Origin of the sequence: Achromobacter sp. LC458 (assembly GCF_001005835.2) — a bacterium.
GTDB classification, from domain to species: domain Bacteria; phylum Pseudomonadota; class Gammaproteobacteria; order Burkholderiales; family Burkholderiaceae_B; genus Achromobacter; species Achromobacter spanius_B.
Genome location: NZ_LBHW02000012.1, coordinates 1 through 112,710, shown reverse-complemented (window position 1 = coordinate 112,710; position 112,710 = coordinate 1). Strand labels below are relative to the sequence as shown.

Below are 112,710 nucleotides of genomic sequence, written 5' to 3'. Positions count from 1 at the left end.
CCGCATCATCCATGCCGTCGAGCAGGCGCAAGGCGCTCGCGCCCCCACGCAACGCTTCATCGACCGCTTCTCGCGCATCTACACGCCCGCCGTGGTGGCGGTGGCGCTGCTGGTGGCAACCGTGCCCCCGCTGCTGTGGGGCCAACCCTGGTTTGACGCGATCTACCGCGCATTGGCGCTGCTGATCATTGCCTGCCCCTGCGCCTTGGTGATTTCGACGCCGGTCAGCATCGTCAGCGGCCTGACGGCGGCCTCGCGCCGGGGCATCCTGATCAAGGGCGGCGTGTATCTGGAAGAAGGCCGCAACCTGAAGTGGCTGGCGCTGGACAAGACCGGCACGCTGACCCACGGCAAACCGGTGCAGACCGACCTGCAAGACTGGGACGTGTCCGACGCCACCCGCCACCCCGCCACGTTGATCGCGGCCAGCCTGGCGGCGCGCTCGGACCACCCCGTGTCGCTGGCCGTGGCGAACGCGGCACGCGAGGCCGGCAAGACGCTGCTGGACGTGGACGCCTTCACCGCCCTGCCCGGCCGTGGCGTCAGCGCGCGGATCGATGGCGTGACCTTCCAATTGGGCAACCGCCGCCTGATGCGCGACGCGGGCGTGTCCAGCCCCAAGCTGGAAGCCCGCATGGACGAATTGGAACGCCAGGGCAAAAGCGCCATCGCATTGACCGACGGGCAGCGCGTGCTGGCATTGGCCGCTGTGGCCGACACGGTCAAACCCAGCAGCGCCGAGGCCATCGCCGACCTGCACGCGCTGGGGGTGCGCACGCTGATGCTGACCGGCGACAACACGCCCACCGCGCAAGCCATCGCGCAGCAGGTGGGCATAGACGAAGCGCGGGGAGATCAGTTGCCGGAAGACAAGCTGACCGCCATCGAAAGCAAGCTGGCGGCCAACGAGGCAAGCGCCGGCAAGGTGGGCATGGTGGGCGACGGCATCAACGATGCCCCCGCACTTGCCCGCGCCGACATCGGTTTTGCGATGGGCGCGGCCGGCACGGGAACGGCAATTGAAACGGCGGACGTCGCCCTGATGGACGATGACCTGCGCAAGATCGGAACATTTTTGCGCCTGTCACGCGCCACCCACCGCGTGCTGATCCAGAACATCGTGCTGGCGCTGGGTATCAAGGTGGTGTTCCTGGCGCTGGCCATGACGGGCAACGCCACGCTGTGGATGGCCGTGTTCGCCGATGTGGGCGCCAGCCTGCTGGTGGTGGCCAACGGCCTGCGTCTGCTGCGCGCGGCGCAGTGATGCGGGCGCGGCAGTGATGTAGTGACGCAGTGATGCTGTGATGCAGTGATGCAGTGATGCAGTGATGCAGTGATGCAGTGATGCAGTGATGCAGTGATGCAGTGACGCAGTGATGCAGTGACGCAGTGATGCAGTGACGCGTTGGCGGGACGGGCTTGCTTAGCCCGTCTGCTCTTCCTGCGGCCAGTCGCGCAACACCGGTGCATCGGGTGCACCGGGGCCGACGTCGCGCAGGTGTTCGTGTTGCAGCAGCGCCATGCGGTAGGCGTCGCGATAGGCGCCGTTGGAAAAGAACTCTTCCTTCATCAGCCCTTCGATCTGGAAGCCGCAGCGTTCGTAGACGTGCACGGCGGCGGTATTGTCCTTGTCGACCACCAGATAAACCTTGTGCATGTTCAGCACGCGAAACGCATAGCCCACGGCGATGCGAGTGGCCGCCTTGGCGTAACCCCGGCCCTGGTAGCTGGGCGCAATGATGATCTGGAATTCGGCACGGCGGTGGATGTAGTCGATTTCAACCAGTTCGACCAGACCGGCGGGCTGCCCGGTATCGTGCTCGATGATGAAGCGCCGTTCGTTTTGATCGTGCAGGTGGCGGTCATAGAGTGCGACCAGTTCGTCATAGGCCTCGTAGGGCTCTTCGAACCAGTACCGCATGATGACGTCGTTGTTGTTGATCTTGTGCACAAAGTGCAGATCGCCGCGCTCTAGGGGGCGAATTTTGATATCGGATATGACCGACATAAGAACCTCCGAAAGTGTCCCCATTGTATTCCGATTCGCCTCGAAACGACCGTCTTATGGGAATTTCAGAAATTTCTTGAACGTTCATGCGGCTTTCCAGCCATTTTTGCCTGGAAAGCATTGTCGTTACTGCCTTTGAATATCAAGACTTTCTAAAAACACCTTGCACGCCGGTCTGGCCCGGCGGCCAAGCCCCGCAGGCGGCGCAGCCCGGTTTTGCGCTATTGCCAAACCCTGGTACGTCTCCAATAATCGTCCCGTCGGCAACGGCTACGCCGCAAGACCACGACACACATTCAAAAATCCAAGAGGAAAAAACATGCACATCCTGGTGGCTGGATTCCAGCACGAGACCAATACCTTTGCGCCCTCCAAGGCCGGGTATGACAACTTTGTCCGCGGCGAAGGCTTTCCCGCGATGGTGCGCGGCCAGGACATGCTGGCGCTGCGTTCGGTCAACATTCCCGCCGGCGGCTTCATCAACGCCATCCAGGCGGCCGGGCACACCGTGCATCCGGTGATCTGGGCCGGCGCCAGCCCATCCGCGCACGTGACGCGTGACGCCTTCGAACGCATCGCCGGCGAAATCCTGGACGCCGCGCGCGCCCGCCCCTACGACGCCGTCTACCTGGACTTGCACGGCGCGATGGTGACCGAACACCTGGACGACGGCGAAGGCGAACTGCTGGCGCGCCTGCGCCAGATTGTCGGCCCCGCCGTGCCCGTGGTCGCCAGCCTGGACCTGCACGCCAACGTTACCGCGCAGATGCTGCAACAGGCCGATGCGCTGGTCGCCTTTCGCACCTATCCGCACGTGGACATGGCCGACACGGGCGAACACGCGGCCCGCCTCTTGCTGGCGCGCATTGCGGCGGGCGACCACTGGACGATGCACGTGCGCCGCCTGCCCTTCCTGATCCCGATCAACGGCATGTGCACCATGCTGCAACCGTCCAAAGGCGTGTACGACGCGCTGGCGCACCTGGAGCAAACGGCGGGCGTCACATCGATATCGTTCGCGCCGGGTTTTCCGGCAGCGGACTTTCCGGAATGCGGCCCCGTGGTGTGGGCGTACGGCACCGACGCGGCGGCCGTGGAACACGTCACTGAAACGCTATACCGGCAGGTGCTTGAGCTGGAACCGCAATGGTCGCCTGACTTCCTGGAACCGGCCGATGCCGTGCGGCGCGCCCAGGCGCTGGCCGCGGGCGCGTCTCGCCCCATCGTGATCGCGGATACGCAGGACAACCCCGGCGCGGGCGGCGACGCCAATACCACCGGCATGCTGCGCGCGCTGGTCGAGGCGGACGCGCAGAATGCCGCGCTGGGCCTGCTGTACGACCCGGACGCCGTGCGCGCCGCCACCGCCGCCGGCATCGGCCAGACCGTCACGTTAAGCCTGGGCGGGCAGTCCGGCGTTGCGGGCGATTCCCCGTTTACGGGGGACTTCGTCGTGGAAACGCTGTCGCCCGGCAAGCTTCGTTTTGATGGCCCGATGATGCACGGCATGGACGTGGACCTGGGCGCCGTGGCGGGCTTGCGTATCGGCGGCGTGCGCGTGGTGGTCAGCGCCAGCAAGGCGCAGATGCTGGACCGCAACCTGTTCCGCGTGGGCGGTGTGCAGCCTGAGGAAATGGGGATATTGGTCGTGAAAAGCTCGGTGCACTTTCGCGCCGACTTCCAGCCGATTGCGCACGACGTGCTGGTGGCCAAGGCGCCCGGCCCGATGCAGGCCGACCCGGCGGACCTGCCTTGGACGCGCTTGCAACCGGGTATGCGCGTACGCCCCGAGGGACGGCCCTTCGGGCAATGAAGCTGGGAGATAAACCGTCCGGGGTACGCGCCCCGGACGCGTTATTTCAGCTTGGCCCCCGGGCTGACAAAGTCTTCCAGTGTCAGCCCCTTTTCCTTCAGGATGGCTTCCAGCAGCGGTTGCAGCTTGCCCAGGCTTTCCTGCACCGTTTCGCGCACGGTATCGACCATGACCTGCGTGCTGCGCTCGATTTCAATGTTGACGAAGTCGCCCACCTGCTTGTCTTCGAACACTGTCATGCGCCGCGTTTCGGGAATCAGCCACACTTCAAACCAGCCTTCGGCGCGGTTCACTTCCGACACGGTCAGGCTGGCGCCGTTGATGGCGATATAGCCCTTGGCGAACACGTATTTGCGGAAAGCTTCGGGAATGCTGAAACGCATCAGGCGATTGGTGTCGGACGACTTCACCATGATGACTTCAGACGTGAAATCGACGTGCCCCGACAGCGGATGCCCGCCGATCTCGGCCCCGTCCTTGGCAGCGCGCTCGACGTTGGCGCGGTCGCCTTCGGCGTAGCTGCCCAGCGTGGTGATGGCCAGGCTTTGCAGCATCACGTCGAACGAGGCCTGGTTGTCGGACAGCAGTTCAGTGACGGTCAGGCAGACGCCGTCCGTCGATACGCTGGCGCCGATGGCCAGGTCTACACAGAAACCAGGGGGGAAATCCAGCGTGAAGGTGCGCAGGCCTTCGCGGTCCGCGATCTTTGCGATCGTCGCGGTGCCTTGAACAATACCGGTGAACATACAGATCCTGAATACGGGGCGGCGGGCCCCAGAAGCAAAACATCAACGTTAACCGATATTTTGCTCCGGACCGCCGCGCCGCATGCGGGTACCTGGCGTCACCCGCCAGCCATCAATGACGGATGGCGATGGTCTTGAGCGTGGTGAAGCCGTACAGCGCTTCAAAGCCCTTTTCGCGGCCATAGCCCGACTGGCGCGAGCCGCCAAACGGCAGTTCCACGCCGCCGCCGGCGCCATAGTTATTGATGAAGACCTGGCCGGCGCGCAGTTGGCGGGCCAGACGCATCTGGCGGGCCCCGTCGCGCGTCCACACGCCCGCCACCAGGCCGTACAGCGTGCCATTGGCGATTTCCAGCGCTTCCTGCTCGGTGTCGAACACCATGGCGGCCAGCACCGGGCCAAACACTTCTTCCTGCGCCAGGCGGCTGTTGGGCGGCACGTCGCGGAACAGCACGGGCGGCTGGTAGTAGCCCGACTCGGGCGCACCGTCCTGAAGCTGGCCGCGCGCGGCAACCTTCAAGCCTTCCGCTTGCGCTTCGGCCAGGAAACCGCGCACGCGATCGTGCTGGCGGCCGCTGATCAGCGGACCCACGTCCAGGTCCTTTGCGGCCGGGCCGGTAACGGTTGCGGCGAAGGCGTCCGACAGGCGCTTGAGCACCGTTTCGTACACGCCACGCTGAATCAATACGCGGCTGCCCGCCGAGCACGTCTGGCCGGCGTTCTGGATGATGGCGGCCAGCAGCACCGGCATGGCGGCGTCCAGGTCGGCGTCATCGAACACGATCTGAGGCGACTTGCCGCCCAGTTCCAGGGTCACCGGCACGTGGTTGTCGGCGGCGGCATGGGCCACCATCTTGCCGGTCTGCGGCGACCCCGTGAACGAGATATGGTCGATGCCGGGATGCGCCGACAGCGCCGCGCCCGCTTCATGGCCGTAGCCGGTGACGATGTTCAGCGCGCCCGCGGGCAGGCCGACTTCAGCGGCAATCTCGGCCAGCTTCAGCAGCGACAGGCACGCGTCCTCGGCGGGCTTGACCACGCAGGCGTTGCCGGCGGCCAGCGCCGCGCCAACGCTGCGGCCAAAGATCTGTAGCGGGTAGTTCCAGGGCACGATGTGGCCCGTCACGCCATGCGCTTCGCGCACGGTCAGCACGGTGAAGCCCGGGGTGTAGGGAATGGTCTCGCCATGCAGCTTGTCGACGGCGCCGGCATAGAACTCGAAATAACGCGCCACGGCGGCGGCGTCGGCGCGCGCCTGCTTGATGGGCTTGCCGGTATCGGCGGATTCCAGTTGAGCCAGCTCTTCCTGGCGGTCCAGCAGGGCAAACGCAATCTTCATCAGCAGGCGGCTGCGCACGGCGGGCGCCATCTGGCCCCACTCGCCTTCAAACGCCTGGCGCGCGGCCTGCACGGCGCGGTCTACGTCCGCCTCGCCGGATCGGGCAATCGCCTCGAAGGGCTTGCCATCGGACGGGTTCACGACGGCAATGGTTTCACCGGTGGCAGAGGCCACCCATTGATTGGCGATAAAGTTCTTCTGAGTCACGGTGTGCGGAGTAAAGTAGCGGCCGAACGGCCAGTTGCGGAAAAGGCGCCGACGCGCGCGCAACGTTCCCGGCACGATAAAAAGTGCAAGGTAGCGGTAGGTGTGCGGCAGCCCATATTGGCGGTGGTCGTGTTGTCTCGGATGCGGCCAGGCGGGCATTCCGGGTTTGCCGGTTCTTGCCGATGGCCGGGCGCAACGGGAAAGCCCGTGTCGCCGTCCGCGCGTCAGCGGCGCGGGCGATGTCGTTTGTGGCAAATTACGGGAGGCCGGCATAACTTGTCAATTGAATTGACAGCTTTCTATCCAAGGCTCGGAATTTTTGACTAAGGATGCGGGTAATCCCTTATCTATCAGACGGTTACTGATCTGTGCCTACCCTGGAATTTTTCCCGGATACCGCGATGTTGTCATGGCGACTGACAAACTTCCGCTTTCTTCACGCTATTCACTTTCAGGAACGCGCCAATGAGCAACGAGCGTGACCCGCAGCTGGACGCACTACTGGAATCCGCTTCCCGTCCCCGCCCCGAATTGGACGTGCTGGCGGACGTGGCCTCTGGCCTGGGCTATGTCCGCGCCGAGCGCTTTGCCGAACGCGTCTACGAAAGCCTGTTCTACGCCATCGCCACCGGCAAGATCGCGCCGGGCAACAAGCTGCCCACTGAATTGGAATTGGCCGCGCTGTTCGAGGTGTCGCGCCCGGTGGTCCGACAAGCGCTGGACCGCCTGCGCGAAGACCGGTTGGTGGACTCCATCCGAGGCTCCGGCACCTACGTGCGCGCCAAGCCCGACCTGATGGGCGGCATGCCCGCCGTTGACCCGGCGCGCCGCGTCGGCCACATCCTGGAAGGCCTGGAACTACGCATGGTGATCGAGCCCGAATGCGCATACCTGGCCGCCCTGCGCCGCAGCAGCGACGACTTGCACGACATGGACCGCATGCTGACGGGCTACGAAGAAGCCGACGCCTCCGGCGCCATCGCGCATCACTACGACTACGGCTTTCACCAAGCCATCGCCGCCGCCACCAGCAACCAGCGCTTCGTGCAAGTGCTCAAGTCACTGGAATACGACGTCAGCCACGCCGTCAACGTCATGCGCCACCTGGTCCACAGCGAACCCTGGAAACGCACCCGCGCCGCCATCGACGAACACCGCCACCTGTACCGCTTGATCCAGGCCCAAGACGCCGACGGCGCCCGCAACGTCATGCGCTCCCATATCGAAAAGGCCAAGAGCCGGATGCTCAATAGCGGGTCTGAGCATTGATACGAGCGCAGGCGAGCCAGCCACCGCGAGTCGCGCCTGCATCCGAAGCTTCGCCGTCGCCACGGTATCATCTGCCCCTATTCCTGGCGCCCGCCGACGCCCCTACCGGAGAACTGGCCAGACAAGTTGCTGAGCCGGCCTCGGCAGGGCGACCTCGCCAAGACTCGCATGAATAAATAAAGGCCCTACCAGACACATGAAATTAGCTACCTGGAACGTGAACTCCCTGAATGTACGCCTGCAGCAAGTGCTGGATTGGCTGGCTGCCAATCCCGTCGATGTGCTGTGCATCCAGGAACTGAAGCTGACCGACGACAAGTTTCCGGAGGCGGCGTTCAAGGAAGCCGGTTACCACGCAGTTTGGGCGGGGCAGAAAACGTATAACGGCGTGGCGATTGTGTCGCGCGTGCCGGGTACGTCGATGGTGCGCAATATTCCCGGCTACGAAGATCCGCAGCAACGCGTGCTGGCGCTGACGTTTCCCAGCCCCGAAGGCGACGTGCGCGTTGTTTGTGCGTACTGCCCCAATGGTCAGGCGGTGGATTCGGACAAGTATTTGTACAAGCTGGCCTGGTTTGACGCCATGCGCAACTGGCTGGCCGAGGAAATCAAGCAGTATCCGCGCTTGGCGGTACTGGGTGACTACAACGTCGCCCCCGCCGATGAAGACGTGCACAACCCCGAGAAATGGGAAGGCCAGGTGCTGGTGTCTGAACCGGAACGCGCGGCTTTGCGCAGCCTGATGGAGCTGGGCCTGACCGATTCGTTCCGCCTGTTCGAGCAGCCCGAAAAGTCGTTTTCGTGGTGGGATTACCGGCAATTCGCCTTCCGTCGCAATGCCGGCCTGCGGATCGACCACGTGTTGTTGTCGGCCCCGCTGGTCAAGCGCTGCGTGGCCTGCGTCATCGACAAAGAGCCGCGCCGCAACGAGCAGCCGTCGGACCACGCGCCGGTGGTGGCCACCCTGGAATTCGTCTGAAAATAATTGCGCCGCGCCGTATTGCGCGGCGCTTTATTGTTCAGGTATAGTTTTGCTCTTGCTTCATTGGGGCGGTAGCTCAGCTGGGAGAGCGTCGCGTTCGCAATGCGAAGGTCGGGAGTTCGATCCTCCTCCGCTCCACCAATATTCCAGACAAGAAAGCCTTGGACACCGCAACGTGTTCCAAGGCTTTTTTGTTTTGGCTGGCGGCGCGGGATCGGGCCGGAATTCAGGCCGGAATTCCGGCCATATTTCAAGCCACCATCAGGCCGGGTCCTTGTCCAAACGGCGCACCGCCGCGCTCAGTGTCGACAGATCAAACTCCTTGACGCCGCGACGCATCCCGCGCATCAACACGGTGACCAGCACCGGGACAAAGGCGGCCAGCAGGAACGATTCGAGCAGAAACGTAGGCTTGTCGCCCGGCGCCGGAAAGAAGAAAAGCCCGGCCGCCAGCCCCGCGACCGTCGCGGTCGTTGCGGTGGCGCCATCGTGCTTGCGGCTGAACAGGCCATAGAACACCGGAAACGCGGCGGCCGAGCACAGCAGGTCGGCCAGCAGGAACAGATACAGCACGCTATAGCCCTGCGAGGCCACGATCATCACCGGAATCGCCAGCAGCAACACCGCCCAGCGCGCCAGACGCTTCATGTCCATGCCGGTGGCGCGCGGCATCAGGCGGCGCATATCCACCGCCACGATGCTGGACACGGCGCTGATGGCGGTGTCGGCCGTGCTCATGACCAACGACAGGCCCAACGGGATCAGCGCGATCACGAACCAGGCGGGCGCGTGCGGCATGATGACGCTGAACAGCGCGATGGAACTATCGCCCTGCGGCGCCAGCCCGACAAACGCCAGGCCGAACAAACCCATCAGGAAGATGAACGGCGCGGCCAGGATACCCCCCAGCAAAAAGCCATTGCGCATTGACCGCGTGTCTTTGGCGGCATAGATGCGCTGCCAATTGCCCTGGTGGAAGATGCCGGTCAGCAAAATCGCCACGAAGAAGGTCAGGCCGGCTTTGACGCCCACGGGATCGGTCAGATCCAGCAGCTGTGGCGCCTTGGCGCGTAAAGCCTCGATCGTCGGCAACGCCCCGCCCGCCGCCTGCCAGCCCACCACGCAAAGAATCACCAGCAGCGGCACGATGACCATCATCTGCACCTGATCGGTGAAGATCGATGATCGCAAGCCGCCATACGTGGTGTAGAGCAGCGTCGTGCCCATCACGATGGCGGCGGTGGCCCACAGCGGCACCGGCGCCAGCATGGTGACCAGCTTGGCAATGGCCGTGACCTCGGCCGACAGCGCGATGAACAGGTAGAACAGCATGATGAACAGCGCCAGCCCGTACATGGGCCGTCCGTACCGTGCCATCAGGAATTCCGTCAGCGTGTGACCGTGCGGGATCAGTTCCCGCATGCGCCGCCCCAACGGGATCATGACCAGGCGCGGCGACATGGACCCCAGCGCGTAGCCGATAACCGCCGCCAAGCCGCCCCAGGTGGCGGCCTGCGCCGGCGAAAACAGAATCCAGGCGCCCAGCGTGGACGCCATCAGCGTCAGGATGGTGCCAAAAGCGCCCTGGCTGTTGCGCGCCACGATGTAGTCTTCCAGCGTGCCGCGCTTGCGTCGCGTATACAGCACGCTGGCGGCGGCAAAGCCACCCGAAAAGAGCAGCAGCCACATCAAGGCGGTGGTTTGGGTCAGCATGGAAAGCGGTCCTCCCTGGCCCGGCAAACGGCCGGACGCGCGTTGCGGCCCCGTCCGCAAGGCGGGCCGCTGATGGATCAAAGCACTAGGGAGGGCGCGCGAATGGCGCGATGTCCTTCCCTTCGCCGGCATTACCCGGATCAGGTTCAAAGGGTTACCGCGACAACGCGGAATCTCAGCCAAACAGGCTCCCCCAGGAATTGCCGCAAGATTAGGGTCGCGGCAAGCCAATGTCAACGCATCGATTTATGCTAAGTTCGCCCGCTTGCGGCACCTGATTGCACGCGTGCCGGTGAACCGACGAGCCCACCATGCCCATTGCCCACCCCGCCCCCGCCTTGAATGAACAACTGGTAATCGTGACGGGAGGCGCCCGCGGATTGGGTGCGCACATCACGCGGGCCTTTTTGCGGGAAGGCGCAAAGGTGGTGATCAATTACCTGAACAGCGCCCAGGCCGCGCAGGCGCTGGCCGCCACCGCGCCGCAACGGACGCTGGCGGTTCAGGCCGACGTGCGCGACGCAACCGCCGTCGCCGCCATGATCGCCCAGGCGCAAAGCCACTTCGGCATGCCCGTCACCACGGTGGTCAACAACGCCCTGCCCGCCTTTGCCTTCAACGGCGACGCGCGCCCCCATGCCGACACGCTGACCTGGGACCACTTGAATCAGCAGATCGAAGGCAGCGTGCGCGGCGCGCTGAACACGACGCAAGCCGCCCTGCCCGGCATGCGCCAGGCTGGGGTGGGCCGCATCATCAACATCGGCACCAACCTGGTCCAGAACCCGGTGGTGCCGTATCACGACTACACCGCCGCCAAGGCCGCGCTGCTGTCGTTCACTCGCACGCTGTCGCAGGACCTGGGGCCCGACGGCATCACGGTCAACATGGTGTCCGGCGGCCTCTTGCGCACCACTGACGCGTCGGCCGCCACGCCAGAAGCCGTGTTCGACCTGATCGCCGCCAGCACGCCGCTGCGCGCCGTCACCACGCCGGAACAGTTCGCCGATGCCGTGCTGTTCTTTGCCAGCCCCTGGTCGCGCAGCGTCACCGGCCAGAACCTGGTCGTGGACGGCGGCCTCGTGAAGAACTGATCGCCATGTTGCACCTGAACCTGTTCATCTTCGGCTGCGGCCACCACCGCGCCGCCTGGCGGCATCCGGACTCGGCTGCTGAACGCCTGGGCGATATCCGCTATTACGAATCGCTGGCGCGCACGGCGGAACGCGGCAAGCTGGACGCCATTTTTTTCGCCGACGGCCAGTCCACCGACAACATCGGCGACGGCCCGCGCTGGTACCTGGAGCCGCTGACGACCATGGCCGCCATCGCGCGCGCCACCACGCACATCGGCTTGATCAGCACCGTGTCCAGCACCTTTTTCACGCCGTTCCACGCGGCGCGCATGGTGGCGTCGCTGGACCACATATCGGGCGGACGCATGGGCTGGAACGTCGTCACGTCGATGTTCGACGCCGAAGCCCGCAACCACGGCTTTGAAGCCATGCCGGGGCACGACTGGCGCTACGCGCGCGCCGAAGAATTCGTGGACGTAGCGTTGCGCTTGTTTGATTCATGGAAGGACGATGCCCTGGCCATCGACCGCAACGGCGTCTATGGCGTGCCCGAGCGCGTGCGCCCGATCCACCATCACGGCGACCACTTCCTGGTGGACGGCCCGCTGACCGTGCCACGCCCGCCCCAGGGCCACCCCGTTCTGTTCCAGGCCGGCGCATCCGACCAAGGCCGCGACCTGGCCGCCCGGCGAGCCGAGGCGATCTACGCCGTGGCCTATGACCTGCCGGCCGCGCAATCGTATTACCGCGACATCAAGCAACGCGTACGCGACGCAGGGCGCACCGCCTTCGTGCCCATCATGCCGGGGCTGGTTACGTACGTGGGGTCAACCGAAGCCGAAGCCCGCGCCAAACAGCGCGAGCTGGACGTGTTGCTGCCCAGCGACGCATCGCTACGGCAGTTGGGCACCTTCGTGCTGCAAGATTGCAGCACCTGGGAGCTGGACGCTCCCGTGCCGGCGCTGGTGCCGCTGCATGAATTCAAGGGCCCCAAGGGCCGCTACGCCACCATTTTGCGCATCATTGAAACCGAGCAACCCACCGTGCGACAACTGCTGGGCCGCCTGGCGGCGGGTGGCGGCCACTGCACGATGGTGGGCACGCCCGAGCAAATCGCAGACCGGATGGAACACTGGTTCCGTAACGAAGGCGCCGACGGCTTCAACCTGATGCCGCCGTCGCTGCCGGGCGGCATCGATGACTTCGTGGACCAGGTGGTGCCGGTGTTGCAGCGGCGCGGCTTGTTTCGTACGGAATACGAACACACTACGCTGCGGGGGCATCTGGGGCTGGAGCGGCCGGCGGGATAGACCATGCGTTACCGCGCCGCCAGATATTCCTTCAACGTTCCCACCAACGCCGCCGCCGCTGGCGACAAACTGCGGTTGCGTGACGTGACCAGGCCAATCGACCTTTCCGCCACCGGCCCGATCAGCGGGCGTTGCACGATCGCTGTCTGCGATACCGCGCCGGCGGCGATCTCGGGCAGGGCCGCCACGCCGAAACCGCATTCCACCATCGCCACGATGGTCGTCAGGTGTTCGGCTTCGAACGCGGGCGTGAAGCGGATGCGGTTTTGCAGGAAGGCCCATTCCGTGTATTGCCGCACGCTGCTGGGCTGCACCATCGATACGTGCGCGGCGGTGGCGGTGTCGGCCCAGCGCAGCGGGCCACTTGATCTTGCCAAGGCGTGCGACTCGGGAATCAGCAGCAAAAAGCTGTCGGACATCAGCGGCACGTAGTGCAGGTCGGCGTGCTGGGGGTCCGCGGCGGTCAGCGCGAAGTCCACCTCGCCTGCGCGCACAAGGTCGAACGCGGGGCCTGACAAGGTGTCGCGCACCTTCAGGGCGACGTGGGGGTGTTCCTGTCGATACGCCATCAGCACGCGCGGCAGCAGGCGCGCGGCCAGCGACGGCAAGGCGGCGACCGACACCTGGCCCTGCTCGGCGCTGGTGACGCCGCTGACGGCGGCAATGGCGTCGCGGAACGCAACCTGCAAGGTGGCGGCCTGCTGCATGAAGACCTCGCCCGCCGCCGTCAGCCGCACCGTGCGCGTCGTGCGGTCGAACAGCCTTACGCCCAGCGCTTCTTCAATGCGTTGTATCTGCGTGGACAGCGCCGACTGCGACAGATGCAGTTGCGCCGCCGCCTGCCGGAAGTTCAGCGTGCGGCCCAGCACTAGCGTGGTATCGATGTCGCGCATCGAAAGATTGATCTGCATGTCCCAAAACCTCGGTTTGTATTGATCTGATTTATCGATCATTCTATCCAAAAAATCTGATTCATCTATCAAACCGGCTTCTCTACACTCGCCCCCAACGACGATGCAATAACAGGAGCAAACCATGCAGACGGACGCAACTGCGCTGCCCAACCCGGGCGCGGCGCATGCAGTGGTGGTGGGTGGCGGCACGATGGGCGCGGACGTGGCGGTGGTGCTGACGCGCGCCGCCTGCCGCACCACCGTGATCGAATCGAACGCCGAACGCGCGGCGGGCCTGCCCGCGCGCGTGGCCGAAAACCTGAAGACGATCGGGCGCGAGGCCAACGCCCCGCTGCTGGCCACGGCTGCCAGCCTGGATGACGTGGACTGGTCCACCGTGGACCTGGTGATCGAGTGCATACCCGAACGGCTGGACATCAAGCAGGCGCTGTTTGCCGACCTGGCGCGGCGCGCGCGCCCGGACGCCATCCTGGCCAGCAACAGCTCCAGCTTTCCGATCAGCGCCATCAGCCAAGGCCTGGACACGCGTGGCCGCATGTTGGGCCTGCATTTCTTCATGCCCGCGCACCTGGTGCCGCTGGTGGAAGTGGTGCTGGGCGAGGCCAGCGATAACGCCTGCGCCGATTCGTTGATTGGGTTCATGCGCCGTTGCGGCAGCGTGCCGGTCAAGGTCAAGCAAGACCTGCCCGGCTTTCTGGCCAACCGCTTGCAGCACGCGCTGTCGCGCGAGGCGTTTGACCTGATCGACCGCGGCATCGCGTCGCCGGAAGATGTGGACGCCGCCGTGCGCTTCGGTTTCGGCTTTCGCTTCCTGGCGGCCGGCCCCGTCATGCAGCGCGACCACGCCGGCATCGACGTACACGCAGCCGCCGGCGCCACGATGTACCCCACGTTCTGCAACGCCGACCACCCCGCGCGCTGCCTGACCGAACGCGCCGCCGATGGCCGCCACGGCATGAAGGCGGGCGAAGGCTTCTACGCCTGGACGCCCGAAACCATTGCCGCCGAGCGTGCCCGCTACGACCGTTTGCTGCGCGCCGGCCTAGACCTCATCAACCCGGAACTGCCGGAGATCCAGCCTTGAACGCCCCTGCCTTGCCGCGCGCCGCGCTGGCCGAATCCCCCGTCATCATCACCGTGGCGCCCAACGGCGCCTACAAGAAAGCCGCCGACCATCCGGCCGTGCCGCTGACCGCCGACGACTTGGCGCGCGAAGCACGCGCCTGCCTGGATGCCGGCGCCGGCATGATGCACATGCACGTGCGCAAGCCGGACGGCAGCCATCTGCTGGACGCCACCGCCTATCGCGACGCCCTGGCCGCCGTGGAACGCGCGGTGGGCCGCGAGTTGCTAGTGCAGGTCACCAGCGAAGCCGCCGGCGTGTACAAGGCGGCCGAGCAGATTGCGTTGGTGCGCGAACTGCAACCCGAAGCCGTATCGATCGGGCTGCGCGAAATCGCCGTGCCGGACATTCCCGAAGCCGAGCTTGCGGCGTTTCTGGCGTGGCTGGCCGAGCGCCGCATCATGACGCAGATCATCCTGTACGACGAAGGCGACGTGCGGCGCTGGTTGTCGTTGCGCGCGCGCGGGCTGGTGCCGCCCGGCGCGTGGTCGGTGCTGTTTGTGCTGGGCCGCTACAGCGCCGGGCAGACCTCGTCGGCGTATGACCTGCTGCCATTTCTGGGCACGTACGATCAGTCCTTGCCCTGGGCGGTGTGCGCGTTTGGCCCCGAGGAAAACGCCTGCGTCACGACGGCGGCGGCGTTTGGCGGCCACATGCGCGTGGGCTTTGAAAATAACTTGAAGCTGCGCGACGGCGGCATCGCGCCGGACAACGCCGCGCTGGTGCGTCAGGCAGCGGACGGCGCACGCGCGCTGGGCCGCCCGATCGCCACCGCCGCCGACGCGCGCCGCATCTACGGGGCGATTGGCTGAACCCGTAGACGTATCCCCGCCGCTGCCGGATTGTGGATGGCGGATCGCGTGCCTGATGCCTCGCCGGATCAATCCGGCCAGCGCGTCCGGCACGCTTTTTTTATCGCCCGGCAATCGCGCGTGCGTCGCCGCGCCATTGCCGCGTTCTCGCCTGCCCCCGCCGCGATAGCGCCGCGCCGGGCTTGCTTATTGCAGCGCCGCAAAAGTGTTTCGCCGTCATGCAACATTGACGCAATGTAAAAGCACTGCTAAAAACTTCGACATCCGCACGTTCAATGCAATACCCCGACTTTTCAAGTGAGGTGGTGTGTGCAAAACGAGTCTGATGGCTACACCAAGCCTCAGGAGCTGCGAAGTTTTCTGTTCCTGACGGCTGTCATGGCCCCCGTCCTTACGGTCATCATCGTGGCGGGCTACGGGTTCATCGTCTGGTTCTATCAGCTGATCGCCGGCCCCCCGGGCAGCTGATGCCACGCGACGGAAACCCCTCCATGTCCGCGTTCCCCCCCAATGCGCCGCCCCCGGCGCCGCCCGAGCTGCACATCGCCAGTCTGGTTGTGCATGCCCTGCCCCACCGCTTGCCCGACGTGCGCGCCGCCATCCTGGCGATAGCGGGCTCGGACATCCACGGCGCGTCCGACACCGGCAAGCTGGTCGTCACGCTGGAAGCGCCCACCACCGACGACATGATGGCGCGGATCTCCGAGATCCAGCGCCTGGATGGCGTACTGGCTTCGGCGCTGGTCTACCAGCATGCCGACACGCTGGCCGCGATGAACGAGGAGATTGGCGATGTCCATGGCTCGTAGAGATTTCATCAAGCAATCCGCCGCCGCAGCCGCGGCCACCGTGGCGGGCATTCCCATCGTCGGCATGACGCAAAACATCGTGACCGAATCCGAAGCGGCCAAGCTGAAATGGTCGAAGGCGCCCTGTAGGTTCTGCGGGACCGGCTGCGGCGTGAACGTCGCGGTCAAGGACAACCAGGTCGTGGCCACGCACGGCGATTTCAATGCCGAGGTGAACAAGGGGCTGAATTGCGTCAAGGGCTATTTTCTGTCGAAGATCATGTACGGCAACGACCGGCTGACCACGCCGCTGTTGCGCATGAAAGACGGCAAGTACGCCAAGGACGGCGAGTTTGCCCCCGTGTCCTGGGACCAGGCCTTTGACGTGATGGCCGAACAGTTCAAGCGCGTCCTGAAAGACAAGGGACCGACTGCGGTTGGCATGTTCGGCTCGGGCCAATGGACCATCTGGGAAGGCTACGCGGCACTCAAGCTCATGAAGGCGGGGTTCCGGTCCAACAACCTGGACCCGAACGCGCGCCACTGCATGGCGTCGGCGGCGGTGGGTTTCATGCGCACCTTCGGCGCCGACGAACCCATGGGCTGTTATGACGACATCGAGAACGCCGACGCCTTCGTGCTGTGGGGCTCGAACATGGCCGAGATGCACCCCATCTTGTGGACCCGCGTGACCGACCGCCGGCTGTCCGCGCCCAAGACGCGCGTGGTGGTGCTGTCCACCTTCGAGCATCGCTCGTACGAACTGGCCGACCTGACGCTGACCTTCACGCCGCAGACCGACCTGGCCATCCTGAATTACATCGCCAACTACATCATCCAGACCAAGCGGGTGAACCGCGATTTCGTCGACAAGCACACCGTATTTCACGAAGGCAATACCGACATCGGCTATGGCCTGCGCCCCGACCATCCCTTGCAAAAGGCGGCCAAGAACGCGGACAAGGCGGGGGGATCCAAGCCCATCACCTTCGATGAATTCGCCAAGTTCGTCTCGAAATACGACTTGGAATATACGTCCAAGCTGACCGGCGTCCCGCAAAAGCAATTGCAGGATCTGGCCGAACTGTACGCCGACCCGAAAATCCGCGTGACCTCGTTCTGGACGATGGGCTTCAACCAGCACACGCGCGGCGTCTGGGCCAACAACATGGCCTACAACATCCACCTGTTGACGGGTAAGATCTCGACGCCCGGCAACAGCCCGTTCTCGCTGACGGGCCAGCCGTCGGCCTGTGGCACGGCGCGCGAAGTGGGCACGTTTTCGCATCGGCTGCCGGCCGACCTGGTGGTGACCAACCCCAAGCATCGCGCCCACGCGGAAGAAATCTGGCAGTTGCCGGACGGCACCATCCCCGACAAGGTCGGCGCGCACGCGGTGTTGCAGAACCGCATGCTGAAGGACGGCACCATCAACGCCTACTGGGTGATGGTGAACAACAACATGCAGGCCGCCGCCAACCTGATGAACGAAGGGCTGCCCGGCTACCGCAACCCGGCCAACTTCATCGTGGTGTCGGACGCCTACCCCACGGTCACGACCATTTCGGCCGACCTGATCCTGCCCACCGCCATGTGGGTGGAAAAAGAAGGCGCCTACGGCAACGCCGAACGGCGCACGCAGTTCTGGCATCAACTGGTGAACGCGCCCGGCGATGCGCGTTCCGACCTGTGGCAGCTGATGGAGTTTTCCAAGCGCTTCAAGGTGGAAGAAGTCTGGCCGGCTGACCTGCTGGCCAAGAAGCCGGAGTATCGCGGCAAGACGCTGTTTGACGTGCTGTACGCCAACGGCAAAGTCAACAAATTTCCCAATAGCGAATTGAATGCGGAATATGAAAACCAGGAAGCCCGGGCATTCGGCTTCTATGCGCAAAAGGGCTTGTTCGAGGAATATGCCGAGTTCGGCCGGGGCCATGGCCACGACCTGGCACCCTTCGACACCTACCACGAGGTGCGCGGTTTGCGCTGGCCGGTGGTCAACGGCAAAGAGACGCTGTGGCGCTACCGCGAAGGCAGCGACCCCTACGTGAAGGCGGGCGCGGGCTTTGAGTTCTACGGCCACCCGGACGGCCGCGCCATCATCTATGCCCTGCCTTACGAGCCGCCGCCTGAATCGCCGGACAAGGAATACCCGTTCTGGCTGTCTACCGGCCGCATCCTGGAACACTGGCATTCGGGGTCCATGACGCGGCGCGTGCCCGAGCTGTACCGTGCCTTTCCAAACGCGGTCTGTTTCATGCACCCGGACGACGCGCAGGCCATGGGATTACGGCGGGGCGTGGAAGTCGAAATCGAATCGCGCCGCGGCAAGATGCGCACCCGGCTGGAAACGCGCGGACGCAACAAGCCGCCGCGCGGCCTGGTGTTCGTGCCCTGGTTCGACGCCGGCCAGCTGATCAACAAGGTGACGCTGGACGCCACCGACCCGATCTCGTTCCAGACCGACTTCAAGAAGTGCGCGGTCCGGATCGTCAAGGTTTGACGGCCACGGGGAGACAGCCATGAACCACCGCGCCGCCGCCATCGCCATCGCCCTAGTTGCGGGTGTGCTGTTGACTTGCGCCGCCCGCGCTGCCCCGCCGCTGGAGGTCGAAGACCCCATGCGGGGCCCCACGCCCATTGCAGACGAGACCGACCCGCCCTTGATCAGCCCCATCGAGAACAAGGACATCAAGCGGATGCGGACGTATTCGATGCAGCCGCCCACCATTCCGCACAAGATCGATGGCTATCAGATCGACAAAAACTACAACCGCTGCCTGTCCTGCCATGCTCGCGTGAACACCGAGGAAACCCAGGCGCCGCCGCTTAGCGTCACGCATTACATGGACCGCGACAGCAACGTGCTGGCCGAGGTGTCGCCGCGCCGGTATTTCTGTGTGCAATGCCATGTGCCGCAGGCCGAGGCCAAGCCGCTGGTGTCCAACACCTATGAGGACATCGACGTGATCCTCAAGCGCCTGACCGCCCCCGCCACAGGCAAGAAGTAACGGACAGGACTCCGCCATGGTCAAGCTTCTGACGCGCTACTGGAACATCATTCGCCGCCCCAGCGTGCATTTCAGCCTGGGCTTTCTGACGATAGGCGGTTTCATCGGCGGCATCCTGTTCTGGGGCGCCTTCAACACCGCGATGGAGCTGACCAACACCGAAAAATTCTGCACCGGCTGCCATGAAATGCGCGACAACGTCTACGCGGAATTGAAGGGCACCATCCACTTCACCAACCGCTCCGGCGTGCGCGCGCTGTGTTCCGATTGCCACGTGCCGCACAACTGGACGGACAAGATCGCGCGCAAGATGCAGGCGTCCAAGGAAGTGTGGGGCAAGATCTTCGGCACCATCGACACGCGCGAAAAATTCGTGGACAAGCGGCTGGAACTGGCGCAGCACGAATGGGCACGCTTCAAGGCGAACGATTCGCTGGAATGCCGCAACTGCCACAACTACGAATACATGGACTTCACGCGCCAGAGCGTACGTGCGCAGAATATGCATTCCACGTATCTGGCGGACAAGTCCAAGACCTGTATCGACTGCCACAAGGGCATCGCGCACACGTTGCCGCATATCCCGCCGGCACAAACATCGAACGCAGCGCCGGCGGCCGGCGCAACGAAGGAAATCGCCAAGGCCGGGCCAGCCAAGGTGGAGCCCGCCAATGCGGCCCGCTGACGCGCCCGCGCCCCTGCTGGCCGCCAACGGCCTATGCTGCCCGCGCGGCGGTGTGCCGGGGCAAGGCGTGGGCCCGTTGCACTTTGATGTGCATGCCGGGCAGTTACTGCATCTGCGCGGCGCCAACGGCAGCGGCAAAAGCAGCGTGCTGCGCATGCTGGCCGGTTTGCTGCGGCCCATGGCCGGCTCGTTGCAGGCGCTGGGGCGGGATGTGTTCCGCGACCCGTCGTCGTACCACGCGCGCGTGGCGTATCTGGGCCACGCCAACGCGCTGTGCGGCGACCTGACCGCACTGGAAAATCTGCGCTACTGCCTGCATGTGGCGGGCGTGCCGCAAAGCGATGACGCCATCGCGGCAGGGCTGACGGCCTGGCGCCTGAACGCCTGCCTGCACACACTGGCGGCCCGTTTGTCGCAAGGCCAGGCGCGCCGGGTGGCGCTGGCCGGCGTCATGCTGGGCGGCAAGCCGTTGTGGCTGCTGGACGAGCCCGATGCGGGGCTGGACGCGGCCAGCCTCGAACAACTGTGGACCGAACTGAATGCGCACCTGGACGATGGCGGCGCGGCGGTGGTGGCCTGCCATCGGCAGCCCGCCACCGCTTCCAATCGCTTGCAAACCCTGAACATGGATGACTACGCGGATGCTGGCTACGCTGTCTCAGTTGGTGTTGCGTGACATCCGGCTGGCCTGGCGGCGACCCGCCGACACGCTGGGCGCGACGTTGTTTTTCGTGGTCGCCGGGTCGCTGTTTCCGCTGGCGGTCGGCCCCGACCCGGCGCTGCTGCGCGCCATCGGGCCGGGGGTGCTGTGGGTGTGCGCGCTGCTAGGCATCCTGCTAAGCCTGCATCGCCCGTTTTCGCAAGACCACGACACCGGCGCGCTGGAGCAGCTGCTGGTCTCGCCGCATCCGTTGCCGCTGCTGGTGGGCGTGAAGCTGGCGGCGCACTGGTTCAGCGGCTGCGTGCCGTTGATACTGGCCAGCCCCATCCTGGCATTGCAATTCGACCTGCCGCCGCAAGCCATCGGCGTGCTGGTGTTGTCCCTGCTGCTGGGCACGCCTACGCTGGCGTTGGTGGGCGGCCTGGGCGCGGCGCTGACGCTGGGCCTGCGCGGCGCTGCGCTGTTGCCCCTGCTGGTGTTGCCGCTGTATGTGCCGGTGCTGATATTCGGCGCGGGCGCGGTGTCTGCCACGCATGCCGGGTTGGGCGCGGGGCCGCAGCTATCGCTGCTGGGCGCATGCCTGTGCCTGGCGATTCTGCTTTGCCCCTGGAGCGCGTCCGCCGCGCTGCGCGTGGCGTTGGAATGAGGGACCCCATGCAGAAGCGACCTGTCTTCGATTCCGGTTCCATTGCAAGGGCGGACGCAAGCGCCGGCTATGGCTGGATGCGCTATGCCTCTGCCGCGCTGTTCTACCCGCTTGCCGGTCGGCTGATTCCCTGGCTGGCGTTGGCGGCCGCGCTGTTTGGTGCAGCGGGCTTGGTCGTGGGCCTGGTCGTCGCGCCGCCGGACAGCCAGCAGGGCGAGGTCTACCGCATTCTGTTCATACACGTGGCGGCCGCCTGGATGTCGATGTTCCTGTACCTGGTGATGGCGGCATATGCCACGCTGGGCCTGGTCTACAACACGCGCCTGTCCTTCATGATGATGCGCGCGCTGGCGCCCACCGGCGCGCTGTTCACGTTCCTGACCTTGTGGACCGGCGCGCTCTGGGGCAAGCCCACCTGGGGCGCGTGGTGGGTCTGGGACGCGCGGCTGACCTCCGAGCTGATTCTGCTATTTCTGTACCTGGGCTTCATCGCGCTGCAAGCGGCCACCGACGATGTGCGCCGGGCCGACCGCGGCGGCGCCATCCTGCTGCTGGCCGGCGTGGTCAACGTGCCGATCATCTATTTTTCGGTGCAATGGTGGAGCACCTTGCATCAGGGCGCATCTATCGGCCTGACCACCGCGCCCAGCATGGCGCGCATCATGGTGGCCGCCATGCTGCTGATGGTGGCGGCGTTCTGGCTGTACAGCGCGGCGGTGGCGCTGGCACGCGTGCGTGGCCTGATCGCGCAACGCGAACCGGGCGCCGTGCGCCCCAGCCGACCGGAGGCGCCATGAGCTGGGACGCGTTGTTCTCGCTGCAAGGCCATGGCCCTTACCTGCTGGGCGCCTACGGCGTGACGGCGGCGTTGATGGCGCTGGAGGTATTTTCGCTATGGCGCCGCGCGCGCAAGCGGTCCGGCATGCGCAGGCCGCGCCAGCAGTTCAGCCCGCCCCCATCGCGCGGTTTGTCCGACCCGCCCGCTTCGTCGGGGCGCCCATGAGTCCGTCGAGGCCCCGGTCCATGAGTCCCGCACATGCGCCCGTCCATGAGGCCGTGCATGAGGCCCGTCCATGAGGCCAGTCCATGACCCCGCGTAAGCGCCGCGCATGGGCCATCGCGGGCGGCCTGGCGTTGTTGGCGATGGCCACGGCGCTAGTGTTGAACGCGCTGCAATCGAACCTGGTGTTCTTCTTCAGCCCCAGCCAGGTCGTGGCGAACGAGGCGCCACGCAGCGGCAGCTTTCGCGTGGGGGGTTTAGTCGAACAAGGCTCGGTGCGGCGCGAACCGGACGGCGTCACCTTACGCTTCATCGTGACCGACACCGCGCACACCGTGCCCGTCACCTACCAGGGCCTGCTGCCCGACCTGTTCCGCGAAGGCAAAGGCGTGGTGGTTGCCGGCAAGCTGGATGCCGACGGCGTGTTCCGCGCCACGCAGGTACTGGCCAAGCACGACGAAAACTACATGCCGCCGGAGGCCGCCGACGCGCTCAAGCGCGCGCGCAACGCCCCCAGTGGCGTCGATGGCGCCGATGGCAAGGCCGGCGGCACGCAGGGCAGCGGGCCCAACAACCTTGCCGCTGCCGGCCCCTTGCGCCCGGAGGCCCGATGATTCCCGAGATCGGCCTGTTCAGCCTCATCCTTGCCCTGCTGGTGGCGTTGGCGCAGGCGACGCTGCCACTGATCGGCGCGGCCACCGGCTGGCAGGCAGGGTTGCGCGTGGCACGCCCCGCCGCCGTAGGCCAGTTCTGCCTGACAACGCTGGCCTTCGGCTGCCTGGCGTGGTCGTTCGTCGATAACGATTTTTCGGTGTTGTATGTGGCGGGCAATTCGCATGCCGACCTGCCCGCGGCCTATCGCTTTGCCGCCGTGTGGGGCGGGCACGAGGGCTCGCTCCTGCTGTGGCTGTATCTGTTGTCTGCCTGGACGCTGGCGGTTGCCGTCTTCAGCCACCGCCTGCCCCTGCCCTTTACCGGCCGCGTGCTGGCGGTCATGGGCTGGATCAGCGTGGGCTTTCTGCTGTTCATGCTGTTCCTGTCCAACCCGTTCGAACGGTTGATGCCGCCCGCCATGGCCGGCCGCGACCTGAACCCGCTGCTGCAAGACCCCGGCATGATCGTGCACCCGCCGATGCTGTACATGGGCTACGTGGGTTTTTCCGTGGCCTTCGCCTTTGCCATCGCGGCGCTATTGTCCGGTGAGTTGGACGCGCTGTGGGCGCGCTGGGTGCGGCCATGGACCTTGGCCGCGTGGACGTTCCTGACCGTGGGCATCCTGCTGGGCAGCGCATGGGCCTACTACGTGCTGGGCTGGGGCGGCTGGTGGTTCTGGGACCCCGTCGAAAACGCGTCGTTCATGCCCTGGCTGGCTGGCACTGCGCTGATCCATTCGCTGATCGTCACCGAGCGCCGGGGCGCATTTCGCAGCTGGACGGTGCTGCTGGCCATCTGCACGTTTTCACTCAGCATCCTGGGCACGTTCCTGGTCCGGTCGGGCGTGCTGACATCCGTGCATGCGTTTGCCGTGGACCCGGGACGCGGCCTGTACATCCTGGCCTTCATGACGGTGATCGTCGGCGGCTCGCTGGCGCTGTACGCGTGGCGCGCGCCGTCGGTGGGCCTGGGCGGCGGGTTTTCGTTGCTGTCGCGCGAATCCCTGTTGCTGTCCAACAATGTGGTGCTGACGGTGGCGGCGGGCGCGGTGCTGTTGGGCACGCTGTACCCCGTGGTGCTGGACGTATTGGACTGGGGCAAGATATCCATCGGCCCGCCCTACTTCGAAGCGGTGTTCGTGCCGCTGATGACGCCGGCGATCTTCTTGATGGGCGTGGGCCCGGTCGCGCGCTGGAAACAGGCCGAAGTGCCCGACCTGGCGCGCCGCCTGCGAGCGGCCTTCGCCGTCAGCGTCGCAACCGCCGTGGTTCTGCCGCTGGCCATGCCCGGGCCGGCGCGGCTGGGCTCGCCGCTGGTCATGCTTGGGCTGTGGCTGGCCGCCTGGTCAGTAGCCTCCTGCGGCGCGCACGCGTGGCAACGCTTGAACGACGGCGCCCACGGACAATGGCTGCGCCGCCTGGCTCGGCAGCCGCGATCCTGGTACGGCATGCTGCTGGCGCACGCGGGCATCGGCGTCTTCATCGCGGGCGTCACGTTGGCCAACGGCTATGAAGTCAAACACGAGATCCGCATGGACGTCGGCGCCACCCAGGAAGCGGGCGGCTACGCATTCAAGTTTGCCGGCATCGCGCCCGCCACCGGCCCCAACTACACCGCCCAGCGCGCCGAATTCATCGTCACGCGCGATGGCAAACCCGTGGTGACGCTGTATCCCGAAAAACGCCTGTACACCGTGCAGGACATGGCGCTAAGCCAGGCCGACATCGACACCGGCCCCACGCGCGACCTGTTCGTGGCGCTGGGCGAACCGGTGGACGATGCCGGCGGCAACACGGCCTGGACGGTGCGCATCCAGGTCAAGCCCTTCATGACGTGGATCTGGGCCGGGTGCCTGTTGATGGCGCTGGGCGGCTTGCTGGCGGCGGGCGACAAGCGCTATCGCCGGCAGCAGGAAGCCGTCGCACGCCAGAACCCGCCCGCCGTGGCACCGGCCCGGCGTCAAGCCCGGGAGGGCTATTGATGCGCTACGCGCTGCCGCTGGCTGTCTTCATGGCAATGGCCGTGTTCCTGGCGATGGGGCTGTCGCGAGACCCGCGCGCCGTGCCATCGGCCATGATCGACAAGCCCGCCCCCGCCATCAACCTGCCCGTGCTGCAATCGCCCGGCGAACGGCTGGACGTGCAAGCGCTGCGCGGGCAGGTGTGGCTGCTGAACGTGTGGGCATCCTGGTGCGCGCCGTGCCAGGAAGAAGTGCCCGTGCTGCGCGAGGCCGCCCGGCAATATGCCATTCCGCTGTACGGGCTGAACTACAAAGATCAGCCGGACGACGCCGCCGCCTGGCTGGCACGCAACGGCAACCCGTACGTCGCGTCGGCCAGCGACACGGACGGGCGCGTGGGCATTGAATATGGCGTGTACGGCGTGCCGGAGACCTTCGTGATCGACGGCGCGGGCCGCATCCGCCACAAGCATCTGGGCTTGATCACACCCGACATCTTTCGGTCGCGGATATTGCCGATCATCGAGGCGCTGAAATGAGACGGCGGCATAAACCCGGGATAGCAGGATTGACGGAGCTAAGGCCAACGCTGCCGTCGGAACCGGCGCGAACATCGACGGCCGTCTTGGCGTTCTTGCCGCCGTTCTTGCCGCCGTTCTTGGTGTCGTTCGTGATGCCACTCGTGATGTCACTCGTGATGCCAGTCTTGATGTCGCTCGTGATGTCATTCGCGTTGTCATTCGGCGCATCAGCTGTGCAGGCCGCTTCGCCGCCCGCCCCTGCCGCCCTGCCCGCGCTATCGCCCGCCGACCAGCAACGCGCCGACAAGCTGGCGCACGGGTTGCGCTGCCTGGTCTGCCAGAACCAGAGCCTGGCTGACTCCAACGCGCCGCTGGCGCATGACATGCGCAAGCTGATCCACGCGCAACTGGCCGACGGCCGCAGCGACGCGCAAATCATGCGTTTCTTTGAAGACCGCTATGGCGACTTCGTGCGCTACGACCCGCCCTTCAAACCCATAACGTGGTTGCTGTGGCTGGGGCCGTTCGCCCTGCTGGCGTTGGGCTTCTGGGTGTTGCTGCGCACCCTGAAGCGGCGCGCCGTGGCGCGCGCGCCGCTGACGGCCGACGAGCGCGCACGCGCCGCGAACTTTCTGGACACCGGCCCATGACCACGCTCTGGATCGTCGTCGTGCTGCTGTTGCTGGCGACCTTGCTATGCCTCATCCCACCTCTGCTGCGCCGCGCGCCGTCCACCGCGCCCGCCGCTGACGAAAGCCTGCGCGCTTTCTATCTGGCGCAGCGCGAGCAATTGCAGCGCGACGTGCGCAGCGGCAGCCTGACGCCCCAGGCCAGGCTGCGCGCGGAAGAAGAATTGCAGCGAGAACTGCTGCAAGACCTGGCGGCCAGGCAGCCCCGCGTGGGACCGGCGGGCGGCCAGCGCGCCGCCTTGGCCGCCGCCTGCCTGTTGAGCGTGCTGGTGCCCGTGGCTGCCGTGTTGCTATACGGCAAGCTGGGCAATCCGCGCGCGGTGGCGGACATGACGGCCACGCGCGCAGCGCCCGCGCATGCCAACATGGCGCGCGGCAACGCGGCGAACGGTGTACAGAACGGTGTGGGGATCGACCCGTCGATTGGTTTGCAGAACGGTGCTGCGAGCGACCCGGCAATCGGTGCGGCGCCGAATAATCCGGCAGCCAATGACAACGACAGTGACAGCGCCAACGACATGGCCATGGCCATCAACGCCTTGGCCCGGCGGCTGCGCGCCGCCCCGGACGATGCCGACGGCTGGTACATGCTGGCGCGGTCCTACGAAACGCTGGGGCGCTATACGGACGCCGTGGCCGCGTATCGGCAGGTGTTGCGCCTGGTGCCGGGCCAACCCGTCGTCTTGGCGGACCTGGCCGACGCGTTGTTGTCCGCCAACCAGGGCAAGCCCGACGCCAACGCCATCGCGGCGGTGGCCGAGGCGCTGGCCAATGACCCGGACCAGCCCAAGGCGCTGGCGCTGGCCGGCATGATGGCGTTGCGTCGGGGCGACGCCGCCGAGGCGCTGGGCCATTGGCAGCGGCTGCAAGCGTTGCTGCCGGCGGACTCCGACGCCGCGCGCCAGATCCAGTCGAACATCGCGCAGGCACGCGCCATGGCGGCCGGCGCATCGGTCTTGCCGACGACTGGCGTCAAAGACGGAGCACCGGTCTTGCCGACGACTGGCGTCAAAGACGGAGCACCGGTCATGCCAGGAACTGACGCCAAAGACAACGAACCGAGCATGCCGACCCGTGGCGCCCCAGGCGGCGAACCCGTCATGCCGGCCAGCGGTCTTCAGGCCGGCGCACCGTCGGCCAACAACGCAAGCGTTAATGGCAACGCCACGGCTGCCCCCGCCCGTCTATCCGGCACGGCGCGCATCGCCGACGCCCTTCGCGATCAGGTGCAGCCCGGCGATACCGTCTTCATCCTGGCACGGCCGGTCACGGGCTCGCGCATGCCGCTGGCCATCACGCAGTGGCGCGTCTCTGACCTGCCGCGCGCGTTTGTGCTGGATGACGGCAGCGCCATGTCGCCGGACGCAACGCTGTCCAAGGCCAGCCGCGTCCGCGTCGAGATCCGCATCAGCCGCTCGGGCAAGGCGGCGGCCGAACCCGGCGACCTGTCGGGCGTGCTGCCCGACGTGGACATCCGGGCCAGCGACCTGGAGCTGGTGGCAGACACCGTGGTGCGCTGACGCGCGCCTCAGACCCGCTCGATCCGCGCCGGCAAGCCCTGGCGCACGGCGGCGCCGGAGACCCAGTCGATCCACACGTTGGCGTGCACGCCACGCGTGGCGTCGCCAAAGCCCAGGTCATTCAGGTTGACCCCCGCCGCCAGCGACGCGTCGTGCGCCATGGCCTTGCCGTCGATGACGTGCGCGCGCGCGCCCAGTTCAGTGTGGCCGTATCCGTGTTCGATGCCGACCGCGCCCGGCTGGATGCCATCACGCAACAGCGCCAGCCCGCTCACCGCGCCGCCCGGCGTCACGATGCGCACCGCGTCGCCGTTGCGGATGCCCAGCCGTTCGCCGTCCTGGCGGTTGATCGACACGGGGTTATGCGGATGCACCTGCCGAAGCCGGTTCACCCCGATCGACATCGAACTCATCAGGTTCGACTTGAACGAAGTCAGCAAGAACGGCCAATCCTGCGCGGGATACTCGGCGCGCACGTCGCGGCCATCCGCCAGGCGCGGCGGATACCACGTGGGACAGCCGCTATAACGCTCGCCCGTCATGGCGTGGCGGAACGCGGCAAGGTCCTCGCTCCATACGTGCAGCGGCTTGGCGTACGCCGCGCGCGTCTGCCGGCCCGAACCGCTTTGCACCCAGGCGTCGTCCATCTTGTCGAAACGCCCGCCCCGGCTCATCAGCATCGCCACCTGCCGCCACTCGCCCGGTTTCAGCTTGCGTTGCAGCAGGTCGCGATAGCGTTCCACCCCGGTCAAGGCCATGTCTTCGTCGGTGGCCTCGGGCACGGCGCGTCCGCCCGCGAACGCGATATTGGCCATGCCGCGCAAAAAGAAGTCCTCGGGCGTGTCCAGCGCGTGCTTGCCACCGTCCTTGTCCGTGATGGCGTTGGCGCCAAAGCCCGGCATGCCCAGGCGTTTGGCGCAGGCGATCAGGAACGTTTCCAGGCAGACCGGTTCATTGGTAGCGGTGCGCGCCACCAACGGCTGCACGGCCGGCCAGCGCACGGTGGACGCCTTGGCGACCACGTCGGCCCACGGCGCCGACACGCCCCAGCTTTCATAGGTAACGGTGTCGGGCACGATGTAGTCGGCCAGCGCGTTGGTCTCGTTGATGAACGGGTTGATCGACACCGACAGCGGCAGAATGCGCGGGTCCTTCATCTTGTCGGCCAGCAGGGACTTGAAGCCCGCGATGCCGTAGACCGGGTTGCTCATGTGGTTGAACCACACCTTGGCGCGATACGGGTACCCCGCCAGCGCGGAGGCCAGCATCTCGGAACTTAGCCCGCCGGTGGCCGGATACCACGGCGCCGATGCGGGATAGGCAGGCTGGCCCGCCGCCTTCTTGCGCGAGAATTCGCTGGATTTCTCGTAGGGAAAACGGTTGCGCGACAAGGCCACGCCCTTGGGCGTGGCGCGGTTGGCAAAGCCGGCGATGTTGTAGCGCGGCCCCGGGCCGTAAGGCGGGAACGGGCCGGCGTCCAGCACCAGGCCACCGTCCACGTTCAGGTTGCCCACCAGCGTGTTGAGCATGGCGATGGCGTAGGCGGTGTAGAAGCCTGCGCCGCTCATCGTGCCGCCATGCGCGTCGGCCACGGCGCGCTTGCCGTAGCTGGTGAAGCGCTGCGCCAGCTGGGCGATCTTTTCCGCCGGCACGCCGCACAGGTCGGCGTATTCATCCAGCGATTTGCGATGCGATTCCTCGCGCAGCAGGGTCAGCGACGAACAGACGCGCAGCGCATCGGGCGCGCCCGCCAGGCCCGGTGCAGCGATGCGTTCGTCCACGAACAACGTCGCGGGCGATGCGTCCGTGTGCGGGGCCAGCGTGCCATCATCACGACGCACCACGTACACGTCTTCCCACTTGTCGCCGGCGTCCGCGGGGCGCGGCCAGCCCATGTCCGCGCCACGCAAAAAAGTGCCCAGGCGCGGGTGGCCGGGTTCGGCCACGACCAGATGCGTGGCGTTGGTCCAGGCGGCCTCGCCCGCCGCCTTCATGGCCTGCGGCCCGGGCTGCGCCAGCGCCTTGGCGTCAAAGCGTTCGTTGTCCAGAATCCAGCGGATCAGGCCCATGGCCAACGCCAGGTCGCTGGCGGGATTCACGGGCACCCATTCATTGCCGGAACCGGCCGACAGGCTGGACGAGGCCGGCAATACCGGCGACACGACCACGTAGGTAAAGCTGTCGGCCTGCGGACGCACGCGCGCCTCGGCCAACTGCCGGGCCTGGCGCTGGAACGGATTGCCGGCCTGCGCGGGCGCCGCCCCGATGAAGAGGCCGAAACGCGCGTTGTCCCAATCCGGCTTGCCATGGGGCATGCCCTTCAGGTCGCCCAATGCGGCGCCCGCGCCCACCCGAAAGCTCTGTCCGCAATACGACCCGTGATTACTGAAATTGACGGTGCCGAAAGACTGCGCGGCAAAGCGCTGGATCAGCGGCGTGCGGCCTTCGTTGGACGCATCCGTGAACAGGAATTGGTTGACGCGCGCGCCGTACTCGGGGTTTTCCGGGTCCAGCAGCGTGTCGCGGTCGTAGATGGCGCGCAGCCCGTCAACGTGGCCTTCGCGGAACAGGTCGCCGCCTTCGCACACTTCCTGCACCAGCTGCTCGAACGAAATGCTTTGCCACTTGCCTTCCCCGCGCGCACCCACGCGCTTTAGCGGTTGCAGCACGCGGTACGGGCTGTGCATCTGTTCAAGCATGGCCGAGCCGCGCGCGCAGGACGTGGCGCGCCCTTCCAGCCCGTTGTCGCCGCCCAGCTGCGCGTAGACCTCGCGCACGGGCGCTTCCATGGCCGCCGGCCGCGTCGTGGCCAAGGGGTGGTATGGGTTGCCGGCCACACGCAGAATGCGGTTTTGCGCGGTGTCCACGCGCAGGCGCACGCCGCACTGTGTCCAGCAGCCCAGGCAGCTGGACGGGCTGACTGTCTGGCCCGGCTGGGCGCTTAAGACGCCGGTCAGCGGGTCGATGCGAAATTCGGGCGTCAACGAGTTGCCGCGCACCGCGTGCGCGGTCGGCACGCCGGCCGTGCCCTGGGCCAGGCCCTTGACGGCCCGCGCCACCGTTTCGCCGTAGCCGGCCGCAAAGGCGGCCATGCCACCGGCGACCATGCCGCCGCGCACCATCAGCTTGCGCCGGGCGGCGTCATCCGGCGTATCCACGCCGGGCTTGTCGTCTTCGTGTTGCTTGTTCATTGCTTCGTGTTCCATTGCGGTCAGCCCGCCAAGCCGCGCTTGCGCGCCGGGTAGCTTTCCAGGGCCCAGGTCACCGCCGTGATCAGCGCCACGCACAGCCCCAGCACCCCAACCATGCCCAGCAGCCCATCGCTGCCCCACGGCATGTCATACAGATACAGGCCCGCGCCATACTTGGGCACGCCCTGCACGCTCATGAAGACCACCCAGCGGAAGATCCAGGCGGCGCCCAGCATCATCAGCGCCAACGTGGCCGAGGGCAGCGGTGCGGCAAGCGCTTGGGCCGGCCGTTGCAACAACGCAATCATGCAAAGGCCCGTGATGACCGCGCCCGCCAGGCTGATGCGCCAGATGGGAAAGTCGGCGAACAGCCGCAACGCCGCGTCAAACGACGGGTCGGCGCCCAACAGGCCCAAGCCCGCCCAGGCGCCCGCGCCCACCGCCATCAAAATCACGGCGGACAAGCTCAGCCCGCGCAACGTCTCCACCGGCAAGGCCTTCATGCCGCCGGGCAACCAGCGGCCCACCAGGAACATGGCGCCCAACGCGCCCAGCCAGGCCGTCAACGCGAAGTTCACGGGCAGGAACGCCGTGTGCCACAGGGGCCGCGACCGCAGCACCATGACTTCGGCGCCGGTGTAGACCAGGATGGACGCGGCCGACAGCGCCAGCCCGACCGCCAACACGCGCAGCCAACCGATGCGCCCCCACCACCACGCCGCGCAAAACAGCACCGACAGGCCGACGAATACAGGCAGCAACAAGGCGCCCAGCCACATCCACGACCAGGGCGTCAGGTGCGCATAGAAGTGCCAGAATCGGCCGGGCTGATGCAAGTCGGCCAGCAGAGAAACAGGCGCCGCGATGGCGCTGACCAGCAGCACGGCCACGGCGGCCGGCAACAAACGGCGCAACGGCGACCCCGCCTGGCCGAAAGCGGCGAAGGCGGCGGTCAACGCCGTGGTGGCCGCGATGCCGATTAGAAAGAAATACTGCACGGCCCAAGGCAGCCAGGCGGCGTCGTAAACCGGCGTGAGCAATTCCGAGATCTGCATGAAAGTCCCCTTTGATGGCTCAATGCCCGCCGGCCAGGCGCACGCCGGCCTGGCCGTCGACCTGGTGGACGAACGCATCGGGCAAGCCGATGTAGTAGACGTGGGGGTCGGTCTTCATTTCAGGTTTCAGCACCTTGATGTCGGCCTTGTGCTCCACCAGCAGCTTCGAGATGGCGCTGTCCGGGTCGTTCATGTCGCCGATGACGCGCGCGCCGCCCACGCAGCTTTCCACGCAGGCCGGCAGCAGCCCGGCTTCCAGCCGGTGCTCGCAGAACGTGCACTTGTCGGCGGTTTGCGTGTCGTGGTTGATGAAGCGGGCGTCGTACGGACAGGCCTGCACGCAATAGGCACAGCCCACGCAGCGTTCGTTGTCCACCAAGACGATGCCGTCTTCGCGCTGAAACGTCGCCTGCACCGGGCAGACCGGCACACAGGGCGGGTTGTCGCAGTGGTTGCACAGGCGCGGCAGCATCACCATGGCGCAGGGGCCGCCATCGTCGGGAGTCACTTCGTATTGCAGGACGGTGGTGCGGAACTGGCCGATGGGCGGCAGGTTTTCCAGTGAACAGCTGACCGTGCAGGACTGGCAGCCAATGCACTTGCGCATGTCGACGACCATGCCGTAGCGCTTGCCCGCCATGCCGGGGCGGCGCGGCGGCTGGCCGTTCAGGCCCGTGGCTTCGGCGTGGATGGGGATGACGGTGGCGGCGGCGCCAAGGCCGAGCAGCCCTTTGAGGAAACCGCGTTTACCCCGCAAAGGGGGGTCGGAAGAGACGGGGGATGGGGGCATTGCGGACAACTCCGGACAGGTAACTTCTTGTTGTTATTACCTTATCACCGGAAGTTATATAGACCGTTGATCTGAATCAAATCGGGGACAGAGATCCGTGCACCCTTTCCCCGTTGGCGATGGCCGGGATTACAAAGCCAGCGCGGCGCGCCAGGCTGCCAGCTTCATGTCGAACGAGGCGGCGGCATGGGCCGGGCTGGTCGATGGCAGGTCCACGTAGTCCAGCGCGCGTGCCTGCGGCGGCAACGTCGGCAGCACGTACCGGCGATACAGCGCCCCGGCCTTGGCCCCGTTGAAACACACGCGCGCGACGGCCGGGTGGGCGTCGAAAAAGGCCGCGAAATCATTGGGCACCAGGGTGTCGTGGCGGATGTCGGCATCCAGGCTGCCCGGCCGCTCGCAGGCATCCAGCACGTCCCACAGCGCGACGCCCGCGGCGCGCAGCGCTTGCAGCCGCTGCGGGTATTCCAGCGCCGCATCAAAGCCCAGCACCTGGGCCGCAATGGGCCAGAACGCGTTGCGTGGGTGGCCGTAATAGCGCGCCTGGCGTAACGAAGCCACCCCCGGCATGGACCCCAGCACCAACACCCGCGCATCGGGCGCGGCAACCGGCGCAAAGCCCCGGACATGGTCGGTGGGGCCGTCGGGCGCGAGAGTCTCGTCAGGTTTCATGGCGGCAGGATACGCCAGCTGGCCGAAGCGGCGATACGCCGGCCGGATGAAAGCGGGATAGCGCCGGCTGGCTCAAGGCGGGATACCGCCGGCGGGCGCAATGCCGGGTCAGGACAGCGCCTGCCACAGCATCCAGATCTTGCCGGTCAGCACCCCCACGGCCAGGGCGACGGCGGCCACGGACAGGTGCGCGGCGTGGGAACGGAGGCGGGAAATCAGAGGGCTAGTCATGGATCTGGGCGTCGGGTATTGGATGTCGGATATCGGGTGGCAAGAAGAAAAGCCGGGCCGGGCAACGTCGTGCGTCCGGCGGCAAGGGCTTCACGATAGGGAGACAAGCCCGTCCTAAAAATCGGATTATTCTTAAAAAATGGCGCCTCGTTCTTCTGGCTGATAGCCCTAAGAATGAGCCGCCGTTCTTCAGGATCCGCACAAGACAAGGCCGAGGGTCGTCCGATTCATGGAACAGTCCTTATCAAAATCCGAACTACTGAAAGCCCTGTTCCGCCCTAACCTTTATCCCCATGACGAACGGCTCCAAAGGGGCCGCGCAATAGGATTAGACGCCATGAAAAAGATCCTCGGCCTGCACGCCGCCCCCCGCCCCCACTGGGTCGGCGACGGGTTCCCCGTGCGCTCGATGTTCTCGTACAACGACAAGGGCAAGAATGTCAGCCCCTTCTTGCTGCTGGATTACGCCGGCCCGGCGAAGTTCGAGCCGGCCGACCACCCGCGCGGCGTGGGCCAGCATCCCCATCGCGGTTTTGAAACCGTCACCATCGTCTACAGCGGCGAGGTCGAGCATCGGGACTCCACCGGCAACGGCGGCGTCATCGGCCCGGGCGACGTGCAATGGATGACGGCCGCCTCGGGCATCCTGCATGAGGAATTCCATTCCCCGGCGTTCACGCGCACCGGCGGCGAGCTGGAAATGGTGCAGCTGTGGGTCAACCTGCCGGCCAAGGACAAGGGCGCGGCGGCGGGCTATCAAGGCATCTTGAACGCGGACATTCCGGTGGCGGCATTGCCGGACGAGGCAGGCAGCGTCCGCGTCATCGCGGGCAACTTCGACGGCCACGCCGGCCCGGCCCGCACCTTCACGCCGATGGACGTGTGGGACGTGCGCCTGAAGGCGGGCAAGTCCGCGACCTTCCCGGTTGCCGCGGGCCGCAACAGCATGCTGGTGGTGCTGCGCGGCACGCTGCTCATCAACGGCGAATCCGTGGCGCGCGACGCGCAGCTGGCGTTGTTTTCACAAGACGGCGAAGACATCACCGTTGAAGCCAACAACGACGCGGTGTTCCTCGTCTTGAGCGGCGAGCCCATCGATGAACCCGTGGTGGGCTATGGCCCCTTCGTGATGAACACGCAAGCACAGATCGTCGAAGCCATCCAGGACTTCAACGCCGGGCGCTACGGGCAGATGCATTGATACAGAAGGGGTGCCGCTAAAGCAGCATGGGGTCGCGGCTGGTCACCACGATCAGCCCCACCCCTTCTTTTTTTCCTACGGAAACCAGCTTGTGCGGCATTGATGAATTGAACTGGACGCAATCGCCCACATCCAGGATTTCCTTTCTGTCGCCCACCGTCAGTTCCAGCTTGCCCGCCAGCACGTACAGGATCTCCTCGCCGTCGTGATGGCTCAGAATCCGCTTTTTGGCCCGCCCGCCGTTGAACTGGCCAGGCCGGATGACAAAGGCACGCATCAGCCGGTTGCCGTTGGCACCGGCCACCAGCGACAGGTATTCGCTGGCTTCGTCGGGTCCGGCATCCTTGGCGCGCACGATGGAAAATTCGTCGCGCTGTTCCGACTTGCCGAACAAGCGGTCCACGTTCACGCCCAATGCATGGGCGAGCTTGAACGCGGTTTCGATCGACGGCGTGGAAATTCCCCGCTCGACTTTGGATATGTAGCTACGCGTCAGCCCACAGGACTGTGCCAACTGCTCCAAGGTCAGGCCTGCCTGCACGCGAAGAAGCTTCAGTTTTAGCGCCACGTAGAAATCCTTCAGGATGGGTATCGGCACCGCGCGGTGGGCGGCCGGGTTGATATCCTGGGGATTGTATGCAGATTCGTGCGGCCGATCGCGCCCGCATGCGCTCATGCGTTCAGGCGCTCATTCGTTCCAGGCGAACGGCCGCCGGCTTCCTCAAAGGGCGCTGTGTTGCATCACGCGCCCGCCGGCTCCATAGTGCCGTCTTCGCGGATAACCCCAAGGCGGCAGCCAAACTGAAGCGGCGCCTCAGTCATGGCTTGCAGTGCTTCCGGCGTCAGCCCTTGCCGTACCGCCTCGACGCGCAGGCCATCTGGCTCCACGGCCATGACGCAATAGTTGGTGAATACGCGCTTGACCACGCCCACCGCCGTCAATGGCAAGGTGCAGCGCCTTACCAGGCGGGGCACGTTGTCCTTGGTCACGTGATCCATCATGACCCAGATCTGCTTGGCGCCCACGGCCAGGTCAACGGCGCCGCCGATCGCGGGCGGCGCGCCGTCAACATTCCCGGTATTCCAATTGGCCAGGTCGCCAGATGCGGACACCTGAAAGGCGCCCAGCACCGCCACGTCGATGTGCCCGCCCCGCATCATCGCAAATGCCATGCTGGAGTCAAAGAAGGCTCCGCCGGTCTTGATCGTGACGGGGCTTTTTCCCGCATTGATCAGGTCGAAGTCTTCCTCACCCGGGGCCGGTTTGGGGCCCAGGTTGAGCATGCCGTTCTCGCTATGCAGAATCACACCCAGTTCGTCGGGCAGATGATCGGCAATCAGGGTCGGCGCGCCGATGCCCAGATTCACAAAGGCATTGCGCGGCAGGCTGTGCGCGACCATTCTGGCCATGCTGTCTCGGGTCAAGGGGTTCATGCGCGCTCCGCTAGAAAAACCCTGTCTACAAAGATGCAGGGCGTGATGATGGCTTCGGGGTCCAGGTTGCCGGGAGCCAAAATTTCAGCCACCTCCACCACGACGGTGTCGGCAGCGGTGGCCATGACCGCCTGGTGATTGCGGCCCGTCTTGTTGTAGACCACATTGCCCATGGTGTCGGCGGCGCGGCCTCGCAGCAGCGCAAAATCCGCTTTCAGCGGCAGCTCCAGCAAGTAGGTCTTGCCGCCGACTTCCAGCTGTTGCTTGCCATGCTCGAACAGCGTACCCACGCCGACGGGGCTCAGGAATCCGCCCAGCCCGGCCCCGGCCGCGCGAATCCGCTCAACCAGCGTGCCTTGCGGCACCAACTCCAGTTCAACCGTGCCTGCTCGATACTGCTCAGCAAACGCCGCGGCGCTTCTGGGGTAAGAGCAAATGATCTTGCGAACGATCTTCGCCGCGAACCACGCCGACAGGTCGCCCGCGCCGGAGCCGGCATTGTTTGAAATCACCGTCAGGTCGCGCACGCCAGCGGCCAAGACGGCTTCGATCAGGCGCCGGGGCAGGCCCGCCCCGCCAAAGCCGCCCACCATCACGGTGTGTCCGTCCTGCAATCCAGATAGGGCCGCGCCGGCCCCGTCCACAACGATGTTTCTCACGTCTATTCCCCTTCCGTCGTCACGCAATAATCTTTGGCCAGGTTCTTTCCGACCCGGTCCAGCAACAGCTGGCCAGTGCCGTCCGTGTAGGCGGCAAAGCGCAGTTCCGCCTGATGCATCGACAAGCGCAACGCGGGCGTGGTGCCGATCGCGCCCACGCAGCGCAGGCACTGGTCCACTCCCCAGATGGCGGTATCCACGGCAAACTTCTTGGCCTGGGCCGCCACCGTCACGGCGTCGTTGCCGTCGTTGAGATGGCGGGCCGCCTGCACCATTAGCGCGTTGGCCGCTTCCAGACGCGTGGCGACCTCGGCCAATTCCCAGCGCAAGCCCTGGTGGCCGATCAGCGGCTGGCCGAAGGTGGTTCGGTCGGCGCAATAGGCAACGGTTTCGGCCAGCGCCGAGTACAGCGTTGCGGTGCACATCGCCGCCACATGAACACGCGCGGCGTTGATCGTGGCCATCGACGCCTTGAACGCATCGCCAGGCGCGCCCAGCATGGCCCAGTCGGGCACGGGGTGTTCCCGCAGTTCGATCTCCGCAAGCCGAAACGACGCTCCGCCCACCGTGCTGATTTCCCGGCGCGACCACGTCGGCGCGGGCGCGCCAAGGTCCACGAGGAAGCTTGCGGTCGGCCCCTCGTCCTGCCCAGGCGGCACTGCTTTGGCCATCACCAGCGGCAGGTTCACGATCTGCCCATTGGTCACCCAACGCTTGGTGCCCGACAGCAGCCAACGCTGGCCAGAGCGCTCGGCGCGCATCGACAAGGCGGAAAGATCGCTGCCCGCCTGGGGTTCGGACAAGGCCGGCGCGCCCAGCAACTGCCCGCTTGCCAGCCCGGCAAGGTAAGCCTGCTGTTGCCTGGCGCTGCCCCCGCGCGCGACCCGCGTGACGGAGCCCTGAAGGTTGTTCAGCGAAAAGGCCGTGGCAAAGCTGTGTCGCGCGACCTCTTGGGCCAAGCGGATCTTGCACAGAAATGACGCGCCGAGCCCCCCCGCCGATTCGGGCGCCTGCAAGGCCAGAAAGCGTTGCGCGGCCCAGTCATGCAGGATCGTGATCGGATACGGCTCGCCCAATGTAAAGGCGGCATGGGCGGCTGCGGCTACGTGCTGGTGGCAAAAGGCCCGGGCTTGTTGAATGGCACGTTGTTCGGCGTCATTGAGCAATGCGTCCAATGGGGCAAAGAACCCTAATTTTCCGGCCAGACTGGCGCCGGTCGAGGAAGAGGCAGTCATCATCGTGCTCGTTCAGGGTGCTCAGTTGACGGGAATGTTGGCGTCGACCACGAAGGTCTTCCAGTACGCGATTTCCTGGTTCACGTCTTTCTGGAATGCCTGCGGTGTTGAGCCCGGGATCGGCACCGCGCCGATCGTTGCCAGTTGCGCCTGAAAGGTCGGGCTGCGCACCAGCGTCGACACGGCCTGGCTCAAGCGCTGAACCACGCCCGCGTCCATGCCGGCCGGGCCGGTCAGGCCGAACCAGGGCGACAGTTCCATGGGGCGGGCGCCCGCCTCGGCCAACGTGGGCACGTCCGGGAAATCCGGCGACCGCTCGGGCGCCGCGATGGCCAACGCCTTCAGCCTTCCCGACTTCACGTGCGCGGCAATCGTGGCTTCGGTGAAGAAACCCACCTGCACGACGCCCGCAATCAGGTCAGTGATTGGCTGCGCCCCCCCGGGATAGCTCACAAAGGTCATCTTTACGCCGTTGTCCATATCGAACAAGGCGCCGCCAATGTGCGACGTTGCGCCGTAGGTTCCGCTGTAATTCAGCTCGCCGGGGTGTTTCCTGGCGTAGGCGATCAAGCCCTTGATATCGGGTATCGGCAGCTTGGGATCGATGACGACCAGGTTGCGCTGTTTGGCTATTTTTCCGATGTAAGTGAAGTCCTTGGCGGCGTCGTACGGCAACGTCTTGTTCAACGCTACCCCACGCGTCTGCGACGATTCCACGCTGACCAGCAAGGTGTAGCCATCAGGCGCGGCCGCGGCCACTGCCCGTGCAGCGATCACCCCACCGGCCCCGCCGCGATTCTCGACCACGACGGGCTGGCCCAGTTGTTCCGACAGGCCCTTGCCGATCAACCGCGCGATGATGTCCGTCGGCCCGCCGGGCGGAAAACCGACAAGCAGGCGAATGGGCTTGCCGGGATACGCGTCGGCCAACACATGGGAACTGGAGCCCATCGCCACCACACAAAAGCTCGCCGCCAACAGTCGTGACAATCCAAATTTCATGAACTTCCCCTTTTGTTGGCCTTGGCGTCAACGCACCGACCGTGGGGAAAGTATCGACGTATGTACACTTTGTGTCATTAGGGAAACTACCGGGGCGTCGAAAATATTTGGTCCAAAGGCCGCCAAAGACCGTGGTATCGACAACTAAAAAATCCATAAATTACGCGATAAGACAGGGTTTTATCCGAATTTTCAGGACCCCAAGCAAGGAGTCATAGCGCGGCAAACGACGCACTTGAAATAAGAAACGATCGGTCTATACTGCGCCAATGAACACGACACCCCCTGCACGAACCGGCCGCAGAACGCGTGCCCAGGCGTCCTTGGCGCTGGTCGAAACCCGCGACCTGCTAATCCGGGTCGGCATGCAGTTGTTGACCGAACGGGGATTCACCTCCACGGGACTGGACGCCATCCTCAAGCGCGCCACCGTCCCGAAAGGCTCCTTCTATCACTACTTCAAGAACAAGGAAGACTTCGGCCTTCAAGTGATGCAGGCTTACGACGACTACTTCGGCAGGAAGCTTGACCGCTGGCTGCTTGACGCATCCACCCCGCCCTTGCAACGCCTGCGTAATTTCGTTGACGACGCCAAGCAAGGGATGGCGCGGCATGACTACGCTCGCGGCTGCCTGATTGGAAACTTCGGCCAGGAAGTGGGCGCGCTGCCGGAGCCGTACCGCCAGGCCATGAACGGGATTCTTCAGGAGTGGGAAGCGCGCGTGGCGGCCTGCCTGATAGCCGCCCAAGAGCAAGGCGCCCTCGGCGCGCAAGCGGATTGCGAGTCGCTTGCCCGGTTCTTCTGGATTGGCTGGGAAGGCGCGGTTCTGCGCGCCAAGATGATGCGCAGCGCCGCGCCCATGGACATCTTTCTTGATGGTTTTCTTGCGGGTCTGCCAGGCTGATCCCGCTTACGCCGGCCGACCGGCCCGGCCCCTCTTACGGAGCTTCCATGTTTAATGGCATCTTGATCGAGAAAGACGACAGCGGTTACCGCGCGTCGATTCAACAGATGGAACAAAGCCGCCTGCCGCAGGCGGACGTGCTGGTCAAAGTGGACTACAGCACCTTGAACTACAAGGACGCGCTGGCCATCACGGGACAGGGCCCGATCGTACGCAGCTTCCCGATGGTGCCGGGCATCGACTTGGCCGGGGTGGTTGAACACAGCGACCACGCGGATTTCAAACCCGGACAACGCGTCATCCTGAATGGTTGGGGCGTGGGAGAGCAGCACTGGGGCGGCCTGGCCCAGTTCGCGCGGGTGGATGCGCAGTGGCTGATACCGGCGCCCGACAGCATATCGAGCCGGCAGGCAATGGCCATCGGCACCGCCGGTTATACGGCGATGCTGTGCGTCATCGCGCTGGAAAAGGCCGGCATCCGGCCGGACGCCGGCGACATCCTCGTGACCGGCGCCAATGGCGGTGTCGGCGGCTACGCCATTGCCATCCTGCACAAGCTGGGATACCGCGTCGTGGCCGCTACCGGCCGACCCAATGAACGCGATTACCTGACCGCTTTGGGCGCGGCGGACATCATTGACCGGTCGACCCTTTCCGCGCCCGGCAAGCCGCTGCAAAAAGAGCGTTGGGCCGCCGGGGTCGATTCCGTCGGCAGCCACACACTGGCCAACTTGTGCGCCAGCGTAAAGGCAGACGGCGCCGTGGCTGCCTGCGGCATGGCGCAAGGCCTGGACTTTCCGGCGTCGGTCGCACCGTTCATTCTTCGCGGCGTCAGCCTGTTAGGGGTCAATAGCGTGACGCGCCCGCGCGCCGAACGCATCCAGGCATGGAGCCGGCTTGCCACGGACTTGCCCGCCGACATCATCGACCGCATCAGCCGCGACATCCCCCTGCGCGAAGCCGTCGCCACCGCGCACGACCTGATGGCAGGCAAGGTGCAGGGGCGCGTCGTAGTGGACGTCAACGCCTGACGCGTAGGCGTTTGAACTGGGCCAGTTTGCGCGAATTCTTCCGTACCAGAATGCGCCCGACAATTACCGGGACGCGCGGCCGCTATCGCTTTTCATAGGAGCAAAGCGGCTGTTCCCGCGCCCGGGAATAGCCCCGGATTCGGCAGCGGAGGAACCGCTAGCGTATACCCGCATGGACACTTTGAGTCATAAACGACACATTACAAGCGTCCTGCGAAGCGCCGATCAGACGTCTCGCCTACCCCCTCCGGGAGCCCTGCCTTGAGAATCCTGCCGATCCTTAGCGCCTTGAGCCTTGCCGCGCTCTGCACGCAAGCCGCCCACGCCGGCGCCACGTTCGAGAACATCAAGAAGCGCGGCTTTGTCCAATGTGGCGTCACGACGGATCTGCCCGGCTTCGCCTACACCGACAGCCGCGGCGTGTGGCAAGGCATCGATGTGGACACCTGCCGCGCGATTGCAGCGGCAATGTTTGCCGACCCAGGAAAATCCAAGATCGTTCCGTTGACCACACAAGCCCGCTTTACCGCGTTGCAGTCGGGCGAGGTTGATGTGCTGACCCGCAACACGACGCAGACCATGACGCGAGACACGTCGTTGGGGCTAATTGGCGCCGGGGTCAATTACTACGACAGCCAGGGGCTGATGGCCAAGACCGCGATCGGCATCAAGAGCGCGAAAGCGCTGGATGGCGCGACGATCTGCGTTCTGCCCGGCACGACAACCGAGCTGAACCTGGCCGACTGGTTCCGAGGCAATGCCATTACCTTCAAACCGGTGGTGCTGGACAAGTTCGATGAGATCCTGCGGGCCTTCTCGGCAGGCCGATGTGATGCGATCACTGCCGACAAATCCATGCTTGCCGCCACGCGCCGCAACTTGGGCAGCGATGCCGAGTACATCATCTTTCCGGAATCGCTGTCCAAGGAACCGCTTGGGCCGATGGTGCGCCAAGGCGACGAGCAGTGGTTCAACACGGTGCGCTGGACGTTGAACGCCTTGCTGGAAGCAGAGGAATACGGCATCACGCAGGCCAATGTGGACGACATGCTGAAAAGCGCAAACCCCAACGTGCAACGAATCCTTGGCGTCGTTCCCGGCATGGGCAAGAACCTGGGACTGGAGGACAAATGGGCCTACAACATCGTCAAACGGGTCGGCAACTACGGCGAGATCTACGAGCGTACGCTGGGAATGACAAGCGCCCTGAAACTGGAGCGTGGCATGAACGCGCTCTACAGCAAGGGCGGAATCATGTATGGCTGGCCGATCCGGTAGGCCTGGCGGCTCCCGAATCCAATCGAATCGAACCAAACCACCGAACCGACAGGACATCTCCCAGGACGCAATGATGAAAGACCACGCCAAAGACACTCGCCCGCCGGGCTTTGCCACCAAGGCGATCCACCACGGCTACGACCCTGTGGCCTTTGAAGGCGCCGTGTCGCCCCCCATCTTCCTGACATCGACCTACGCATTTGAATCCACCGAGCAATTTCAGGCGGTGTTCTCGGGCGACAGCGACCGCTGCGTATACGGTCGCCAACAAAATCCCACGCAAAAGCTGCTGGAAGATCGGCTGGCGGCGCTGGAGGGCGCCGAAGCCGCCATTGTGACGGCCTCGGGCATGGGTGCCATTGCCTCCACGTTGCTGACCTTGCTTGCGGCCGGTGATGAAATCGTCGTGCACCACACCATCTACAACACCGCCGGCGCCTTGATGGATGAGGGGCTGCCCAAGTTCGGCGTAAAAGTGGTGCGCGCCGATCTGAGCACAGCGGCCGGCACCCAGGCAGCGATCACGCCGGCCACCAAGCTGGTCTATTTCGAGACGCCCATCAATCCGTCTTGCGAAGTGCTGGACATCCAGCGTATTGCTCAGGCGGCAAAGCGCGTTGGCGCCATGGTGATCGTGGATTCAACGTTTGCATCGCCCGCGCTTCAACGCCCCATCGAACACGGGGCCGACTTGGTTATCCATTCCTTGACCAAGTACCTCAACGGGCATGGCGATATTCTGGGCGGGGTGGCGATCGGCCGTCGCGACACCATTGAGGCCATACGCGCGGCCGGGGCCAAGTATCTGACCGGCGCCACGCCGTCACCGATGTCCTGCTTTCTGGTGCTGCGCGGGCTGAAGACGCTGGATATCCGCATGGAGCGCCATAGCAAAAACGCCTTGGCGGTGGCCCAGATGCTGTCCGCGCACCCGGCCGTGGCCCGCGTTATCTACCCCTTCCTGCCCAACTTTGCCGACCGCGATATCGCCCGCCGGCAGATGTCGGCCGGCAGCGGCATGGTGTCGTTCGAACTGAAAGCCGGCTTTGACGGCGTGGCGCCGATGATTGACAAGCTCAACATCATTGCGCGCGGCATCAGCCTGGGCGACACGGATTCGCTGATCTATCACACGGCGGGCATGGTCGACGCGCGCAAGAAGATCAATCCGAGTCTGCGCCTGAGCCCGGGCGTGAGCCCTGGGCTGGTTCGGCTGTCGGTTGGCCTGGAAGACATCGACGATCTGCTGGACGATCTGAGACAAGCGCTGGCTTGATCCTTCGCCAGCAACGCGCCGGGGCCGCGGGCGGCCCCCGGCGGCCTGCCGGGCGACCGCCCCGGTGTCGGGGTCAGCCCGCGCGTTCAAGCGTGATCGCGCGGTCCAGCATATCCAGGCGATCCTGCCCCCAGAAGACCTCACCGTCATAGACATAACTGGGCGACCCGAACACGCCCGCCGCGACCGCGTCGTCGGTGTTCTTTCTATAACGGGCTTCGATGTCCGGCTGCGCCGCCCGGTCAAAGATCGCCTGCGCCGCGTATCCCTGCTCGGCCAGAATGCGGCGCAACACCGTGGGGTCGGAAATGTCCTCGTCGTCACACCACTCGGCTTGCAGTATCCGCGTGTACAGCGGTGTGATGGGCTGGGGCACTTCCAGGGCCGCGATCACCAGTCGCGACGCCAGGTCCCCGTTGGGACACATGAACGCCGGCTGCGGGTTGACCGGCGTCTCCAACAGCCGGCACCAGCGCTTCAGTTCGGCAATGCGATAGGCCTGCCGCTCGGGCGACCGCTGGCCGAGTAGCACGCCGCCGGTACGTCGATAGACGTCGGGCAGATCGACAAGCCGATAGTTGATGCCGACGCCATGCCGCGCGGCCAGCGCGTCCAGCCGCTGCGCGCCTAGATAGGCCCAGTCGGAGTTGATCCAGAAGTAATAGTCGATGTTCTTGTCCATGGCTTAGCGCGTCGTGATGGGTTGACGGGCGTTGAACCGTTCGGGTCCGTGCATGAACAGCGCGCTGGCCGCTGCGATAACGCCAAGAATGCTCAGGTACCAGACGATGTACTTGGGATTGCCGTCGGCGTAAGCCAACAGCGACGTAGCGATCAACGGCGCCAGGCCGCCGCCGATGGCGCCCGACACCTGCACGGCAAGCGATATTCCGCTGTAGCGCACTTCCGGCGGGAACTGCGATGAAAACAAGCTGCCCTGCGGCCCATACAAGCAACCATAGATCAAGCCCACCGCAATGATCATCGCCCAATTGATGCTGCCAGGCTGGCCGGTCTGCAGCAGCGTGAAAAAGGTGGGCGCATAGAAGATGATGGCCAGTGACCCCAGGATGAACACCGAGCGATAGCCGACGCGGTCGCCAAGAATGCCGAACAACGGCATGGTGAACAGCGCCGCTGCCGCGCCCCAGATGGTCGCGTCCAGCATCACGGCACGGGGCACGCCCAGGCTTCCCGTCGCATACGCCAAGGCAAAGGTCACCACCGTATAGAACCAGGTCACTTCGGCCAGGCGCCCGCCGATAACGGCCAACACTTCACGGGGATACTTCTTCAGCACGACCTTGGCGGGCACATCGACTTTTTCTCCCTTGTTTTCCATGTTCTGAAAGTCGGGCGATTCCGCCACCTTGACCCGGATGAACCAGCCGACCAACAACAGCACGACGCTGGCCACGAAGGGCACGCGCCATCCCCAGGACAACATGTCTTCTTCGGGCAGCTGCGCTACCGCCGCCATCGCCAGCGACGACAGAATCAGTCCCGGCGCCACACCCACTTGCGGCAAGCTGCCAAAGAACCCTTTCTTGCCTTCGGGCGCATGTTCCACGGCCATCAACACGGCCCCACCCCATTCGCCGCCCACGGCAATGCCCTGCAAAAATCGCATGCAGACCAGCAACACGGCCGCCCAATAGCCGATGCTGTCGTAAGACGGGATCAGCCCGATGAGGATGGTCGGTATGCCCATCAAAAACAGCGTAATCAACAGCATGGACTTGCGACCGACCCGGTCGCCGAAATGCCCGAAGATGACGCCGCCCAGTGGCCGGGCAAAAAAGCCCACCGAATAAGTGGCGAAGGCGGCCAGCGTCCCGGTGATGGGATCGAAAGCGGGAAAGAAAATCTTGTTGAAAATCAGCGCCGCGGCGGTGCCGTACAAAAAGTAGTCATACCACTCGATCGTGGTGCCCATGAAGCTGGCAATGCCCGCCGTAACGTGCTGGCGCGACTTCCCCTTGCCACCCTGATTGGATTGGGTGTTCTTGTCGTTCATTTGGTGTTCCTTGCGGAGGTAGGCGCGGCTTATTTCGGGCCGGCAAGCCGGTCCGTCTGACGGGACCAGTAATTGAAAGTGGCTTGGACAATGGAGCGCTTGAGCAGGTAGTCGTGCGCTTCCTTCGCCAGCCTCGCGTCCACCGGCGTCAATGGGCCGAACGCCTGGGCGCGCACCTGCAAGCGCGCGGCGCGTTCCAGGTAAACGGACAGATAGGTGGCTTCCTCGACCGAAACGCCGGCGGTCAGATAGCCGTGATGGGCCAACAAAATAGACTTCTTTTGGCCCAATGCCGCCGAAATGATCACGCCCTCTTCGTCTGCAATCGGCACGCCCGGCCATTCGCCAAGAAAGGCGCAATCGTCGAACAGCGGCGCCATGTCCATCTGCGCCACAACCAAAGGCTGGCGCGCGGTGGCCAGCGTGGTCGCCCAAGGCGAATGCGTGTGGATGATCGATTGGACGTCGGGCCGATTGCGGTACACCCACAGGTGAAAACGGGTGGCCGGGTTGGCCATGCCGGTGCCGGAAATCGTATTCAGGTCCTGGTCGACCTCGATAAAGTCGTCAGGCGTGGCTTCGTCAAAGCCCAGGCCGAAGCGTAGTGTCCAATAGGCATTTGGCGTGTCCGATCGCGCGCTGATCTGCCCCGCCAAGCCCGCTTCTTGCCCCGTCATCGCCAGGATGCGACAGGCGTAGGCCAGGGTTTCATTCAAGGACCGATCCTGGCCTTTGAGGTGTTGCGCCATCTCTTGCGTGGCGCGCTCGTCGAAATACGCTTTGCTGCGGAGCTCGTCGCTCATCTCTTACCCTTTGTGAAGTCGACACGGAGTCGGTGGGCCGAGTATGAGAAGTGCGCAAAGCGACGTCGATGCGTCTGAGGCTATATCAGCTATTCAGTCATTCAGTCATTCAGTTATTCGGTCATACGCTTGCAAAGACGCTGCGCGATCTGCAACGTCAGCGCCGCCAGCGGAAACAGTGCGTAGCCGTCGCGGTGGATCGCCACTACCTTACGCGCCAGCCGTCCCCCGGTGATGGTAATTTTCTTCAGCCGGTGGTCCTGCAACAGGCGGTCGGGCATGCGGGTCGGCAACAGGCAGTTGCCGATGCCCGCCGACACGAGTTCCAGCGCAGAATCCACCGTGTCGGTCTCGGCCGACACCACATAGTTCAGCCGCGAATGGTGCAGCATTTTTCGCAGTGCGTAGTGCTCGGGAAAGGCCACCAGCCGCAACGGCCGCGACCAGATATCGGTCGTCTCGTCGTAGGCGTCATCGTCGATCCGGGCGATCAGGCACATCTGGTCTTCAAACAGTGGGACGGACACCAGGCCGGGGCTGGCGACGGCCGAGTCGTACACGAAACCCAATTCCGCCTTGCCCGAGGCCACCAGGTCGACCACTTCCGGCGAACTGCGCGCCATCAAGTGCAGATTGGCATCACCCCCTTCGTGAGCCACCGCCGACACCAGATCGCCCAGGAAGTAATAAGTCAGCGTGTGCACCGCCGCGATGCGCAGCGACGAAGACCCGGCCGAACTGGAATCCCGCGTCTTGGCAACGGTGTCATCGATTAATTGAAACGCGGGTGCCACCGCGCGGTGCAACGTGCGCCCAACGTCGCTAAGCACCATGCCCCGCCCGGTGCGATCAAAAACCGGGCGGCCCAAATAGGCTTCCAAGGCGGATATCTGCCGGCTAAGACTGGGTTGCGAAATGCCCAGTTCGTCGGCGGCGCGGGACATGGACCCGCACGCGGCAATCGTCAGAAAATACCGCAGCCGGCGATCGGAATCGCCGGTGCCCTTGTGAACGTCGGCATCGACAGGCGGAAGGTTCAATTTAGGCACGGCGCGTTTCCGAGGAGTCGATGCTGATGCCGGCAGCGGTGCTGCCGGCGCGTAATGTCTGGATGGCGCGAGCCAGCCGCAGCACGCCCTCGTCAATGGCCGCGGGCGCCAGACTGGCGTAGCCCAGAACAAGGCCGGCGCAGCAATGCGAGCGGTGCGCCTCGCCCTTGAAATACAGGGGTGAGATGGGTCGAACGCCCACGCCGTGCTGCCGGGCCAGGCTGACCAGCTCAGGCTCGTCAGCCTCTGCCACCCCGGGCACCCACACCACCACGTGCAAGCCGGAGGCCGAACCCGCCACCTGGACGGCGTCGGGCAGGTGGCGTTCCAGGGCGCGCAGCAGGGCGACGCGGCGCGCTTCGTTTTGCCGCCGGCAACGTCGCACGTGGCGTTCATACGACCCGTCTTCAATTAACGAAGCCAGCGCCGCCTGTTCCAGCCGGGGTGCGTGCCGGTCCATCAGCCGCTTGGCCTCTCGAAACACGCTGACCAGGCTGGGTGGCAGCACCAGATAGCCCATTCGCATCTGCGGGGACAGGGCTTTGGAAAACGTGCCGACATAGATGACGGCGCCTGAATCGTCGATGGATTGCAGCGTATCGACGGGACGCATTCCATAGCGGAATTCACCGTCGTAGTCGTCTTCGACGATCCATGCCCGCTGCCTGGCCGCCCACGCCAGCAGCGCCCTGCGGCGGGCGATGGGCATCACGCCGCCCAAGGGAAACTGGTGCGACGGCGTCACGTAGACCAGGCGCGTGCGTTCTTCGGGCAGGGCCTCGGACAGCAGCCCTTGTTCGTCCACAGGCACTTCGCGCACATCCGCCCCCACGGCCTCGAACAGGCGGCGGGCCATCACGTAGCAAGGGTCTTCGACCAGCACCGTATCGTCAGCGTCCACCAGTACGCGCGCGCATAGATCGATTGCCTGTTGCGAGCCATGCACGATAAGGATCTGGTCGGCGTGACAGGCCAGCCCCCGTGCCCGGCGCAAATAGCCTTGCAGCGCCACACGCAGCGCAAGTTCACCCTGCGGAGCCTGGTAATAAAGACTAGGCTGGCGGTGTACCAAGGCTCGGTTATAGGCTTTGCGCCACGCCAGCACCGGGAAGTCATCAAAGGCCAAGGCGCCATATAGAAAATCAATAACGCGCGGATCGGCGCCAAAAACCTGCGGCCCATCTTTGTCGAGAAAGCCGCGCACTTTCTTGCCGTACGCCGACAAGCGCAGCACCGCATCCGGCGCTGCCATGGCCGGCCGTGGATTCACATCGGCGTGGGCGGCGCCGGCCGCCACGCGCGCGCGGCGGCCCAGGCTGGTCTCAACGTAGCCTTCGGCGGCCAGCTGTTCGTAGACCGTCGTGATCGTGGTGCGGGACACCGCCAGGTCCAGCGCCATCGCCCGCGTCGAAGGCAAGGGCATGCCCGCGCGCAAGGTGCCATCAAGGATCTGCGCCCTGATGCGTTCATAGATGCGGCGGCTGGTGTCGGCTGGGGGCTTGGCCGGGGACGTAGGCATGAGCGGCTTAACTGGCTTGAAAAAAATCAATCGGACTGGACGTTTTCATTGTGCCAGAGGTGCGTCATAGTCTCGTTTTTTCTTATCCGTGTCTGCGCGGCTTTGCGCTTGATTTCCGCTTGGCTTCTGCTTGGTTTTTTCCCCTGCCTTTTTCCTTTATGTACACCGCAACCTTCACATTCATGCCCGGCGAGTACGACAGCGCCTTCCACGAAATGGACAACGCCATCGCGGCCATCGCGCGGTCCATTCCCGGCTATCTGGGCGAGGAAGCCTGGGAAAATCCGGCGACGGGCCTGGTATCCAACGTGTATTACTGGAGCAACCGCGAAGCCCTTCAGCAGCTGATCGACCACAAGGACCACCTCAAGGCCAAACGGCAGCAGGCCAAGTGGCTACGCGGTTATCAGGTGGTCATCGCCGAAGTCATCACAAGCTATGGCGACGGAGGCATCGCGCATCCGTTGAACCGCCCCGTCCAGTAACCGCGCAAGGCCGTGGAACCGGCTTTGGGCGACCGGCGGCGGGCGACCGGCTTCGGGCGACCGGCTTCGGGCGACCGGCTTCAGGCGACCGGCTTCAGGCGACCGGCGCCAGGAAGCCGGCAGTTGAACCCGGCGCCCTACCCCGGACGCCGCCATACCGTCGCCAGCCACGGCTGCTGGTCGCGCGGCAGGCCGTCGGGGCGGTAATAGTGTTCAAGTTCTTCGAAGCCGGCAGCCTCCATCAGCGCGCGCCAGCCTTCCAGGTCGTGGTACGCGCCGTAGCGCCCACGGTTCCAGCCTTCCTGGTTGCCGCCACGAGGGTTTGAGCAGAACAGCACGCCGCCGGGCCGCAGCGCGGACCATAGCTCGCGCAGCACGCGCGGCAATTCCTGGCCGGGCACGTGGAACAACACGGCGTTGGCGAAGATGCCGTCAAAACGTTCAGCGGGCAGCGACAGTTGCAGAAAGTCCTGGTGCCAGACCTCGCAGCCGGACGCGGCGCGCGCCATCTTGACGAAGCTTTGCGTGCCGTCCAGTCCCACCGGCCGATGGCCCAGCGCGGCGAACGCCATCAGGTCGCGGCCGGGGCCGCAGCCCAGATCCAGGATGTCGTACGGCGGCTCGACACGGATGTGGCGCAGCAGCGCGGCAATGTTCTGCGTGACATCGTGGCCACGCGTGTTGGCCGCGAACGCCTCGGCGTTCTCTTCGTAGTTCGCCAAGGTCAGCGCGGTAATCTTGGCCAAGTCTTCCGGATCGAGTTTCATGACGGCATTGTGCTCGATTGCGACGCGCGTTGCTCAAGTCGCGCCCGGGCGCGCCGCGCCGCCTGCTGCAAGCGCTGCGCCAGCACCGCGCGGGGCGGCAGGTCGGTGGGATATTGCGCCGCTTCCACGCCGGACGGCGTCAGCGCAAGCAGCTGGATGTATTCGGTTTGCGTGCCGGCGCACAGGATCATGCCCAGCGGCGTCGCTTCTTCGGCCCGGCGGTCGGATTTGTCCAGCCAGCGCAGGCAAGATTCCATCTGCCGCTCGCTGATGACGCAGGACTCGTCCAGCGTCATGACAAGGGCCACCAGCCGGCGAAGCTTGCGGTGAAAGAACAGCAAGTCCAGGGTGTGGTCGTCGTTGTCGATGCGCAGGCGCTTTTGCCTGGCCACGAACGCGAGGCCGACATCCAGCTGCATCAGGAAGGATTCCATATCCGCCACGATGGCCATGTGCAGTGCAAGCGCCGGTGCTGCATCGGCGGGCATTGCGCGGCCTGCCCGGCTGCCGGATTCGCCCAGATTCCACTTCGTCACGACGACTACTCCTTAGATACCCCAACGAAGTGTTCATCATGAAATAGAAAAGCCCGCGCGCCTACTGGGCACGCGGGCTTCTAGGACCAAGTCAGACTCAGGCGGCCAGACGGCCTTCGATCTTGGTCTTGGTGGCGGGCAGGTCTTCCGGCAAGCCTTGGGACAATTGGCCGAACAGTTCGTGGTGTAGCGCCAGCTCGTCGCGCCAGGCGTCGGCGTCCACCGACATGACCTGCTCGAACTTGTCGGGCGTGAACTCCAGGCCGGTCCAGTCGATGTCCTGGTAGCTCGGCGACACGCCGAACACCTGGTCCACGCCCTTGGATTCGCCGTCGATACGGCCCAGCATCCAGCGCAGCACGCGCATGTTTTCGCCAAAGCCCGGCCAGACGAACTTGCCGTCGGGACCCTTGCGGAACCAGTTGACGCAGTAAATGCGCGGCAAGGTGGCGCCGGTGGCTTCCAGTTGCTTGCCCAGCTTGAGCCAGTGGTTGAAGTAGTCGCTCATGTTGTAGCCGCAGAACGGCAGCATGGCGAAGGGGTCGCGGCGCACCACGCCCTGCTGCCCGACGGCGGCGGCGGTGGTTTCCGAGCCCATGGTCGCGGCCATGTACACGCCTTCCACCCAGCTGCGGGCCTCGGTCACCAGCGGCACGGTGGTCGAGCGGCGGCCGCCGAAGATGAACGCGTCGATGACCACGCCCTTCGGGTTTTCCCATTCGGGGTCGATGGACGGGCATTGCGCGGCCGGCGCGGTAAAGCGCGCGTTCGGGTGCGCGGCCTTGCGGCCGGTCTCGCGGGCGATGGCGGGCGTCCAGTCCTGGCCTTGCCAGTCGATCAGGTGCGCGGGCGGCGTGTCGGTCATGCCTTCCCACCAGACGTCGCCATCATCGGTCAGCGCCACGTTGGTGAAGATGACGTTGGCCTTGAGCGTGGCCATCGCGTTGAAGTTGGTCTGTTCGCTGGTGCCCGGGGCTACGCCGAAATAGCCGGCTTCCGGGTTGATGGCGTGCAGGCGGCCGTCGGGGCCGGGCTTGATCCAGGCGATGTCATCGCCGATGGTGGTGACCTTCCAGCCATCCATGCCCTGCGGCGGGATCAGCATGGCGAAGTTGGTCTTGCCGCAGGCCGACGGGAATGCCGCGGCCACGTGATACTTGCGGCCCTTGGGCGAGGTAACGCCCAGGATCAGCATGTGTTCGGCCAGCCAGCCCTGGTCGCGGCCCATGGTGGACGCGATGCGCAACGCGAAGCACTTCTTGCCCAGCAGCGCGTTGCCGCCATAGCCCGAGCCGAAGCTCCAGATTTCGCGGCTCTTGGGGAAATGCACGATGTACTTGGTGGGGTTGCACGGCCACGGCACGTCGGCTTCGCCGGCGGCAAGCGGCTTGCCCACGGAATGCACGCACGGCACGAAGTCGCCGTCGGTGCCCAGCACGTCGTACACGGCCTTGCCCATGCGGGTCATGATGCGCATGTTCACGACCACATACGGGCTGTCGGACAGTTCGACGCCGATGTGGGCGATGTCCGAGCCCAACGGGCCCATCGAGAACGGCACGACGTACAGCGTGCGGCCGCGCATGGCGCCGTCGAACAGGCCGTTCAACGTGTCGCGCATTTCAGCCGGATCGGCCCAGTTGTTGGTGGGGCCGGCGTCTTCGGCGCGGTCGGAACAGATGAAGGTGCGGTCTTCCACGCGCGCCACGTCGGACGGGTCCGAGCACGCCAGGAAGGAATTGGGCCGCTTGGCGGGGTTGAGCCGGCGCATCGTGCCGGCCTGGACCATCTGTTCACACAGGCGGTCGTATTCTTCCTGCGAACCGTCGCACCAGACCACGCGGTCGGGCTTGGCCAGTGCTACAAAACTGGCTACCCAGTCGATCAGGCCGCGATGCTTGACGTAGGCGGGCACGTTCAACGCAGCCAACCCCCCATCCAATGGCTTATTCATTGGGGCTATCTCCATGCTTAGACGAATGGTGATACGGCCCCAATTGCGTGGGGCCGTATGTAATTTGCGCCATCATACTTGCAGCGCGGGGCAACCCGTCAACCCATCCTCATGGACGAGATTGTCACGGGTTGAGACGAGCTCAACGGTAGTTACCGTCGCGCAACTCCCGGCGGATGATCTTGCCGGTAGCCGTGGTTGGCAAACTGGTTACAAACCGGATGGCGCGCGGGTATTCATGGGCGGCCAGGCGGGTGCGTACATGCGCCTGCAAGTCGCGCACCAGGGCGTCGTCGCCGATGACGCCATCATTCAACACGACATAGGCCATGACGATCTCGGTGCGCTGCTCATCGGGCACGCCCACCACCGCCGCCATGCGCACGGCGGGGTGGCCGATCAGGCAGTCTTCGATGGGCGCGGGGCCGATGCGGTAGCCCGCGCTGGTGATGACGTCGTCGTTGCGGCCGACAAAGCGGATAAAGCCGCGCGCATCGCGCACGCCCAGGTCGCCGGTCAGCAGGTAATCGCCCACGAACTTTTCGGCGGTGGCCTCGGGGTTGTTCCAGTAGCCCAGGAACATGACGGGATCCGGCCGCAATACGCCGATGTTGCCCTCCTGTCCATCGGCCACTTCAACGCCCTGGTCATCCACAATAGCCACCCGGTGACCGGGCGCGGCGCGGCCGATCGAACCGATTTCCGGGTCGAACAGCGACGAACACGACGACACCAGCATGTTGCATTCGGTCTGGCCGTAGAACTCGTTGATGGTCACGCCCAGCACGCGGCGGCCCCAGTCGATGAGCTCGGCGCCCAGCGACTCCCCGCCGCTGGCCACCGAGCGCAGCGCCAGCGGGCCGGCGCCATCCGGGTAGGCGGAACCGCGCATCATCTTCAGCGCGGTGGGGGGCAGGAATGTGTGGGTGACGCCGTGGCGCGCCATGAGCGCCAGCGCGGCGCTGCCGTCGAACTTCTCGAAGCGGCGGGCCAGGACCGGCACGCCGTGATGCCAGGACGGAAGCAGCACGTCCAGCAGCCCGCCGATCCAGGCCCAGTCGGCCGGCGTCCACATCAGGGCGGCGTTTTCGGGGAAGAATTCGTGCGACATTTCCACGCCGGGCAAGTGGCCCAGCAGGACGCGATGCGCGTGCAGCGCGCCCTTGGGCTTGCCGGTGGTGCCGGACGTGTAGATGATCACGGCGGGGTCGTCGGCGCGCGTGGCGACCGGTTCGAAATCGTCCGATTCCGCGGCCAGTGCGGGGTGGAACGGCACGGCGGCGCCGTCGTTGTCGCCAGCGTCATCGCCGTCGCCATCCCCATCGATGCAATAAACAACCTTCAGGCCGGGCAGGCTGGCGCGTATCTCGCGCAGCTTGCGGCAGCCCTCGGTGTCGGTCACCAGCGCCACGGCGCCGCTATTGGCCAGCCGGTACTGGATGGCGTCCACGCCGAACAGCGTGAACAGCGGCACCGCCACCGCGCCCATTTTGTAGACGGCGATGTGGGTTACCGCCGTTTCTGGCGCCTGGGGCAGGTACACGGCCACGCGGTCGCCGCGCCGCACGCCATGGCGGATCAGGCTGTGCGCCAGGCGGTTCGATTGCGCCTTGATATCGTCGAACGAGTAGCGGGTTTGCGCGCCGTCGCTTTTTTCGAAGATCAGCGCCAGGCGGCCGCTGCCGTCCGCCCATTTGTCGCAGGCGTCCACGCCAATGTTGTAGGTGTCCGGCACCTGCCATTGGAATTCGGACACAAGCTGCTTGTAGGATGCCTTTCGGGACAGCATGGTTTTGTCTCTGATGTTGTTATGGAAATCGCCCAGGGCTTGCTGAACTTGCTTGACCCTGGCTCAATAATAAGCCTCGCCCCACCGCCCTTTTGCCGTTCGCATGGAAAAAACTCCCGTCGTTCCGATCCGCCGCCCGCCCGCCAGCGCCAAGTCCGAACAGCGCATACGGGACATCCTGCACATGGCCCGGCAGGTGTTTTCCGAGGCCGGCTTCCAGGCCGCCACCACCACCGAGATCGCCCAGCGCCTGGGCGTGTCCGAAGCCACGATCTTCACGTACTTCGGCGGCAAGCGGGAATTGTGCGTGCGGGTGATCGGCGACTGGTATGACGAAATCATCGCCAAGGTGGAAGACAACCTGCCGCACGTGCACGGGGCGCGGGCGCAGCTGCATTACCTTGTGCATACCCATTTGCGGCATCTGCTGGCCGAGGGGCCGGGGCTGTGCGCCTTCATCCTGTCCGAAGGGCGCGCGCGCAACGACGATTTCGGCGAGGTCTACGCGGCCCTGCAACGGCGCTATACCGCCCCGCTGATGCGCATCCTGGCACAGGGGCAGGCCGATGGCGACATCCGGCAAGACATGCCCCTGCGGTTGCTGCGGTCCACGGTTTACGGCCCGATGGAGCATGTGCTGTGGGACGCAATGTTGCGCGGCGCGCGGGTGGACGTGGCCACCACCGCCGACCAGCTGGTCGGGTTCTTGTGGCAGGCCCTGCAACCGCCACACCGCGACGCGCTGGCGCTGGCGCAGTTCCGGGGCGAGGTGCGCGACGCCCTGCACCGGCTTCACGCGTCGGAAGAGTCGGCCGAGGGTTTCGCTTCGGCTGCGCGCGCGGCATCGGTCGCGCCCGCCGCTTCGGCTGCATCTTCTGCACCGGCCCCCTCCCCCGCATCGGCAAACAAGGACGGCGGCACGTACTGAGGAAAGCCGTTGTAGACCTCGCCCCGTTCGGCCGGCTGCAAGGTCCAGGAATGGCGTGCGTTCGGCACGCCGCCATCCACGCGGATGACCGTGCCATTGATGAAGGCGGCCGCCGGCGACAACAGGAACACCACGGCCGCGGCCAGTTCGGCCTCGGTGCCAAAGCGTTGCAACGGCACCTTGGTTTTCAGGTCGCGCAGCACCGCACGGTAGTGGTCGTCGTAGCTGTCCATGCCGCTGGAGGCAATCCAGCCCGGCGCCACCGCATTGACGCGCACGCCGGCATGCGCCCATTCGCACGCGGCGGTTTCGGTCAGGTTCCAGACCCCGGCGCGGGCCGCGCCCGAATGCCCCATGCCGGGCATGCCGCCCCAGATATCGGCCAGCATGTTGACGATGGCCCCGCCGTGCCGGCGCATGTGCTGGGTGTAGACCTCGCGCGCCATCAGGAAGGTGCCGTGCAAATTGTTCTGCACGACCGCGTTCCAGCCGTTCAGGCTGATGCGGTCCAGCGGCGCGGGGAACTGCCCGCCCGCGCAATTGAACAAGCCATCGATGGCGCCGTGCCGGGCCAGCACGTCCGCCACCGCGCCGCGCACGCCGGCTTCATCACGAATGTCGCAGGCGTGCAGGCTGACGCGGCCGGCGGCTTCGGGGTAGACGCGGGCGATTTCCGCGCCCACCGCTTCCAGCTTTTCCAGCTTGCGGCCCACCAGCGCCAGGTTCGCGCCCAGCGACGCGAGCTCGTGCGCCGTGCAACGGCCCAGACCGCTGCCGCCGCCTGTCACGACAACAGTCTTGCCATCGAAAAGCCCCGGTCTGAACACCGACGCATAGCGCGACGTGGCGGCTTGGCCGCCCGCTGTCGGGTCTGCTGTAAAGCCCGAGGCGGAGCCCAAGGCGGGGTTGGCCTGCACATTCGATTCTGGGTTCATGCCTCGCTCCGTTATTTTTTTTGAGGATAACTCAATATTTATATCGAACCCATCCCTGCAATCCCGATTCCGTCCTAGAATCTTTCGGTTGCAGCACCCCACTTCTTGAGCACAAATCAATAAACCAGGAGACCCGCATGACTTCGACAGCCCCGCTGAATGTCTCGCGCGATGGCGCCATCGTTCGCCTGACCCTGAACCGGCCGGACATGCGCAACGCCTTCGACGAAACGCTGATCGCCGCGCTGACCGACGCCGTGCGTGACGCCGCGCGCGACCCCGACGTGCGAGTGTTATTGCTGACGGGTGCGGGCAAGGCGTTCTGCGCGGGCGGCGATCTGAACTGGATGCGCAAAATGGCCACGCATACCGATGCGGACAACCGCCAGGATGCGACCCGACTGGCCGACGTGCTGCACACGATCTGGACGTGCCCGAAACCCGTGGTGGCCTGCGTGAACGGCGACGCCTACGCGGGCGGGATGGGGCTGCTGTCGGCGTGCGATATCGCTATCGCGGCGGATGGCGCGCATTTCTGCCTGTCTGAAACGCGCTTGGGGCTGCTGCCTGCCACCATCAGCCCGTACGTGATCCGCGCCATGGGCGAGCGCGCCGCCAACCGGTATTTCCTGACAGCCGAACGCTTCGACGCCGCCACCGCGCTGCGGCTGGGGCTGGTGCACGATGTTGTGTCGGCCGACGCCCTGCCCGACGCGGCCGACGCCCTCTGCCGCGCGCTGTGCGCCAACGGGCCGGACGCCGTCAAGGCAAGCAAGCGGCTGGTGCGCGATTTTGCGGGTCGGGCCATCGACGCCGAATTGATCGCCGACACGGTCGAGCGCATCGCCGCGTGCCGCGCCACCGACGAAGCGCGCGAAGGCGTGGCGGCCTTCCTGGAAAAGCGCGAGCCGTCCTGGCGGCAGCGCTCCTGAGGCCACGACAGGGAGGGAAGCCCGGGAGGCCCAACACGCCATGACATAATCCCTGGCGCATCTTCAGGAATTTTCATGCCGCATCCGACTTCCCCTTCCCCCGCTTTCCCGCCCCTCAATGCCGACCGCCTGTGGTCCCGCGTTGAAGCGTTGTCCCGGTTTACCTTGCCCGATGTCCCCTGGACGCGACGCGCCTTTTCGCCATTGTTCGACGACGCCCGCGCCTGGCTGCGTGGCCAGTTCGAAGCGGCCGGCCTGGCGACTCGCCTGGATGCGGGCGGCAACCTGGTCGGCACGCGCGCCGGACGCGACCCGTCGCGCAAGCCCATCGCCACCGGCTCGCACTGCGACACCGTGATGGAAGGCGGACGGTTCGACGGCATCATCGGCGTGCTGGCCGGCATCGAAGTCGCGCATACGCTGAACGAGCACGGCATCGAACTTGACCACCCCTTTGAAGTCATCGACTTCCTGTCCGAAGAGCCCAGCGACTACGGCATCTCATGCGTGGGCAGCCGTGCCCTTAGCGGCCAGCTGTCGGCGGACATGCTGGCCGCCTGCAACCCCGCCGGCGAATCGCTGGCCCAGGGCATCGCCCGCATCGGCGGCGACCCCGCCGCGTTGAGCGCACCGCTGCGTGGCGCGGGCGGCACCGCGGCCTTCGTCGAACTGCACATCGAACAGGGCCCCGTACTGGAAAGCCGTGGCCTGCCGATCGGCGTGGTCACCAACATCGTTGGCATCCGCCGCGTGCAGATCGTGGTGCAAGGCCAACCCGACCACGCCGGCACCACGCCCATGGACATCCGCCGCGACGCCCTGGTGGGCGCGGCACGCATCATCGACGCGGCCAGCCGCCAGGCCAGCGCCGCCAGCGGCAACCCGCATTACGTGGTGGCCACCGTGGGCCGGCTGTCGATGACGCCCAACGCCGCCAACGCCGTGCCAGGCCGCGTCGAGATGACGCTGGAAATGCGCAGCGACAGCAACGCCGTGCTGGACAGCTTCCCCGAAACATTGATGGCCGGCGTCGCCGACGACCTGAAGGCCTTGCGCCTGACGGCCGGCTTCACCCAACTAAGCCGCGCCCAGCCCACCGACTGCTCACCCCTGGTGATGGACGCCGTGAAAGCGGCGGCGGACCAGCTGGGTTACGCGTCCATGCGCCTGCCCAGCGGTGCCGGCCACGACGCCGTCTACATGGCGCCCACCGGCCCCATCGGCATGATCTTCATCCCGTGCCTGAACGGCCGCAGCCACTGCCCGGAAGAATGGATCGAACCGTCGCAGCTGCTGGACGGCACGCGCGTGCTGTATCAGTCCGTGCTGCAACTGGACCGCGTGCTGCGCGGCGCCTGACGCGCCACACCCATTCCGCCCCCACGGTTATCGCCGGCCACGGGGCGGCGCGCTGCCATAATGGCTGCCTTGCCCCGGATGAATCCCCATGGAACAGATAGAACTGAACGACAGCACCGCCGACCGCTTCCTGCTGGACGCGCCCGGCTTGTCGCTGCTGGTCTTCCATAGCCGCACCTGCGGCACCTGCCGCATTGCGCGCGAACAGCTGCCCGCGCTGGAACTGCCGGTGGAACGGGTCTGTTGGGTGGACGCCGGGGACAACCGTGGCCTGGTTGAGCGCTACGAAGTCTTTCACCTGCCCGCCATGTTTGTGACACGCGACGGCGCCTTTTTCGGGCCGGTGCAATCGACGCTGGCCGAATGGGACTTGCGCCAACAGATCGGCCTGGCGCTGGACAGCTACCCCGCCGAATTGCCGTGACGGCGCCCGCGTCCAAACCGCTGCGCTTGCCGCTGGACACGCTGGCCACCACCGGCATGCTGGCCCTGTGCGTGTGCTGGGGCTTTCAGCAAATTGCCATCAAGCTGGTGGCCACCGACATCGCGCCCATCATGCAGATTGCGCTGCGATCCAGCTTTGCCGCGCTGGTGCTGGCGGTGGTGGTCTGGCGCGCCGAAGGCCTGGGCGCCGTGCGCGACGGCACGGCGCTGCCAGGCCTGCTTGTCGGCTTGCTGTTCGGCGCGGAATTCCTGTTCGTGGCGCAGGGGCTGCTGTACACCACGGCCTCGCACATGTCGGTGTTTCTGTACACCGCGCCCATATTTGCCGCGCTGGGGCTGCATTGGCTGCTGCCCGAAGAACGCATGCAGCCGCTGCAATGGCTGGGGGTCGCGATTGCTTTCGGCGGTATTGCGGTGGCGTTCCTGCTCAAGGGCGGCGCACCGCGCGAATCCGCCGGCGCCGCCAACATGCTGCTGGGCGACGCCATGGGATTGGCGGCGGGCTTGCTGTGGGGCGCCACCACGGTCGCCATCCGCGCAACGTCGTTGTCCGAGGCGGCCCCGTCCAAGACCTTGCTGTATCAGATGGCGGTGGCGGCGGTGGGCCTCTTGGCCTATGCCGTGGTCACCGGCCAGCACACCATCCGCCCCACGACGGCGGCCTTGACCAGCGTGGCGTTCCAGGCGGTGGTCGTGGCCTTGTCCAGTTACCTGGCGTGGTTCTGGCTGTTGCGCCGCTATTTGGCGTCGCGCCTGTCGATCCTGTCGTTCATGACGCCGCTGTTCGGGGTGAGCTTCGGCGTGCTGATCCTGGATGAACCGCTGGACGCGGGCTTCGCCATCGGCGCGGTGCTGGTGCTGTCGGGCATCACCCTGGTCAGCGGCGGCGAAGTCGTCAGGCAGTGGCTGCGCAGGCGGCAGGACTGAGCTGGCAATCCGGGCAAGGGCCGCTTTATCCTGCTGCCCTATCCTGCTGCCCCTATCTCGGCGCCCTATCTGGGCACCCTATGCTGTGCTATCTCGGCGCCCTGGCCCTGCCTACCCCCGGCTCCGGCCCAGGTTCAGCACGATCAGCGCGGCGCCTGCCAGCACAAAGGCAAAGCCCCACCAATCGGCGGCGGCGGGCCGGTCGCCCACCAGGGCCATCGCGCCCAGCACGCCCACCACCGGCACCATCAACGTGGTCAACGCCGCCACCGTGGCGCTGACGCGTTCGCTCAGCACGAACCACAGCCAGTAGGCCACCGCCGTGCCCAGGATGATGTGAAACGACAGCGCCGCCACGATGCGGCCGTTCCAGCCATGGGTAGGAAATGACTCGCCAGCGATCAACACGCCCGTCAGCGCACAGGCGGCGCCCACGGCCAACTGCCATGCGGTGACGACGATACGGTGGCCATCCACCGGCCAGCGCTTCAGATACACCGTGCCCGCCGCCCACCCAAACGCGGCCATCAGCGGAAACACCAGGCCACGGGTGGCGGCCAGGTCGTGCTGCCCGAACACCGCGCGCAACACCGGCCAGGCCAGGATGGCCACCCCGATGGCGCCCAGCATCAGCGCCAGCGCGCGCCGTCGGTCCAGCCGTTCGCCCAGCACCAGCCAGGCCAGCAGCGCCGACATCATGGGCATCGTGAAGGTCAGCACCGCCGCGCGCGACGTGCTGGTGCTGAGCTGCGCCCACGCCACCGCCAGGTTGAAGACCGCCACGGCCAGCACGCCGCCCACGACGATGCCCGGCCACGCATCGCGCGGCGGCAACAGGGGCAGCCGCTTGGCGCGCGCCAGCAGCAACAGCAGGACCGCGCCGCTGCCCAGCCCCAGCACGCGCAGCGTGAACGGCGGGAAGATGGCGAGGATGATTTTCACCGCCGGCCAGTTCAACCCCCAGAACAGGGCCAACGCCACCGGAATCAGGCGCACGCGGCTTTTTCCCGGGCGGTCAGTTCAGACAGGCTTTGGCGTTGATTGCCTTCGGCGTCGAAGTTGGCGGGGTCCAGCCAGCGCTCGTAGGCGGCGCGCAGCGCGGGCCATTCGCTGTCGATGATCGAGAACCAGGCGGTGTCGCGGCTGCGGCCCTTGTAGACCGTGGCCTGGCGGAAGATGCCTTCAAACTGAAAGCCCAGCCGCGCGGCGGCCTGGCGCGACGGCGCATTCAGGCTGTCGCACTTCCATTCATAACGGCGGTAGCCCAGCTCGTCGAACGCGCGGCGCATCAGCAGGAATTGCGCTTCGGTGGCGATCCGGGTGCGCTTGAGCCTGCGCGAGAACGACACGAAGCCGACTTCGATGACGCCATTGGCCGGGTCGATACGCATCAAGGCCAGCGTGCCGATGGCCCGGCCCGTTTCCAGGTCGATGATGGCGTGATGCAGCGGGTCGTTGCCCGCCTGCGCGGTTTCGGCGAAGGCGCGGTAGGCGTCCGCGTCGGCAAACGGGCCAACGCCCATGTAGGTCCAGTCGCTATCGTCCGGCGCCTGGCTGAAGGCCTGGTACAGATCCGCGGCATGGCGCTCGGCGGACAAGGGTTCCAGGCGGCAATAACGGCCGATGGCGGGCGTTAGCGGCGGGCGCGGGCGTGCCGTCCAGCCGGGTACGTCGGGGCCGATGGGTTGTTGGAATGCATTGACGCGGGCTTGCATTGGGCGGGGCCTCATCCGGTTAAGCGCGCGCCGCCGGCCGTGGCGGACGCAACACGCAGGGCCTCACAATATCGGAATCGTGGCATCATAAAAAGCACCACGGATCCCGAATTTAATAGGGCCACGCCTCAAGCGGCCCGCGATCATCGCGCCATGCAAACGCCCAGCCGAAGCCTACCCGCCCACACCGCCCTGCTGTCCAGTCCGCTTGCGCGCGGCCCCGGCGCGCCGCCGCGCCAACGCCAGCTTATTCAACGCCTGAAGCAGGCCATCCTGGCCGGCCAATTGCCCGCCGGCGGCAAGCTGCCGTCGTCACGCGCGCTGTCTGAAGAGCTTGAAATCTCGCGCAATACGGTGCTGATCGCCTACGAACAGTTGACGGCCGAAGGCTATGTCATCGCGGACCGCCAGGGCACCCGCGTGGCGCCGCTGTCGGCCGCCCCGTGGGCATTAGCGGCCCGCGCCGCCGGGCAGATAGCGCCCGCCGACCCGCGCGCATCGGGCGCCGGTGTCACGAACAACGCCACGAACAGCGCCACAGCCAGCGCCATGAACAGCGCCACGGCCAGCGCAACCGCAACGGCAACCGCGACCGCGACCGCCGGTGCATCGATGGCCCCCACCGCCACCGCCACGCGCTTGTCGCGCATCGTTGCCACCCGTGGCGCCACCGACAGTTCTTTGCCCATGACCCCCGGCACGCCGGCCCTGACGCAGTTCCCCATGAACGCCTGGCGCCGCGCGCAAGACCGTGCGCTGCAAGCCGCCCCCGCCACCACGCTGGGCTACGGCCATCCGACGGGTGAGCCGGCGCTGCGCGAAGCCATCGCGCAATATCTGCGGGTGTCGCGCGGCGTGCATTGCGACGCCTCGCGCATCATCATCACCGAAGGCGCGCAGGGCGCGCTGGCGCTATGCGTGCAACTGCTGACCAACCCGGGCGACACCGCCTGGCTCGAAGAACCCGGCTATCGCGGCGCCAAGTCGGCCTTTCATGGCGGCGACCTGAACGTGGTGGCCATGCGCGTGGACGCGGACGGCATCGTCATACCCGACGACGCCTGGCGCACGCATCCGCCCCGCCTGATCCAGACCACGCCCACGCATCAATACCCCACGGGCGCCGTGCTGTCGGTGGCGCGGCGGCTGGACTTGCTGGAACGGGCCGGGCGGGCGGGCGCCTGGATCATCGAAGACGACTACGACAGTGAGTTCCGGCATCAAGGCGACCCCATCGCGGCCATGCAGGGGCTGTTGCCCAACGCGCCCGTGCTGTACGTGGGCACGTTCAGCAAGACGCTTTTTCCGGCGTTGCGCCTGGGCTTTTTGGTGCTGCCCGAGGCCCTGGCCCAGACCGCCTTGCCTTCCGTTATCGAGATGCTGCGCGGCGGCCACCGGCTGGAACAGCTGACGCTGGCCGCCTTCATCGACAACGGCCAATTCTCGCGTCACTTGGGCCGCATGCGGCGCCTGTACCGCGAACGGCAGTCGGCCTTGCGCGATGCGCTGGCCACGCATTTCAAGGGGGATCACGAGGTCTTGGGCGGACACAGCGGCCTGCACCTGACGGTGCGCCTGCCGCCGGATTGCCCGGATCAGGCCATTGTGGCGCTGGCGCGGCAGGTGGGCATGAATCCCAGCGCGCTATCGACTTTCGCCATGGCGCCGCGCGCCGAAGACAACGGGCTGGTGATCGGCTATGGCAACACCAGCGCCGACCGCTTTCCCGCGCTGGTCAAGCGCCTGGGCGAACTGGCGCGGCAAGCCCGGCGCTAATTGACCAGGCCACCCAGCACCAGCACCGCCAGCACCGCCCAGAACAGAAACCCAAGGATGGAGCGGCGCAGCAAGGCCTTGATGGCGGCCCACAGGAACATCAGGCCCAGCACCAGCAAGACAAAATTGAAGATGGACGGGCTCATGCCCATTGCCTTGGACAGCCCGCCGTAGAAGTCGCCCAGCGCACCGCCCAAGCCGCCCAGCAACCATTTGATGCCGCCCACCACCGCGCGCAGCGCTTCGCCGAGCATGACGCCCAGCGAGCCGAAAAATCCGTCGTCCTGCGGCATCAGCGTCGCGCGTCCATCAACATGCGCACGGCCAGGCCGGCCAGCACGGTACCCATCAACCAGCGCTGGATCACCAGCCACAACGGCCGGCCCGCCAGGAAGCCCGCGATGGAGCCGGCGGTAATGGCGATGACGGCATTGACCGACAGGCTAATGACCACCTGCGTCATGCCCAGCGCCAGCGACTGCGTGAACACGCTGCCATGGTCGGGCTGGATGAACTGGGGCAACAGCGACACATACATCACCGCGATCTTGGGGTTGAGCAGGTTGGTCACCAGCCCCATCGTGAACAGCGTGCGCGGGCTGCTGCGGGGCAGTTCGCGCACCTGGAACGGCGATCGCCCGCCGGGGCGGATGGCCTGCCAGGCCATGTACAGCAGATACATGGCGCCGCCGATGCGCAAGGCGTCATAGGCGTAGGGCACCGTCAGCAGCAAGGCCGTAATGCCGAAGGCCGCGCAGCACACATAGAAGATGAACCCGACCGCCACGCCGCCCAGGGAGATCAGGCCGGCGCGCGCGCCTTGCGAGATGGAACGGGACACCAGGTAAATCATGTTGGGGCCGGGCGTCAGCACCATGCCCAGGGCCACCAGGGCAAATGTCAGAAGATGAGTCAGGTCGGGCATGATGAGCCGGCGCGAGCCGGACGATGTCGAACAGGGATGCGCACACGTTATCGCAAAACTGTATCGGAACAGGAAACTTTTTGAACGCGGCACGGCCGCCCGGCAAACGTATCGCCCATGCCACACCGGCCCGAACCCGCGCCGTGATTGGCCTCCGCAACTTTACGACCCCGGGCGCGTGGCGATACAGTAAACCGATTCGTTGCACTGCATGGAGCACCGGAAGATGCCGAAACGTCATCCGTCCGTGGTGGAAAGCCCGCCCGTCATTCGCGTCGGCATCGGCGGCTGGACGTACGCGCCGTGGCGCGGCACCTTTTATCCCGAGGACCTGCCCCATGCGCGCGAGCTGGAATACGCCAGCCGGCAGCTCACCGCGATTGAAATCAACGGCACCTACTACAGCACCCAGAAGCCAGCCACTTTCGCCAAATGGCGCGACGAAACGCCGGACGGCTTCGTCTTTTCGCTAAAGGCGTCGCGCTACGCCACCAACCGGCGCGAGCTTGCCGGCGCCGGCGATTCCATCCAGCGCTTCGTCCATAGCGGCATTGCCGAATTGGGCCCCAAGCTGGGGCCGGTGGTTTGGCAATTCGCGCCCACCAAGACCTTCAACGCGGAGGACTTCGGCGAATTCCTGGCGCTGTTGCCCGACAAGGTCGATGGCTTGCCGCTGCGCCACGTGCTGGACGTGCGCCACCCCAGCTTCGCCTGCGAGGAATACCTGGAACTGGCCCGCCGCCACCGCGCCGCCACCGTCTACACGGACAGCGAGAATTTTCCGTCCATCGCCGACCGCACCGCTGATTTCGTCTACGCACGGTTGATGCGCGCCAGCACCACGTTCAAGGCCGGCTATGCGCCCAAGGTACTGGACGCCTGGGCGGACAGGCTGCACACCTGGTCGCGTGGCGACGATCCGGCGGACCTGCCTCGGATCGGTTCCGCGCCATCCGGGCCACCGCGCGCGCAGGACGTCTACGCCTTCTTTATCAATGGCGCAAAAGAACGCGCGCCGTTTGCGGCGCGCGCCATGATCGAACGCTTGTAGTGCAGGCCGGTGCGCGGCGCGTTTTTTGGCGCCCTTATTGCGCGACCGGCGTGCGCAGGGTGACGAATTCTTCCGCCGCCGTCGGGTGGATGCCGATGGTGTCGTCGAACACCTGCTTGGTGGCACCGGCCTTGAGCGCCACCGCGATGCCCTGCACGATTTCGCCCGCATCGGGGCCGACCATGTGCACGCCCAGCACGCGGTCCGTCTTGGCGTCCACGATCAGCTTCATCAAGGTCTTTTCCTGCGATTCCGTCAGCGTCAGCTTCATCGGACGGAAACGGCTTTCGAAAAGCTTGATCTCGTAGCCCGCTTCGCGCGCTTCTTCCGTGGTCATGCCCACCGTGCCGATGTTCGGCAGGCTGAACACGGCGGTCGGAATCAGCTTGTAGTCGACCTTGCGGTATTCCTCGGGGCGGAACAGGCGGCGCGCCACGGCCATGCCTTCGGCCAGCGCCACCGGCGTCAGCGGCACCCGGCCGATGACGTCGCCAATCGCCAGGATGGAAGGTTCGGCGGTGCGGTATTCGTCGTCCACGTCGATGAAGCCGTCTTCGCGCAGTTTGACGCCGGTGTTCTCCAGGCCCAGGTTGTCCAGCATCGGACGGCGGCCGGTGGCGTAGAAGACGCAATCGGTTTCGATGACCGCGCCGTCTTTCAACGTGGCCAGCAGCGAGCCGTCGGGCTGCTTGTCGATGCGCGCCAGGTCGGTGAAAAAGCGCAGGTCGACGCCCTTTTTGGTGAGCTCGTCGCGCAGGTGTTCACGCACGCCCTGGTCAAAACCGCGCAGGAACAGCGGGCCGCGATAGGCCTGCACGGTGTGCGCGCCCATGCCATTGAAGATCGACGCGAATTCCACGGCGATATAACCGCCGCCCACCACCAGCACGCGGCGCGGCAACCGCGGCAGGAAGAACGCCTCGTTCGAGGTAATGGCGTGTTCCTTGCCGGGAATGTCGGGCACGCGCGGCCAGCCGCCCGTTGCCACCAGGATGTTGGCGGCGGTGTGGCGTTGGCCGTTGATTTCGACGGTGTGCGGGTCGACGATGCGGGCGTGGCCTTCCAGCAGCGTCACGCCGCTATTGACCAGCAAGTTGCGGTAAATGCCGTTAAGGCGTTCGATTTCGCGGTTTTTGTTGGCGATCAGGGTGGGCCAGTCGAAGGACGGCTTGCCTACATTCCAGCCAAAGCCGTGGGCCTGCTCGAAGTCTTCGCTGTAATGGGCGCCGTAGACCAGCAGCTTCTTGGGCACGCAGCCCACGTTGACGCAGGTGCCGCCCAGGTAGCGGCTTTCCGCCACGGCCACGCGCGCGCCAAAGCCCGCTGCAAAACGGGCCGCGCGCACGCCGCCAGAACCCGCGCCGATCACAAACAGATCAAAATCGAATGCCATGTTGTTTCCTTCGCTAAAGCCCGGGGGCCCGCGTTCACTGTCCGGGAAAACCGTATTTAACACTACCGGCGCGCGCCCGGGTTCGCGCGGGCGGCATGGGCGCGGCGCGGACGCGCCCATGCCGACGGCGCTACGCCCCTGTGCCTAGGGCAAGGCCGCCGACACGGCCTCGGCGTCGATGCCGTATCGGACGATGGCCTGGGCGGCCTGGGCCGGGTCCACCTGCCCGTCATCGGCCAGCGCCTTGAGCGCCGCCAAGGCGATGTGATGGCGGTCCACGCCGAAGAACGAGCGCAATGCCGGGCGCGTATCCGAGCGGCCGAATCCGTCGGTGCCCAGGGTGACGTAGCGCCGGCCCGCCAGGAACGGCCGGATCTGCTCGGGCACCGTCTTCATATAGTCGGTGGCGGCCACCACCGGCCCCACGCTGGCGGCCAGCGCGGTTTCGGCATGGCCGCGCCGCGCCTCGGCCCGCGGATGCAGGCGGTTCCAGCGTTCGACCTCGTGGCCGTCGCGCATCAGTTCGGAATAGCTGGTCACGCTCCAGACGTCCGCCGACACGCCGAAATCCTGTTGCAGGAGATCAGCGGCGGCCAGCGTCTCGGCCAGAATCGCGCCGCTACCCAGCAGCTGCACGCGCAAGGCGCCCGGCTCGCCCTGGCGCAGGCGATACATGCCTTGCAGGATGCCGGCCTGGGCGCCTTCGGGCATGGGCGGATGCGCGGTCTTCTCGTTGACCAGCGTCAGGTAATAGAAAACGTCTTCGCCGTCCGTGTACATCCGGCGCAGCCCGTCCTGCACGATCACCGCGATTTCATAGGCGTAGGCAGGGTCATAGGCGCGGCAGGACGGGATGACCGAGGCCAGCACGTGGCTATGGCCGTCATCGTGTTGCAACCCCTCGCCTTCCAGTGTGGTGCGCCCCGACGTGGCGCCAAGCAGGAAGCCGCGCGCGCGGATGTCGCCCGCCGCCCACGCCAGATCGCCCACGCGTTGAAAGCCGAACATGGAATAGAAAATGTAGAAGGGAATGGTGGCCAGCCCATGCGTGCTGTGCGCGGTGCCCGCCGCGATCCACGACGACATCGCGCCGGATTCGTTGATGCCTTCCTGAAGGATCTGGCCCTTGCGGTCCTCGCGGTAGACGCTGAGTTGGTCCGCGTCCTGCGGCGTGTAAAGCTGGCCGACGTGCGAATAGATGCCCACTTGGCGGAACATGCCGTCCATGCCGAACGTGCGCGACTCGTCGGGCACGATGGGTACGACGCGCGGGCCGATATCCGGGTCTTTGAGCAGCTGCGCCAATACCCGCACGAAGGCCATCGTGCTTGAAAATTCGCGGCCGTCGCTGCCCTTCAAATGGGCGGCGAACGCCGTCAGCGGCGGCGTGGACAACGGCCCTGGCCCCGCCGAGCGGTGCGGCAGATGGCCGCCGGCGCGTGCGATGGCGGCCTGGAAATAGTGGTGCTCCGCGCTGCCGGGCGCGGGCTTGATATACGGAATCTCTTCAAGCTGATCGTCCGGCACGGCAATGGCGAAGCGGTCGCGGAAGGCGCGCACGGCCGGGTCGGCCATTTTCTTTTGCTGGTGGTTGGTGTTGGCGGCCTCGCCCGCCGCGCCCATGCCGTACCCCTTGACGGTCTTGGCCAGGATGACGGTGGGCTGGCCCCGGTGCGCCACGGCCGCCGCATAGGCGGCATGCACCTTGGCGGGGTCGTGGCCGCCCCGGTTCAGTGCGCCGATCTCGTCGTCCGACAGATGGGCCACGCGGTCCAGCAACACCGGGTCCGCCCCAAAGAAATGCTCGCGCACGTAGGCGCCGCCCCGCGCCTTGAACACCTGGTATTCGCCGTCCACGCACTGCATCATGCGGCGGCGCAGGCGGCCGTCGTGGTCCTGCGCCAGCAGCGCGTCCCAACCGGCGCCCCAGATCACCTTGATGACATTCCAGCCGGCGCCGCGATAGACGCTTTCCAGTTCCTGGATGATCTTGGCGTTGCCGCGCACCGGCCCATCCAGCCGTTGCAGGTTGCAATTGACCACGAAGATCAGGTTGTCCAGCTTTTCGCGCCCGGCCATTGCCACGGCGGCCAGCGTTTCGGGCTGGTCCTGTTCCCCGTCACCCAGAAAGCCCCATACCTTGCGGCCCTGCGCGGCAATCAGCTCGCGGTCTTCCAGGTAACGCATGTAGCGGGCCTGATAGGCAGCCATCAGCGGGCCCAGGCCCATCGACACCGTGGGAAATTGCCAAAAGCCCGGCATGGTGCGCGGGTGCGGATAGGACGCCAGCCCGCCGCCGCCGATTTCGCGGCGAAAGCCGTCAAGCTGGTCTTCGGAAATTCGGCCTTCCAGGTAGGCGCGCGCATAAATGCCGGGCGCGGAATGGCCCTGAATGTAGAGCAGGTCGCCCAGGAAATCGGGCGTGGCGGCGCGAAAGAAATGGCGGTAGCCGGTTTCGTACAGCGTCGTGGCCGACGCGTAGGTGGCGATGTGGCCGCCCACGCCCGAGGTCTTGCCGGCGCGCAGCACCATGGCCATGGCATTCCAACGCAGGTAGGCGTCCAGTCGCTGCTCGATGCCGATATCACCCGGAAACGCGGGCTGGCTCGCAACATTGATGGTGTTGACGTAGGGGGTGACGCCCGGCGCCGTATAGCGCCCATTGGCCGCGCGGTCCTGCTGGATCAATTGATCCAGCAAGTAGTGCGTGCGCGGCCGGCCTTCGTGGGCCAACACGGCCTGCATGGCTTCCAGCCATTCCTGGGTTTCCTGCGGGTCGGCGTCGGTGGAATCGATCGGGGTGTCCATGGGAGTTCCTTTGGTGATGGGGCTGCGTGGTGATGGGGCTGCGTGGTGATGGGGCTGCGCCACGCAGCAAGGCGTCGGCGTTTCACACATTTCACATCGTGAATTGCAATTGCATCATGTGCAATTGCAATCGTATGGCCGCGCCTGGACAATTGCAAGTGCAACTATCTTTGCCAGCCGCTGTTCACGTTTTCCACTTCGATCGCGCGATCCCGCAACGCCGCTCTTACAATCGCGGCTGCATTCCCGATATCAAAAAAGGAACGACCGCATGGCCACGGGCAAGCCCGACGCATGGAGCCTCTTCCTGACCGCGCACGCGCTGGTGGTAGAGGAGATTGAAAAACGGCTGTCGGCAGCCGACCTGCCGCCGCTGGCGTGGTACGACGCGCTGTGGGCGCTGGAACGCGCCCCGGACGGCACGGCGCGCATGTTCGAAATGGCCGAACGCATGGTGATCGCGCGCTATAACCTGACGCGCTTGATGGACCGGATCGAGGCGGCCGGCCTGGTCGAGCGCTTTCGTTCCGACGAGGACAGGCGCGCCACCTATGCCCGCCTGACGCCCAAGGGCCGCGCGCTGCGGCGCGAGATGTGGAAGGTGTACGGCCCGGCCATCGACGAATTGTTCCTGTCGCGATTGCCCGCCGCGCAACAAGCCGCCATGGCCAAGAGCTTTGTCGACATTGCCCGCCACGTGCGGGCGTTGAACCAGGACCCTGCCTCATGAACAGTGCGCCGATGACCACCAACCCCACGACCACCGGCCCGGTCGCCACCGCCGCCCTGCACATCGGCATCGTTGCCTGTTCGGCCGAAGGCGCCGCGCTGTGCTATCGCACCTTGTGTGCCGAAGGTTCGCAGCGCATGGGGCCGCACGCGCACCCCGAAATTTCGCTGCATACCCATTCGCTGGCGGACTACGTGGTGTGCCTGAACAACCAGGACCTGGCCGGTGTGGGCGCGTTGATGCTGTCATCGGCCAACAAGCTGGCGCGCGCCGGGGCTGACTTGCTGATCTGCCCCGACAACACCATCCATCAGGCGTGGGGCCATGTGCTGCCGCGTTCGCCGCTGCCCTGGCTGCATATCGCCGAGGAAGTTGCCTTGCGGGCCGCCGCGCAAGGCTTTCGACGCATCGGCATCCTGGGCACGCGGTGGCTGGTCGATAGCGAGGTGTATCCGGACAAGCTGGGCGCGCAAGGGCTGCAATGGGTGCGCCCCATCGAAGAAGACCGGCTCACGCTGGGCCGCATCATCATGGACGAACTGGTTTACGGCGTATTCCAGCCCGGGTCGGTCGAGCGCCTGCAAGGCATTGTGGAACGCTTGCGCGATGCCGGTTGCGACGCCGTGGTGCTGGGCTGCACCGAACTGCCGCTGGTGCTGAACGATGGCAACTGCGCCTTGCCCACGCTGGATTCCACACGCATCCTGGCGCGCGCCGCGCTGTCACGCGCGCTGTCCGGCGCCCTGTCGCCCGCGCCCTCACCCGCCCCGGCGCCGCGCTGACGCGGCCCGGTTGGCGCTAGATCTGCTCCAGCCCGAACTGCCGCAGCCGGTTCAAATCCAGCACCTTGATCTGGTGATACGCCAGCGCCAGGATCTGCGCGTCCGCCAGGGTCTGCAACGCCTGGTTCACCCGCTGGCGCGACAGGCCGGTCAGATAGCCTAGTTCTTCTTGCGAAATCGCCAGCGTCAGGTCGGTAGACGGATACAGCTGCGGGTTGAACAGCTGGGCCAGCGACTGCGCCACCCGCGCATCGGCATCCATCAAACGATGGTTCTGGATCGACGCAATGAATTCCCCCATGCGGTCGTTCAGCTGGCCGATGACGAAATGCGAAAACGGCAGGCTGGCGGCCAGCAGCGCATGGAACGTGGCGGCCGGCACCAACATTACCAGCGACGGCTGGATCGCCACCACATCGTATTTGCGCAGCTCGCGCTTGATGACGCTGCCTTCGCCAAACCAGCCGCCACGCGGCACGCCGGAAAACGTGCAACTGCGGCCCGACTCGTTATAGATGGCCAGCTTGAGCAAGCCCGTGTGCACGCCCAGCCAATAGTCCGATGGCGCGTTGCGCCGCGCGATCCAGGCGCCATTGGCCACGTGTTCCGCGCGCGCCGTCGCCAGCACGAGTTCCTGGTGGCCGGCCTCCAGTGCGGCGAACCACGAACAGGCGCCAAAGAGCTCGGCCAGCGCGGCGGCGGAAACAACGTTTGAAACATCGGACATGGGCGGAACCGTGTAAAACTGGCAGTTTGCGAGGTCGGCTGGCAGGTCTGTCATGCAGGCGACAGACAGTATTTTCGGCTCGCCCCTACGCTCACGCAAGCGACGGAAATCAAGCTTTCCGCGATCAGCAAACCTCGAACAAAACAGGGGCCGCCCACGCGCCCTACTCGGAGACGACGCATGAGCAGCATGTTCGACCACGGCCTGGCGCGCCGCGACGCCAACTACACGCCCTTGACCCCGGTGGACTTCATTGCCCGCGCGGCCGAGGTGTACGGCCAGCGGCTTGCCGTGGTGTACGGCAAGGTTCGCCGCACCTGGGCCCAGACCTACGAACGCGCGCAACGCCTGGCCAACGCGCTGGAACGGGCCGGCATCCAGCGCGGCGACACCGTCGCCGTGATGCTGCCCAACATTCCCGCCATGGTCGAAGCCCACTTCGGCGTGCCGATGGTCGGTGCGGTGCTCAACACGCTGAACACCCGCCTGGACGCGCCCAGCGTGCTGTTCATGCTGGGCCACGGCGAAGCGCGCGCCCTGATCATCGACACCGAATATGCCGATATCGCCCAGCGCGCCCGCGCCGAATACCCGCACTTGAAGATCGTCTCGGTCCACGACCTGGACGGCGCCCCCGCCACCTCGGCAGCCGCCCGGCATAGGGACGCCCCTGAGCCGGGCGCCCCTGTGCCGGGCGCCCCTATGCCGGGCACCCCTATGCCGGGCGCCCCTATACCGGGCGCTACCGACTACGAAGCCTTCCTGGCCGACGCGCCCGCCCATTACGACTGGCAGCCGCCGGCCGACGAATGGGACGCCATCGCGCTGAACTACACCTCGGGCACCACCGGGGATCCGAAGGGCGTGGTCTACCACTACCGCGGCGCGTACCTGAACGCCGTCAGCAACATTCTTGAATGGGACATGCCCAAGCACGCGGTCTATCTGTGGACGCTGCCCATGTTTCATTGCAACGGCTGGTGCTTTCCGTGGACGGTGGCCGCGCGCGCCGGGGTGAACGTGTGCCTGCGCAAGTTCGACCCCCAGACCGTGTTCGACCTGATCCGCGCCGAAGGCGTCACGCATTACTGCGGCGCGCCCATCGTGCAAAGCGCGCTGGCCAACGCGCCGGCCGAGATGCGCGCGGGCATCACACATACCGTGCGCACCATGGTCGCGGGCGCCGCGCCCGCGCCCGCCGTCATCGCCAAGATGCGCGACATCGGCTTTGAACTGACCCACGTCTATGGGCTAACCGAAGTCTACGGGCCGGCCGCCGTCTGCGCCCGCCAGGAATCCTGGGACGCGCTGGACGACGAACGCCGTGCGCAGCTGACCGCGCGCCAGGGCGTGCGCTACCACTTGCAGGCCGGCGTATCGGTGCGCAACCCCGACACCATGCAGGAAGTGCCCGCCGACGAACAGACCGTGGGCGAAATCATGTTTCGCGGCAACATCTGCATGAAGGGCTACCTGAAGAACGAACGCGCCACCGACGACGCCTTCGCGGGCGGCTGGTTTCACACCGGCGACCTGGGCGTGATGACGGCGGACGGGTACGTGCGCATCAAGGACCGCAGCAAGGACATCATTATTTCCGGCGGCGAAAACATCTCCAGCATTGAAGTGGAAGACGCGCTGTACCGGCACCCCGCCGTTGCAGCCGTGGCCGTCGTGGCCATGCCCGACCCGAAGTGGGGCGAAACGCCTTGCGCGTTTGTCGAACTGAAACCGGGTTGCAGCGCCACCGCCGAAGAGATCATCGCGCACTGCAAGCTGCTGTTGCCCGGCTTCAAGGTGCCGCGCGCGGTGCGCTTCGGAGAACTGCCCAAGACATCCACCGGCAAGATCCAGAAATTTGAGCTGCGCGCCGGCGTGGGCTCAACGCAGGCCATTGATGTGGCCGACCCCAACAAAGCCGCCTGAACGCCGGCAGCCCGGCACCTTCATCAAAGGAGTTTTTCGGCCATGACGTACCAAGCCCCCGTGAAAGACATGCTGTTTGTGTTGAACCACCTGGCCGGCCTGCGGCAAGTTGCCGCCCTGCCCGGTTTCGAGGAGGCCACGCCCGACACCGCACAGGCCGTGCTGGAAGAATCCGCGCATTTCGCGGCCGAAGTACTGGCCCCGCTGAACCACCCGGCCGACCGTGAGCCCAGCACCTGGCGCGACGGCGCCGTCACGACGTCGCCCGGCTTCAAGCAGGCGTTTCGCCAATACACCGAAGCGGGCTGGCAGGGCATGTCGCATCCAGTGCAATACGGTGGCCAGGGCTTGCCCGGCCTGATCGGGTCGCCCTGCTCTGAAATGCTGAACGCCGCCAATCTGTCGTTCGCGCTATGCCCCTTATTGACCAACGGCGCCATCGAAGCCTTGCTGACCGTCGGCTCGGCGGAAATGAAAACGCGCTTCATCGGGCCCATGATCTCGGGCCAGTGGACCGGCACCATGAACCTGACCGAACCGCAAGCCGGCTCGGACCTGGCCATGATCCGCACGCGCGCGCAACCGGTGGGCGACGGCACGTACCGGCTATCCGGCACCAAGATCTTCATCACCTACGGCGACCACGACCTGACCGAGAACATCCTGCACCTGGTGCTGGCCCGGTTGCCCGACGCACCCGAAGGCGTCAAGGGCATTTCGCTGTTCCTGGTGCCCAAGTTCCTGGTGAACGAAGACGGCTCACTGGGCGCGCGCAACGACGTCACCTGCGTGTCCATCGAACACAAGCTGGGCATCAAGGCCAGCCCCACCGCCACCTTGCAATTCGGCGATGCGGGCGGCGCGCTGGGCTATCTGGTGGGCCAGGAAAACCGCGGGTTGGACGCCATGTTCATCATGATGAACGCGGCGCGCTATGCGGTGGGCGTGCAGGGCATCGCCATTGCCGACCGTGCCTACCAGCACGCGCTGGCCTATGCCAACGACCGCGTGCAAAGCCGCCCGGTGGACGGGTCGTCGCGCGATGCCGTCACCATCATCCACCACCCCGATGTGCGCCGCATGCTGGGCACCATGCGCGCGCTGACCGAAGCGGGCCGCGCGCTGGCCTACGTGACGGCCGGCCACGCCGACCTGGCCCACGCCAGCCCCGACGCCGACGAGCGCAAGCGTCATCTGGCCATCCAGGAATTCCTGGTGCCCATCGTGAAGGGCTGGTGCACCGAGATGTCGCTGGACGTGACCAGTCTGGGCGTGCAGGTGCACGGCGGCATGGGCTTCATTGAGGAAACCGGCGCGGCGCAGTATTACCGCGACGCCCGCATCCTGACCATCTACGAAGGCACCACCGCCATCCAGGCCAACGACCTGGTCGGCCGCAAGACCTTGCGCGACGGCGGCGCGGTGGCGCATGCGCTGCTGGAGGCCATCCGCCAGACTGAAACCGAGCTGGAATCGCGCAGCGAGCCGGCCGCCAACCTGGTGCTCAAGCCACTGCGGCAGGCGCGGCTGGCCCTGGCAAATGTCGTGGACTTTGTGCTGGCCAACGCCGCGGGCGCGCCCAACGCCGTCTTCGGGGCGGCCGTGCCGTATCTGCTGCTGGCCGGCACGACGCTGGCCGGTTGGCAGATGGCCCGCGCGCTGCTGGCCAGCCTGGACCACCAGCAGGAAGACCCCGAGTTCCATCAGGCCAAGATCGCCACCGCACAGACCTATGCGCTGCACAAGCTGACCCAGGCGCCGGGGCTGGCGGCCGTGGTGCTGGGGTCCAAGGACTACGCGGTACAACCCTGACGCGACGGCGGCGGCGATGCCTTGCGGGGCAACGTCGCCGCCCAGAACAACAAGGCCGTCACGCTAATGGCCGCGCCCAGCGCGCACACACCCAGCCAGCCCGCGCGCGCGTAGACCGCCGTGGACGCAATGCCGCCCAGCCCGCTACCCACCGCGTAGAACATCATGTAGCTGCCCACCAGGCGGCTATGCGACTGGGCGCTGATGCTGAAGATCATCGTTTGATTCGTCACGTGCAGCGCTTGCAGCGCCACGTCCAGCACCAGCACGCCCAGCGCCAGGGCCCACAGGCTGTGATCCAGCAAGGCAATGGGCGCCCACGCCAGGCACAGCAGCACCAAGCCCGCGCCCGTGGTGCGCTGCCCCAGCCCGCGATCCGCCCAGCGGCCGGCCCGCGCGGCCATCAACACGCCCAATACGCCCACCAGGCCGAAGCCGCCCACCGCCGCGTGCGACAAGGAATGGGGCGGCGCGCTCAAGGGCAGCACCAGCGCCGTCCAGAACACGCTGATGGCGGCGAACATCAGCAAGGCAATCATGCCCCGCACGCGCAGCACGGGTTCCGTGGCCAGCAGCGTCGCCATGGACCGCAGCAACTCCCAGTAGGACAGCGTTGCCGTAGGCAGCCGGCGCCGAGGCAAGCGGCGCAGCAGCACCCACGCCAGCAACGCCGCCATCGCGGCGGACACCACGTACACGGCGCGCCAACCCCAGGCGTCGGCCACCACGCCGGCCACCGTGCGCGCCAGCAACAAACCGATCACCACCCCGCCCTGCGCGGCGCCCACCACCCTGCCCCGTTCGCCGGGCGCGGCCAGCGCGGCGGACAGCGCCAGCAGGCCTTGCGTCATCGCGGTACCCAACAGGCCCAGCGCCACCATGCCCGCCAGCAGCCACGGCGTATTGGCCGACATGGCCACCGCGCCCAGCGCCAGCACCAGCAGGCCCAGCTGCGCCAGCATCAGGCGGCGCCGGTCCAGCAGGTCGCCAAGCGGCACCACGAACAGCAGCGCCACCGCGCAGCCCAATTGCGTTGCGCTGACGACGACGCCCACAGCGCCTTCGTCCAGCAGGAACTCGCGGCCGATGGCATCCAGCAAGGGCTGCGCGTAATACACGTTGGCCACGCTTAGCGCACAGGCTACGGCCAGCAACATCACCAGCGATGTGGGCAGGGGTGGCGATGCGTCGGCGGCGTCGTTGGCCTCGGCGGCGTCGTTGGCGGCCGGATTGCGCCCCGCATCGGCCGGGGTGCCGCGGGCGGCAGCCGCCGCGGGTTGCGCGCAGGCAGCGCTCAAGGTGTTGGCGCCGGGCGGTGGAGCATCGGGCATGGTACGTCCTTCTGGTTTTATTACGAAACCAGAATGCTAGACCCGAAGGTTTTATAATGCAACCATTGCATCCCCATCCTAGGGTCAGACATGGTCAAACGCACCAGCCTTGAAGGCGCCGCCTGCCCGGTGGCGCGCTCGTTAGACGCCATCGGCGACTGGTGGTCGCTGTTGATCGTGCGGGACGCGTTCGACGGCGTGCGCCGGTTTGGCGAATTCCAGAAAAGCCTGGGCGTGGCCAAGAACATCCTTAGCGACCGGCTGCGCACACTGGTTGCCCACGGCATCCTGGCCGTGGCCCCTGCCTCGGACGGCAGCGCCTATCAGGAATACGTGCTGACGGACAAAGGCCGCGCGCTGTTTCCGGTCATCGTCGGCTTGCGGCAGTGGGGCGAAGACCATTACTACGGCCCTGCCGAAGCGCACTCCACGCTGATCGACCGCAAGCGCGGCCAAGCCGTGCGCCGCCTGGAAATCCGCGCCCAGGACGGGCGCCTGCTGGAGCCAGACGACACCGTCGTGCAGAAAACCACGCCCTCGCCCGGCTAGCCCGGCTGCCCCGGCCACTGCCCCGTGCCCAGCGCGGTGGGCGAATACGCGCCGAATTGCCAGCGCAGCGCCAAGGCGCCGGGCCGCCGCAGCACGCGGCGCACGTGCACGCGCCACAGCCGTTCAGCGCCCGCAAAGCTTTGGATTTCGGGGCTGTCCAGCACCACCTCGGCGCGGCCCGATACCTGAAGCAGGTCGCCCCGTTCAAAGTCCACAAAGACCAACCCCGCGCGCGGGTTCGCCATCAGGTTGCCCAAGGTATTGAAAAAGCGGTTGCCGGAAAAATCGGGAATGGTCAGCACATTGCCGTCCACCCGCACAAAACCGGGTTTGCCGCCGCGATGCGACACGTCAACCGCGCGGCCACCCCGCGCATCATCGTCCACGTAAGAGGCCACGAAAAAGGTGTCGGCCGATTGGATCAACGCGCGCGCGGCATCGTCCAATTGATCGGTTTCCGGCAACGCGGCTGCAAACCGCATGGCGGGCGAACGCGAGAAATGAAAATCGCGCGCCTGGATGTACTGCGGGCAATTGCCAAAGGACTGCGCCACGGCTACATCGAAGCGCTTGCCGTCCCATGCCGCGATGCGACCGTTCATGCGATTTCGCCGGCGCGTGTGCAGCTCGATGCCCAGCAGCCCCACCGCCTGCCCGGGGCCCAGGCCCGCGCGCACCGGATCATCGGCATCCGGCATGACGGTTACCCGCAAGGTGTGCGGGTCGGGCGATATGGCAAAGCCGGGCTGGCCCTCCAGCACGCCGGCCCACGGGTCGCCCTGGGGGTCCACCGTGCCTATTACCAGGAATGGCAACTGCGCGAAAAAAGCGCGGTGCTGGTCGGGCATGTGGTCGCGCACGATCTTCGGGCCGATCTGCGCCATGCGTTCAGCCACGCCGGCACGCGCTTGCAACAGGCGTTCGCCCGCATGCCACGGCAAGTCGTCGTCAAGAGGGGTATCAGTGGGGATCATGGTGCGCTCCGGGCCGTGGTGGTGATGGCGGTGTCAGGCGGCCTGCAAGCCGGCGGGCGTGCGGGCCATGGGCACGAAGCCCGGCAGGCTTTCGATGCGGTCGAGCCACGCGCGCACATGCGGGTAGTCGGCCAGCGACACATTGCCTTCGGGCGCGTGCGACACGTAGGCGTAGCAGGCCACGTCCGCGATCGTCGGGCGGGAACCGGCCAGGAAGGCACGGGTGCCAAGCTCGGCGTTCATGACGCCCAGCAAGGCATGCGCGCGCGCCAAGGTGGTTTCCACGTCGTAGGGCGCGCCAAATACCGTGATCAATCGGGCCGTTGCCGGGCCGCTGGCCAGGGGCCCGGCCGCCACCGACAACCAGCGCTGCACCGCCGCCGCGCCGGCCGGATCGGCGGGCAGCCAGGCCTGGCCGTCGTAGCGGGCGGCCAGATAGACCAGGATGGCATTGGAATCCGCCACCACCGTGCCGTTGTCGTCGATGACCGGCACCTGGCCGAACGCGTTCAGCGCCAGGAATTCCGGGCGCTTGTGCTCGCCGCCGCGCAGGTCCACGTCGACGCGCTGGTGCGGAACGTTCAGCAGCGACAGCATCAGCGCGACGCGATGCGCGTGGCCGGACAGGGGAAAGCTATAGAAGGTCAACGGGGCAGCGGACATGGGAATTTCCAAGGTGGATGAACATGGCTCCATCTTGGTCCGATGCGCGCCCCGCGTGAACGGCCAGCCGCGACAAGACACTATTGTCGGATTTGAAAGGACGGGTGGAAGGTACCGGGTCGAAGGCACGGGGAAGGCACCGGCCGAAGGCTCCTCATCCCCCGGCAGCGCTGCCCGAGCTCCGGCCCGTCAGAGCGGTAATTCGGCCAGATCGCGCCGCAGGGCTTGCACGCAGAACTCGACAAAGCTGCGCACTTTGGCGGAACTGCGGCGGCCCTCTGGGTACACCACATGCACCGGCATGGGCGGCGATTCGAAATCGCGCAGCACCACCTGCAAGGCACCGCTTTTGAGGTGCCGCGCCACCTGGTACGACACCACCTGCGTCAAGCCCCACCCTTCGCACGCGGCCAATACGGCGGCCTGAAACGACGTGACGGCCAGCTGCGATTCCACGTTCAGCCGGCGCGGCTCGCCAGCTTGCTGGAAGCGCCATTGCGCGCCCCGCCCTTCCATCGCGGCCGTGATGGTGCAGAAGCGGTGCAGCGCATCGGGGTCCTGGGGTTCGCCGTGTTGGCGCAGGAATTCAGGCGTGGCGCACACCACGCGGCGCACGTGGCCGACCGGCACCGCCGTCAACGTGGAATCGGGCAACGCGCCGATGCGCACGGCAACATCCACGCCTTCGTCCAGCAGGTTGACCACCCGGTCCACCAGCAAGGTGCGCACCGACACGGCCCGATGCGCGCGCAGATAGCCCAGCACCACCGGCATGACGTGCAGTTCGCCAAAGAACGCGGGCGCGGTGACGTGCAGCGCGCCACGTGGTACGGCCATCGCACCGGCGGCGGCATCGTCGGCTTGTTCGACGTCTTCAAGAATGCGGCGGCAGTCGGCCGCGTAGCGTTGGCCCGCCTCGGTCAGGCGCAGGCTGCGCGTGGTGCGTACCAGCAGCAAGGCACCCAGCCGCCGTTCCAGCGCCGCAACGCTGCGCGTGACCGACGGCGCGGACATTTCCAGGCGGCGTGCGGCGGCGGCAAAGCTCTGGGCTTCGGCCACGGCCAGGAACACCGACATTTCTTGGAATCGATTCATGCTGGGACCGTGGCGGGCAAGGTGGTGGACAGGGCGGATGGCGTCGCCCAGGCGGCGCTGCTGTCCCGGACACACTGCCGCACGATATCGGCCAGCGCGGCGGCCACCGGGTCCGGCTGCGCCTGGGCACGATACAGCGACAGCGTGATCGACGGCAAAGGGGGCAGACCCTGCTCGCCCGCCGCCAGCGGGCGCACGCCGGCGGGCAGGCCCAACGGCGTGCGCACGGCCAGGCCCAGCCCCGCCGACACGGCCGCCCACAAGCCGGCCAGGCTGGGGCTGGTGAACGCCGCGCGCCAGTTCACACCGGCGCGGTCCAACGCGTCGGTGGCACAGGTGCGAAACAGGCAAGGCGCCTCGAAGGCCACCAGCGGCAGTTCGCCGCCGCCATCGCCGTCGCCGCGCGGCGGATCGGCAAGCTGGCTGGGGCCGATCCACCGCATGGGCAGGTCCAGCAGGCGTTCGGCATGCGGCAGGCGCGCATCAAAGTCCCAGGCCAGCGCCAGGTCCAACTGCCCCAGCGCCATGCGCTCCAGCAGTTCGCCGTTGCGCGCCACCCGTGCTTCGATCCGCACATGGGGATGCGCGCGGGCGAATTCGCCCAGCACGCTGGGCAACAGCATTTCGCCGAAGTCTTCCTGCATGCCCAGGCGCACGCGGCCGGACAGCTCGGCGCCTTGCACGGCGCGGGCTGCCTGGTCGTTCAGCTCCAACAGGCGGCGGCCGTAGGCCAGCATGGTCTGGCCCGCGTCGGTGAGCGCCAGGCCGCGCCCTGCCTTGCGCAGCAGCGGCACGCCGGCCTGCTCTTCCAGCTTTTTCATTTGCGCGCTGATCGCCGACGTGGATCGGCCCAGGCGGTCGGCCGCCCGGCCGAAGCTACCCAAATCGACGCCCGCAACGAAGCTGCGCAGGATGTCCAGGTCAAAGGTTACGGGTCGCATGGGTCGCCTTGGCTGGCCTTAATAGTCCAGTTTTTCAAAACTATTGAATCAATATTTCCTGATTTTCAGAACGATAGCAGACGCGCAAACTGGCCGGGTCCTTTTTTAAAAGCTCTGGAGTTCCGCATGTCCGACATCCCCGCCCCTGCGATTTTGCTGTCCGCCCCGGCCGCGCCCGCCGCGCACCGCTGGAAAGTGCTGGCGGTCGGCGTGGCCGCCAACGCGGCTTTTTCCGCCGCCGCCGCCGGCCTGCCGACCACGGCGGTGTTCATGCGTGCAGGTTATCGGCTGGACAACGATCAGCTTGGGCTGGCGCTGGGCTTGATGGGCCTGGGCGTGGCCTTGTTTGAATTGCCCTGGGGCCTGCTGACCGACCGCTGGGGCGACCGCCCCGTCCTGTTGACCGGCCTGAGCGCCACGGCAGCGGCGCTGGCCTGGCTAAGCGTGTTCGCCTCGCCCACGGCCGGTGTGGTGCCCAGCTTGTGGCTCTTGGCGGCGGGTCTGGTGCTGGTGGGCGTATTGGGCGGCAGCGTCAACGGCGCCAGCGGCCGGGCCGTGATGGCCTGGTTCGGCGATAGCGAACGCGGGCTTGCCATGAGCATCCGCCAGACCGCCGTGCCGCTGGGCGCAGGCCTGGGCGCCCTGCTGCTGCCTTGGCTGGCGGCACGGTCCGGGTTTGCCGCCGTCTTCGGCGCACTGGCCGCGATGTGCGCAGCGGCGGCGGTGCTGGCGGTGTGCTGGCTGCGCGATCCGGGCGGATTGCGCGGTCCGGGCGAATTGCGCGATCCGAGCGGCCCGTTGCGCGATGCGCGCGTCTGGCGCGCGGCGGCGGCGATCGGCCTGATGTGCTGCCCGCAGTTCGCGGTGCTGACCTTCGCCACGGTGTTCCTGCACGACTTCAGCCAGGCGGGCATCGGAACGCTGACTGCCGTGATGGTGGCGGTGCAGTTGGGCGCGATGGTGGCGCGCATCGCCAGCGGCCGGTGGACCGATCGGCACGGCAACCGACGCGCCTTTTTGCGCCGCTGCGCGCAACTGAGCGCGCTGATGTTCGCGGCGTTGGGCGCGGTCGCCTGGCTGGTCAGTGGCGGCCCCACCACGCCGGGCGCGGTGCTTGCCACGGCCGCCCTGCTGACGGCGGCGGGCGTGTGCGCGTCGGCGTGGCACGGCGTGGCATATACCGAACTGGCGACGCTGGCCGGCGTGAACCGGGCCGGCACGGCGTTGGGCATGGCGAACAGCTGCGTCTACCTGGGCCTGTTCCTGACGCCCGTTGCGCTGCCGCACGTGGTGGCGGCCAGCTCGTGGCCCGCCGCCTGGGTGCTGGCGGGCGTGGCGATGCTGGCCGCCCTGCCGCTGTTGCCGCGCGCGTCATGGCGGGCGAGCTGACCACGCGCAGGTCACGGCAGGCGACCGCTACGCCTGGAATTCCCGCGTCAGCCACGCCAAAAAGGCCCTGACCGGGGGATGGCGTTCGCGCCCGGGCGCGCACAGGGCCGTGTACGCCGCACCGGGCACGCGCACCTGCGGCCGGTACGCGGCCAGGGTGCCGGCGCGCACGCTGTCGGACACCATGACCGAACTGGCCAGCACCAGCCCCTGCCCCGCGATGGCGGCTTGCAGCGCGTAGTGTTCTTCTGCGTAGGCGTGCACGGCCGCGGGTTGGCGCCACGCGGGCATGCGCGCCGCCTGGCACCACGCCAGCCAGCCTTGTTCGTACAGATCTGAATCGCGCCAGCGCACCGTCACCAAGGCAGGCGCCGCTTTGGCCGCGCGCGTCTTCGCCATTTGCGCGATGAGCCCGGGCGCGCCGTAGACGCCAAACCACTCGGGCAGCGTCGCGGCGGTATGCAGGGCGGGATAGGCGCGTCGGCTATAGCGCACCGCCACGTCCACGCTGGCGTCTTGCAGCAGATCCACGGGGTCGGCGCCGGTTTGCAGGTTCAGCTGGTATTGCGGAAAGGCTTGATGAAAGCGCCCCAGTCGCGGCACCAGCCACAGGGCTGCGAAGGAATGCGTGGTCGATAGCGTCAAGGCGCCGGAGGCCGGTTCGGGGCGCAAGGCGTCCAGCGTTTGCGCAATGTCCAGCAGCGCGCCGTGCACGCTGATGAAAAGGCGCGCGCCTTTGTCCGTCAGTTTTACGCTGCGTGGCGCGCGGTCGAACAGCGGAAATCCCACCTGCCGTTCCAGCGACTTGATCTGGTGCGACACCGCCGTGGGCGTCACCGCCAATTCAGCGGCGGCCAGCTTGAAACTGCGCAGCCGCGCGGCGGCCTCGAACGCGCGCAGGGCGGTCACCGGCAAGGTCGAAAACATGAGGACTGGACAACCTTATGGATGAAATGAATTCATCTTAACCAAGGATTCATCATTTGTCGTGGACAAGCCGGATTTCTATATTGAAGGCACGAACTCATTCGGAGCCATCATGAATCAAAATCATCCATCCCAGCGCCTGCTGATCCTGGTCGGCAGCCCCCGCCGCGACGGCAACAGCGCCGCATTAGGCGCCGCCGCGCAACGTGGCGCAAACGCCGCCGGCATATCCACCAACCTGCTTTTCCTGGACGATTACCTCCACGGATTCCTGTCCGACCTGCGCCACCAACCCGCGCCCGATGACCGCTATTCGGAACTGTTTCTTGAACACTTCCTGCCCGCCGATGGCGTGCTGATCTGCACGCCCATTTATTGGTACGGCATGTCGGCGCAGACCAAGGCTTTCTTTGACCGTTCGTTCAGCCACTATGCCGGCAGCGGTCCCGAGCCGGAACGCGTCAAGGCACGCATGACGGGCAAGCGCCTGGGCTTGGCGGTGGCGTCCGAGGAAACCTACCCCGGGGCGGCGCTGGGCATCGTGCATCAGGTGCAGGAATACGCGCGCTATTCGCATTCCGAATTCGTGGGCTATGTGCACGGCGCGGGCAACCTGCGCGGAGAAATCGCGGCCGATCCGCGCCAACCCTTATTGGCGGCCGAGCAGCTGGGCGCGTCGTTCTTTACCCGGAAATATTCCGATTACCGCATCGAAACGCCCCGCCCTCACAACGTCTGGGAACCCGCGCGCAGCAGCACGCCGGGCGTACTGCCGTAGACCTGCTTGAACACGCGCGTCAGGTGCGCTTGGTCGGCGAAACCCACGGCCTGGGCCGCTTGCGCCAGCGGCACGCCGCCACGCAACAACACCCGTGCGCGCGCCACGCGCCAATTACGCAGCCACGCTTGTGGTGGAAGCCCGTAGCGGCGGGCAAACTGCTTGACCAGCGTGGTGCGGTGACGGTCCTGCGCGCGGGCCAGCGCGTCAAGGTCCGGCGCGCAGGCGGGATCCGTCGCCATGCGTTCGCGCAGCAACGCGCAGACGTCGGACGCGTCGCTGTCCGCAGGCGCGGTCGCGTCGCCATGCGCGTTAAGCAGGCCGAGCAGCGCGGCCGAGATTCCTTCGCGGCGTTCGCCGTCGTCCATGGCGCCGGGCGCCAGCGCGTGTAGCCATTGTGCGCACAACGCGGGCGCGCGGATCACGGGGCCCGATATGCGCGCGGTGCCTCCCAGCGTGGCGCGCGCGTGGTCATCGAACCAGGCCGGGTCGATGTACGCCATGCGATAGGCCAGCGGCGCGTCCGACGTGCCGCCCGTGTGCACCTGGCCGGGTGCGATCACCACCAGGTCGCCGGTGGCGGCAACGTGGGTGTGGCCCTGTACGGTAAAAGAGCACCGGCCGCGTTCGATGGCGCCAATCGACCAGGCATCATGAAAGTGCGGCGCGTAGCGATACGCCCGCAGGTCCGCGATCAAGACGTCGCCGGGCAGGCCCGCGCCGCAGTGCCAGATATGTTGAGATGCCGCCATCAAATAGCCAGAAGTGGATAGCCAGAAATAGATAGCCAGAAATAGAGAGCCAGAAGTCCTTGCGCGACTGCCGCCAGCCCGGACGGCAGCGGCGTGGCGTGGCCCATAGCGCGCCGGCCTGTCGCCCCGCCGTCTTATCGCCCTGCTCCGCTACGCTAGCCGAAGTACCGTCCATCCGCGGTCAGCGAACGCGCGAACAGCCACGCATTGGACGGATTTTCGCCGACGCGGCGGATGGCGTAAGGCCACCAGTCGGCGCCGAATGGCAGGTAGACCCGGACGTTATAGCCCAGGCCGCGCAGCGCCATTTGCCAGTCGGGGCGCACACCATAAAGCATTTCAAATTCGAACGCGTCGGGCGACCATCCCCGCTCGCGCGCCAGCGTCATGATGGCGCCGGCCAGCCTATCGTCATGCGTGCCGAACACCGGATAAAACCCCGCTTTGCGCGCGTCGCGCGACAGCATGATGGCGGCCGCGTCCAGATAGGCCAGGTCGATCCGGGCGCGGCCCGCATGGTCCAGCGCGCGCTCGGGAAACGCGCCTTTCACCAGCCGCAACGACGTGTGCCGGCGCACGGCCCAGGCCAGGTCTTCGGGCGTGCGCCGCCGCCGCGCCTGCAAGGTCAGGCCGACGGGCAAGCCGTCTTCCAGCAAGGCACGATGTAGCGCGCAGGTGCGATCGCGGATGGTGGAATCTTCCATATCCAACATCATGCAGTTGCGGCGGGCGATGGCGGCGCGGGGGCTTGCGATGGCGTCGGCGATACGGCGCGCGTTGGCGGCGCCCAGCGCGTCGCTGGCCATGTAGCCGATGGCGGTGGGGTCCACGGATACGTGCACGTCCAGCCCGGCCGCGCCCAGCGCGCGACAGGCGTCGAGGGCTTGCGACACGTTGTGTTCGATGGCGGCGGGGTCGGCCACGTATTCGCCCAGGTAGAACAACGATGACCGGATGCCATGGGCCTGCCACAGCCGCAACGCGGTGCGAACGGCGGCGTGCACATCCGTGCCGCCGACAAAGCGCTGCGCCAGCGACGAGCGCGCCGCCACCGCCCGCATTGCGCGCCCCATGACGGGGCTGCGCGCCAGCGCGATGGTGGTTCTTTGGAAAATGCTCATGAGTGCTCCCGCTAGAGAGCCGCACTATGGCGTGGCCGAACGCGCTTGTATTGAACGCCCGTGAACGCGGGGAATGGCGCCTGGGGGACGCGGGCTCAAGGCCGAAACGGCGCCGGGTCCAAGGGCAGTTCCAGCCCGGCCATCTGCGCCGTCAGCAACGCGGCGCTGCCGCAGGCCAGCGTGAAGCCCAGCGCGCCCTGGCCGATGTTCAGCCACAGGTTGTCGGCCGCCGGACTCTGCCCGATCAACGGTTTGCCGGTAGGCGTGGCCGGGCGCAAGCCGGCCCAGGGGATAGCTTGCGTCAGGTCCAGCGCGGGAAACGCCTCGCGCACCTGGCGCTTGAGCAGCTCCACGCGCGCCGGATCGATATCGGCGTTGGCGCTGCCGATATCGACCATGGCGGCAATGCGCAGCACCTTGCCCACGCGCGCATAGACGATGCGGCGCTCGTAATCCGTCACGCTGATACGCGGGGCAACCGTGTCGTCGTCCGCCAAGGGCACGCTCAGGCTGTACCCCTTTAGCGGATACAAGGGCACGTCATGCCCCAGCGGCTTGAGCAGCGCACGGGTGCCGATGCCGGTGGCCAGCACGATGGCGTCGGCGCCGATGTCGCCATGGCGCGTGTTCACCGCGACGATGCGGCGGCCTTCGCGCTGCAAACCCGTCACGGGGTTGGACATGGCGCATTCCACATTGCCCAGCGCTTGCAGGCGGTCGAACAGGCCTTCGGTGAACTGACGGCAATCACCCGCCTCTTCGCTGGGCGTGTAGATCGCGCCCGCCAGATTGCGGCCCATGGCGGCCAGCGCCGGCTCCATTGCCAGGGTTTGCGCCGCATCCAGCACCTGCTGCTGCGCGCCGTGCCCGGCCTGGTAGGCCACCAGCGCGCGCGCCTTGTCCAACAAGGCGGCGCTGCGGTAGGCGATCAGCTTGCCGTTTTTCAGATGGCCAAAATCCAGGCTTTCCTGTTGCAGCAGCGTGTGCATGACGTCGCGGCTAAGGTAGGACAAGCCCAGCAACTGCGCGGTGGACGCCTTGGCCACCGACGCGCGGCAGGCCAGGGCAAATTGCACGCACCAACGCCATTGGTGGGGGTCCAGCCGGGGCCGGAAGCGCAGCGGGGAATCCTGGCGCAACAGCCAGCCCGGCACGCTGGGCAAGACGCCCGGACCGGCCAGCGGCGCGACGTAGCTGTAGCTGAGCTGGCCGCCGTTGGCGTAGCTGGACACTTCCGCCGGCCGCGCCTGGCTGTCCACCAGCACCACATCGTGGCCCTGGCGCGCCAGGAAATACGCAGACGTCACGCCGACAACGCCCGCACCGATTACGCAAACGCGCATGCCTTCATCCAATCAAACAGGGAATCTCCCATTTTGTAACGGCCATGGGCAGCGCGGCAAATGCCAAACGCCGCAGCATCCATAACAAAACATCATGGGATTGAGGGGGGCAAGCGGGCCGGGTCAAGGCAGACGGGTCAAGGCCGACGGGTCAGGCCGCGCGGTGCAGCTTGATGATGGCAGCGGCGGTGGGGTCGCGCACCAGATCGGCCAGCGTGTAGCCGTTAAGCGCGTCGTAGAAGGCGTTCAGGGTCTGGGCCAGCACGCCCGCCAGCCGGCAGGCGCCGTCCAGCGCACAGGGCGGTTCGCGACAATCGATCAGCGGACCCTGCTGTTCCAGCTCGCGGATCAGGTCGCCGACGGGATAGCTGCACGCGTCGCGCGCCAGCCGCAACCCGCCGCCCTTGCCCCGCACGGTACTGATCCAGCCGCGTTGCGACATGAAGTGCACCACTTTGACCAGGTGATTGCGCGACACGTCGAAACGCTCGGCGATCTCCGGGATGGTCACGGCGCTGGGCCGGTCTCGGCACTGCGTCAGATACATCAAGACGCGCAGGCCGAAATCGGTGAATCGGGTCAGTTGCATGGCAAGGTTCGGGTGGCCGGGCGGCCCGAAAAGTTCAGGCCGCCAGGATACACCGCTCAGGCTGGAGCGCCGCCGGTGCCAAAGGCCTCGGCGTGGATGCGCGCGGGTTCCACGCCCAGCTCCAGCAAGGCAGAGCGTTGCGCGGCCATGAACGGCGCCGGACCGCACAGGTAATAATCGGCGCCCGGCACGATGGCCTCGTCCGCGATGGCGCGCAGGTTCACGCGGCCACGGTGGTCGTAGTCTTCGCCGGCCTTGTCGGCGTGGCCGACTTCTTCATAGAAGACCGCCTTGCGTACATTGCCGCGCTCTGCCGCGATGCGGTTCACGTGGTCGCGCATGGCATGCACCGCGCGGTTGCGACAGCCGTGCACGAACCGGATCTGGCGCTTGTCGTCGGTGCGCACCAGGTGGTTCAGCATCGACACCATCGGCGTCAGCCCGACTCCGCCACTGAGCAGCACCACGGGCGCGTCGCTGTCTTCTTGAAGATAGAAATCCCCTTGCGGCGGCGCCACATCCAGCACGTCGCCCTCTTGCAGCCGGTCGTGCAAAGTGTTGGACACCCGGCCTGCCGGCGTCTGGGCGCCCGCGGCCTCGCGCTTGACTGAAATACGCAGGCGATCTTGCCCGGGCGCGTCCGACAAACTGTATTGGCGCGGCTGCATCAGGCCCAGCTCGGGAATGTAGACGCGCACGGACAGGTATTGGCCGGGGCGATAGGCGGGCACCTTGCCGCCATCGGACGGCGCCAGATAGAAGGACGTGATTTCAGCGCTTTCCGGCTGCTTACCCACGATGCGAAAGGCGCGCCACCCCGTCCAACCGCCCGGCTTGGCCGCCGATTCGGCATACAGGCGCGATTCTTCGGCGATCAGCAAGTCAGCCAATTGGCCATAAGCCGCGGCCCAGGCGTCCACCAGTTCGTCGGTGGCGGCCTCGCCCAGCACTTCACGGATCGACGCCAGCAAATGCTTGCCCACAATAGCGTAGTGCTCGGCCCGGATACCCAGGCTGACGTGCTTGTGCACGATGCGCGTCACCACGGGGGCCAGCACGGAAGGGTCGTCGATATGTTCCGCGTAGGCGGTCACGGCGCCGGCCAGCGCATGCTGCTGCTGGCCGCCGGCCTGATGGCCCTGGTTGAACACGTGCTTGAGCTCGGGGTTGTGCTCGAACATGCGCGCGTAGAAATGACGCGTCAGCGCCACGCCATGGGTTTTAAGGACGGGGGCCGTGGCTTTGACCAGCGCGCGGACTTCGGGGCTCAACATCTTGCTGCTCCTTGAATTGCGATCGGGCTCGCTTTAAACATATATTCATAATACATCTTTAAGAACGAAGGGTCATCTTCAAGAACCAAGGACACATCCCGGCGCACCCCTTAATCGATGTCGCGTCGCCATTCGCCAACAAGTGTTAGCGCCGGCAAGGCGCAGCCGGCGCCCCCGCGCCAAATTGGATACCTTGTGGCCGGGTCCGGGCCCTGCCACACCACGGAGGCCATCCATGCGTCCCCCACCATCCAGCTGGCCGCCTGCCACGGGCCGGGCGGCGCGCGTAGCCGCCATGTGCCGTCGCCATCCCTGGCGAGGCCAACCGTGGCCATATCCGCTGGAAAAGCCAATTTTGCTGCCTTGATCAAGGCTTCTTTCAAGGTCCACAGCAGGTAAAAACGATGGCATTGGGCCGGCCCCTCCAAGGCGGCCAGCGCCACGGCCTCTTCCTTTGAGCACACCCAAGCGGCCAGCGCGGCAAAATCCCGGGTGCGCAGGCGCTCAAGGTCGGCGCCCACTGCCCAGCCGTCCGGGGCGCGGGCGCAGACGGCGTGCCCGCCGCTGTGGCTTAGCGACGTCACGCCGCCCGCAGGGGTGGACCGGCGCACGTCATGCAGCAAGGCGCGGCTGACCCGCCAGTCTTCGCGGGCCTTGGGGCCGGATCGGGCGGGCGCCAGCAAGGCGTCGTTTTCGGACAGGTCCTGCACCCGATAAAGTTCGGCGGCGCCTTTGTCCGCCCAATACATGAATAGTTCCTGAATTTCCACGGCAATAAGTAACCAATTACATTTCGAAGACGCGAAACCCCTTGCTGTGGCGTCGACACAAAGTTACTACTGAAAACAAATTCCATGAGCGATGACATAGTAGAATCGCGCGCTATGTTGACGTTTTCAATCGCGCAATGGCAAGGTTGGACGCAAGGAATGGAGTCGCCCGAAGACTGGTTTCATTGGGCGCAACACCCTTACTGTCCTCTTGATGACGCACGCGCGCCCCGCCTGGACTTTCTGCCCCCGATGCAACGCCGCCGGCTCAGCCCGCTTGCCCGCGCGGTGTTCGAATGCGCGTGGCCGCTAGCCGCCGGGCGCCCGGCGATGCCGTTCGTGTTTGCCTCGCGGCACGGCGAAACCACCCGCAATTTCGGCCTGCTGCAAGCGCTGGCGGCAAACGAACCGCTGTCTCCCACCGCGTTCGGCCTGTCGGTGCACAACGCCATTGCCGCGCAGTGGTCGATCATACGCGGTGAAACCACCGAATCCGTCGCGCTGTCGGTGGACGACGACGGCCTGGAGCACGCGTTTGTCGAAGCCGCCATGCTGCTCGACCAGGGCCATGACGACGTCCTGGTGGTGCTGGCCGAAGAACGCCCGCCCGCGCCCTATGCCGCCTGGATCGATGACGTGCCCTACACCTACGCCGCCGCGTTTCGTTTGCGCGCCGGCTCGGACTGGTCACTGGCCCTGTCCTCTGGCGCCGGCGGCCACCGCCCGCCACCCACGTCGTCCTTCGACTTGACGGCAGCAGAGCACGTTTGGCCCAACCCCTTGAACCTGCTGCGCCACCTGACGCTGCGCACCCCCACTTGGGGGCACGCCAATCGCGCCCGACGCTGGACCTGGACCCGCACCGCATGACTAGCACCACCCAACCCCGCCAGGACTTCTGGCTTTGGCGCCTGCTGGCCACCGGCATGGCCTTCACGATGTTCGGCGTGGGCGGCGTGCTGTTGCGCGTGCTGGTCTTCCCGCCGCAGCGCCTGCTGCCGGGCGGCCGGATCGAACGCCAGCGGCGCGCCCGCTGGGCGCTGAACCGCACGTTTCGCCTGTTCATCCGGTTCATGGTTCGGGTGGGCATCCTGACCGTTGAATTCAAGGGCGCCGACCGCCTGGGCAAGCCCGGCCAGATGATCCTGGCCAACCACCCGTCGTTGCTCGATGTGGTGTTTCTGGTGGGACACGTCAAGAACGCCAACTGCATCGTCAAGCATGGGCTGGCCACCAACCCGTTCACGCGCGGCCCCGTTGCCAACGCGGGCTACATCACCAACGACGAGAGCTTCGACATGTTTGACCGCGCCGCTGATGTGCTGCGCAACGGCGAAACGCTGATCGTCTTCCCCGAAGGCACGCGCACGCCGCCTGACGCATTGCCGCAGTTTCACCGTGGCGCCTGCGCCATTGCGCTGCGCGGTGCGCGCATCGTCACCCCCGTGGTCATCCAGATGAACCCGCGCAGCCTGACCAAGGGCGAACCCTGGTACCGGATTCCCGCGCGCCGCATGCGCTATGTCATCCAGGTGGGCGAGGACATCGACCCGACCATCTGGAGCAGCGCGCATCCCCTGCCCGCCGCGGGCCGCAAGATGAATGCCTGGCTGCATGCCTATTTCGAAGCCGAGCTGGCGCGCACCGCGCCGGCCGGCGCTGTCATGAACGAACACGCCACCCGGGACGGTGGCAACGGAGTCAAAGCGGGATGAACCAATTGGAACTTGAGCTCAAGACGCTCGTCATCGAATCGCTGGGTCTGGAAGACATCACCCCCGACGACATCGCGTCCGACGCCCCGCTGTTTGGCGAGGGATTGGGGCTGGATTCGGTCGATGCCCTTGAGCTGGGCCTGGCGCTGCAAAAGCGCTACAGCATCGCCATCGATCCCGAAACGCGCAACATGCGCGAGCATTTCACCAGCATCAGCAGCCTGGCGGACTTTGTCGCCGCGCAGCGCCGCGCTTAACGCAGATGGAGTCCACGATGCATACCCGTGAGGACATCTTCAATACGTTGCGCGATGCGCTGGTCGAGCTGTTCGAGATCGAACCCGAACGCGTTACGCCGCAAGCCAATCTATATACCGATCTGGAAATCGACAGCATCGACGCCATCGACCTGATCGACCACGTGCGCCGCCAGACCGGCCGCAAGTTGGACGCAAACGACTTTCGCACGGTGCGCACCGTCGAGGACGTGGTCCAGGCCATGTGGCAAAAGCAGGCTCCCGACGCATGAGGCGCGGCGTTGCGGCCGGCTTGGCCGTGGCCGGCGTCGCGTATCCCTTTGTGGTGCACGCGACGCTGGGGCGCGTCAGTCCCGCCTGGCTGGCCTTGCCGCTGGCGCTGCTGTGGTTGCTGCGTGGCTTGACCGCGCGCGCCGGGCAACCCGGCGCGCGCTGGCTGCCGGCCGTGGCCGTGACGTTCTGCGTCGTGTTGGCGCTTTGCAATTCCGAAGCATGGCTGCGCTGGTACCCCGTGATGGTCAACGCGATGATGCTTGCCATCTTCGGCGCAAGCCTGCGCGTCGGCCGTCCCGTGGTTGAACAAATCGCCCGCCTGCGTCATCCGAACCTGCCGCCCGAGGGCGTGCGCTACACGCGTAACGTCACGCGTGCATGGTGCCTGTTTTTTGCGGGTAACGGCGCGGCGGCCGCGGCCCTGGCCGCCTGGGCGCCCTGGAGCTGGTGGGTCGCCTACAACGGTGCCATCAGCTATGGCTTGATGGGCCTGCTGATGGCAGGCGAATGGCTGCTGCGTCCGGCAGCCGCGAAGGCGGTTTGAGCCATGCGCTGGACACCGCTAGAACACCTGCTGCTGCCAGACGCAGCCGCCCACGACGTCCTGCTGGCCGACGAGCCGCCATTGACTCGCGCCGCTTTCGCGCAGGCCAGCCTGCGCGCGGCCGGCGCCTTGCAGGCACGCGCGCCACGCCGCGTGGCGCTGTGGTTCGACGACGCCGTGGCGCTGGCCATTGCGCTGTTCGCCTGCTGGCGCGCCAACGTCATCGCCGTCTTGCCCGGCGATGCGCAGCCCGCGACCTGCGCCACGCTGGACGCGGATGTCGACGCCTGGCTGACCGATACCGCCCTGCCCGTGCCGCCGTCGCGCCAATGGCGGCTGGACGGCTTGCAAGACCATGCGCCGCTTGCGCCCGCCGGCCTGGACCCCGCACGCACTCTGGTGCTGTGCACGTCGGGCTCCAGCGGCGCGCCCAAGCCACTGCACAAGCAATGGCGCCAGCTGTCGGCCGAGGTCCACGCCTTGCAGCGACAATGGCCGGAACCGAACGCGCCCGTGCTGGGCAGCGTATCGGCACAACATATGTACGGCCTGCCGTTTCGCGTGCTGTGGCCGCTGTGCGCGGGCCGCTTGATCGACCGCCTTCAGCGCCACTATCCCGAGGAATTGCAGCAAGCCAGCCTGCGCTATCCGTCCTTCACCTGGATAGCCAGCCCGGCCATGTTGCGGCGGCTGGGTCAACGGCTGGACTGGGTGCAACTACGCGGCCGACTGCTGCGTATTCATTCGTCGGGCGGTGCGCTGCCGGTGCAGGTATCCGACGACATTGAACGCGAACTTGGCCTGCGTCCCACCGAAATCTATGGCAGTTCGGAAACCGGTGCCGTTGCGTGGCGCACCGGGGCATCTGACTGGCAAGCCTTGCCCGGCGTTGCGCTCAGCACAGGCGCCGACGGCGCGTTGCGCGTGCAATCGCCCTGGGTCAACGCCGCCGACGAACACACCTCGGATGGCGCCCGGCTGACCGGCAGCGGCTTTGAATTGCTGGGCCGCCTGGACCGCATCGTCAAGATCGAAGAAAAACGGATCTCGTTGCCAATGCTGGAACAGGCGCTGATGCGCCACGGCTATGTGGCCGATGCGCGCGTGGGCATCGCGAGCGGCGCCACGCGCCTGACCGGGCTGGTCGCGCTGTCGAGCGCGGGACTGCATGTGCTGCGCAACCAAGGCCGCAAGACGCTGGTGGACGCGCTACGCACGCATCTGGGCACGGGCTTTGAGTCGCTGGCCATCCCGCGATCGTGGCGGCTTTTCAGGCATTTGCCCACCAATGCGCAGGGCAAGATGCCGCAGGTATTGTTCGACGCGGCGGCGGGTCCGCGCCCGGTGGACCCCCATGTGGTCGAACTGCCCGGCCAACCCGGCAACGAACGCCGCTACACGCTGGATATTCCCTACGACCTGGCGTTTTTCAGCGGGCATTTCCCGACGGTGCCCGTGGTGCCGGGCGTCGCGCAAATCAGTTGGGCGCTGTCGCTGGCGCAGCGCGGTCTGTGCCCCGGCCTGCAATTTGGCGGCATGGAGGCCCTGAAATTCCAGCGCTTGCTGCGCCCCGGGGATCGGGCCGTGATGGCCTTGCGCTGGGACGAGGCGAAACAAAAGCTGTATTTCACCTTGACGGTGGACGACGCGCCCTGCTCGTCGGGCCGCATGATTCAAAGGGATGGCCATGCCGCAACCCCATAAGCTGTGCGCGGTCATCCCGGTTTACAACCATGGCGCCACGGTAGCCGCCGTGCATACGCAGATGGCGGCGCAGGGCTTGCCCTGCGTGCTGGTGGACGATGGTTCCGAGCCGGGCTGCGCGGCCGTGCTGGACACGCTGGCCGCGCAGCCGCGCACGCACCTGGTGCGCCGCGCCGTCAATGGCGGCAAGGGCGCGGCGGTACAGGACGGCCTGCGCGCCGCCGCCGCCTTCGGCTATACCCACGCCTTGCAGGTGGACGCCGATGGCCAGCACGCCTTGCACGACGCCATCGCCATGGCCGAGGCGTCGCGCGCCCACCCGCAAGCCGTGATCTGCGGCGCGCCCGTCTACGGCGACGATGTCCCGCGCAGCCGCCTTTACGGGCGCTGGCTGACCCGCGTTTGGGTCTGGATCAATACGCTGTCGCTGGACATCCCCGACGCCATGTGCGGCTTTCGCATTTATCCATTGGCGTCCGTGCTGCCCGTCATTGACCGCGCCGGCGTGGGCCGCCGCATGGATTTCGACATCGCCATCCTGGTGCGCCTGCATTGGCGCGGTGTGCCAATGGCGTGGCGCCCCACCCGCGTGACCTACCCGGCAGGCGGCGTGTCGCATTTCAAGGGCCTGCGCGACAACGTGCTGATCAGCCGCATGCACGCGCGGCTGTTCTTCGGGATGCTGGGCCGCGCGCCGGCGTTGCTGTGGCGCCGCCTGGCACGCAGGGCGCACCGCCTGGCAGGAAGGGCGCAATCTTGAGCGCCGCCGATTCCCATTGGGCCCACCAGCGCGAGCGCGGCAGCCCCCTATTGATGCGCCTGACGGCCTGGGCCGCGCGTCGGCTGGGCCGCCGCGTGGTCGCGCCCGTGGTGTGGATCGTGGTGCTGTACTTCTACGCATTCGGTGGCCGCGCGCGCCGCGCCATCGCGCAGTACCAGCAGCGGCTATCCGGCACGACAACGCCCGACATGCCCGACATGGCCAACATGCCGCCCTTGCCGCACGTGCCGCTGCCGCGCACCCTGCCCGTCTACCGCCAATACCTGGCCTTCGCCGACGCCATGCTGGACAAGCTGGACGTGTGGCAAGGCAAGATCACGCTGTCGCACCTGGACATCGCCGACCCCGACGGCCTGCATGCGCAAATGGGCACCGGCCGTGGCCAGATCCTGGTGGGCTCGCATCTGGGCAACATCGAAGTGTGCCGCGCGCTGGCCGAACAGTCGGGCGCGCTGCGCCTGAACGTGCTGGTGCACAGCAAGCACGCCGTGCATTTCAACCGTCTGCTGGATGAGGCCGGCGGTGGTTTGCGCATGATCCAGGTCAGCGAACTAGACGCCGCCACCATGCTGGACCTGGCGCAGCGCCTGGATCGCGGGGAATGGCTGGCCATTGCCGGCGACCGCGTGCCGTTGCAGGGCGACCGCACCACGCGGGTCAACTTCCTGGGTGCGCCGGCCGCGCTGCCGCAAGGGCCCTGGCTGCTGGCGGGGCTGCTGCGCTGCCCGGTCAATGTGCTGTTCTGCACGCGCCATGGCGGCCGCTACCGCGTCGCCATGCAACGCCTGTGCGACGGCATCGAATGGACGCGCGCCACGCGCCAGGAACGCATCGCCTACTGGGCGCAACGCTATGCCGACCAACTTGCCGCGCACTGCCGACTGGCGCCGCTGCAATGGTTCAACTTCTACCCTTTCTGGAAAGACGATGCGTAAACGAGGCCTTATCGGCGCACAGGTCGACATCCAGGTCCCCTTCTTCGACGTCGACTCGCTCAATGTCGTGTGGCACGGCCACTACGTGAAGTACCTGGAGCAGGCGCGTTGCGAACTGCTGGACCAACTGGGCCACAACTACGACGCCATGCGCGCCAGCGGCTACGCCTGGCCCGTCATCGATCTGCATTTGCGCTATGCCCAGCCGGCCGAGTTCGGCCAGCGCCTGACGGTCCGCGCCGAGCTGGTGGAATGGGAAAACCGCTTGAAGATCAATTACCTGATCCTGGATACGGCAAGCGGCAAGCGGCTGACGCGCGGCACGTCGGAACAGGTGGCCGTCTGCATCGCAACCCGTGAAATGCAGCTGACCTCGCCACCCGCGTTCGTGGACGCCGTGCGGCGCAAGCTGCATGCCCTGGAGGCGTCCACATGAAGGCGCCTGCTGCCAAGTCGTTTGCACTGGGGCTGAAACACGGCTTGAAACGCGGCCTGACACTCGCACGACATGCGGCGCTGCGGCAGTTGCAGTGGCTCTTGCTGTTGCTGATCGCGCTGCCGTGGACCGCGCACGCTTTCAGCCTGGACGACCTGCAAGCCCAGCTGCGTGCCACGCCGGTCGTGCGTGGCCATTTCATCCAGCAAAAATTCCTGCGCTCGCTGCCGCAGCCCCTGACCAGCCGTGGCGACTTCACGCTGGCAGCCGGCAAAGGGCTGTTGTGGCTGCTGCGCACGCCCATCGCCCAGGACCTGCGCATCGACGCTGGCGGCATATCGCGGCGTGATGAATCCGGGGCCTGGCAGGCGTTGCCGCAACAGACCGGGTCGGACCGCGAGAACCGGCTGTTCCTGTCGGTGCTGGCCGGCGACACCAAAGACCTGCAAGACAACTTCGACCTTGCCCTGACGGGCGACGCCGCGGCATGGCAGCTGATGCTGACGCCGCGGTCCGCTTTGCTGCGCCAGATTTTCGACAACATCCAGATCAACGGCGGCAAGCTGGTCGACCGCATCGAATTGCGCGAATCCCAAGGCGACCGCAGCGTCCTGCAAATGACGGACGCGGTTGCCGCCGACGCCCTGACTTCAGAAGAACAACGTGCGTTTTCCCATTGAGCGCTGGCTGCCCCGGCTGTTCAAGCTGGGTCTGCTACTTGTCCTGTGCGTGGGCGCGTGGCAATGCCGCCATGGCTGGCCGGTGTCGGCCAACCTGATGGAGCTGGTGCCGCACACCCAGGCCGACGCCACGCGGCAATTGGCCGAAGCACGCATCCAGGAACCGCTGTCTCGCCAGTTGCTGGCGCTGGTGGCGGCGCGGCCGGGCGCGGACCCGGTGGCGCCCGCGCGCACCTTGGCCGACCGCCTGCGCGACAGCGGCCTGTTCGCCTCGGTGCAGCTGGAATTGAATGTGGACGTGGCCGCGCTGCGCGCGCAGCTGCTGGCCGGACGCCTGGCCATGCTGCCCCCTGCCGACCGCGACCAACTGGCCGGCGACCCCGCCGCCTACGCCCAACGCCGCGCGCGCGAATTGTCCGACCCGTTTTCGTCGTCGGGACTGGTGCCCGTGGACCAGGACTGGCTGGGGCTGACCCGGCGCGCCGAACAAGCGTTGCGGCCCGGCGGCTCGGTGCAATACGACATGGGCACCGGCACGTTGCAAGCGGAACATGCCGGCCGGCGCTGGGTGCTGGTGCGCGCCGAAACGCGCGCTGACGCGTTCGACACCGACGCGCCGCAGGGCCTGGCGGCCCGCATCGACGAAGCCCGCCAGGCGCTACAGGCCGACGGCGCGGAACTATTGGTCGCCGGCGGCCCGCTGTACGCGGCGGCCGGGCGGGCGCAGGCCGTGGCCGAAAGCTCCTGGATCGGGTCCATCGCCATGGCCGGCATCGTCCTGGTGCTGTTGCTGGCCTTGCGCCGCGCGCGTGCGTTGCTGGCGTTCATCCCGGTGGCGGTGGGCCTGTTGACCGGCGCCGTAGCCTGCGTGGCGGTGTTTGGCTCGATCCATGTGCTGACGCTGGTGATCGGCGCCAGCCTGATCGGCGTGGCGGTGGACTTTCCCATGCACTGGCTGGGCAAAAGCTACGGCATGGCCGACTGGCAGGCATGGCCCGCGCTGCGCCGCGTGTTGCCCGGCCTGACCATCAGCCTGGCGGCCAGCCTGGTCGGCTACGTGGCGCTGGCCTTTACACCGTTTCCTGCCCTGACGCAGACGGCCGTCTTTTCAGCCGCCGGGCTGTTGGGCGCCTACGCGTGCACGGTGTGCCAGCTTCCGGCATGGATGAACGGCTGGCATCCGCGCCCATGGCCGCCGCTGTTGCACGCCGCCGAAGCGGCTTTGCGCTTGCGCGAACGCGTGGCGGGCCGACGCCTGCTGCTGGCGGCGGGCGCGCTGGCGCTGGTGGCCGCTACCGTGGGTGGCGTCAGCCGGCTGGTCATCCAGGACGACCTGCGCCAATGGTTGAGCCTGCCCGCGCCGCTATTGCAACAAGCGCGCCAGATCGGCGAGATCACCGGCTTCACGCCAACCAGCCAGTTCTTTCTTGTGCGCGCGCCCGACGCGGACGAGCTGCTGCGCCGACAAGCGCGGGTGGCCCGCAAGCTGGACGCGCTGGTCCAGCGTGGCGACCTTGCCGGTTACAGCGCGCTTAGCCAACTGGTGTCGCCCGTGCAAGACCAGCTGGCGCTAGGCCGGCAACTGACGGCGCAGGCCGCGCGGCCCGACCCCTGGAAGCCCCTGACCGACCTGGGCATACCGTTTGAGGCCTTGCAGCGCGAACTGAATGCCTTCGCCACCTTGCCTGCGTTGACCATCGACGCCGCGCTGCAAGGCCCGATTGCCGAACGCTGGCGCGGCCAATGGCTGGGCGTGCACGACGGCCAGGCAGCCGGCATGGTCACGCTGCTGGGCCTGCGCAGCGCCGCCGCGCTGGACGGCATCGCGGGCGATTTGCCGGGCGTCGAACTGGTGGACCGCAGCGGCGACTTGAACCGCATGTTCGCCTCAACCCGTATCGAAGCCGCCGAACTCAAGCTGCTGTCCTATGGGGTGGCGGCCGTCTTGCTGCTGCTGACGCTGGGTCGCGCGGCCACCTGGCGCATCCTGGCGGTGCCGCTTGCCGCCACCGCCTGCGCCTTGGCCGCGTTGGGCTATCTGGGCCAGCCCCTGACCCTGTTCAGCCTGTTCGGCCTGCTGTTGGTGTCCGCCATCGGCGTGGACTACGCCATTTTCATGTACGAACGCGTGGCGGGCGCCGCCGCCAGCCTGGTCGGCGTCCTGCTGGGCGCCGTCACCACCTTGCTGTCCTTCGGTCTGCTTGCCGTCAGCCAGACGCCTGCCATTGCGAACTTCGGCATGGCCGTCGCGCTGGGCGTTGCCTTTTCTTTGCTGTGGTCTCCCTGGGTGCGTCCGCCCCAGCGCGGCCGCTCCCATTAGCCCCCCCTACATGGAATCACCCCACATGGAACATCGTGAAGTCGTCGTCATCGGAGCAGGTCCCGCCGGTGCGGTTGCGGCGGCCCTGCTCAAGCGGCAAGGCCATGATGTGCTGATGCTGGAACGCCAGCAATTTCCGCGCTTTTCAATTGGCGAAAGCCTGCTGGCGCACTGCCTGGAATTCGTTGAAGAAGCCGGCATGATGCCTGCCGTCAACGCGGCGGGCTTTCAGGTGAAAAACGGCGCCGCCTTTGCGCGGGGCGACGACTACACCTACTTTGATTTTCGCGACAAGTTCACCGCCGGCCCCGGCACCACCTTCCAGGTGCAGCGCGCGCAGTTCGACAAAGTGCTGGCCGACGATGCCGCGCGCCAGGGCGTGGACGTGCGCTACCTGCAAGAAGTCACGGCCGCGGATTTCAGCGGCGACCAACCGCTGCTGGACGTGCGCGGCGTCGACGGCGCCAGCTACCAGGTCAAGAGCCGCTTCGTGCTGGACGCCAGCGGCTATGGCCGCGTGCTGGCGCGCTTGCTGGATTTGGAACGCCCTTCCTCGATGCCGCCGCGCAAGGCCATCTTCACGCACATCGAAGACCGCATCGACGACCCCGGCTTTGACCGCCAGAAAATCCTGATCAGCGTGCACCCCGAGCAGCCGGGCATCTGGTACTGGCTGATTCCGTTTTCGAACGGCCGCTGCTCGTTCGGCGTGGTTGGGGGGCAGGATCTGTTCGGTGGCCCCGACCAGGACCTGATGTCGACCCTGCGTGAGATGGCCGCTGCCGCGCCGAACCTCAAGTGCGTGCTGGCCAATGCCGTGTGGGACACGCCGGCCAATACCATCGGCGGATATTCCGCCAGCGTCACCCGGCTGTACGGGCCCGGCTACGCGCTGCTGGGCAACGCGGCCGAATTCCTGGACCCGGTGTTTTCATCCGGCGTGACCATCGCGCTACGCTCGTCCAAGTTGGCCACCGACGCCCTGCACCGCCAGCTGGGCGGCGAAGTGGTGGACTGGCAGGCCGATTTTGCCGACCCCTTGATGCTGGGCGTAGAGACCTTCCGCGCCTATGTGCAAGGCTGGTACAGCGGCGAATTCCAGGACGTGGTGTTCCACAAGAATCCGCAGCCCGAAATCCGCCGGATGATCAGCTCGATTCTGGCCGGCTACGCGTGGGACACCGCCAACCCCTTTGTCGCCAGCCCGCAACGCCGCCTGCGCATGCTAAGCGAGCTTTGCCGTGGCGCCGCCACGCAAGCCGAACCCGCCTGAGACCGATGATGCAAGCCGCTTCGCCACGCCCGCCCGTATCCGTGCACACACATGGCGTTTTTGCACGCCTGCCCCTGCCCGTACCCCGCCTTGGCGTGGTGCAGCGCTTGCCCTTGCCCGTGCGCAAGTCGGCCCGGCGCGCGCGGGCCACGGCGGCGTTGCTGGCCGTGCTGATCGGGCTGGCCGGCTGCGCCGGCGCGCCACCCTTGCCCGCCCGCGACGCCGGCTTTGCCGTGCCGCGCCAGCTGCACGTCGTGCAGGTGGCCGCCGACCAGCCCAGCGTGGACACGATGCTGGTGGTGCAGCGCGAAGGAGCGGCGCTGCGCTGGTCGCTGTTCGACCCGATGGGCGTGCCGCAAGCGCGGCAGATGCTGGAGGGCGGCCACTGGCGCAACGACGGATTCATGCGGCCCAACGCCCAGGCGCGCGATCTGTTTGCCGCGCTGATGTTCGCGTGGACGCCGCAGGCCCAGCTGGACGCCGCTTATGGCACGGGCGCATGGCGCGCGCGGCAGCAAGACGACGGCACGGCGGTACGCAGCCTGCTGGATCGCGGCGCGGTGCGCTGGACGGTGCGTTGGGCGCAGCCCTCGCAGCCCGACGTTTTTTCGATTACCGGCGCCGATGGCGTCACCTGGCGCGTCGCGCCGCTCAAGGAACTGCCGTGAACACTTGGCTAGGCACCCCCGGCATCGTCTGCGCGTTGGGCGCAGGCGTGAACGCCGTCGCCCAAGCCGCCTTCGATGGCGACACGCGCGGCATGCGCGCACAGGCCGGCTGGGTCCACGACCGCAGCCTGACGCTGGGCGCTTATGTCGGCCCCTTGCCGGCGTTTCCTGGCACCGCCGCCGACACTCGAGCCCACACCGCCGCCAACACAGCTGGCGACATCCCACCTGGCACCTCGGCCGCCGCCCCGCGCGACATGCTTGCCAAGGCCAACGCTGGCTCCTCAGACGCCCCGCCCGGCGACATCCTGGCCATGGCCGCGGCCACCCCCTTGCCCGACCATCTGCACAGCCGCAACAACCGCTTGCTGCTGGCCTGCGCCGAACAGATCGCCCCGCAATTGCGGCGCGCCATCGCCCGCCACGGACCCGGCCGCATCGCGGTGGTGCTGGGCACCAGCACGTCGGGCGTCAACGACAACGCGCCCGCCTTCCGCACCTTGGCGGCGCAAGGCGCCTGGCCCGCCGACTACGACTATCGCCGTCAGGCCCTGTCCTCGCCCGCTGCGTTCCTGGCGGCGCATCTGGGCCTGACCGGGCCGGCTTACACGCTGTCGACCGCCTGCACTTCCAGCGCCCGCGCGCTGCTGTCCGCGCGCCGACTGCTGAGCCTGGGCCTTTGCGACGCGGTGGTGTGCGGCGGCGCGGACACGCTTTGCCGCCTGACGATCAATGGCTTCGCCACGCTGGAAGCGGTGGACGACGCGCTTTGCCAGCCGTTCTCGGTCAACCGCCGTGGCATCAATATCGGCGAAGCCGGCGTGCTGTTCGTGATGCAGCGCGACGCCGATGACGCCAACGCCGTGGCGCTGCTGGGCGGCGGTGCCAGCTCGGACGCCTGGCATATGTCGGCGCCCGAGCCGTCGGGCGCGGGCGCGCGCCAGGCCATGCTGGCCGCCTTGCAGGCCGCGCGGCTGGCGCCTGCCGACATCGGCTGGGTCAACCTGCACGGCACCGGCACTCCGCACAACGACGCGATGGAAAGCCACGCCATGCATGCCGTGTTTCCCGAAGGCGTGCCCTGCGCGTCCACCAAGGCGTTGACCGGCCACACGCTGGGCGCGGCCGGCGCCATGGAAGCCGCGCTGGCCTGGATCACGCTGTCCGCCATGAATCCCGACGGCCGGCTCATGCCCCACACCTGGGATGGCCAGGCCGACCCGGCGCTGCCCGCGTTGAATTTCAGCACCGGACAAGATCGCTATGCGCCGGGCCGCCCCCGTATCGCAATGAGCAATTCCTTTGCGTTTGGCGGCAACAACGCCAGCCTGATCCTGGGAGCCCGCCCATGAAAGCCTGCCCGTGGCCCGTTGCCGCCCTATTGCCGCATGCCGGCAACATGATCCTGATCGACGCGGTGCAAGGCTATGACGCCGACAGTCTCACCGCCCGCACCGTCATCAAACCCGGCCCGTACTCGCTGCCGGACGGCTCGTTGCCGCCCTGGCTAGGCATGGAGCTGATGGCGCAAGCGGTGGGCGCCTGGGCCGGTTGCCAGGCGCGCGAAGCCGACGCCCCGGTCAAGCTGGGATTCCTGCTTGGCACCCGGCGCTATGACTGCCACGCGGACACCCTGCCCGCCGGCGCGGCCCTGACCATCCATGTCCAACGCGGCTTGATCGATGCCAGCGGCATGAGCGTCTTCGATTGCGAGCTGCGCGACGAATCCCGCCTGCTGGCCCACGCCCGGCTGAACGTCTATCAGCCCAAGGACCCCGACGAATTTACCCAGGAAGCTTCCCTGACATGAACGCAGCCCCCATTCTTGTAACCGGATCAAGCCGTGGCATCGGCCGCGCCATTGCCTTGGCACTGGCCGACGCCGGCCACGATCTTGTCCTGCACTGCCGCCAGCAACGCGAACAGGCCGAGGCCGTGCAGGCAGAGGTCATCGCGCGCGGCCGCCAGGCGCGCGTGCTGCAATTCGACGTGTCCGACCGTGCACAGTGCGCGGCCGTGCTGCAAGCGGACGTAGAAGCGCACGGCGCGTATTACGGCGTGGTGCTCAACGCCGGGCTGACACGCGACGGCGCCTTCCCGGCCTTGACGGCCGACGACTGGGACCAGGTGATGCGCACCAACCTGGACGGCTTCTACAACGTGCTGAGCCCGCTGGCCATGCCAATGATCCGGCGCCGCGCGCCGGGCCGCGTGGTCTGCATGGCGTCGGTGTCCGGGCTGGTGGGCAACCGTGGCCAGGTCAACTACAGCGCGTCCAAGGCGGGGCTGATCGGGGCGGCCAAAGCGCTGGCCGTTGAACTGGCCAAGCGCCAGATCACCGTGAACTGCGTGGCGCCGGGCCTGATCGATACCGACATGATCGACGAGCACGTGCCCGTGGAAGAAATTCTGAAAGCGGTGCCGGCCCAGCGCATGGGCAAGCCCGAAGAGGTGGCCGCCACGGTGGCCTTCCTGATGTCGCCGGGCGCCGCCTACATCACGCGCCAGGTCATCGCCGTCAACGGAGGGTTGTGCTGATGAAACGGGTTGTGGTCACCGGCATGGCCGGCATCAGCGCGCTGGGTTCGGACTGGGCCAGCGTGCAACAAGCATTCGAATCGGGCCGCAGCGCCATCCGCGCCATGCCGGATTGGGCGCGCTTTGCCGAACTGAACACGCGGCTGGCCGGGCCCGTGGAAGACTTCAAGGTGCCCTCGCACTGGACGCGCAAGCAATTGCGCAGCATGGGCCGCGTGTCGCAACTGGCCGTGCGCGCCGCCGAGCTGGCGCTGGCCGATGCGTCGTTGCTGGGCGAGCCCAGCATCACCGATGGCCGCATGGGCGTGGCGTGCGGGTCGTCGGTGGGCAGCACCGCCGAGATCCGCGCGTTCGGCAACATGCTGCTGAACGGCGTCACCGACGACCTGAACGCCAATTCCTATGTGCGCATGATGCCGCACACCACGGCGGCCAACGTGGGCATCTTCTTCGAGCTGAAGGGCCGCATCATTCCGACCTCCAGCGCCTGCACCTCGGGCAGCCAGGGCATCGGCTACGCCTACGAGGCCATCCGCTATGGCCGCCAGGACATGATGCTGGCCGGCGGCGCGGAAGAACTGTGCGCCAGCGAAGCGCTGGTGTTTGACGCGCTGTATGCCACCAGCCAGCAGAACGACACGCCGGAACTGACGCCGCGCCCTTACGACCGCGACCGCGACGGCCTGGTCATCGGCGAAGGCAGCGGCATGCTGGTGCTGGAATCGCTGGACCATGCACTGGCGCGCGGGGCGTACATCCATGCGGAAGTGGTGGGATTCGGCAGCAACTCGGACGGCACGCATATCACGCGGCCCGAGGCGGCCACCATGCGCGTCGCCATGCAGATGGCGCTGGCGGACGCCGGCCTGCCGCCGGAAGCCATCGGCTACGTGAACGGCCACGGCACCGCGACCGAACAAGGCGATATCGCCGAAACGCAGGCCACGCACGCGCTGTTTGGCGCGCGCATGCCGATCAGCACGCAGAAAAGCTATCTGGGCCACACGCTGGGCGCCTGCGGCGTGCTGGAGTCGTGGTTCAGCATCGAGATGTTGAACCGCGACTGGTACGCGCCCACGCTGAATCTACGCAACATCGATCCGCGTTGCGGCGACCTGGACTATCTGCAAGGCGAAGGCCGCCGCATGAGCAATGAATACGTCATGAACAATAACTTCGCGTTCGGCGGCATCAACACCTCACTGATTTTCCGGCGCTGGTCCTGAGCCGCGTCGGGCGTTGCCGGCCTGGCCTTGCCGGGTCGGCATTGACCTGTTCCATCCATTCGCCTTTTTTCACCGACTTTTCACCTTCTTTTCGCCTTCTTTCTGCCTTCTTCCCAACTTTCATTCTCGGAAAACGCACTTCATGAAGATCACCCACAAGCTCTTTGGCGCTCTGTCCCTGTCGCTGGCCTGCTCGACCCAGGTACTGGCCGCCGACCGCACCGTCTTCCTGCCCCTGCAACCGGCCATCGACGCCGCCCTGGCCGCCGGCAAGATCGACGGCAGCGTCAAGTTCTACCTGGCGGGCACGGGTCCGAAGGGCCAGGTGCTGGAAGCCAACGTGGTCACCAACCGCAAGACCAACGCGTTTGCCAAGAAAGACCCGGAAGCGTGCCTGTGGGCGGCGCAATCGGCGGTGATCTCGCTGCATGAAGCCGCCAAGAAGGCCGGCGCGAATGCCGTGACGAACATCGTCAGCTACTATCGCAAAAACGAAACCAGCAGCAAGACCGACTACGAATGCCACGCGGGCGCCGTGGTGGCCGGCGTGGCGCTGCGCGGGGATCTGGCCCGCGTGAAGTAAGCCGGGCCGAAGCCGGCCCGACGCCGGCTAGATGCTGGCCCGATCCGGGTCCGCCCGATTTACACTTGCGAATTGCCGCAACACCACCCAAAAGGTTCACATATGAGCACTGCTACGCTCAAGACCCGCCTGTCCGATGCCGTCAAGGACGCCATGCGCGCCAAGGCTTCCGAACGCCTGACGACCCTGCGTTTCCTGCTGGCCGCCGTCAAGCAAAAGGAAGTGGACGAACGCCGCGACCTGAACGACGCCGAAATCACCGCCATCATCGAAAAGCAGGTCAAGCAGCGGCGCGAATCCATCGCCGCCTTCGAACAAGCCGGGCGCACGGAAACCGCCGAACAGGAAAAGGCCGAATTGCTGGTGCTGCAAGAGTTCTTGCCGCAGGCCGCAAGCCCTGAAGAAGTGGCCGCCGCCATCGACGCCGCGCTGGCCGAAGTGGCCGCACAAGGCGTGACGGGCGCGCCCGCCATGGGCAAGGTCATGGCGCTGCTCAAGCAGGCGCTGGCCGGCCGCGCCGACATGACGGCGTTGTCGCAACAGGTCAAGGCCCGGCTGGCCTGACCCGGCGCCGGGCAGTTAAAACGTGCCGCCGAACAAATCGGGCTGGCGCGACTGCTCGGCGGGATCGGCAAAATTGCTCATCCCGACTCCTGCCAGCCGGTACAACGTTTCCGGCGGCAGTTCCACCCGTTCGCACAACAGCCTGGCCAACGCCGCCAGTTCGGCCGCCGACCCCGGCGGATTCAAGCTGGTCTGGCTGCGCGTCAGGATGCGAAACCGGTCGGTCTTCAACTTCAGGACCACCGTGCGCCCCAGCGCGCCTTTCTTTAACGCCTGGTCCCACACCTTGCCCGCCATGCGGTCGATGGCATCGCCTAACGCGTCCAGCCGGATATCTTCCGAAAACGTGGTCTCGGCCGACACCTGCTGCAAGGGCTGGTCGGTTTGCACTTCGCGATCGTCGATACCGCGCGCCAGCTCGTACAGGCGGCGCCCGTAGCGCCCGAAATAGTGGGCCAGTTCTTCCAGGCTGTGCGTGGCCAGGTCGCCCACTGTGTGGATGCCCAACTGCTCCAGCCGCGCCTGCGTCACCTTGCCCACTCCCGGCACTTTGCGCACTGGCAGCGGTTGCAGAAATTCCAGCACCTTCGTGGGCCGGATGACGAACTGCCCGTCGGGCTTGTTCCAGTCAGAGGCAATCTTGGCCAGGAATTTGTTGGGCGCGATGCCGGCCGACGCGGTCAGGCCGGTTTCTTCGCGGATCTGATGGCGGATGACCTGAGCCACTTCGGTCGCCGAGGGCAGCCCGCCTTTGTTATGCGTCACGTCCAGATAGGCTTCGTCCAGCGACAGCGGTTCGATCAAGTCGGTATGGCGGCCGAATATCTGCCGGATCTGGCGCGACACCTCGCGATAGCGGTTGAAGTCCGGCGGCACGTAGATGGCTTGCGGGCACAGGCGTTCGGCGCGGATGGCGGACATGGCCGAATGAACGCCGAAGCGCCGCGCCTCGTAGGACGCCGCGCAGACGACCGAGCGCGGCCCGGTCCAGGCCACCACCACGGGCTTGCCGCGCAGGTCGGGATTGTCGCGCTGCTCCACGGACGCGTAGAACGCGTCCATGTCCACATGCACGATCTTGCGCAAGAGTTCAGACATTCCAGTGAAGACGATGCGCCCGTCGCCGTTGCACGCTGGCGGGCACTGCAAAAAAATATATTATGACCGGCTCTATCCGCTTACCCATCTTGCCTACGCTCATGACCGCCTCTGCCTCTGCATCCACTGACTATTTCGGCCTGACGATACCCTTCATGCACTTCATCGGGCTGGTGCCCGAGAGCGTTGCGCCGGGATTCGCCCGCACCACCCTGCCGTGGCGCCAGGACCTGACCAACAGCCGGGGCGACGTGCACGGCGGCACGCTGATGAGCGTGCTGGACTTCACCCTCAGCGCGGCGGCACGCGGGTCCGCCGATGCCACCGAAGGCATGGCCACCATCGACATGAACACCACGTTCCTGTCTCCCGGCACGGGCGACCTGGTCATTGAAGCGCGCTGCCTGCGCCGGGGCGCGTCCATCGCCTTCTGTGAAGGCGACATCCGACGCGCCGACGGCGAACTGGTGGCGCGCGCCACGGCAACCTTCAAGATCATCCGCCGCCGCCCGGGCGGCGATTGAACGGCGCCGCCCTTGGGGTGTGACGCGCGCCGCAAGTTGCACAGGTCGCGCGCGGCGCAAGTTGCACAGGTCGCGCGCGACGTCTGAGTCGGGCAGGTCGCGCGACGGCGCTCAGTTGGGCAGGTCGCGCGACGGCTTGACGGGCGGGCGCGGGTCCAGCGGCATGTAGGTGCTGCACGACGTGATGCTGTAGTAGATGGCGTCCTGCATGGCACGCATCGCGGCGGCGTCCCAGGTGCCCTTGCCCCACATCACGATCTTCACGTCGGTGCTTGCCGGGCCATTGGCCTTGAGGTCCACGCGTGACATTTCGTTGTCGGTATACGGGGCCAGCACGCGCACCACGCCCGACTGCGCCGCCTCGTTCAGGTCGGACACCACGCGATAGGCGTTGTCGGTGCTGCGCAGGCAGTTGTTCGACTGCCGGATCACGGTGGCGTAGGCGTCCTTGAACGCGACCGGCGCCTTGAATTCGCTGTGCGGGGATGCGCTGTCCTGCGAGATGCCCAGCGAGCAACCCGCCAGGCCCAGCGCCAGCGCCGATGCCGCGACCAGATTCCTGTACATGTAATTCTCCAGATGAATTGCCGCGATTATCCCGCAAACGGCACGGCGGCATAAGTGGGGTCGGTTCGACACCGCCCGCGCGACTATGGCATTATCGACCGCATTGAAATCGCGGAGGTCCTGCCTTGTTTTCCTTCATGACGCGCACCATTCTGGCCGCCAGTATCGTCGGCACCACGCTGGGCGCCTGCGCCACCCAGCCCCCGCCCCGCGCCTATCCCCTGAAGGACTTTTTCCGCAACCCGGAACGCGGCTTCTTCCGCCTGGCCGACGACGGCCGCACCCTGGCCTTCATGCAGCCCACCAGCGTGGACGGCAACCCGGCCCGCATGAATATTTACGTGCAGCCGCTGCAAGGCAGCCAGCTGGTGGGCGAACCCCGCCAACTGACCAGCGAAACCGCGCGCGATATCTCCAACTACTTCTGGAAGGGCGCCGACGTGGTGCTCTATCAGAAGGACTTTGGCGGCGACGAGAACTTCCACGTACTGGCCGTCAACGCCAAGACGGGCAAGATCACCGACCTGACGCCCTATGAAGGCGCGCGCGCCAGCATTGAAGACGATCTTGAAGACGACCCCGACCACGTCCTGATCAGCCATAACCAACGCAACCCCGAGGTCTTTGACGTCTACCGCGTCAACGTCCACACCGGCGCGGCCGTGCTGGTGGCGCAGAACCCGGGCAACATCGTGGGCTGGCAGACCGACCATGCGGGCAAGGTGCGCGCCGCCGTCACCAGCGACGGCCTGAACACCACCCTGCTCTACCGCGACAACGAAGCGTCCGACTTCCGCCCGCTGATCACCACCGACTACCGCACCAACGTCAGCCCGTCGTTCTTCACGTTCGACGACAAGAAGATCTACGCCCTGAGCAACCGTGGCCGCGACAAGCTGTCGCTGGTGGTCATCGACCCGGCGCAACCGGATGTCGAAGAAGAAATCTTCACGCCCGACACCGTCGACCTGGACGGCGCGGGCTACTCGCGCAAGCGCCGCGTGCTGACGCTGGCCGCCTACCAGACCGACAAGCCGCAATACAAGTTCTTCGACGCGCAGTCCGAAGCGCTGTTCAAGAAACTGTCCGACAAGCTCAAGGGCTATGACATCGCCCTGCAAGGGTCCAACCGCGACGAAACCGTGTTCATCGTGGCGGCCTACAACGACCGCACGCCGGGCTCGCGCTACTTGTACGACGCCAACACCGACACGCTGACCAAGCTGGCCGACATCAACCCGGCCATTCCGGAAGCGGACATGTCGCAAGTGCGGCCCATCAGCTACCAAAGCCGCGACGGCCTGACCATCCACGGCTACCTGACGCTGCCCGCGGGCCGCGATCCCAAGAACCTGCCTTGCATCGTCAACCCGCACGGCGGGCCGTGGGCACGCGACGGCTGGGGCTACAACCCCGAAACCCAATTCCTGGCCAACCGCGGTTTCTGCGTGCTGCAAATGAACTTCCGTGGCTCGACGGGTTATGGCCGCGCGTTCTGGGAAGCCGGCTTCGGGCAATGGGGCCTGAAAATGCAGGACGACATCACCGATGGCGTTCAGTGGCTGGTCAAGCAAGGCATCGCCGACCCCAAGCGCATCGGCATCTATGGCGCCAGCTACGGCGGCTACGCCACGCTGGCCGGCGTGACGTTCACGCCGGACCTGTACGCGGCGGCCGTGGACTACGTGGGCGTGTCCAATCTGTTCACGTTCATGAAGTCCATTCCGCCGTACTGGAAGCCCATGCTGGACAAGATGCAGGACATGGTCGGCCACCCCGAACGCGATAAGGACCGGCTGGCCGCGACCTCGCCCGCGCTGCACGCGGACAAGATCAAGACGCCGCTGTTCGTTGCACAAGGCGCCAAGGACCCGCGCGTGGCCAAAGACGAAAGCGACCAGATGGTGGCGGCGTTGAAGGCGCGCGGGGTTGAAGTGGAATACATGGTCAAGGACAACGAAGGCCACGGTTTCCACAACGACGAGAACAAGTTCGAGTTCTACGAAGCGATGGAAAAGTTCCTGACGGAACACCTCAAGCCTTAGTTCCCCGCGCCTTCATGAGTCACCAGCGGCGCGTTCGCCGCTGGCGCCATGCCGGCCAGCCCGGCCACGTGCACGCGGCCCGCGCCGCGCGCGCCAAACGCCATTTCCACCCGGTCGCGCCCTTGCTCCTTGGCGCGGTATAGCGCCACGTCGGCGCGCGCCAGGATCACATCGGCGCTATCGCCGGGCTGGTACGTGGCCAGACCACCGCTGGCGGTCATGGGCACTTCCACCCCTTGCAGGTAAAGCGGCGTATCGCGCAGTGCATCGCAGACGCGCTGCGCGTGCACCAGCGCCCGCGCCGGGTCGCAGTCCACCATCAACAGCACGAACTCCTCGCCGCCCAGGCGGCCGAAGCGGTCGGCGCCGCGCACGGCGTGCTGCGCGACCTTGGCGAAATGGCGCAGCGCGGTGTCGCCCGCCGCATGGCCGTAGCGGTCGTTGATGGATTTGAAATGGTCGATGTCCAGCACCAGCACGGCCAGCGGACCGCCCGAGCGGCTACAGCGCTGCAACTCGCGTTCCAGTTCATCCAGGATGCTGCGGCGGGAATAGGCGTGCGTCAGGCTGTCGAACGTCAGGGCCGCCTGCATCTGCTCGGATAGCCACGTCTGCACCAGCAGCAGCAACGCCAGGAACAGCGCCGGCACCGTCACCGAACCGCACACAATGAAGAACAGCCCCCAGGATGACGGTTCAAGCAAGGACACGGGCTTCACGAAACCGAACCCATAGACCACCACCCGCGTTGCGTGCAGCGCCGCCAGCCCGAATATGGCCAGCATCAGATACAGCATCACGCCAGGAGTGCGGATCTTTGCGCGCTGCTGGTAGATGACCCGCCCGGTCAGCAGCGCGCTGATGCAGGTAAAGCCGGAATTGAGCAGCATGCGTTCTGGCAGGTGGTCCGCGCCATACAGCAGCAGCGCAAAGGCCAGCACACCCGCCGCCGTGACGCCGGACGTGCGCGCGATATGCGGCCGCAGCCCGAAGAACTGGCGCACGCCCACATACACCAGGCTGATTGCGCATACCCAAGCCGCGTTCGACGCCATGATGTAGGCGCCCGGCGGCACAAGCTTGGCGGCGGCGAAGGCCAGCAGCGCCAGCACGGCCAGCGTGTTGGCGGCGATGAACGCACGCACGCCCTTGACCCCGCGCGACTGGAACGGCAGCAACAGCGGTAGCGCCAAGGCCGTGGCCAGCGCCCACATCAGGAAGAACAAAGAAGTCGTCATGGTTTTTTGCCGGCCGCGCCTTGGGAACAAATGCCGTCGGTTCAGACCTGCCGTTGCACTGGGTTCATGGATGGATACGCGTTACACGTCAGCATGCTTGATGCTTTTTGTTACCAGAAGGACGAAAAGCCGCCGCCCCGCGTGACGGCGATCCGCCGAAGCGAGGGCGCGACGTTGTCCTGAACCTTTACCTCCCGCGCCAAGACGATAGCGCGGCATGTCCAGAAGAATACGCCAAGCCAGGAGCGCCCGGTTCACCCGTTTGCAGTATTTGACAGTTAAACCTTTCAGGTAACTGACAATCGAAAGGAACGAAGGGCAAACCCTAGATTAATTATTGTGGTTCGCCCCCGCCAGTCGGCCAAAAGCACTACCCCGTCGTCCGAAGAGCCGTGCTGGTTTGGCGTAGGGAATCAACGCGGGACTGCATCAGCGCGGCTTTTCCACGTTAGGCAGCAAGATTGCCACCACGCCCAACAGCGGCAGATACGCGCACACCTGGTACACATAGCCGATGCTGGTGGCGTCGGCCAGCTTGCCCAGCGCGGCCGCCCCCACCCCGCCCATGCCGAAGGCAAAGCCGAAGAACAGCCCGGCAATCATGCCGACCTTGCCCGGCACCAATTCCTGCGCGTAGACGACGATGGCCGAAAACGCCGACGCCAGCACCATGCCGATCACCACCACCAGCGCCGCCGTCCAGAACAGATTGGCGTGGGGCAGCAGCAAGGTGAAGGGCGCTACGCCCAGGA

At 66.3% G+C, this 112,710-nt stretch carries 109 protein-coding genes, 1 tRNA gene, 2 pseudogenes and 1 riboswitch (1 of these 113 only partly in view); of the genes and pseudogenes, 64 read left to right on the top strand and 48 right to left on the bottom strand.

The features are described from left to right. A protein-coding gene (locus YH64_RS12745; RefSeq protein ID WP_143215359.1) for a heavy metal translocating P-type ATPase crosses the window boundary here: on the top strand, positions 1–1,264 show its 3' portion. 1,208 nt of this gene lie to the left of the window's left edge; the window shows 1,264 of its 2,472 coding nt (coding positions 1,209–2,472); its start codon lies beyond the left edge, outside the window; the stop codon is at positions 1,262–1,264. Positions 1,265–1,423: 159 nt separating this feature from the next. Here the strand turns inward: YH64_RS12745 and speG are convergent, their stop codons facing one another. Continuing rightward, positions 1,424–2,008, bottom strand: coding sequence for a spermidine N1-acetyltransferase (gene speG / locus YH64_RS12740; protein ID WP_006218930.1), 585 nt, complete (start codon positions 2,006–2,008; stop codon positions 1,424–1,426). A gap of 319 nt (positions 2,009–2,327) precedes the next feature. Between speG and YH64_RS12735 the strand changes: the two genes are divergently transcribed. After that, positions 2,328–3,821, top strand: coding sequence for a M81 family metallopeptidase (locus YH64_RS12735; RefSeq protein ID WP_046804591.1), 1,494 nt, complete (start codon positions 2,328–2,330; stop codon positions 3,819–3,821). A gap of 41 nt (positions 3,822–3,862) precedes the next feature. Here the strand turns inward: YH64_RS12735 and YH64_RS12730 are convergent, their stop codons facing one another. Next, positions 3,863–4,567 carry a riboflavin synthase gene (locus YH64_RS12730; protein ID WP_046804590.1) on the bottom strand — a complete coding sequence of 235 codons (705 nt, stop codon included), beginning with the start codon at positions 4,565–4,567 and terminating at the stop codon, positions 3,863–3,865. A 112-nt stretch (positions 4,568–4,679) separates the two neighbouring features. Next, the gene (locus tag YH64_RS12725) at positions 4,680–6,113 is read right to left on the bottom strand and encodes an aldehyde dehydrogenase family protein (protein WP_046804645.1); all 1,434 of its coding nucleotides are present in this window, start codon (positions 6,111–6,113) and stop codon (positions 4,680–4,682) included. A gap of 465 nt (positions 6,114–6,578) precedes the next feature. Between YH64_RS12725 and YH64_RS12720 the strand changes: the two genes are divergently transcribed. The 3 genes from YH64_RS12720 to YH64_RS12710 all read left to right on the top strand — a co-directional run bounded on the left by YH64_RS12720 (position 6,579) and on the right by YH64_RS12710 (position 8,505). Continuing rightward, a complete protein-coding gene (locus tag YH64_RS12720) occupies positions 6,579–7,382 on the top strand; it encodes a FadR/GntR family transcriptional regulator (protein ID WP_046804589.1) in 804 nt (267 codons plus the stop codon). 196 nt (positions 7,383–7,578) lie between these two features. Next, the gene (xth, locus tag YH64_RS12715; protein WP_046804588.1) at positions 7,579–8,361 is read left to right on the top strand and encodes an exodeoxyribonuclease III; all 783 of its coding nucleotides are present in this window, start codon (positions 7,579–7,581) and stop codon (positions 8,359–8,361) included. 68 nt (positions 8,362–8,429) lie between these two features. Beyond that, positions 8,430–8,505: transfer RNA gene (locus tag YH64_RS12710), tRNA-Ala, on the top strand. 120 nt (positions 8,506–8,625) lie between these two features. On the opposite strand, the gene YH64_RS12705 is transcribed toward YH64_RS12710, so the two are convergent. Then, a complete protein-coding gene (locus YH64_RS12705; RefSeq protein WP_046804587.1) occupies positions 8,626–10,077 on the bottom strand; it encodes a sodium:solute symporter family protein in 1,452 nt (483 codons plus the stop codon). Positions 10,078–10,177: 100 nt separating this feature from the next. After that, positions 10,178–10,282: riboswitch (TPP riboswitch) on the bottom strand. Positions 10,283–10,388: 106 nt separating this feature from the next. On the opposite strand from YH64_RS12705, the gene YH64_RS12700 reads away from it, so the two are divergent. Beyond that, positions 10,389–11,171, top strand: coding sequence for a 3-oxoacyl-ACP reductase (locus YH64_RS12700; RefSeq protein ID WP_046804586.1), 783 nt, complete (start codon positions 10,389–10,391; stop codon positions 11,169–11,171). Between the two features lie 5 nt (positions 11,172–11,176). After that, the gene (locus YH64_RS12695) at positions 11,177–12,463 is read left to right on the top strand and encodes an LLM class flavin-dependent oxidoreductase (RefSeq protein ID WP_046804585.1); all 1,287 of its coding nucleotides are present in this window, start codon (positions 11,177–11,179) and stop codon (positions 12,461–12,463) included. A gap of 8 nt (positions 12,464–12,471) precedes the next feature. Here the strand turns inward: YH64_RS12695 and YH64_RS12690 are convergent, their stop codons facing one another. Beyond that, entirely contained in the window at positions 12,472–13,374 is a 903-nt protein-coding gene (locus YH64_RS12690; RefSeq protein WP_046804584.1) for a LysR family transcriptional regulator, read from the bottom strand. A 124-nt stretch (positions 13,375–13,498) separates the two neighbouring features. Between YH64_RS12690 and YH64_RS12685 the strand changes: the two genes are divergently transcribed. The 16 genes from YH64_RS12685 to ccmI all read left to right on the top strand — a co-directional run bounded on the left by YH64_RS12685 (position 13,499) and on the right by ccmI (position 27,444). Continuing rightward, positions 13,499–14,461, top strand: coding sequence for a 3-hydroxyacyl-CoA dehydrogenase family protein (locus YH64_RS12685; RefSeq protein ID WP_046804583.1), 963 nt, complete (start codon positions 13,499–13,501; stop codon positions 14,459–14,461). Continuing rightward, positions 14,458–15,312, top strand: a complete 855-nt coding sequence (locus tag YH64_RS12680) for a 3-keto-5-aminohexanoate cleavage protein (RefSeq protein ID WP_046804582.1) — start codon at positions 14,458–14,460, stop codon at positions 15,310–15,312. The genes YH64_RS12685 and YH64_RS12680 overlap by 4 nt, the downstream gene beginning before the upstream one ends. Before the next feature lie 309 nt (positions 15,313–15,621). Then, positions 15,622–15,780 (top strand): periplasmic nitrate reductase, NapE protein, encoded by a 159-nt coding sequence (napE, locus tag YH64_RS12675; protein WP_035212934.1) that lies wholly within the window; start codon positions 15,622–15,624, stop codon positions 15,778–15,780. A gap of 23 nt (positions 15,781–15,803) precedes the next feature. Then, complete coding sequence (locus YH64_RS12670) at positions 15,804–16,121, top strand: chaperone NapD (RefSeq protein WP_046804581.1); 318 nt, start codon at positions 15,804–15,806, stop codon at positions 16,119–16,121. Continuing rightward, complete coding sequence (gene napA / locus YH64_RS12665) at positions 16,105–18,600, top strand: periplasmic nitrate reductase subunit alpha (RefSeq protein WP_046804580.1); 2,496 nt, start codon at positions 16,105–16,107, stop codon at positions 18,598–18,600. Before YH64_RS12670 ends, napA begins: the two co-directional genes overlap by 17 nt. Positions 18,601–18,619: 19 nt before the next feature. Then, positions 18,620–19,108 carry a nitrate reductase cytochrome c-type subunit gene (locus YH64_RS12660; RefSeq protein ID WP_143215357.1) on the top strand — a complete coding sequence of 163 codons (489 nt, stop codon included), beginning with the start codon at positions 18,620–18,622 and terminating at the stop codon, positions 19,106–19,108. A 16-nt stretch (positions 19,109–19,124) separates the two neighbouring features. Continuing rightward, positions 19,125–19,793, top strand: a complete 669-nt coding sequence (locus YH64_RS12655; RefSeq protein WP_046804578.1) for a cytochrome c3 family protein — start codon at positions 19,125–19,127, stop codon at positions 19,791–19,793. Beyond that, entirely contained in the window at positions 19,780–20,469 is a 690-nt protein-coding gene (gene ccmA, locus YH64_RS12650) for a heme ABC exporter ATP-binding protein CcmA (protein WP_046804577.1), read from the top strand. The genes YH64_RS12655 and ccmA overlap by 14 nt, the downstream gene beginning before the upstream one ends. After that, positions 20,435–21,100 carry a heme exporter protein CcmB gene (ccmB, locus tag YH64_RS12645; RefSeq protein ID WP_046804576.1) on the top strand — a complete coding sequence of 222 codons (666 nt, stop codon included), beginning with the start codon at positions 20,435–20,437 and terminating at the stop codon, positions 21,098–21,100. The genes ccmA and ccmB overlap by 35 nt, the downstream gene beginning before the upstream one ends. A gap of 8 nt (positions 21,101–21,108) precedes the next feature. Further along, positions 21,109–21,897, top strand: a complete 789-nt coding sequence (ccmC, locus tag YH64_RS12640) for a heme ABC transporter permease CcmC (RefSeq protein ID WP_046804575.1) — start codon at positions 21,109–21,111, stop codon at positions 21,895–21,897. Beyond that, positions 21,894–22,103 carry a heme exporter protein CcmD gene (ccmD, locus tag YH64_RS12635; RefSeq protein WP_046804574.1) on the top strand — a complete coding sequence of 70 codons (210 nt, stop codon included), beginning with the start codon at positions 21,894–21,896 and terminating at the stop codon, positions 22,101–22,103. Before ccmC ends, ccmD begins: the two co-directional genes overlap by 4 nt. 83 nt (positions 22,104–22,186) lie before the next feature. Then, complete coding sequence (gene ccmE, locus YH64_RS12630) at positions 22,187–22,714, top strand: cytochrome c maturation protein CcmE (protein WP_046804573.1); 528 nt, start codon at positions 22,187–22,189, stop codon at positions 22,712–22,714. Next, positions 22,711–24,735 carry a heme lyase CcmF/NrfE family subunit gene (locus YH64_RS12625; RefSeq protein ID WP_046804572.1) on the top strand — a complete coding sequence of 675 codons (2,025 nt, stop codon included), beginning with the start codon at positions 22,711–22,713 and terminating at the stop codon, positions 24,733–24,735. The genes ccmE and YH64_RS12625 overlap by 4 nt, the downstream gene beginning before the upstream one ends. Continuing rightward, positions 24,732–25,253: a DsbE family thiol:disulfide interchange protein gene (locus tag YH64_RS12620; RefSeq protein ID WP_082134458.1), complete on the top strand. Its 522-nt coding sequence runs from the start codon at positions 24,732–24,734 to the stop codon at positions 25,251–25,253. Before YH64_RS12625 ends, YH64_RS12620 begins: the two co-directional genes overlap by 4 nt. A gap of 182 nt (positions 25,254–25,435) precedes the next feature. Beyond that, entirely contained in the window at positions 25,436–25,885 is a 450-nt protein-coding gene (locus YH64_RS12615; RefSeq protein WP_370512743.1) for a cytochrome c-type biogenesis protein CcmH, read from the top strand. Next, the gene (gene ccmI / locus YH64_RS12610; RefSeq protein ID WP_143215356.1) at positions 25,882–27,444 is read left to right on the top strand and encodes a c-type cytochrome biogenesis protein CcmI; all 1,563 of its coding nucleotides are present in this window, start codon (positions 25,882–25,884) and stop codon (positions 27,442–27,444) included. The genes YH64_RS12615 and ccmI overlap by 4 nt, the downstream gene beginning before the upstream one ends. A gap of 8 nt (positions 27,445–27,452) precedes the next feature. Here the strand turns inward: ccmI and YH64_RS12605 are convergent, their stop codons facing one another. The 5 genes from YH64_RS12605 to YH64_RS30530 all read right to left on the bottom strand — a co-directional run bounded on the left by YH64_RS12605 (position 27,453) and on the right by YH64_RS30530 (position 33,383). Continuing rightward, complete coding sequence (locus tag YH64_RS12605; protein WP_046804569.1) at positions 27,453–30,635, bottom strand: tetrathionate reductase subunit A; 3,183 nt, start codon at positions 30,633–30,635, stop codon at positions 27,453–27,455. 20 nt (positions 30,636–30,655) lie between these two features. Beyond that, positions 30,656–31,690 (bottom strand): NrfD/PsrC family molybdoenzyme membrane anchor subunit, encoded by a 1,035-nt coding sequence (nrfD, locus tag YH64_RS12600; protein ID WP_046804568.1) that lies wholly within the window; start codon positions 31,688–31,690, stop codon positions 30,656–30,658. Positions 31,691–31,709: 19 nt separating this feature from the next. Beyond that, positions 31,710–32,480, bottom strand: a complete 771-nt coding sequence (gene dsrO, locus YH64_RS12595) for a sulfate reduction electron transfer complex DsrMKJOP subunit DsrO (RefSeq protein WP_046804567.1) — start codon at positions 32,478–32,480, stop codon at positions 31,710–31,712. A gap of 129 nt (positions 32,481–32,609) precedes the next feature. Further along, the gene (locus YH64_RS12590) at positions 32,610–33,152 is read right to left on the bottom strand and encodes a DNA-deoxyinosine glycosylase (RefSeq protein ID WP_082134456.1); all 543 of its coding nucleotides are present in this window, start codon (positions 33,150–33,152) and stop codon (positions 32,610–32,612) included. A gap of 108 nt (positions 33,153–33,260) precedes the next feature. Further along, positions 33,261–33,383, bottom strand: a complete 123-nt coding sequence (locus YH64_RS30530; RefSeq protein WP_255444373.1) for a hypothetical protein — start codon at positions 33,381–33,383, stop codon at positions 33,261–33,263. A gap of 337 nt (positions 33,384–33,720) precedes the next feature. Here YH64_RS30530 and YH64_RS12585 point away from each other — a divergent pair, with 337 nt between their 5' ends. After that, entirely contained in the window at positions 33,721–34,584 is an 864-nt protein-coding gene (locus tag YH64_RS12585) for a pirin family protein (protein WP_046804566.1), read from the top strand. Positions 34,585–34,600: 16 nt separating this feature from the next. Here YH64_RS12585 and YH64_RS12580 read toward each other — a convergent pair whose 3' ends face one another. From YH64_RS12580 to YH64_RS12560, 5 genes are all read right to left on the bottom strand, one after another. Continuing rightward, on the bottom strand, positions 34,601–35,152 hold the full coding sequence (locus YH64_RS12580) for a helix-turn-helix domain-containing protein (RefSeq protein WP_046804642.1): 552 nt from the start codon (positions 35,150–35,152) through the stop codon (positions 34,601–34,603). Positions 35,153–35,325: 173 nt separating this feature from the next. Further along, entirely contained in the window at positions 35,326–36,018 is a 693-nt protein-coding gene (locus YH64_RS12575; protein ID WP_046804565.1) for a 3-oxoacid CoA-transferase subunit B, read from the bottom strand. Continuing rightward, entirely contained in the window at positions 36,015–36,677 is a 663-nt protein-coding gene (locus YH64_RS12570; RefSeq protein WP_046804564.1) for a CoA transferase subunit A, read from the bottom strand. The genes YH64_RS12575 and YH64_RS12570 overlap by 4 nt, the downstream gene beginning before the upstream one ends. Positions 36,678–36,679: 2 nt before the next feature. Beyond that, positions 36,680–37,912, bottom strand: coding sequence for an acyl-CoA dehydrogenase family protein (locus tag YH64_RS12565; RefSeq protein ID WP_046804641.1), 1,233 nt, complete (start codon positions 37,910–37,912; stop codon positions 36,680–36,682). Positions 37,913–37,933: 21 nt separating this feature from the next. After that, a complete protein-coding gene (locus YH64_RS12560) occupies positions 37,934–38,914 on the bottom strand; it encodes a tripartite tricarboxylate transporter substrate binding protein (protein WP_143215355.1) in 981 nt (326 codons plus the stop codon). 269 nt (positions 38,915–39,183) lie between these two features. On the opposite strand from YH64_RS12560, the gene YH64_RS12555 reads away from it, so the two are divergent. From YH64_RS12555 to YH64_RS12540, 4 genes are all read left to right on the top strand, one after another. After that, positions 39,184–39,819, top strand: a complete 636-nt coding sequence (locus YH64_RS12555; protein ID WP_082134455.1) for a TetR/AcrR family transcriptional regulator — start codon at positions 39,184–39,186, stop codon at positions 39,817–39,819. A 107-nt stretch (positions 39,820–39,926) separates the two neighbouring features. Further along, positions 39,927–40,850, top strand: coding sequence for an MDR family oxidoreductase (locus tag YH64_RS12550; RefSeq protein WP_370512742.1), 924 nt, complete (start codon positions 39,927–39,929; stop codon positions 40,848–40,850). Between the two features lie 270 nt (positions 40,851–41,120). Beyond that, a complete protein-coding gene (locus tag YH64_RS12545) occupies positions 41,121–42,128 on the top strand; it encodes an amino acid ABC transporter substrate-binding protein (RefSeq protein ID WP_370512741.1) in 1,008 nt (335 codons plus the stop codon). A 73-nt stretch (positions 42,129–42,201) separates the two neighbouring features. Continuing rightward, positions 42,202–43,404 carry a PLP-dependent aspartate aminotransferase family protein gene (locus YH64_RS12540; protein WP_046804639.1) on the top strand — a complete coding sequence of 401 codons (1,203 nt, stop codon included), beginning with the start codon at positions 42,202–42,204 and terminating at the stop codon, positions 43,402–43,404. Between the two features lie 73 nt (positions 43,405–43,477). Here the strand turns inward: YH64_RS12540 and YH64_RS12535 are convergent, their stop codons facing one another. The 5 genes from YH64_RS12535 to YH64_RS12515 form a co-directional block, all read right to left on the bottom strand. Next, positions 43,478–44,086 (bottom strand): 2-hydroxychromene-2-carboxylate isomerase, encoded by a 609-nt coding sequence (locus tag YH64_RS12535; protein ID WP_046804560.1) that lies wholly within the window; start codon positions 44,084–44,086, stop codon positions 43,478–43,480. 3 nt (positions 44,087–44,089) lie between these two features. Then, complete coding sequence (locus YH64_RS12530) at positions 44,090–45,421, bottom strand: MFS transporter (RefSeq protein WP_046804559.1); 1,332 nt, start codon at positions 45,419–45,421, stop codon at positions 44,090–44,092. A gap of 29 nt (positions 45,422–45,450) precedes the next feature. Next, on the bottom strand, positions 45,451–46,224 hold the full coding sequence (locus tag YH64_RS12525) for an aldolase (protein WP_046804558.1): 774 nt from the start codon (positions 46,222–46,224) through the stop codon (positions 45,451–45,453). A gap of 113 nt (positions 46,225–46,337) precedes the next feature. After that, the gene (locus tag YH64_RS12520) at positions 46,338–47,273 is read right to left on the bottom strand and encodes a LysR family transcriptional regulator (RefSeq protein WP_143215354.1); all 936 of its coding nucleotides are present in this window, start codon (positions 47,271–47,273) and stop codon (positions 46,338–46,340) included. Further along, positions 47,266–48,792 carry a PLP-dependent aminotransferase family protein gene (locus tag YH64_RS12515; protein WP_046804637.1) on the bottom strand — a complete coding sequence of 509 codons (1,527 nt, stop codon included), beginning with the start codon at positions 48,790–48,792 and terminating at the stop codon, positions 47,266–47,268. The genes YH64_RS12520 and YH64_RS12515 overlap by 8 nt, the downstream gene beginning before the upstream one ends. 158 nt (positions 48,793–48,950) lie before the next feature. Between YH64_RS12515 and YH64_RS12510 the strand changes: the two genes are divergently transcribed. Beyond that, the gene (locus YH64_RS12510; RefSeq protein WP_046804557.1) at positions 48,951–49,277 is read left to right on the top strand and encodes an antibiotic biosynthesis monooxygenase; all 327 of its coding nucleotides are present in this window, start codon (positions 48,951–48,953) and stop codon (positions 49,275–49,277) included. A gap of 137 nt (positions 49,278–49,414) precedes the next feature. Here the strand turns inward: YH64_RS12510 and YH64_RS12505 are convergent, their stop codons facing one another. From YH64_RS12505 to YH64_RS12490, 4 genes are all read right to left on the bottom strand, one after another. After that, on the bottom strand, positions 49,415–50,044 hold the full coding sequence (locus tag YH64_RS12505) for a class I SAM-dependent methyltransferase (RefSeq protein WP_046804556.1): 630 nt from the start codon (positions 50,042–50,044) through the stop codon (positions 49,415–49,417). Further along, complete coding sequence (locus YH64_RS12500; RefSeq protein ID WP_143215353.1) at positions 50,041–50,580, bottom strand: PDDEXK nuclease domain-containing protein; 540 nt, start codon at positions 50,578–50,580, stop codon at positions 50,041–50,043. Before YH64_RS12500 ends, YH64_RS12505 begins: the two co-directional genes overlap by 4 nt. A gap of 97 nt (positions 50,581–50,677) precedes the next feature. Continuing rightward, a complete protein-coding gene (locus YH64_RS12495; protein WP_046804555.1) occupies positions 50,678–52,534 on the bottom strand; it encodes a phosphoenolpyruvate carboxykinase (GTP) in 1,857 nt (618 codons plus the stop codon). A 142-nt stretch (positions 52,535–52,676) separates the two neighbouring features. Continuing rightward, the gene (locus YH64_RS12490; RefSeq protein ID WP_046804554.1) at positions 52,677–54,323 is read right to left on the bottom strand and encodes an acyl-CoA synthetase; all 1,647 of its coding nucleotides are present in this window, start codon (positions 54,321–54,323) and stop codon (positions 52,677–52,679) included. Positions 54,324–54,426: 103 nt separating this feature from the next. Here YH64_RS12490 and YH64_RS12485 point away from each other — a divergent pair. Beyond that, a pseudogene (locus tag YH64_RS12485) lies at positions 54,427–55,143 on the top strand (TetR/AcrR family transcriptional regulator); the annotation flags it as partial. On the opposite strand, the gene YH64_RS12480 reads toward YH64_RS12485, so the two are convergent. After that, positions 55,116–56,186 carry an SDR family oxidoreductase gene (locus tag YH64_RS12480; protein WP_255444370.1) on the bottom strand — a complete coding sequence of 357 codons (1,071 nt, stop codon included), beginning with the start codon at positions 56,184–56,186 and terminating at the stop codon, positions 55,116–55,118. The pseudogene YH64_RS12485 and the gene YH64_RS12480 sit on opposite strands and share 28 nt — an antisense overlap. Before the next feature lie 137 nt (positions 56,187–56,323). Here YH64_RS12480 and YH64_RS12475 point away from each other — a divergent pair, with 137 nt between their 5' ends. The 4 genes from YH64_RS12475 to YH64_RS12460 all read left to right on the top strand — a co-directional run bounded on the left by YH64_RS12475 (position 56,324) and on the right by YH64_RS12460 (position 59,848). Then, complete coding sequence (locus YH64_RS12475; protein WP_046804553.1) at positions 56,324–57,118, top strand: enoyl-CoA hydratase/isomerase family protein; 795 nt, start codon at positions 56,324–56,326, stop codon at positions 57,116–57,118. 75 nt (positions 57,119–57,193) lie between these two features. Beyond that, positions 57,194–58,477 carry a Zn-dependent hydrolase gene (locus YH64_RS12470; RefSeq protein ID WP_046804552.1) on the top strand — a complete coding sequence of 428 codons (1,284 nt, stop codon included), beginning with the start codon at positions 57,194–57,196 and terminating at the stop codon, positions 58,475–58,477. A gap of 88 nt (positions 58,478–58,565) precedes the next feature. Beyond that, positions 58,566–58,901, top strand: coding sequence for a co-chaperone YbbN (locus YH64_RS12465; protein WP_046804551.1), 336 nt, complete (start codon positions 58,566–58,568; stop codon positions 58,899–58,901). Positions 58,902–58,957: 56 nt separating this feature from the next. Continuing rightward, the gene (locus YH64_RS12460) at positions 58,958–59,848 is read left to right on the top strand and encodes a DMT family transporter (protein ID WP_046804633.1); all 891 of its coding nucleotides are present in this window, start codon (positions 58,958–58,960) and stop codon (positions 59,846–59,848) included. A gap of 111 nt (positions 59,849–59,959) precedes the next feature. On the opposite strand, the gene YH64_RS12455 is transcribed toward YH64_RS12460, so the two are convergent. Further along, on the bottom strand, positions 59,960–60,844 hold the full coding sequence (locus tag YH64_RS12455; RefSeq protein ID WP_046804550.1) for a DMT family transporter: 885 nt from the start codon (positions 60,842–60,844) through the stop codon (positions 59,960–59,962). Then, positions 60,835–61,563, bottom strand: coding sequence for a GNAT family N-acetyltransferase (locus tag YH64_RS12450; RefSeq protein ID WP_046804549.1), 729 nt, complete (start codon positions 61,561–61,563; stop codon positions 60,835–60,837). The genes YH64_RS12455 and YH64_RS12450 overlap by 10 nt, the downstream gene beginning before the upstream one ends. Positions 61,564–61,716: 153 nt before the next feature. Between YH64_RS12450 and YH64_RS12445 the strand changes: the two genes are divergently transcribed. Next, complete coding sequence (locus YH64_RS12445; protein ID WP_046804548.1) at positions 61,717–63,339, top strand: PLP-dependent aminotransferase family protein; 1,623 nt, start codon at positions 61,717–61,719, stop codon at positions 63,337–63,339. Here YH64_RS12445 and YH64_RS12440 read toward each other — a convergent pair. Both YH64_RS12440 and YH64_RS12435 read right to left on the bottom strand, forming a co-directional pair. After that, positions 63,336–63,632, bottom strand: a complete 297-nt coding sequence (locus YH64_RS12440; RefSeq protein WP_046804547.1) for a hypothetical protein — start codon at positions 63,630–63,632, stop codon at positions 63,336–63,338. The two genes, YH64_RS12445 and YH64_RS12440, sit on opposite strands and share 4 nt — an antisense overlap. Next, positions 63,632–64,264, bottom strand: a complete 633-nt coding sequence (locus YH64_RS12435; RefSeq protein WP_046804546.1) for a LysE family translocator — start codon at positions 64,262–64,264, stop codon at positions 63,632–63,634. Before YH64_RS12435 ends, YH64_RS12440 begins: the two co-directional genes overlap by 1 nt. Positions 64,265–64,490: 226 nt before the next feature. On the opposite strand from YH64_RS12435, the gene YH64_RS12430 reads away from it, so the two are divergent. After that, positions 64,491–65,315 (top strand): DUF72 domain-containing protein, encoded by an 825-nt coding sequence (locus YH64_RS12430; RefSeq protein WP_046804545.1) that lies wholly within the window; start codon positions 64,491–64,493, stop codon positions 65,313–65,315. 34 nt (positions 65,316–65,349) lie between these two features. Here the strand turns inward: YH64_RS12430 and gorA are convergent, their stop codons facing one another. Next, the gene (gene gorA, locus YH64_RS12425; RefSeq protein WP_046804544.1) at positions 65,350–66,708 is read right to left on the bottom strand and encodes a glutathione-disulfide reductase; all 1,359 of its coding nucleotides are present in this window, start codon (positions 66,706–66,708) and stop codon (positions 65,350–65,352) included. Between the two features lie 144 nt (positions 66,709–66,852). Further along, entirely contained in the window at positions 66,853–69,516 is a 2,664-nt protein-coding gene (aceE, locus tag YH64_RS12420; protein ID WP_046804543.1) for a pyruvate dehydrogenase (acetyl-transferring), homodimeric type, read from the bottom strand. A 271-nt stretch (positions 69,517–69,787) separates the two neighbouring features. Here aceE and YH64_RS12415 point away from each other — a divergent pair, with 271 nt between their 5' ends. Beyond that, positions 69,788–70,246 carry a MarR family winged helix-turn-helix transcriptional regulator gene (locus tag YH64_RS12415; protein ID WP_046804542.1) on the top strand — a complete coding sequence of 153 codons (459 nt, stop codon included), beginning with the start codon at positions 69,788–69,790 and terminating at the stop codon, positions 70,244–70,246. Beyond that, positions 70,243–71,028: an aspartate/glutamate racemase family protein gene (locus YH64_RS12410; RefSeq protein ID WP_255444369.1), complete on the top strand. Its 786-nt coding sequence runs from the start codon at positions 70,243–70,245 to the stop codon at positions 71,026–71,028. The genes YH64_RS12415 and YH64_RS12410 overlap by 4 nt, the downstream gene beginning before the upstream one ends. Positions 71,029–71,044: 16 nt before the next feature. On the opposite strand, the gene YH64_RS12405 is transcribed toward YH64_RS12410, so the two are convergent. Beyond that, on the bottom strand, positions 71,045–71,755 hold the full coding sequence (locus YH64_RS12405; protein ID WP_046804541.1) for a Crp/Fnr family transcriptional regulator: 711 nt from the start codon (positions 71,753–71,755) through the stop codon (positions 71,045–71,047). 180 nt (positions 71,756–71,935) lie between these two features. On the opposite strand from YH64_RS12405, the gene YH64_RS12400 reads away from it, so the two are divergent. Beyond that, positions 71,936–73,681, top strand: coding sequence for an acyl-CoA synthetase (locus tag YH64_RS12400; protein WP_046804540.1), 1,746 nt, complete (start codon positions 71,936–71,938; stop codon positions 73,679–73,681). Between the two features lie 42 nt (positions 73,682–73,723). Further along, complete coding sequence (locus YH64_RS12395; RefSeq protein ID WP_046804539.1) at positions 73,724–75,493, top strand: acyl-CoA dehydrogenase; 1,770 nt, start codon at positions 73,724–73,726, stop codon at positions 75,491–75,493. Here the strand turns inward: YH64_RS12395 and YH64_RS12390 are convergent. Continuing rightward, positions 75,475–76,650: an MFS transporter gene (locus YH64_RS12390; RefSeq protein ID WP_082134460.1), complete on the bottom strand. Its 1,176-nt coding sequence runs from the start codon at positions 76,648–76,650 to the stop codon at positions 75,475–75,477. The two genes, YH64_RS12395 and YH64_RS12390, sit on opposite strands and share 19 nt — an antisense overlap. Before the next feature lie 264 nt (positions 76,651–76,914). Between YH64_RS12390 and YH64_RS12385 the strand changes: the two genes are divergently transcribed. Then, a complete protein-coding gene (locus YH64_RS12385) occupies positions 76,915–77,373 on the top strand; it encodes a helix-turn-helix domain-containing protein (RefSeq protein ID WP_046804538.1) in 459 nt (152 codons plus the stop codon). Here YH64_RS12385 and YH64_RS12380 read toward each other — a convergent pair. The 4 genes from YH64_RS12380 to YH64_RS12365 form a co-directional block, all read right to left on the bottom strand. Further along, positions 77,370–78,347: a pyridoxamine 5'-phosphate oxidase family protein gene (locus YH64_RS12380; protein ID WP_046804537.1), complete on the bottom strand. Its 978-nt coding sequence runs from the start codon at positions 78,345–78,347 to the stop codon at positions 77,370–77,372. The genes YH64_RS12385 and YH64_RS12380 overlap by 4 nt on opposite strands. Before the next feature lie 33 nt (positions 78,348–78,380). Beyond that, positions 78,381–79,010 (bottom strand): glutathione S-transferase family protein, encoded by a 630-nt coding sequence (locus YH64_RS12375; protein ID WP_046804536.1) that lies wholly within the window; start codon positions 79,008–79,010, stop codon positions 78,381–78,383. A 189-nt stretch (positions 79,011–79,199) separates the two neighbouring features. Further along, positions 79,200–80,105, bottom strand: a complete 906-nt coding sequence (locus YH64_RS12370; protein WP_046804535.1) for a LysR family transcriptional regulator — start codon at positions 80,103–80,105, stop codon at positions 79,200–79,202. Then, positions 80,102–81,046 (bottom strand): LysR substrate-binding domain-containing protein, encoded by a 945-nt coding sequence (locus YH64_RS12365; RefSeq protein ID WP_143215351.1) that lies wholly within the window; start codon positions 81,044–81,046, stop codon positions 80,102–80,104. Before YH64_RS12365 ends, YH64_RS12370 begins: the two co-directional genes overlap by 4 nt. 126 nt (positions 81,047–81,172) lie before the next feature. On the opposite strand from YH64_RS12365, the gene YH64_RS12360 reads away from it, so the two are divergent. After that, positions 81,173–82,435: an MFS transporter gene (locus tag YH64_RS12360; protein WP_046804533.1), complete on the top strand. Its 1,263-nt coding sequence runs from the start codon at positions 81,173–81,175 to the stop codon at positions 82,433–82,435. 27 nt (positions 82,436–82,462) lie between these two features. On the opposite strand, the gene YH64_RS12355 is transcribed toward YH64_RS12360, so the two are convergent. Continuing rightward, positions 82,463–83,362 carry a LysR substrate-binding domain-containing protein gene (locus YH64_RS12355; protein WP_046804532.1) on the bottom strand — a complete coding sequence of 300 codons (900 nt, stop codon included), beginning with the start codon at positions 83,360–83,362 and terminating at the stop codon, positions 82,463–82,465. Between the two features lie 112 nt (positions 83,363–83,474). Here YH64_RS12355 and YH64_RS12350 point away from each other — a divergent pair, with 112 nt between their 5' ends. Beyond that, a complete protein-coding gene (locus YH64_RS12350) occupies positions 83,475–84,140 on the top strand; it encodes a flavodoxin family protein (protein WP_046804630.1) in 666 nt (221 codons plus the stop codon). Here the strand turns inward: YH64_RS12350 and YH64_RS12345 are convergent. From YH64_RS12345 to YH64_RS12320, 6 genes are all read right to left on the bottom strand, one after another. Then, the gene (locus tag YH64_RS12345; RefSeq protein ID WP_046804531.1) at positions 84,089–84,892 is read right to left on the bottom strand and encodes an AraC family transcriptional regulator; all 804 of its coding nucleotides are present in this window, start codon (positions 84,890–84,892) and stop codon (positions 84,089–84,091) included. The genes YH64_RS12350 and YH64_RS12345 overlap by 52 nt on opposite strands. Positions 84,893–85,047: 155 nt before the next feature. After that, on the bottom strand, positions 85,048–86,013 hold the full coding sequence (locus YH64_RS12340; RefSeq protein ID WP_046804530.1) for a proline dehydrogenase family protein: 966 nt from the start codon (positions 86,011–86,013) through the stop codon (positions 85,048–85,050). Between the two features lie 95 nt (positions 86,014–86,108). Next, positions 86,109–87,356: a D-amino acid dehydrogenase gene (locus tag YH64_RS12335; RefSeq protein WP_046804529.1), complete on the bottom strand. Its 1,248-nt coding sequence runs from the start codon at positions 87,354–87,356 to the stop codon at positions 86,109–86,111. 151 nt (positions 87,357–87,507) lie between these two features. Beyond that, a complete protein-coding gene (locus YH64_RS12330; RefSeq protein ID WP_046804528.1) occupies positions 87,508–87,945 on the bottom strand; it encodes an Rrf2 family transcriptional regulator in 438 nt (145 codons plus the stop codon). A 56-nt stretch (positions 87,946–88,001) separates the two neighbouring features. Then, positions 88,002–89,219 carry an NO-inducible flavohemoprotein gene (gene hmpA, locus YH64_RS12325; protein WP_046804527.1) on the bottom strand — a complete coding sequence of 406 codons (1,218 nt, stop codon included), beginning with the start codon at positions 89,217–89,219 and terminating at the stop codon, positions 88,002–88,004. Positions 89,220–89,329: 110 nt separating this feature from the next. Further along, positions 89,330–89,968, bottom strand: a complete 639-nt coding sequence (locus YH64_RS12320) for a 4'-phosphopantetheinyl transferase superfamily protein (protein WP_255444366.1) — start codon at positions 89,966–89,968, stop codon at positions 89,330–89,332. A 135-nt stretch (positions 89,969–90,103) separates the two neighbouring features. On the opposite strand from YH64_RS12320, the gene YH64_RS12315 reads away from it, so the two are divergent. The 19 genes from YH64_RS12315 to YH64_RS12225 all read left to right on the top strand — a co-directional run bounded on the left by YH64_RS12315 (position 90,104) and on the right by YH64_RS12225 (position 106,486). Further along, positions 90,104–90,859: a beta-ketoacyl synthase chain length factor gene (locus tag YH64_RS12315; protein WP_046804629.1), complete on the top strand. Its 756-nt coding sequence runs from the start codon at positions 90,104–90,106 to the stop codon at positions 90,857–90,859. After that, the gene (locus YH64_RS12310) at positions 90,856–91,704 is read left to right on the top strand and encodes a 1-acyl-sn-glycerol-3-phosphate acyltransferase (RefSeq protein ID WP_046804628.1); all 849 of its coding nucleotides are present in this window, start codon (positions 90,856–90,858) and stop codon (positions 91,702–91,704) included. Before YH64_RS12315 ends, YH64_RS12310 begins: the two co-directional genes overlap by 4 nt. Beyond that, entirely contained in the window at positions 91,701–91,961 is a 261-nt protein-coding gene (locus YH64_RS12305) for a phosphopantetheine-binding protein (RefSeq protein ID WP_046804525.1), read from the top strand. Before YH64_RS12310 ends, YH64_RS12305 begins: the two co-directional genes overlap by 4 nt. Before the next feature lie 17 nt (positions 91,962–91,978). Further along, the gene (locus YH64_RS12300; RefSeq protein ID WP_039883125.1) at positions 91,979–92,233 is read left to right on the top strand and encodes an acyl carrier protein; all 255 of its coding nucleotides are present in this window, start codon (positions 91,979–91,981) and stop codon (positions 92,231–92,233) included. Next, positions 92,230–92,778, top strand: coding sequence for a membrane protein (locus tag YH64_RS12295; RefSeq protein WP_046804524.1), 549 nt, complete (start codon positions 92,230–92,232; stop codon positions 92,776–92,778). Before YH64_RS12300 ends, YH64_RS12295 begins: the two co-directional genes overlap by 4 nt. Positions 92,779–92,781: 3 nt before the next feature. Then, a complete protein-coding gene (locus YH64_RS12290; protein WP_046804523.1) occupies positions 92,782–94,482 on the top strand; it encodes an AMP-binding protein in 1,701 nt (566 codons plus the stop codon). Next, positions 94,466–95,242, top strand: coding sequence for a glycosyltransferase family 2 protein (locus tag YH64_RS12285; RefSeq protein WP_046804627.1), 777 nt, complete (start codon positions 94,466–94,468; stop codon positions 95,240–95,242). Before YH64_RS12290 ends, YH64_RS12285 begins: the two co-directional genes overlap by 17 nt. Further along, complete coding sequence (locus tag YH64_RS12280; RefSeq protein WP_046804522.1) at positions 95,239–96,198, top strand: glycosyl transferase; 960 nt, start codon at positions 95,239–95,241, stop codon at positions 96,196–96,198. The genes YH64_RS12285 and YH64_RS12280 overlap by 4 nt, the downstream gene beginning before the upstream one ends. Further along, positions 96,191–96,634, top strand: coding sequence for a thioesterase family protein (locus YH64_RS12275; RefSeq protein WP_046804521.1), 444 nt, complete (start codon positions 96,191–96,193; stop codon positions 96,632–96,634). The genes YH64_RS12280 and YH64_RS12275 overlap by 8 nt, the downstream gene beginning before the upstream one ends. Beyond that, positions 96,631–97,314: an outer membrane lipoprotein carrier protein LolA gene (locus YH64_RS12270; RefSeq protein WP_082134454.1), complete on the top strand. Its 684-nt coding sequence runs from the start codon at positions 96,631–96,633 to the stop codon at positions 97,312–97,314. The genes YH64_RS12275 and YH64_RS12270 overlap by 4 nt, the downstream gene beginning before the upstream one ends. Continuing rightward, positions 97,298–99,634, top strand: a complete 2,337-nt coding sequence (locus YH64_RS12265) for an MMPL family transporter (protein ID WP_046804520.1) — start codon at positions 97,298–97,300, stop codon at positions 99,632–99,634. The genes YH64_RS12270 and YH64_RS12265 overlap by 17 nt, the downstream gene beginning before the upstream one ends. Before the next feature lie 25 nt (positions 99,635–99,659). Continuing rightward, positions 99,660–100,907, top strand: coding sequence for an NAD(P)/FAD-dependent oxidoreductase (locus tag YH64_RS12260; RefSeq protein ID WP_143215350.1), 1,248 nt, complete (start codon positions 99,660–99,662; stop codon positions 100,905–100,907). Between the two features lie 5 nt (positions 100,908–100,912). Beyond that, positions 100,913–101,575 carry a DUF3261 domain-containing protein gene (locus tag YH64_RS12255; RefSeq protein WP_255444365.1) on the top strand — a complete coding sequence of 221 codons (663 nt, stop codon included), beginning with the start codon at positions 100,913–100,915 and terminating at the stop codon, positions 101,573–101,575. Then, on the top strand, positions 101,572–102,927 hold the full coding sequence (locus YH64_RS12250; protein WP_046804518.1) for a beta-ketoacyl-ACP synthase: 1,356 nt from the start codon (positions 101,572–101,574) through the stop codon (positions 102,925–102,927). Before YH64_RS12255 ends, YH64_RS12250 begins: the two co-directional genes overlap by 4 nt. After that, positions 102,924–103,385: a hotdog family protein gene (locus YH64_RS12245; RefSeq protein WP_046804517.1), complete on the top strand. Its 462-nt coding sequence runs from the start codon at positions 102,924–102,926 to the stop codon at positions 103,383–103,385. Before YH64_RS12250 ends, YH64_RS12245 begins: the two co-directional genes overlap by 4 nt. Next, on the top strand, positions 103,382–104,113 hold the full coding sequence (fabG, locus tag YH64_RS12240; RefSeq protein WP_046804516.1) for a 3-oxoacyl-ACP reductase FabG: 732 nt from the start codon (positions 103,382–103,384) through the stop codon (positions 104,111–104,113). Before YH64_RS12245 ends, fabG begins: the two co-directional genes overlap by 4 nt. Next, a complete protein-coding gene (locus YH64_RS12235) occupies positions 104,113–105,339 on the top strand; it encodes a beta-ketoacyl-ACP synthase (RefSeq protein WP_046804515.1) in 1,227 nt (408 codons plus the stop codon). Before fabG ends, YH64_RS12235 begins: the two co-directional genes overlap by 1 nt. Positions 105,340–105,481: 142 nt before the next feature. Continuing rightward, positions 105,482–105,922: a hypothetical protein gene (locus YH64_RS12230; RefSeq protein ID WP_046804514.1), complete on the top strand. Its 441-nt coding sequence runs from the start codon at positions 105,482–105,484 to the stop codon at positions 105,920–105,922. 102 nt (positions 105,923–106,024) lie between these two features. Continuing rightward, positions 106,025–106,486, top strand: a complete 462-nt coding sequence (locus YH64_RS12225; protein ID WP_046804513.1) for a GatB/YqeY domain-containing protein — start codon at positions 106,025–106,027, stop codon at positions 106,484–106,486. 15 nt (positions 106,487–106,501) lie between these two features. On the opposite strand, the gene dinB is transcribed toward YH64_RS12225, so the two are convergent. After that, positions 106,502–107,584: a DNA polymerase IV gene (gene dinB / locus YH64_RS12220; protein WP_046804512.1), complete on the bottom strand. Its 1,083-nt coding sequence runs from the start codon at positions 107,582–107,584 to the stop codon at positions 106,502–106,504. A gap of 101 nt (positions 107,585–107,685) precedes the next feature. On the opposite strand from dinB, the gene YH64_RS12215 reads away from it, so the two are divergent. Further along, positions 107,686–108,108: a PaaI family thioesterase gene (locus YH64_RS12215; protein ID WP_046804511.1), complete on the top strand. Its 423-nt coding sequence runs from the start codon at positions 107,686–107,688 to the stop codon at positions 108,106–108,108. A 111-nt stretch (positions 108,109–108,219) separates the two neighbouring features. Here the strand turns inward: YH64_RS12215 and YH64_RS12210 are convergent, their stop codons facing one another. Then, entirely contained in the window at positions 108,220–108,675 is a 456-nt protein-coding gene (locus YH64_RS12210; RefSeq protein ID WP_046804510.1) for a BPTD_2524 family lipoprotein, read from the bottom strand. A 137-nt stretch (positions 108,676–108,812) separates the two neighbouring features. Between YH64_RS12210 and YH64_RS12205 the strand changes: the two genes are divergently transcribed. Then, positions 108,813–110,720, top strand: a complete 1,908-nt coding sequence (locus YH64_RS12205) for a prolyl oligopeptidase family serine peptidase (RefSeq protein ID WP_370512740.1) — start codon at positions 108,813–108,815, stop codon at positions 110,718–110,720. Here the strand turns inward: YH64_RS12205 and YH64_RS12200 are convergent. Both YH64_RS12200 and YH64_RS12195 read right to left on the bottom strand, forming a co-directional pair. Continuing rightward, entirely contained in the window at positions 110,717–111,958 is a 1,242-nt protein-coding gene (locus YH64_RS12200; RefSeq protein WP_046804508.1) for a GGDEF domain-containing protein, read from the bottom strand. The genes YH64_RS12205 and YH64_RS12200 overlap by 4 nt on opposite strands. 429 nt (positions 111,959–112,387) lie before the next feature. Beyond that, positions 112,388–112,710: pseudogene (locus tag YH64_RS12195) on the bottom strand (MFS transporter); the annotation flags it as partial.

Bases quoted from the DNA above. Each gene is read 5' to 3' on its own strand.
- YH64_RS12705 (WP_046804587.1), bottom strand. From the start codon at position 10,077: ATGCTGACCCAAACCACCGCCTTGATGTGGCTGCTGCTCTTTTCGGGT.
- YH64_RS12235 (WP_046804515.1), top strand. From the start codon at position 104,113: ATGAAACGGGTTGTGGTCACCGGCATGGCCGGCATCAGCGCGCTGGGT.
- YH64_RS12700 (WP_046804586.1), top strand. From the start codon at position 10,389: ATGCCCATTGCCCACCCCGCCCCCGCCTTGAATGAACAACTGGTAATC.
- YH64_RS12330 (WP_046804528.1), bottom strand. From the start codon at position 87,945: ATGCAACTGACCCGATTCACCGATTTCGGCCTGCGCGTCTTGATGTAT.
- YH64_RS12345 (WP_046804531.1), bottom strand. From the start codon at position 84,892: ATGGCGGCATCTCAACATATCTGGCACTGCGGCGCGGGCCTGCCCGGC.
- ccmD (WP_046804574.1), top strand. From the start codon at position 21,894: ATGAGCTGGGACGCGTTGTTCTCGCTGCAAGGCCATGGCCCTTACCTG.
- YH64_RS12475 (WP_046804553.1), top strand. From the start codon at position 56,324: ATGACTTCGACAGCCCCGCTGAATGTCTCGCGCGATGGCGCCATCGTT.
- YH64_RS12605 (WP_046804569.1), bottom strand. From the start codon at position 30,635: ATGAACAAGCAACACGAAGACGACAAGCCCGGCGTGGATACGCCGGAT.
- hmpA (WP_046804527.1), bottom strand. From the start codon at position 89,219: ATGTTGAGCCCCGAAGTCCGCGCGCTGGTCAAAGCCACGGCCCCCGTC.
- YH64_RS30530 (WP_255444373.1), bottom strand. From the start codon at position 33,383: ATGACTAGCCCTCTGATTTCCCGCCTCCGTTCCCACGCCGCGCACCTG.
- YH64_RS12660 (WP_143215357.1), top strand. From the start codon at position 18,620: ATGAACCACCGCGCCGCCGCCATCGCCATCGCCCTAGTTGCGGGTGTG.
- YH64_RS12560 (WP_143215355.1), bottom strand. From the start codon at position 38,914: ATGAAATTTGGATTGTCACGACTGTTGGCGGCGAGCTTTTGTGTGGTG.
- YH64_RS12225 (WP_046804513.1), top strand. From the start codon at position 106,025: ATGAGCACTGCTACGCTCAAGACCCGCCTGTCCGATGCCGTCAAGGAC.
- YH64_RS12410 (WP_255444369.1), top strand. From the start codon at position 70,243: ATGAACAGTGCGCCGATGACCACCAACCCCACGACCACCGGCCCGGTC.
- YH64_RS12540 (WP_046804639.1), top strand. From the start codon at position 42,202: ATGAAAGACCACGCCAAAGACACTCGCCCGCCGGGCTTTGCCACCAAG.
- ccmB (WP_046804576.1), top strand. From the start codon at position 20,435: ATGCTGGCTACGCTGTCTCAGTTGGTGTTGCGTGACATCCGGCTGGCC.
- YH64_RS12285 (WP_046804627.1), top strand. From the start codon at position 94,466: ATGCCGCAACCCCATAAGCTGTGCGCGGTCATCCCGGTTTACAACCAT.
- YH64_RS12435 (WP_046804546.1), bottom strand. From the start codon at position 64,264: ATGCCCGACCTGACTCATCTTCTGACATTTGCCCTGGTGGCCCTGGGC.
- YH64_RS12430 (WP_046804545.1), top strand. From the start codon at position 64,491: ATGCCGAAACGTCATCCGTCCGTGGTGGAAAGCCCGCCCGTCATTCGC.
- YH64_RS12685 (WP_046804583.1), top strand. From the start codon at position 13,499: ATGCAGACGGACGCAACTGCGCTGCCCAACCCGGGCGCGGCGCATGCA.
- YH64_RS12535 (WP_046804560.1), bottom strand. From the start codon at position 44,086: ATGGACAAGAACATCGACTATTACTTCTGGATCAACTCCGACTGGGCC.
- YH64_RS12355 (WP_046804532.1), bottom strand. From the start codon at position 83,362: ATGTTTTCGACCTTGCCGGTGACCGCCCTGCGCGCGTTCGAGGCCGCC.
- napA (WP_046804580.1), top strand. From the start codon at position 16,105: ATGTCCATGGCTCGTAGAGATTTCATCAAGCAATCCGCCGCCGCAGCC.
- YH64_RS12470 (WP_046804552.1), top strand. From the start codon at position 57,194: ATGCCGCATCCGACTTCCCCTTCCCCCGCTTTCCCGCCCCTCAATGCC.
- YH64_RS12310 (WP_046804628.1), top strand. From the start codon at position 90,856: ATGACTAGCACCACCCAACCCCGCCAGGACTTCTGGCTTTGGCGCCTG.
- YH64_RS12340 (WP_046804530.1), bottom strand. From the start codon at position 86,013: ATGAGCATTTTCCAAAGAACCACCATCGCGCTGGCGCGCAGCCCCGTC.
- YH64_RS12400 (WP_046804540.1), top strand. From the start codon at position 71,936: ATGAGCAGCATGTTCGACCACGGCCTGGCGCGCCGCGACGCCAACTAC.
- ccmE (WP_046804573.1), top strand. From the start codon at position 22,187: ATGACCCCGCGTAAGCGCCGCGCATGGGCCATCGCGGGCGGCCTGGCG.
- YH64_RS12230 (WP_046804514.1), top strand. From the start codon at position 105,482: ATGAAGATCACCCACAAGCTCTTTGGCGCTCTGTCCCTGTCGCTGGCC.
- YH64_RS12510 (WP_046804557.1), top strand. From the start codon at position 48,951: ATGTACACCGCAACCTTCACATTCATGCCCGGCGAGTACGACAGCGCC.
- ccmI (WP_143215356.1), top strand. From the start codon at position 25,882: ATGACCACGCTCTGGATCGTCGTCGTGCTGCTGTTGCTGGCGACCTTG.
- YH64_RS12670 (WP_046804581.1), top strand. From the start codon at position 15,804: ATGTCCGCGTTCCCCCCCAATGCGCCGCCCCCGGCGCCGCCCGAGCTG.
- YH64_RS12655 (WP_046804578.1), top strand. From the start codon at position 19,125: ATGGTCAAGCTTCTGACGCGCTACTGGAACATCATTCGCCGCCCCAGC.
- YH64_RS12270 (WP_082134454.1), top strand. From the start codon at position 96,631: ATGAAGGCGCCTGCTGCCAAGTCGTTTGCACTGGGGCTGAAACACGGC.
- YH64_RS12585 (WP_046804566.1), top strand. From the start codon at position 33,721: ATGAAAAAGATCCTCGGCCTGCACGCCGCCCCCCGCCCCCACTGGGTC.
- YH64_RS12495 (WP_046804555.1), bottom strand. From the start codon at position 52,534: ATGAATAAGCCATTGGATGGGGGGTTGGCTGCGTTGAACGTGCCCGCC.
- YH64_RS12275 (WP_046804521.1), top strand. From the start codon at position 96,191: ATGCGTAAACGAGGCCTTATCGGCGCACAGGTCGACATCCAGGTCCCC.
- YH64_RS12375 (WP_046804536.1), bottom strand. From the start codon at position 79,010: ATGTCCGCTGCCCCGTTGACCTTCTATAGCTTTCCCCTGTCCGGCCAC.
- YH64_RS12260 (WP_143215350.1), top strand. From the start codon at position 99,660: ATGGAACATCGTGAAGTCGTCGTCATCGGAGCAGGTCCCGCCGGTGCG.
- YH64_RS12200 (WP_046804508.1), bottom strand. From the start codon at position 111,958: ATGACGACTTCTTTGTTCTTCCTGATGTGGGCGCTGGCCACGGCCTTG.
- YH64_RS12735 (WP_046804591.1), top strand. From the start codon at position 2,328: ATGCACATCCTGGTGGCTGGATTCCAGCACGAGACCAATACCTTTGCG.
- YH64_RS12350 (WP_046804630.1), top strand. From the start codon at position 83,475: ATGAATCAAAATCATCCATCCCAGCGCCTGCTGATCCTGGTCGGCAGC.
- YH64_RS12415 (WP_046804542.1), top strand. From the start codon at position 69,788: ATGGCCACGGGCAAGCCCGACGCATGGAGCCTCTTCCTGACCGCGCAC.
- YH64_RS12480 (WP_255444370.1), bottom strand. From the start codon at position 56,186: ATGAACCCAGAATCGAATGTGCAGGCCAACCCCGCCTTGGGCTCCGCC.
- YH64_RS12215 (WP_046804511.1), top strand. From the start codon at position 107,686: ATGACCGCCTCTGCCTCTGCATCCACTGACTATTTCGGCCTGACGATA.
- fabG (WP_046804516.1), top strand. From the start codon at position 103,382: ATGAACGCAGCCCCCATTCTTGTAACCGGATCAAGCCGTGGCATCGGC.
- dsrO (WP_046804567.1), bottom strand. From the start codon at position 32,480: ATGCCCCCATCCCCCGTCTCTTCCGACCCCCCTTTGCGGGGTAAACGC.
- YH64_RS12590 (WP_082134456.1), bottom strand. From the start codon at position 33,152: ATGAAACCTGACGAGACTCTCGCGCCCGACGGCCCCACCGACCATGTC.
- gorA (WP_046804544.1), bottom strand. From the start codon at position 66,708: ATGGCATTCGATTTTGATCTGTTTGTGATCGGCGCGGGTTCTGGCGGC.
- YH64_RS12255 (WP_255444365.1), top strand. From the start codon at position 100,913: ATGATGCAAGCCGCTTCGCCACGCCCGCCCGTATCCGTGCACACACAT.
- aceE (WP_046804543.1), bottom strand. From the start codon at position 69,516: ATGGACACCCCGATCGATTCCACCGACGCCGACCCGCAGGAAACCCAG.
- YH64_RS12555 (WP_082134455.1), top strand. From the start codon at position 39,184: ATGAACACGACACCCCCTGCACGAACCGGCCGCAGAACGCGTGCCCAG.
- YH64_RS12530 (WP_046804559.1), bottom strand. From the start codon at position 45,421: ATGAACGACAAGAACACCCAATCCAATCAGGGTGGCAAGGGGAAGTCG.
- YH64_RS12490 (WP_046804554.1), bottom strand. From the start codon at position 54,323: ATGCTGTCCCGAAAGGCATCCTACAAGCAGCTTGTGTCCGAATTCCAA.
- YH64_RS12440 (WP_046804547.1), bottom strand. From the start codon at position 63,632: ATGCCGCAGGACGACGGATTTTTCGGCTCGCTGGGCGTCATGCTCGGC.
- nrfD (WP_046804568.1), bottom strand. From the start codon at position 31,690: ATGCAGATCTCGGAATTGCTCACGCCGGTTTACGACGCCGCCTGGCTG.
- YH64_RS12315 (WP_046804629.1), top strand. From the start codon at position 90,104: ATGTTGACGTTTTCAATCGCGCAATGGCAAGGTTGGACGCAAGGAATG.
- ccmA (WP_046804577.1), top strand. From the start codon at position 19,780: ATGCGGCCCGCTGACGCGCCCGCGCCCCTGCTGGCCGCCAACGGCCTA.
- YH64_RS12245 (WP_046804517.1), top strand. From the start codon at position 102,924: ATGAAAGCCTGCCCGTGGCCCGTTGCCGCCCTATTGCCGCATGCCGGC.
- YH64_RS12385 (WP_046804538.1), top strand. From the start codon at position 76,915: ATGGTCAAACGCACCAGCCTTGAAGGCGCCGCCTGCCCGGTGGCGCGC.
- YH64_RS12365 (WP_143215351.1), bottom strand. From the start codon at position 81,046: ATGCGACCCGTAACCTTTGACCTGGACATCCTGCGCAGCTTCGTTGCG.
- YH64_RS12615 (WP_370512743.1), top strand. From the start codon at position 25,436: ATGTCATTCGCGTTGTCATTCGGCGCATCAGCTGTGCAGGCCGCTTCG.
- YH64_RS12565 (WP_046804641.1), bottom strand. From the start codon at position 37,912: ATGACTGCCTCTTCCTCGACCGGCGCCAGTCTGGCCGGAAAATTAGGG.
- YH64_RS12405 (WP_046804541.1), bottom strand. From the start codon at position 71,755: ATGTCCGATGTTTCAAACGTTGTTTCCGCCGCCGCGCTGGCCGAGCTC.
- speG (WP_006218930.1), bottom strand. From the start codon at position 2,008: ATGTCGGTCATATCCGATATCAAAATTCGCCCCCTAGAGCGCGGCGAT.
- YH64_RS12515 (WP_046804637.1), bottom strand. From the start codon at position 48,792: ATGCCTACGTCCCCGGCCAAGCCCCCAGCCGACACCAGCCGCCGCATC.
- YH64_RS12305 (WP_046804525.1), top strand. From the start codon at position 91,701: ATGAACCAATTGGAACTTGAGCTCAAGACGCTCGTCATCGAATCGCTG.
- YH64_RS12390 (WP_082134460.1), bottom strand. From the start codon at position 76,650: ATGTTGCTGGCCGTAGCCTGTGCGCTAAGCGTGGCCAACGTGTATTAC.
- YH64_RS12690 (WP_046804584.1), bottom strand. From the start codon at position 13,374: ATGCAGATCAATCTTTCGATGCGCGACATCGATACCACGCTAGTGCTG.
- YH64_RS12395 (WP_046804539.1), top strand. From the start codon at position 73,724: ATGACGTACCAAGCCCCCGTGAAAGACATGCTGTTTGTGTTGAACCAC.
- YH64_RS12525 (WP_046804558.1), bottom strand. From the start codon at position 46,224: ATGAGCGACGAGCTCCGCAGCAAAGCGTATTTCGACGAGCGCGCCACG.
- YH64_RS12720 (WP_046804589.1), top strand. From the start codon at position 6,579: ATGAGCAACGAGCGTGACCCGCAGCTGGACGCACTACTGGAATCCGCT.
- YH64_RS12210 (WP_046804510.1), bottom strand. From the start codon at position 108,675: ATGTACAGGAATCTGGTCGCGGCATCGGCGCTGGCGCTGGGCCTGGCG.
- YH64_RS12290 (WP_046804523.1), top strand. From the start codon at position 92,782: ATGCGCTGGACACCGCTAGAACACCTGCTGCTGCCAGACGCAGCCGCC.
- YH64_RS12625 (WP_046804572.1), top strand. From the start codon at position 22,711: ATGATTCCCGAGATCGGCCTGTTCAGCCTCATCCTTGCCCTGCTGGTG.
- YH64_RS12320 (WP_255444366.1), bottom strand. From the start codon at position 89,968: ATGTATTGGGCGGACAAAGGCGCCGCCGAACTTTATCGGGTGCAGGAC.
- YH64_RS12335 (WP_046804529.1), bottom strand. From the start codon at position 87,356: ATGCGCGTTTGCGTAATCGGTGCGGGCGTTGTCGGCGTGACGTCTGCG.
- YH64_RS12550 (WP_370512742.1), top strand. From the start codon at position 39,927: ATGGAACAAAGCCGCCTGCCGCAGGCGGACGTGCTGGTCAAAGTGGAC.
- YH64_RS12300 (WP_039883125.1), top strand. From the start codon at position 91,979: ATGCATACCCGTGAGGACATCTTCAATACGTTGCGCGATGCGCTGGTC.
- ccmC (WP_046804575.1), top strand. From the start codon at position 21,109: ATGCAGAAGCGACCTGTCTTCGATTCCGGTTCCATTGCAAGGGCGGAC.
- YH64_RS12370 (WP_046804535.1), bottom strand. From the start codon at position 80,105: ATGAATCGATTCCAAGAAATGTCGGTGTTCCTGGCCGTGGCCGAAGCC.
- YH64_RS12380 (WP_046804537.1), bottom strand. From the start codon at position 78,347: ATGATCCCCACTGATACCCCTCTTGACGACGACTTGCCGTGGCATGCG.
- YH64_RS12695 (WP_046804585.1), top strand. From the start codon at position 11,177: ATGTTGCACCTGAACCTGTTCATCTTCGGCTGCGGCCACCACCGCGCC.
- YH64_RS12295 (WP_046804524.1), top strand. From the start codon at position 92,230: ATGAGGCGCGGCGTTGCGGCCGGCTTGGCCGTGGCCGGCGTCGCGTAT.
- dinB (WP_046804512.1), bottom strand. From the start codon at position 107,584: ATGTCTGAACTCTTGCGCAAGATCGTGCATGTGGACATGGACGCGTTC.
- xth (WP_046804588.1), top strand. From the start codon at position 7,579: ATGAAATTAGCTACCTGGAACGTGAACTCCCTGAATGTACGCCTGCAG.
- YH64_RS12505 (WP_046804556.1), bottom strand. From the start codon at position 50,044: ATGAAACTCGATCCGGAAGACTTGGCCAAGATTACCGCGCTGACCTTG.
- YH64_RS12460 (WP_046804633.1), top strand. From the start codon at position 58,958: ATGCTGGCCCTGTGCGTGTGCTGGGGCTTTCAGCAAATTGCCATCAAG.
- YH64_RS12360 (WP_046804533.1), top strand. From the start codon at position 81,173: ATGTCCGACATCCCCGCCCCTGCGATTTTGCTGTCCGCCCCGGCCGCG.
- YH64_RS12730 (WP_046804590.1), bottom strand. From the start codon at position 4,567: ATGTTCACCGGTATTGTTCAAGGCACCGCGACGATCGCAAAGATCGCG.
- YH64_RS12465 (WP_046804551.1), top strand. From the start codon at position 58,566: ATGGAACAGATAGAACTGAACGACAGCACCGCCGACCGCTTCCTGCTG.
- YH64_RS12450 (WP_046804549.1), bottom strand. From the start codon at position 61,563: ATGCAAGCCCGCGTCAATGCATTCCAACAACCCATCGGCCCCGACGTA.
- YH64_RS12205 (WP_370512740.1), top strand. From the start codon at position 108,813: ATGACGCGCACCATTCTGGCCGCCAGTATCGTCGGCACCACGCTGGGC.
- YH64_RS12575 (WP_046804565.1), bottom strand. From the start codon at position 36,018: ATGAACCCCTTGACCCGAGACAGCATGGCCAGAATGGTCGCGCACAGC.
- YH64_RS12445 (WP_046804548.1), top strand. From the start codon at position 61,717: ATGCAAACGCCCAGCCGAAGCCTACCCGCCCACACCGCCCTGCTGTCC.